At 68.5% G+C, this 112,639-nt stretch carries 106 protein-coding genes, 2 tRNA genes, 1 other RNA gene and 3 pseudogenes (2 of these 112 only partly in view); 61 read left to right on the forward strand and 51 right to left on the reverse strand.

Annotated features, from left to right (window positions below):
• From H149_RS0108210 to H149_RS0108220, 3 genes are all read left to right on the forward strand, one after another.
• A protein-coding gene (locus tag H149_RS0108210; RefSeq protein WP_020649264.1) for an MFS transporter crosses the window boundary here: on the forward strand, positions 1-719 show its 3' portion. It extends 322 nt beyond the left edge of the window; the window shows 719 of its 1,041 coding nt (coding positions 323-1,041); the start codon falls outside the window, past its left edge; its stop codon occupies positions 717-719.
• Positions 720-825: 106 nt separating this feature from the next.
• Positions 826-2,037 carry an alpha/beta hydrolase gene (locus tag H149_RS0108215; protein WP_026352989.1) on the forward strand — a complete coding sequence of 404 codons (1,212 nt, stop codon included), beginning with the start codon at positions 826-828 and terminating at the stop codon, positions 2,035-2,037.
• A gap of 102 nt (positions 2,038-2,139) precedes the next feature.
• A complete protein-coding gene (locus H149_RS0108220) occupies positions 2,140-3,063 on the forward strand; it encodes an ROK family protein (RefSeq protein WP_020649265.1) in 924 nt (307 codons plus the stop codon).
• Positions 3,064-3,076: 13 nt separating this feature from the next.
• Here the strand turns inward: H149_RS0108220 and H149_RS0108225 are convergent, their stop codons facing one another.
• Positions 3,077-3,430, reverse strand: coding sequence for a DUF4870 family protein (locus H149_RS0108225; RefSeq protein ID WP_020649266.1), 354 nt, complete (start codon positions 3,428-3,430; stop codon positions 3,077-3,079).
• A gap of 159 nt (positions 3,431-3,589) precedes the next feature.
• Positions 3,590-4,117: an inorganic diphosphatase gene (ppa, locus tag H149_RS0108230; protein ID WP_020649267.1), complete on the reverse strand. Its 528-nt coding sequence runs from the start codon at positions 4,115-4,117 to the stop codon at positions 3,590-3,592.
• 205 nt (positions 4,118-4,322) lie between these two features.
• On the opposite strand from ppa, the gene H149_RS0108235 reads away from it, so the two are divergent.
• The gene (locus tag H149_RS0108235; protein ID WP_026352992.1) at positions 4,323-4,886 is read left to right on the forward strand and encodes an adenylate kinase; all 564 of its coding nucleotides are present in this window, start codon (positions 4,323-4,325) and stop codon (positions 4,884-4,886) included.
• Between the two features lie 73 nt (positions 4,887-4,959).
• On the opposite strand, the gene rnd is transcribed toward H149_RS0108235, so the two are convergent.
• A complete protein-coding gene (gene rnd, locus H149_RS0108240; RefSeq protein WP_020649269.1) occupies positions 4,960-6,051 on the reverse strand; it encodes a ribonuclease D in 1,092 nt (363 codons plus the stop codon).
• A gap of 88 nt (positions 6,052-6,139) precedes the next feature.
• Here rnd and H149_RS0108245 point away from each other — a divergent pair, with 88 nt between their 5' ends.
• Complete coding sequence (locus tag H149_RS0108245; RefSeq protein ID WP_020649270.1) at positions 6,140-6,718, forward strand: hypothetical protein; 579 nt, start codon at positions 6,140-6,142, stop codon at positions 6,716-6,718.
• 7 nt (positions 6,719-6,725) lie between these two features.
• Positions 6,726-8,069, forward strand: coding sequence for a UDP-N-acetylmuramate:L-alanyl-gamma-D-glutamyl-meso-diaminopimelate ligase (gene mpl, locus H149_RS0108250; RefSeq protein ID WP_020649271.1), 1,344 nt, complete (start codon positions 6,726-6,728; stop codon positions 8,067-8,069).
• Between the two features lie 90 nt (positions 8,070-8,159).
• On the opposite strand, the gene lipA is transcribed toward mpl, so the two are convergent.
• The 6 genes from lipA to rnt form a co-directional block, all read right to left on the reverse strand.
• Complete coding sequence (gene lipA, locus H149_RS0108255; protein WP_366507679.1) at positions 8,160-9,161, reverse strand: lipoyl synthase; 1,002 nt, start codon at positions 9,159-9,161, stop codon at positions 8,160-8,162.
• A 71-nt stretch (positions 9,162-9,232) separates the two neighbouring features.
• A complete protein-coding gene (locus H149_RS0108260) occupies positions 9,233-10,006 on the reverse strand; it encodes a lysophospholipid acyltransferase family protein (protein ID WP_020649273.1) in 774 nt (257 codons plus the stop codon).
• Positions 10,006-10,794: a GNAT family N-acetyltransferase gene (locus tag H149_RS0108265; protein WP_020649274.1), complete on the reverse strand. Its 789-nt coding sequence runs from the start codon at positions 10,792-10,794 to the stop codon at positions 10,006-10,008. Before H149_RS0108265 ends, H149_RS0108260 begins: the two co-directional genes overlap by 1 nt.
• A gap of 605 nt (positions 10,795-11,399) precedes the next feature.
• Positions 11,400-13,970, reverse strand: a complete 2,571-nt coding sequence (gene mdoH / locus H149_RS0108270) for a glucans biosynthesis glucosyltransferase MdoH (RefSeq protein WP_020649275.1) — start codon at positions 13,968-13,970, stop codon at positions 11,400-11,402.
• A 174-nt stretch (positions 13,971-14,144) separates the two neighbouring features.
• Positions 14,145-15,659 (reverse strand): glucan biosynthesis protein G, encoded by a 1,515-nt coding sequence (locus H149_RS0108275; protein ID WP_020649276.1) that lies wholly within the window; start codon positions 15,657-15,659, stop codon positions 14,145-14,147.
• A complete protein-coding gene (rnt, locus tag H149_RS20260; RefSeq protein WP_020649277.1) occupies positions 15,659-16,357 on the reverse strand; it encodes a ribonuclease T in 699 nt (232 codons plus the stop codon). Before rnt ends, H149_RS0108275 begins: the two co-directional genes overlap by 1 nt.
• Before the next feature lie 337 nt (positions 16,358-16,694).
• Between rnt and H149_RS0108285 the strand changes: the two genes are divergently transcribed.
• Together H149_RS0108285 and H149_RS0108290 are read left to right on the forward strand one after the other, a co-directional pair.
• On the forward strand, positions 16,695-17,918 hold the full coding sequence (locus tag H149_RS0108285; RefSeq protein WP_020649278.1) for an argininosuccinate synthase: 1,224 nt from the start codon (positions 16,695-16,697) through the stop codon (positions 17,916-17,918).
• Positions 17,919-18,187: 269 nt separating this feature from the next.
• On the forward strand, positions 18,188-18,667 hold the full coding sequence (locus H149_RS0108290; RefSeq protein ID WP_020649279.1) for a GNAT family N-acetyltransferase: 480 nt from the start codon (positions 18,188-18,190) through the stop codon (positions 18,665-18,667).
• A 12-nt stretch (positions 18,668-18,679) separates the two neighbouring features.
• Here H149_RS0108290 and H149_RS0108295 read toward each other — a convergent pair whose 3' ends face one another.
• From H149_RS0108295 to H149_RS0108330, 8 genes are all read right to left on the reverse strand, one after another.
• Positions 18,680-19,213 (reverse strand): DUF421 domain-containing protein, encoded by a 534-nt coding sequence (locus tag H149_RS0108295; RefSeq protein WP_020649280.1) that lies wholly within the window; start codon positions 19,211-19,213, stop codon positions 18,680-18,682.
• Positions 19,210-19,674, reverse strand: coding sequence for a putative zinc-binding metallopeptidase (locus H149_RS20265; RefSeq protein ID WP_020649281.1), 465 nt, complete (start codon positions 19,672-19,674; stop codon positions 19,210-19,212). Before H149_RS20265 ends, H149_RS0108295 begins: the two co-directional genes overlap by 4 nt.
• Before the next feature lie 133 nt (positions 19,675-19,807).
• Positions 19,808-20,542, reverse strand: a complete 735-nt coding sequence (gene lptB / locus H149_RS0108305; RefSeq protein WP_020649282.1) for an LPS export ABC transporter ATP-binding protein — start codon at positions 20,540-20,542, stop codon at positions 19,808-19,810.
• A complete protein-coding gene (lptA, locus tag H149_RS22080) occupies positions 20,539-21,135 on the reverse strand; it encodes a lipopolysaccharide transport periplasmic protein LptA (RefSeq protein ID WP_020649283.1) in 597 nt (198 codons plus the stop codon). Before lptA ends, lptB begins: the two co-directional genes overlap by 4 nt.
• On the reverse strand, positions 21,116-21,682 hold the full coding sequence (gene lptC, locus H149_RS0108315; RefSeq protein WP_020649284.1) for an LPS export ABC transporter periplasmic protein LptC: 567 nt from the start codon (positions 21,680-21,682) through the stop codon (positions 21,116-21,118). The genes lptA and lptC overlap by 20 nt, the downstream gene beginning before the upstream one ends.
• The gene (locus tag H149_RS0108320) at positions 21,679-22,191 is read right to left on the reverse strand and encodes a KdsC family phosphatase (protein WP_020649285.1); all 513 of its coding nucleotides are present in this window, start codon (positions 22,189-22,191) and stop codon (positions 21,679-21,681) included. Before H149_RS0108320 ends, lptC begins: the two co-directional genes overlap by 4 nt.
• Positions 22,192-22,273: 82 nt before the next feature.
• Positions 22,274-23,245: a KpsF/GutQ family sugar-phosphate isomerase gene (locus H149_RS0108325; RefSeq protein WP_020649286.1), complete on the reverse strand. Its 972-nt coding sequence runs from the start codon at positions 23,243-23,245 to the stop codon at positions 22,274-22,276.
• 65 nt (positions 23,246-23,310) lie between these two features.
• Positions 23,311-24,762 (reverse strand): cryptochrome/photolyase family protein, encoded by a 1,452-nt coding sequence (locus H149_RS0108330; RefSeq protein WP_020649287.1) that lies wholly within the window; start codon positions 24,760-24,762, stop codon positions 23,311-23,313.
• Between the two features lie 68 nt (positions 24,763-24,830).
• On the opposite strand from H149_RS0108330, the gene H149_RS0108335 reads away from it, so the two are divergent.
• The 3 genes from H149_RS0108335 to H149_RS0108345 all read left to right on the forward strand — a co-directional run bounded on the left by H149_RS0108335 (position 24,831) and on the right by H149_RS0108345 (position 26,959).
• On the forward strand, positions 24,831-25,802 hold the full coding sequence (locus H149_RS0108335) for an ABC transporter ATP-binding protein (protein WP_020649288.1): 972 nt from the start codon (positions 24,831-24,833) through the stop codon (positions 25,800-25,802).
• A gap of 67 nt (positions 25,803-25,869) precedes the next feature.
• Positions 25,870-26,622 carry an ABC transporter permease gene (locus H149_RS0108340; protein ID WP_039748558.1) on the forward strand — a complete coding sequence of 251 codons (753 nt, stop codon included), beginning with the start codon at positions 25,870-25,872 and terminating at the stop codon, positions 26,620-26,622.
• Positions 26,623-26,740: 118 nt separating this feature from the next.
• Positions 26,741-26,959 (forward strand): BolA family protein, encoded by a 219-nt coding sequence (locus H149_RS0108345; protein WP_026352995.1) that lies wholly within the window; start codon positions 26,741-26,743, stop codon positions 26,957-26,959.
• Between the two features lie 45 nt (positions 26,960-27,004).
• Here H149_RS0108345 and H149_RS20275 read toward each other — a convergent pair whose 3' ends face one another.
• Positions 27,005-28,105 carry a helix-turn-helix transcriptional regulator gene (locus tag H149_RS20275; protein WP_020649291.1) on the reverse strand — a complete coding sequence of 367 codons (1,101 nt, stop codon included), beginning with the start codon at positions 28,103-28,105 and terminating at the stop codon, positions 27,005-27,007.
• Between the two features lie 159 nt (positions 28,106-28,264).
• On the opposite strand from H149_RS20275, the gene H149_RS0108355 reads away from it, so the two are divergent.
• From H149_RS0108355 to hisD, 6 genes are all read left to right on the forward strand, one after another.
• Positions 28,265-29,869, forward strand: coding sequence for a hypothetical protein (locus H149_RS0108355; protein ID WP_020649292.1), 1,605 nt, complete (start codon positions 28,265-28,267; stop codon positions 29,867-29,869).
• A 2-nt stretch (positions 29,870-29,871) separates the two neighbouring features.
• Positions 29,872-31,620, forward strand: coding sequence for a hypothetical protein (locus H149_RS20280; RefSeq protein ID WP_039748478.1), 1,749 nt, complete (start codon positions 29,872-29,874; stop codon positions 31,618-31,620).
• A gap of 96 nt (positions 31,621-31,716) precedes the next feature.
• On the forward strand, positions 31,717-32,982 hold the full coding sequence (gene murA, locus H149_RS0108370) for a UDP-N-acetylglucosamine 1-carboxyvinyltransferase (protein ID WP_020649295.1): 1,266 nt from the start codon (positions 31,717-31,719) through the stop codon (positions 32,980-32,982).
• Between the two features lie 24 nt (positions 32,983-33,006).
• Positions 33,007-33,918 (forward strand): NYN domain-containing protein, encoded by a 912-nt coding sequence (locus H149_RS0108375; RefSeq protein WP_020649296.1) that lies wholly within the window; start codon positions 33,007-33,009, stop codon positions 33,916-33,918.
• An 87-nt stretch (positions 33,919-34,005) separates the two neighbouring features.
• Positions 34,006-34,644 (forward strand): ATP phosphoribosyltransferase, encoded by a 639-nt coding sequence (hisG, locus tag H149_RS0108380; protein WP_020649297.1) that lies wholly within the window; start codon positions 34,006-34,008, stop codon positions 34,642-34,644.
• Complete coding sequence (hisD, locus tag H149_RS0108385) at positions 34,644-35,951, forward strand: histidinol dehydrogenase (protein WP_020649298.1); 1,308 nt, start codon at positions 34,644-34,646, stop codon at positions 35,949-35,951. Before hisG ends, hisD begins: the two co-directional genes overlap by 1 nt.
• A gap of 73 nt (positions 35,952-36,024) precedes the next feature.
• Here the strand turns inward: hisD and H149_RS0108390 are convergent, their stop codons facing one another.
• Together H149_RS0108390 and H149_RS20285 are read right to left on the reverse strand one after the other, a co-directional pair.
• Complete coding sequence (locus tag H149_RS0108390; RefSeq protein WP_245540485.1) at positions 36,025-36,798, reverse strand: ABC transporter substrate-binding protein; 774 nt, start codon at positions 36,796-36,798, stop codon at positions 36,025-36,027.
• A 7-nt stretch (positions 36,799-36,805) separates the two neighbouring features.
• Positions 36,806-37,240: an SRPBCC family protein gene (locus H149_RS20285; protein WP_020649300.1), complete on the reverse strand. Its 435-nt coding sequence runs from the start codon at positions 37,238-37,240 to the stop codon at positions 36,806-36,808.
• Between the two features lie 73 nt (positions 37,241-37,313).
• On the opposite strand from H149_RS20285, the gene rnpB reads away from it, so the two are divergent.
• The 18 genes from rnpB (at position 37,314) to lpxC (ending at position 57,227) form a co-directional block, all read left to right on the forward strand.
• An RNA gene (gene rnpB / locus H149_RS22100) (RNase P RNA component class A) lies at positions 37,314-37,695 on the forward strand.
• 388 nt (positions 37,696-38,083) lie between these two features.
• Positions 38,084-38,524 carry a division/cell wall cluster transcriptional repressor MraZ gene (gene mraZ, locus H149_RS20290; RefSeq protein ID WP_169518323.1) on the forward strand — a complete coding sequence of 147 codons (441 nt, stop codon included), beginning with the start codon at positions 38,084-38,086 and terminating at the stop codon, positions 38,522-38,524.
• 60 nt (positions 38,525-38,584) lie between these two features.
• Positions 38,585-39,469 carry a 16S rRNA (cytosine(1402)-N(4))-methyltransferase RsmH gene (gene rsmH, locus H149_RS0108405; RefSeq protein WP_020649302.1) on the forward strand — a complete coding sequence of 295 codons (885 nt, stop codon included), beginning with the start codon at positions 38,585-38,587 and terminating at the stop codon, positions 39,467-39,469.
• Between the two features lie 91 nt (positions 39,470-39,560).
• Positions 39,561-39,839, forward strand: coding sequence for a cell division protein FtsL (ftsL, locus tag H149_RS0108410; protein ID WP_154654703.1), 279 nt, complete (start codon positions 39,561-39,563; stop codon positions 39,837-39,839).
• The gene (locus H149_RS20295; RefSeq protein ID WP_020649304.1) at positions 39,836-41,650 is read left to right on the forward strand and encodes a peptidoglycan D,D-transpeptidase FtsI family protein; all 1,815 of its coding nucleotides are present in this window, start codon (positions 39,836-39,838) and stop codon (positions 41,648-41,650) included. The genes ftsL and H149_RS20295 overlap by 4 nt, the downstream gene beginning before the upstream one ends.
• Positions 41,647-43,164: a UDP-N-acetylmuramoyl-L-alanyl-D-glutamate--2,6-diaminopimelate ligase gene (locus H149_RS20300; protein ID WP_020649305.1), complete on the forward strand. Its 1,518-nt coding sequence runs from the start codon at positions 41,647-41,649 to the stop codon at positions 43,162-43,164. Before H149_RS20295 ends, H149_RS20300 begins: the two co-directional genes overlap by 4 nt.
• Positions 43,149-44,528, forward strand: a complete 1,380-nt coding sequence (locus H149_RS0108425) for a UDP-N-acetylmuramoyl-tripeptide--D-alanyl-D-alanine ligase (RefSeq protein ID WP_026353031.1) — start codon at positions 43,149-43,151, stop codon at positions 44,526-44,528. Before H149_RS20300 ends, H149_RS0108425 begins: the two co-directional genes overlap by 16 nt.
• A complete protein-coding gene (gene mraY, locus H149_RS0108430; RefSeq protein WP_020649307.1) occupies positions 44,528-45,613 on the forward strand; it encodes a phospho-N-acetylmuramoyl-pentapeptide-transferase in 1,086 nt (361 codons plus the stop codon). The genes H149_RS0108425 and mraY overlap by 1 nt, the downstream gene beginning before the upstream one ends.
• A 2-nt stretch (positions 45,614-45,615) precedes the next feature.
• Positions 45,616-46,947, forward strand: coding sequence for a UDP-N-acetylmuramoyl-L-alanine--D-glutamate ligase (gene murD / locus H149_RS0108435; RefSeq protein ID WP_020649308.1), 1,332 nt, complete (start codon positions 45,616-45,618; stop codon positions 46,945-46,947).
• A complete protein-coding gene (gene ftsW, locus H149_RS0108440; RefSeq protein ID WP_020649309.1) occupies positions 46,944-48,116 on the forward strand; it encodes a putative lipid II flippase FtsW in 1,173 nt (390 codons plus the stop codon). Before murD ends, ftsW begins: the two co-directional genes overlap by 4 nt.
• Positions 48,113-49,189, forward strand: coding sequence for an undecaprenyldiphospho-muramoylpentapeptide beta-N-acetylglucosaminyltransferase (gene murG / locus H149_RS0108445; RefSeq protein WP_020649310.1), 1,077 nt, complete (start codon positions 48,113-48,115; stop codon positions 49,187-49,189). The genes ftsW and murG overlap by 4 nt, the downstream gene beginning before the upstream one ends.
• Entirely contained in the window at positions 49,186-50,622 is a 1,437-nt protein-coding gene (gene murC / locus H149_RS0108450; protein WP_020649311.1) for a UDP-N-acetylmuramate--L-alanine ligase, read from the forward strand. The genes murG and murC overlap by 4 nt, the downstream gene beginning before the upstream one ends.
• On the forward strand, positions 50,619-51,503 hold the full coding sequence (gene murB / locus H149_RS0108455; protein ID WP_020649312.1) for a UDP-N-acetylmuramate dehydrogenase: 885 nt from the start codon (positions 50,619-50,621) through the stop codon (positions 51,501-51,503). The genes murC and murB overlap by 4 nt, the downstream gene beginning before the upstream one ends.
• A gap of 195 nt (positions 51,504-51,698) precedes the next feature.
• Positions 51,699-52,655 (forward strand): D-alanine--D-alanine ligase, encoded by a 957-nt coding sequence (locus H149_RS0108460; protein ID WP_026352999.1) that lies wholly within the window; start codon positions 51,699-51,701, stop codon positions 52,653-52,655.
• A complete protein-coding gene (locus H149_RS20305; RefSeq protein ID WP_020649314.1) occupies positions 52,652-53,419 on the forward strand; it encodes a cell division protein FtsQ/DivIB in 768 nt (255 codons plus the stop codon). Before H149_RS0108460 ends, H149_RS20305 begins: the two co-directional genes overlap by 4 nt.
• Before the next feature lies 1 nt (position 53,420).
• Positions 53,421-54,650 (forward strand): cell division protein FtsA, encoded by a 1,230-nt coding sequence (ftsA, locus tag H149_RS0108470; protein WP_020649315.1) that lies wholly within the window; start codon positions 53,421-53,423, stop codon positions 54,648-54,650.
• Positions 54,651-54,879: 229 nt separating this feature from the next.
• Positions 54,880-56,133, forward strand: a complete 1,254-nt coding sequence (gene ftsZ, locus H149_RS0108475) for a cell division protein FtsZ (RefSeq protein ID WP_245540486.1) — start codon at positions 54,880-54,882, stop codon at positions 56,131-56,133.
• A 170-nt stretch (positions 56,134-56,303) separates the two neighbouring features.
• Positions 56,304-57,227 (forward strand): UDP-3-O-acyl-N-acetylglucosamine deacetylase, encoded by a 924-nt coding sequence (gene lpxC / locus H149_RS0108480; RefSeq protein ID WP_020649317.1) that lies wholly within the window; start codon positions 56,304-56,306, stop codon positions 57,225-57,227.
• A 108-nt stretch (positions 57,228-57,335) separates the two neighbouring features.
• Here lpxC and H149_RS23140 read toward each other — a convergent pair whose 3' ends face one another.
• The gene (locus H149_RS23140; protein ID WP_154654704.1) at positions 57,336-57,677 is read right to left on the reverse strand and encodes a hypothetical protein; all 342 of its coding nucleotides are present in this window, start codon (positions 57,675-57,677) and stop codon (positions 57,336-57,338) included.
• A 107-nt stretch (positions 57,678-57,784) separates the two neighbouring features.
• Between H149_RS23140 and H149_RS0108485 the strand changes: the two genes are divergently transcribed.
• From H149_RS0108485 to H149_RS0108500, 4 genes are all read left to right on the forward strand, one after another.
• Positions 57,785-58,621, forward strand: coding sequence for a M23 family metallopeptidase (locus H149_RS0108485; RefSeq protein WP_020649318.1), 837 nt, complete (start codon positions 57,785-57,787; stop codon positions 58,619-58,621).
• Between the two features lie 130 nt (positions 58,622-58,751).
• Positions 58,752-61,520 (forward strand): preprotein translocase subunit SecA, encoded by a 2,769-nt coding sequence (gene secA / locus H149_RS0108490; protein WP_020649319.1) that lies wholly within the window; start codon positions 58,752-58,754, stop codon positions 61,518-61,520.
• Positions 61,521-61,717: 197 nt separating this feature from the next.
• Complete coding sequence (gene argJ / locus H149_RS0108495) at positions 61,718-62,938, forward strand: bifunctional glutamate N-acetyltransferase/amino-acid acetyltransferase ArgJ (RefSeq protein ID WP_020649320.1); 1,221 nt, start codon at positions 61,718-61,720, stop codon at positions 62,936-62,938.
• Positions 62,939-62,972: 34 nt separating this feature from the next.
• Complete coding sequence (locus tag H149_RS0108500; RefSeq protein ID WP_020649321.1) at positions 62,973-63,956, forward strand: Nudix family hydrolase; 984 nt, start codon at positions 62,973-62,975, stop codon at positions 63,954-63,956.
• 9 nt (positions 63,957-63,965) lie between these two features.
• On the opposite strand, the gene H149_RS20310 is transcribed toward H149_RS0108500, so the two are convergent.
• The 8 genes from H149_RS20310 to trxA all read right to left on the reverse strand — a co-directional run bounded on the left by H149_RS20310 (position 63,966) and on the right by trxA (position 71,611).
• Positions 63,966-64,178, reverse strand: a complete 213-nt coding sequence (locus H149_RS20310; RefSeq protein ID WP_020649322.1) for a DNA gyrase inhibitor YacG — start codon at positions 64,176-64,178, stop codon at positions 63,966-63,968.
• Complete coding sequence (zapD, locus tag H149_RS0108510; protein ID WP_154654705.1) at positions 64,175-64,954, reverse strand: cell division protein ZapD; 780 nt, start codon at positions 64,952-64,954, stop codon at positions 64,175-64,177. The genes H149_RS20310 and zapD overlap by 4 nt, the downstream gene beginning before the upstream one ends.
• 15 nt (positions 64,955-64,969) lie before the next feature.
• Positions 64,970-65,632 (reverse strand): dephospho-CoA kinase, encoded by a 663-nt coding sequence (gene coaE, locus H149_RS0108515; RefSeq protein WP_020649324.1) that lies wholly within the window; start codon positions 65,630-65,632, stop codon positions 64,970-64,972.
• On the reverse strand, positions 65,632-66,495 hold the full coding sequence (locus H149_RS0108520; RefSeq protein WP_020649325.1) for a prepilin peptidase: 864 nt from the start codon (positions 66,493-66,495) through the stop codon (positions 65,632-65,634). Before H149_RS0108520 ends, coaE begins: the two co-directional genes overlap by 1 nt.
• Positions 66,496-66,507: 12 nt before the next feature.
• Positions 66,508-67,728 (reverse strand): type II secretion system F family protein, encoded by a 1,221-nt coding sequence (locus H149_RS0108525; protein WP_020649326.1) that lies wholly within the window; start codon positions 67,726-67,728, stop codon positions 66,508-66,510.
• 41 nt (positions 67,729-67,769) lie between these two features.
• Positions 67,770-69,503 (reverse strand): type IV-A pilus assembly ATPase PilB, encoded by a 1,734-nt coding sequence (gene pilB / locus H149_RS0108530; protein ID WP_051101825.1) that lies wholly within the window; start codon positions 69,501-69,503, stop codon positions 67,770-67,772.
• A gap of 228 nt (positions 69,504-69,731) precedes the next feature.
• Positions 69,732-70,967: a transcription termination factor Rho gene (gene rho, locus H149_RS0108535; RefSeq protein WP_245540489.1), complete on the reverse strand. Its 1,236-nt coding sequence runs from the start codon at positions 70,965-70,967 to the stop codon at positions 69,732-69,734.
• A 302-nt stretch (positions 70,968-71,269) separates the two neighbouring features.
• Positions 71,270-71,611, reverse strand: coding sequence for a thioredoxin (trxA, locus tag H149_RS0108540; protein ID WP_020649329.1), 342 nt, complete (start codon positions 71,609-71,611; stop codon positions 71,270-71,272).
• A gap of 267 nt (positions 71,612-71,878) precedes the next feature.
• On the opposite strand from trxA, the gene H149_RS0108545 reads away from it, so the two are divergent.
• Positions 71,879-73,141 carry a DEAD/DEAH box helicase gene (locus tag H149_RS0108545; protein ID WP_020649330.1) on the forward strand — a complete coding sequence of 421 codons (1,263 nt, stop codon included), beginning with the start codon at positions 71,879-71,881 and terminating at the stop codon, positions 73,139-73,141.
• A gap of 126 nt (positions 73,142-73,267) precedes the next feature.
• Entirely contained in the window at positions 73,268-74,536 is a 1,269-nt protein-coding gene (pbpG, locus tag H149_RS22085) for a D-alanyl-D-alanine endopeptidase (protein WP_020649331.1), read from the forward strand.
• Between the two features lie 68 nt (positions 74,537-74,604).
• On the opposite strand, the gene yrfG is transcribed toward pbpG, so the two are convergent.
• Complete coding sequence (gene yrfG / locus H149_RS0108555) at positions 74,605-75,306, reverse strand: GMP/IMP nucleotidase (RefSeq protein WP_020649332.1); 702 nt, start codon at positions 75,304-75,306, stop codon at positions 74,605-74,607.
• A gap of 18 nt (positions 75,307-75,324) precedes the next feature.
• Between yrfG and cysQ the strand changes: the two genes are divergently transcribed.
• Both cysQ and H149_RS0108565 read left to right on the forward strand, forming a co-directional pair.
• Positions 75,325-76,131 (forward strand): 3'(2'),5'-bisphosphate nucleotidase CysQ, encoded by an 807-nt coding sequence (gene cysQ / locus H149_RS0108560; protein WP_020649333.1) that lies wholly within the window; start codon positions 75,325-75,327, stop codon positions 76,129-76,131.
• Positions 76,128-76,670 carry a M15 family metallopeptidase gene (locus tag H149_RS0108565; protein WP_020649334.1) on the forward strand — a complete coding sequence of 181 codons (543 nt, stop codon included), beginning with the start codon at positions 76,128-76,130 and terminating at the stop codon, positions 76,668-76,670. The genes cysQ and H149_RS0108565 overlap by 4 nt, the downstream gene beginning before the upstream one ends.
• Before the next feature lie 29 nt (positions 76,671-76,699).
• Here H149_RS0108565 and mtnC read toward each other — a convergent pair whose 3' ends face one another.
• The 5 genes from mtnC to mgtE all read right to left on the reverse strand — a co-directional run bounded on the left by mtnC (position 76,700) and on the right by mgtE (position 81,091).
• Positions 76,700-77,374, reverse strand: a complete 675-nt coding sequence (gene mtnC / locus H149_RS0108570) for an acireductone synthase (RefSeq protein ID WP_020649335.1) — start codon at positions 77,372-77,374, stop codon at positions 76,700-76,702.
• A gap of 148 nt (positions 77,375-77,522) precedes the next feature.
• Positions 77,523-78,074: a 1,2-dihydroxy-3-keto-5-methylthiopentene dioxygenase gene (locus tag H149_RS0108575; protein ID WP_020649336.1), complete on the reverse strand. Its 552-nt coding sequence runs from the start codon at positions 78,072-78,074 to the stop codon at positions 77,523-77,525.
• Between the two features lie 27 nt (positions 78,075-78,101).
• Positions 78,102-78,692, reverse strand: coding sequence for a methylthioribulose 1-phosphate dehydratase (locus tag H149_RS0108580; RefSeq protein WP_026353006.1), 591 nt, complete (start codon positions 78,690-78,692; stop codon positions 78,102-78,104).
• 87 nt (positions 78,693-78,779) lie between these two features.
• Positions 78,780-79,595 (reverse strand): prohibitin family protein, encoded by an 816-nt coding sequence (locus tag H149_RS0108585; protein WP_020649338.1) that lies wholly within the window; start codon positions 79,593-79,595, stop codon positions 78,780-78,782.
• 44 nt (positions 79,596-79,639) lie between these two features.
• Complete coding sequence (gene mgtE / locus H149_RS0108590) at positions 79,640-81,091, reverse strand: magnesium transporter (protein ID WP_020649339.1); 1,452 nt, start codon at positions 81,089-81,091, stop codon at positions 79,640-79,642.
• Between the two features lie 189 nt (positions 81,092-81,280).
• Between mgtE and H149_RS0108595 the strand changes: the two genes are divergently transcribed.
• The 3 genes from H149_RS0108595 to H149_RS0108605 all read left to right on the forward strand — a co-directional run bounded on the left by H149_RS0108595 (position 81,281) and on the right by H149_RS0108605 (position 85,143).
• Complete coding sequence (locus H149_RS0108595; RefSeq protein WP_020649340.1) at positions 81,281-83,140, forward strand: ABC transporter ATP-binding protein; 1,860 nt, start codon at positions 81,281-81,283, stop codon at positions 83,138-83,140.
• 106 nt (positions 83,141-83,246) lie between these two features.
• On the forward strand, positions 83,247-84,152 hold the full coding sequence (locus tag H149_RS0108600; RefSeq protein ID WP_020649341.1) for an SDR family NAD(P)-dependent oxidoreductase: 906 nt from the start codon (positions 83,247-83,249) through the stop codon (positions 84,150-84,152).
• 91 nt (positions 84,153-84,243) lie between these two features.
• The gene (locus H149_RS0108605; RefSeq protein WP_020649342.1) at positions 84,244-85,143 is read left to right on the forward strand and encodes a DMT family transporter; all 900 of its coding nucleotides are present in this window, start codon (positions 84,244-84,246) and stop codon (positions 85,141-85,143) included.
• A 37-nt stretch (positions 85,144-85,180) separates the two neighbouring features.
• Here H149_RS0108605 and H149_RS0108610 read toward each other — a convergent pair whose 3' ends face one another.
• The 7 genes from H149_RS0108610 to thiS form a co-directional block, all read right to left on the reverse strand.
• A complete protein-coding gene (locus H149_RS0108610; protein ID WP_020649343.1) occupies positions 85,181-85,801 on the reverse strand; it encodes a class I SAM-dependent methyltransferase in 621 nt (206 codons plus the stop codon).
• 239 nt (positions 85,802-86,040) lie between these two features.
• Positions 86,041-86,116, reverse strand: a tRNA-Phe gene (locus H149_RS0108615).
• Between the two features lie 57 nt (positions 86,117-86,173).
• Positions 86,174-86,455, reverse strand: a complete 282-nt coding sequence (locus H149_RS0108620) for an oxidative damage protection protein (protein ID WP_020649344.1) — start codon at positions 86,453-86,455, stop codon at positions 86,174-86,176.
• Positions 86,452-87,501, reverse strand: a complete 1,050-nt coding sequence (gene mutY, locus H149_RS0108625) for an A/G-specific adenine glycosylase (protein WP_020649345.1) — start codon at positions 87,499-87,501, stop codon at positions 86,452-86,454. Before mutY ends, H149_RS0108620 begins: the two co-directional genes overlap by 4 nt.
• Complete coding sequence (locus tag H149_RS22090) at positions 87,498-88,079, reverse strand: SRPBCC family protein (RefSeq protein ID WP_020649346.1); 582 nt, start codon at positions 88,077-88,079, stop codon at positions 87,498-87,500. Before H149_RS22090 ends, mutY begins: the two co-directional genes overlap by 4 nt.
• Positions 88,076-90,322 (reverse strand): AsmA family protein, encoded by a 2,247-nt coding sequence (locus H149_RS0108635; RefSeq protein ID WP_020649347.1) that lies wholly within the window; start codon positions 90,320-90,322, stop codon positions 88,076-88,078. Before H149_RS0108635 ends, H149_RS22090 begins: the two co-directional genes overlap by 4 nt.
• A 102-nt stretch (positions 90,323-90,424) precedes the next feature.
• Positions 90,425-90,625 (reverse strand): sulfur carrier protein ThiS, encoded by a 201-nt coding sequence (gene thiS, locus H149_RS0108640; protein WP_020649348.1) that lies wholly within the window; start codon positions 90,623-90,625, stop codon positions 90,425-90,427.
• A gap of 191 nt (positions 90,626-90,816) precedes the next feature.
• Here thiS and H149_RS0108645 point away from each other — a divergent pair, with 191 nt between their 5' ends.
• Together H149_RS0108645 and H149_RS0108650 are read left to right on the forward strand one after the other, a co-directional pair.
• Complete coding sequence (locus tag H149_RS0108645) at positions 90,817-91,170, forward strand: YciI family protein (protein ID WP_020649349.1); 354 nt, start codon at positions 90,817-90,819, stop codon at positions 91,168-91,170.
• A 9-nt stretch (positions 91,171-91,179) separates the two neighbouring features.
• Positions 91,180-92,421 (forward strand): RNA polymerase sigma factor, encoded by a 1,242-nt coding sequence (locus H149_RS0108650; protein WP_020649350.1) that lies wholly within the window; start codon positions 91,180-91,182, stop codon positions 92,419-92,421.
• A gap of 45 nt (positions 92,422-92,466) precedes the next feature.
• On the opposite strand, the gene H149_RS0108655 is transcribed toward H149_RS0108650, so the two are convergent.
• The 3 genes from H149_RS0108655 to H149_RS0108665 all read right to left on the reverse strand — a co-directional run bounded on the left by H149_RS0108655 (position 92,467) and on the right by H149_RS0108665 (position 95,528).
• The gene (locus H149_RS0108655) at positions 92,467-93,180 is read right to left on the reverse strand and encodes a cytochrome c3 family protein (protein WP_020649351.1); all 714 of its coding nucleotides are present in this window, start codon (positions 93,178-93,180) and stop codon (positions 92,467-92,469) included.
• Positions 93,177-93,755, reverse strand: a complete 579-nt coding sequence (locus tag H149_RS0108660) for a hypothetical protein (RefSeq protein ID WP_020649352.1) — start codon at positions 93,753-93,755, stop codon at positions 93,177-93,179. The genes H149_RS0108655 and H149_RS0108660 overlap by 4 nt, the downstream gene beginning before the upstream one ends.
• Before the next feature lie 237 nt (positions 93,756-93,992).
• Entirely contained in the window at positions 93,993-95,528 is a 1,536-nt protein-coding gene (locus H149_RS0108665; protein ID WP_020649353.1) for a flavin-containing monooxygenase, read from the reverse strand.
• A 160-nt stretch (positions 95,529-95,688) separates the two neighbouring features.
• Here H149_RS0108665 and H149_RS0108670 point away from each other — a divergent pair, with 160 nt between their 5' ends.
• From H149_RS0108670 to H149_RS0108700, 8 genes and pseudogenes are all read left to right on the forward strand, one after another.
• Complete coding sequence (locus H149_RS0108670; RefSeq protein WP_020649354.1) at positions 95,689-96,702, forward strand: AraC family transcriptional regulator; 1,014 nt, start codon at positions 95,689-95,691, stop codon at positions 96,700-96,702.
• 73 nt (positions 96,703-96,775) lie between these two features.
• A pseudogene (locus H149_RS24470) lies at positions 96,776-96,904 on the forward strand (integrase core domain-containing protein); the annotation flags it as partial.
• 210 nt (positions 96,905-97,114) lie between these two features.
• Positions 97,115-97,213, forward strand: a pseudogene (locus tag H149_RS24360) (DUF4236 domain-containing protein); the annotation flags it as partial.
• A 162-nt stretch (positions 97,214-97,375) separates the two neighbouring features.
• Positions 97,376-97,657, forward strand: a complete 282-nt coding sequence (locus H149_RS24030; RefSeq protein WP_020649355.1) for a hypothetical protein — start codon at positions 97,376-97,378, stop codon at positions 97,655-97,657.
• Positions 97,658-97,701: 44 nt separating this feature from the next.
• Positions 97,702-98,780: pseudogene (locus H149_RS0108685) on the forward strand (IS3 family transposase); the annotation flags it as partial.
• A 179-nt stretch (positions 98,781-98,959) separates the two neighbouring features.
• Positions 98,960-99,340 (forward strand): hypothetical protein, encoded by a 381-nt coding sequence (locus H149_RS23145; protein ID WP_154654707.1) that lies wholly within the window; start codon positions 98,960-98,962, stop codon positions 99,338-99,340.
• Positions 99,341-99,582: 242 nt separating this feature from the next.
• Positions 99,583-99,656, forward strand: a tRNA-Gly gene (locus tag H149_RS0108690).
• 239 nt (positions 99,657-99,895) lie between these two features.
• Complete coding sequence (locus tag H149_RS0108700; protein WP_020649359.1) at positions 99,896-101,821, forward strand: tyrosine-type recombinase/integrase; 1,926 nt, start codon at positions 99,896-99,898, stop codon at positions 101,819-101,821.
• Between the two features lie 27 nt (positions 101,822-101,848).
• On the opposite strand, the gene H149_RS0108705 is transcribed toward H149_RS0108700, so the two are convergent.
• Positions 101,849-102,472, reverse strand: coding sequence for a LysR family substrate-binding domain-containing protein (locus tag H149_RS0108705; RefSeq protein WP_020649360.1), 624 nt, complete (start codon positions 102,470-102,472; stop codon positions 101,849-101,851).
• Positions 102,473-102,576: 104 nt separating this feature from the next.
• On the opposite strand from H149_RS0108705, the gene H149_RS0108710 reads away from it, so the two are divergent.
• A complete protein-coding gene (locus H149_RS0108710; protein WP_024889555.1) occupies positions 102,577-102,876 on the forward strand; it encodes a helix-turn-helix domain-containing protein in 300 nt (99 codons plus the stop codon).
• 66 nt (positions 102,877-102,942) lie between these two features.
• On the opposite strand, the gene glyA is transcribed toward H149_RS0108710, so the two are convergent.
• From glyA to H149_RS0108725, 3 genes are all read right to left on the reverse strand, one after another.
• A complete protein-coding gene (gene glyA, locus H149_RS0108715) occupies positions 102,943-104,214 on the reverse strand; it encodes a serine hydroxymethyltransferase (protein ID WP_020649362.1) in 1,272 nt (423 codons plus the stop codon).
• 42 nt (positions 104,215-104,256) lie between these two features.
• Positions 104,257-105,489, reverse strand: coding sequence for an aspartate aminotransferase family protein (locus H149_RS20330; RefSeq protein WP_039748486.1), 1,233 nt, complete (start codon positions 105,487-105,489; stop codon positions 104,257-104,259).
• 65 nt (positions 105,490-105,554) lie between these two features.
• The gene (locus tag H149_RS0108725; protein WP_026353009.1) at positions 105,555-106,796 is read right to left on the reverse strand and encodes a benzoate/H(+) symporter BenE family transporter; all 1,242 of its coding nucleotides are present in this window, start codon (positions 106,794-106,796) and stop codon (positions 105,555-105,557) included.
• Between the two features lie 102 nt (positions 106,797-106,898).
• Between H149_RS0108725 and pdxR the strand changes: the two genes are divergently transcribed.
• Positions 106,899-108,422, forward strand: a complete 1,524-nt coding sequence (pdxR, locus tag H149_RS0108730) for a MocR-like pyridoxine biosynthesis transcription factor PdxR (protein WP_026353010.1) — start codon at positions 106,899-106,901, stop codon at positions 108,420-108,422.
• Between the two features lie 24 nt (positions 108,423-108,446).
• On the opposite strand, the gene mobH is transcribed toward pdxR, so the two are convergent.
• The gene (gene mobH / locus H149_RS0108735) at positions 108,447-110,243 is read right to left on the reverse strand and encodes a MobH family relaxase (RefSeq protein ID WP_020649366.1); all 1,797 of its coding nucleotides are present in this window, start codon (positions 110,241-110,243) and stop codon (positions 108,447-108,449) included.
• A gap of 331 nt (positions 110,244-110,574) precedes the next feature.
• Between mobH and H149_RS0108740 the strand changes: the two genes are divergently transcribed.
• The 3 genes from H149_RS0108740 to H149_RS0108750 are packed head-to-tail and all read left to right on the forward strand — an operon-like array spanning position 110,575 to position 111,634.
• A complete protein-coding gene (locus H149_RS0108740; RefSeq protein ID WP_020649367.1) occupies positions 110,575-110,793 on the forward strand; it encodes an AbrB/MazE/SpoVT family DNA-binding domain-containing protein in 219 nt (72 codons plus the stop codon).
• Complete coding sequence (locus tag H149_RS0108745) at positions 110,793-111,206, forward strand: putative toxin-antitoxin system toxin component, PIN family (protein ID WP_020649368.1); 414 nt, start codon at positions 110,793-110,795, stop codon at positions 111,204-111,206. The genes H149_RS0108740 and H149_RS0108745 overlap by 1 nt, the downstream gene beginning before the upstream one ends.
• Before the next feature lie 56 nt (positions 111,207-111,262).
• Positions 111,263-111,634, forward strand: coding sequence for a DUF3742 family protein (locus tag H149_RS0108750; RefSeq protein WP_024889561.1), 372 nt, complete (start codon positions 111,263-111,265; stop codon positions 111,632-111,634).
• 14 nt (positions 111,635-111,648) lie between these two features.
• Here H149_RS0108750 and H149_RS0108755 read toward each other — a convergent pair whose 3' ends face one another.
• A protein-coding gene (locus tag H149_RS0108755; RefSeq protein ID WP_020649370.1) for a conjugal transfer protein TraG N-terminal domain-containing protein crosses the window boundary here: on the reverse strand, positions 111,649-112,639 show its 3' portion. 533 nt of this gene lie beyond the right edge of the window; only the last 991 of its 1,524 coding nucleotides appear in the window; the start codon falls outside the window, past its right edge; its stop codon occupies positions 111,649-111,651.

Below are 112,639 nucleotides of genomic sequence, written 5' to 3' on the forward strand. Positions count from 1 at the left end.
TCGCCGGCAACGCGCCGCTGCTGCGCCTGCTCGTCGCCTACGTCCCGGTTTCGATCTGCTCGGGCATGGCCGGCGGGGTGGTGTACCTGTTCGCCGACGCCTATCTGCGGCAGGGCGAGCATCTGCCGGCGGTGTTCCTCATCACCGTGCCGCTGACCCTGGTCGGACTGCCATTCTGGGGCTGGCTGTGTTCGCGCTACGAGCGGCATCGCATCTGGGCGATGTCGCTGCTGTTCGGCGCCGTGCCTTGCATCGCGCTCGGCTTCGTCGGCCCCGGCCCGCATGCGCTGGCCGGGCTGATGGTCTTCTATCCGCTGACGATGTTCGCGCTCGTCGCCGTCAGCGTCGCCGTGCCGGCGATGACCGGCGACATCGTCGACTACGGGCGGCTGCGCTTCCGGCACGATCGGGCCGGCGTCTATACGGCGCTGTTCGCCTTCCTCAACAAGTCGCTGATGGGCGTGTCCGCCGCGCTCGGCCTGGCGATCGCCGGCTGGTTCGGCTTCGACGCGACGGCGACGACCCATTCCGCCGCCGAGGTCTTCGGGCTGAAGCTGGTCGCCGTCTGGATTCCGGCGCTGAGCCTGATCGCGGCGGCGGCGGTGATCTGGAACTTCCCGCTGCACCGCCAGCGCCTGCGGGTGATCGAGCGCGCGCTCGCGGCGCGGGCCGCCGGCGATGCGCGGCCCGCCTCGCGGCCGCCGACCGATGCGGCCTGAGCGCGTGGCGGACCGCAAGCCCCGTTCGCACGCGCGCCGCGATCCGGACGACTGGAGTCCCTTGCGGCGTCGCGCCGCGCCGCTGCGGGCGCGGATCGCTGTTCGTGTGCTCGCCGTTCTGGCGCGCCTCGTCGTCTGCGGGCTCGATGTCTGCGCCTGGGCGATGCCGGCACGTTTGCTCGCGCCGGTGCGCTGGCCGAAGCCGTCCGGGCCGTATGCGGTCGGCGTGCGCGATCTCGATCGGCCGGCGGCGCGGGTCTGGTATCCCGCCGTGGCCGAGACGCGCGGCACGGCGCCGCTGCTCACGGCGGCGGAAGCGGCGGCGATCCGAACCGGCAGTTCGGGCACGATCCCCGGCGCCATCCTGCGCCAGATGCAAACGGTGCGGACCGCGTCCGTGCCGGACGCGGCGCTGCTGGCGCCCGCCGGGCCGGGCTGGCCTTTGCTGATCTTCTCGCACGGGCTGGGTGGCTACGCGGCGCAGAACACCGCGCTTTGCGAGGAACTGGCGAGCCACGGCTATTTCGTCGTGGCGCTGACGCACGCGACGGGTTCGGCCGCCGCGCGGCAGGCGGACGGTTCTTACCAGGCGCTGCCGCGACAGGATCGGGCGAAGGCGCTCGATCCGTGGCTGTACGTCTGCGCCGGCCGGCGGCGCCGGGCGCGCGACCGGGCGGCGCAGGACGAGGCGTCGCGCTGCCTCGCCCGAATCGAATCGCTGCAGGTCGAGCAGGAACGCTGGGTCGCCGACATCCGGGACGCGCTGGATGGCCTCGCCGGCAGCAATGCGCCTGCGTTCATGCAGCGCCATCGCGGCGCATTCGATCTCGGCCGCGTCGGCCTGATCGGCATGTCGTTTGGCGGATCGGCGAGCGCCGCCGCCGCCTGCGTCGAGCCGCGGATCGGCGCCGTCGTCAACCTCGACGGCGGACAGATCGGTCCGGCGCTGTACGACGCGCAGATTCGCGTGCCGCTGCTCGTCATGCAGTCCGGCGCACAGCGGGCTCCCGACGGCAGCGGTCGCAACGACAGCTTCTATGAACCGATCGACAGCACCGGCCGCAGCGGCACGGTCTTGCGCTTCCGGGTCGAAGGCAGCGCGCATTTGAGCTACAGCGATCTGGTGCTGTTCGGCCGCGGCCTGCTGCGCAGGGCGCTTGGAACGGGAACGGTGACGGGCGAGCGCATGCACAGGCTCGTGGCGGGCGTGGTCCGACCGTTCTGCGATCGTTACGTGAAGGGCGATGCGACGGCGTTCGATCCGCCGGCGCTCGAAGCCGGATGGCCCGAGCTGCACCGCCATCGTCGGTCCGGCTGAACGATGCCCGCCGCCGGCGCGCGACGCGCGGCGGCCTGCTAACGTGTTGGGCCTCGTTCCGGCTGCGAGCGGGCAGCCGGCCTTGGCCATCATCGGGCAGACATGAACTTGAACACGGAGCTGAGGGTCGGCATCGACCTCGGCGGCACCAAGATCGAAGGCGTCGTCATCGGCGCGCAGGGCCGCATCGTCGCGCAGCAGCGCATCGCCACGCCGGCCGGCGATTACGCGGCGACGGTCGACGCGGTCGCGGCGCTGGCGCTGCGGCTCGAAGCGGCGGCCGGCGGTGCGGCGCTGCCGATCGGCGTCGGCACGCCGGGCGCAATGTCGGCGGCGAGCGGACGCATGAAGAACTGCAACTCGACCTGCCTCAACGGCCAGCCGTTGCTCGCCGATCTGGAAGCGCGGCTCGGGCCGCGCGTGCGCATCGCCAATGACGCGGACTGCATGACCCTGTCGGAAGCCAGCGACGGCGCGGCGGCCGGCGCGGAGGTGGTGTTCGGCGCGATCCTCGGCACCGGCGTCGGCGGCGGCATCGTCGTGCGCGGGCAACTGCTGCGCGGCGCCAATGCGATCGCCGGCGAGTGGGGCCACAACCCGCTGCCGTGGCCGCAGCCGGGCGAACTGCCGGGGCTGGCCTGCTACTGCGGACGCAGCGGCTGCATCGAGACCTGGGTATCGGGCCCCGGGCTGGCGGCCGACCACGCGCGCGTCAACGGCGTGGCGCTGCGCGGCGAAGACATCGCCGCCGCCGCTGCGGCCGGCGATGCGGCGGCGGAAGCGACGCTGCAGCGCTACGTGCAGCGCCTCGCGCGCGGACTCGCGCACATCATCAACGTGCTCGATCCGCAGGTGATCGTGCTCGGCGGCGGCCTGTCGCGCCTGCGGCGCCTGTATCGCGAGGTGCCGGAGGCGTGGAAGCCGTGGATCTTCTCCGACGAGGTGCGCACGCGCCTGCTGCCGGCGCAGTACGGCGACGCCAGCGGTGTGCGCGGCGCCGCCTGGCTGTGGCCCGGCGCGGCCTGAACGCCGGCCCCGCTCAGGGCATGGCGCGGCGTTCGGAGTAGGCGATGAAGCCTTTGGCCAGGCGATAGATCCACCACACCCACAGGCCGAACAGCAGCGCGAAACCGATCAGCACGAAGCAGAGCAGCCCGAAGACGATGCCCCACAGCAACGTCCACCAGAAGGTGCGGATCAGGTAGCGATGATGGCTGCGGATGAACGCGTTGCGCGTCTCCGAGACCTTGATGTAGCTGATGACGAGACTCGCCACCGAGGCGAGAAAGCCGGTGAACGGCGAGACCGCCTGCAGGATGTAGGCAACCAGCAGCGTGGTGCGTTCGTTCTCGCTCGCGTCCTGGCCGTCGCCGCCTTGCTGCGGGTATTCCATCGTCTCGTCGCTCGTCGCTCGTTGTTGTCGGCCCGGCCGCTCCGGTCCGCGCCGATCGCCGTATGCCTTGGATGGCGCGGCCGCGGCTCCGGTTGCAAGCGACCACGAAAAAGGCGGCCGGCGCTCGCGCCGGCCGCCTCGTGACGCGGTCCGCGGGCCTTACTTGTAGGCCTTGATGCCGTTGGCGATTTCCTCGCGTGCGGCGGCGGCGTCGCGCCAGCCGGCGACCTTCACCCACTTGCCCTTCTCGAGCTCCTTGTAGTGCTCGTAGAAGTGCTGGATTTCGTTCTTGAGGCGCTCCGGCACGTCGGCCAGATCCTTCATCGACGAGTAGTAGTGGTTGCTGACCTTGTCGGTCGGCACCGCCAGCAGCTTGGCGTCCGAGCCCTTCTCATCGGTGGTGTCGAGCACGGCGACGGCGCGGCACTTGATGACCGAGCCGGCGATGATCGGGTGCGGCGTCAGCACCAGCACGTCGACCGGGTCGCCGTCGCCGCCGAGGGTCTTCGGCACGTAGCCGTAGTTGGCCGGATAGTTCATCGCCACGTTCATGAAGCGATCGACCATCAGCAGGCCGGACTCCTTGTCCACTTCGTACTTCACCGGCGGGCCGTAGGCGGCGATTTCGATGACGACGTAGAACTCGTCCGGCGCCTTGTCGCCCGGACCCAGTGTTTCAAAACCCATGTGCGCGTTCCCTAGAGCTTGGTGATCGGATCCGAGCGCGAGCAGGCCTGTCGCGAAATCGGAACGGCGATTCTAACAAATGCAAAATGCTGGCAATTGCAAGGTTTGACGCACCGGAACCCAGCGGTTACTTTTGCCTGCCCGCGCGCCGCCCCCCTACGGCGGACAGGCGCGCGTACCAAGCATAGACAGGGTCACTCCAAAGATGAGAATCGTATTGCTGGGCGCACCGGGCTCGGGCAAGGGCACGCAGGGCGAAAAACTGGTCGCGCATTTCGGCATTCCCAAGATTTCGACCGGCGACGCGCTGCGCGCCGCGGTCGCCGCCGGCACCGAGCTCGGCAAGAAGGCCAAGGCGACGATGGACGCCGGCCAGCTGGTCGCCAATGAAATCGTCATCGGCATCGTCGAGGAGCGCCTCGGCCAGCCGGATGCGCGCAAGGGCTTCATCCTCGACGGCTTCCCGCGCAACACCGCGCAGGCCGAAGTGCTCGACGCGATGCTGGCGCGCCTCGGCCAGCCGGCGATCGACAAGGCCGTGCATCTGGCCGTCACCGACGAGGAGATCATCAAGCGCCTGCTCGATCGCGCCGAGAAGGAAGGCCGCGCCGACGACAAGGAAGACGTGATCCGCAACCGCATCAAGGTCTACAACGCCGAGACGCATCCGCTGCTCGACTACTACGAAAAGCAGGGCAAGCTCGTCACCGTGCCGGGTGTCGGCGGCCTCGAGGAAATCTTCGCGCGCATCGTCGGCGTGCTGAAGTAAGCCTTGGCGTTGCAGCAAAAAGGCCCGCATTGCGGGCCTTTTTGCTGGACGGGAATTTTCCGCAAGGACGCGCCTAGAAAAACTGCCGCAGCAGGTCGTCGCCGCACACTTCGAGACGCCAGCCGGCGAGCACCGGCACCTGTGCGGTCTCGCCGCGGCGCAGCAGTTCGACGAGGTCGGCGCGCGGCGCCAGATAACCGGGCGGCAGGCTGAGCTGCGCGGCGCGTGCCTGCACCGCGGTCTGGATCTCGCGCAGGCGCGCCTTCTGCTCGGCGCTGAGTTCTTCGTCGGCGTAGCGACGGCGCGCCGGCTCGTCGCGCGCCTCGGCGATCAGTGCCAGCAGCTGCGGGCCGTGCCGCTCCAGCGTCTTCGCCGGCAGCACGCCGAGCGCTTCGAGCTGACCCATCGACAGCGGCTGGCGTTCGGCCAGGCGGTAGACGGCATCGTCGTCGAGGATCCATTTGCGCGGCCGGTCGCGCTTCTGCGCTTCCGTCTCGCGCCACGCGGCCAGGCGTGCGGCGACGGTCTGTTCGGGAGCGCCCATGCGCGCCAGGCCGCGCAGGCGCTCCCAGGCATCCTCGGGGCGCGTCTCGTAGGTCTCCGGCTTCGACAGGCGCGCGCAGTCCTCGGCGAGCCAGCCGAGCCGGCCGCGCGCGGCCAGATCGTCCTGCAGGCGCGGGAAGATCGTCGCCAGATGCTCGACGTCGGCGGCGGCGTAGGCGAGCTCGGCTTCGCTCAGCGGGCGCCGCGCCCAGTCGGTGCGCGACAGGCTCTTGTCGAGCGTGATGCCGAGCGTGCGTTCGATCAGGCCGGCATAGCCGATCTGGTCGCCGATGCCGAGCAGGGTCGCGGCGATCTGCGTGTCGAACAGTGGCTGCGGGCACTGCCGGCGCAGCTGCACGAGGATCTCCAGATCCTGCGCGGCGGCGTGGAAGACCTTGATCGAGCCGGGCGCGTACAGCACGTCGAGCAGCGGCTCGAGCGAGGGCAGGGCCAGGGTGTCGACGCAGACGGCGTGTGCGCCGTCGCCGATCTGGATCAGGCACAGCTTCGGGTAGTAGGTGTCGACGCGGATGAATTCGGTGTCGACGGTGAGCCAGGTGCGGTGCGCCCAGCGTTCGAGGTGGGGCGCGAGGGCCTCGGGAGTTTGGATCAGCTCGGTCATGTCGTGTCGTGGTCGCGCGCGGACGGTTGGTCCGCGCGGCGCGGTGCAGACCACTAGAATATCGGCCTTCGTCACCCGCCGACCAGCCATGCTCGCTTCCATCGTCAACGCCACCCTGCGCATCCTCACTTTCCGCGCCGGTCCGCAGGACTTTCCATACGACCCGAAGCTGACGGCGCCGCTGGTGCTGCTGGCGGCGCTCGCCACCGGCCTGCAGGCGATGCCGCTGCTGCCGTTTGCCGGCGCCGTCGCGGCGGCAATCGCCACGGTCGCGGCGCTGGCCATGGCCACGCGCTTCGTGCTGCGCATGCGCCAGCTCGACGCGCGTTTCCACCAGACCTTCGCTGCGCTGCTCGCGACCAACGCGGTGCTGACGCTGCTGATCGTGCCGTTCGCATCGCAGCTGGCGCCGGCGCTGCACGAGATTTCCGCGAACCCGGCGCTGATCGAGCATCCCGAGCAGATGAAGGCGACGCTGCCGCTGGGCGTGACCTTCCTGATGCTGCTGCTGTCGTTCTGGAGCCTGCTGGTCAACGCCTCGATCTTCCGCCACGCGCTCAATGCGACCTACTTCGTCGGCCTGATGATCGCGTTCGGCGTCGCGCTGACGCTGCAGGTCTTCGTCAACGTCATCGTCAGCCTCGTGGTCGGCACGAGCGCCACCTGAGTCCGCCATGCATCTGCACATTCTCGGCATCTGCGGCACGTTCATGGCCGGCATCGCGGCGATCGCGCGCGAGGCCGGGCACAAGGTCACCGGCTCCGACGCCAACGCCTGGCCGCCGATGTCGACGCAGCTGGAGGCGCTCGGCATCACCGTGATGCAGGGTTACGAGCCGGCGCACCTGTCGCCGGTGCCGGACATCGTCGTCGTCGGCAACGTCGTCACGCGCGGCAACGCGGCGATGGAATACGTGCTCGACGGCGGCCTGCCGTACACCTCCGGCCCGCAGTGGCTCGCCGAAAACGTGCTCTACGGCCGGCACGTGCTCGCCGTCGCCGGCACGCACGGCAAGACCACGACCACCTCGCTGCTCGCCTGGCTGCTGGAGTACGCGGGCCTGGAGCCGGGCTTTCTGGTCGGCGGCGTGCCGCAGAACTTCGGCATCTCGGCGCGGCTCGGCAAGTCGAAGTATTTCGTCATCGAGGCCGACGAGTACGACACCGCATTCTTCGACAAGCGCAGCAAGTTCGTGCACTACCGGCCGCGCACGGCGATCCTCAACAACCTCGAATACGATCACGCCGACATCTTCCCGGACCTCGCCGCGATCGAGCGCCAGTTCCACCATCTGGTGCGCACCGTGCCGCGTTCCGGGCGGCTGGTCGTCAACGGGCGCAGCGAGGCGCTGACGCGCGTGCTGCAGCAGGGCTGCTGGAGCGAGGTCGTGCGCTTCGACGTGGCGCAAGGCTGGCATGCCGAGGGCGAGCCGCAGGACTACGAGCTGTTCATCGGCGCCAGCGCGCAGGGCCGCGTCAGCTCGCCGCTCGCCGGCCTGCACAACCGCACCAACACGCTGGCCGCGTTCGCCGCCGCGCAGCACGTCGGCGTGCCGCTGTCGACGCTGATCGAGGGCCTGCAATCGTTCCGCAGCGTCAAGCGCCGGCTCGAAGTGGTCGGCGAGGCCGGCGGTGTCACGGTCTACGACGATTTCGCGCACCATCCGACCGCGATCGAAGTGACGATCGACGCGCTGCGCCGCCAGCCGGGCGGGCGCGTGCTCGCGGTGCTGGAGCCGCGTTCGAACACCATGCGTCTCGGCACGCAGGCCGACGAGCTGGCGCACAGCCTGCGCGACGCCGATCTGTGCTTCGTCTACGCGCGTCCGGATCTGAAGTGGGACGCGCCGCGCGCGCTCGAACGCGTCGGCGCGCGCCTGCGCATCGCCACCGAGCTGGACGAGCTGATCGCGCGCATCGCCGCCGAGGCGCGGCCGGGCGATCGCGTGCTGGTCATGAGCAACGGTGACTTCGGCGGCATCCACGGCAAGCTGCTGCAGCGCCTGCGCGCCGGCTGAGCGCCCGTACAGGAGCGCCCGCGCCGGCGGCCGCCAGCTGCCGCTGCTGGCCGACCGCCGCGCCGGGGGATGAGCCCCCGGTGGCGTCCGTCAGCCTGCCGCGTGCAGGACGTGCTCGGCCTGCAGATCGGCGTGGTAGCTGGAGCGCACCATCGGGCCGCTGGCGACGTGCGAGAAGCCCATCTGCTCGCCGACCACGCGCAGACGCTCGAACTCTTCCGGCGTCACGTAGCGCGCCACCGGCAGATGGTTCTTCGACGGCTGCAGATACTGGCCGAGCGTCAGCATGTCGACGCCGTGCGCGCGCAGATCGCGCATCACCTGCTCGATCTCCTCGATCGTCTCGCCGAGGCCCAGCATCAGGCCGGACTTGGTCGGCACGTTCGGGTGCAGGGCCTTGAAGCGCTCGAGCAGGTCGAGCGACCACTCGTAGTCCGAGCCCGGGCGCGCCTGCTTGTAGAGACGCGGGATGGTCTCGAGGTTGTGGTTGAAGACGTCCGGCGGGTTGTCCTTGAAGATGGTCAGCGCCGGGTCCATGCGGCCGCGGAAATCCGGCACCAGCACTTCGATCGTCAGCTGCGGCGAGAGCTTGCGCGATTCGGCGATGCAGGCCGCAAAATGCGCGGCGCCGCCGTCCGGCAGGTCGTCGCGGTCGACCGAGGTGATGACGACGTAGCGCAGGCCCATGTCGCGGATCGTCTCGGCGAGGTGGCGCGGCTCGTCGGCGTCGAGCGGATTCGGCCGGCCGTGGGCGACGTCGCAGAACGGGCAGCGCCGCGTGCAGATGTCGCCCATGATCATGAACGTCGCGGTGCCCTTGCCGAAGCATTCGCCGAGGTTCGGGCAGGAGGCTTCCTCGCAGACCGTATGCAGCTTGGCGTCGCGCAGCACGTTCTTCAGGCGCGCGACTTCCGGCGTGCCCTGGCTCTTGGCGCGGATCCACGTCGGCTTGCGCAGCGGCGCGGCGGTCGCCTCGATCTTGATCGGGATGCGCGCCATCTTGTCGGCGCCGCGCAGCTTCTCGCCCTGGACCACGGGCTTGATCGCCGGCCTGTCGGTCGGCGACGCGGGATTGGAGGGGGTGGCGCTCAAGGGCGACTCCGCGTGAAACGGGGCGGCCATTGTAGCGCCAACCCGCCGGGGCACCGGCCGGGCAGGGCGCCTCAGGCCGCCAGCGCGGCCGGTACCGCCTGGTGCAGGCCCAGTTCGATTTCGATCGCCGTCTGCGCCGCCAGCGCCAGTTCGGCGCGTTCGCGGCCGCGGCTGTCGAGCGGCGGGCAGTAGATCACCTCGACCTCGATGCACGGCTCGCGCAGCACGCGCAGCACGTGGCGCAGCAGATCGTCGTCGCCGATGAACGGCGCGACGCGGCGGCCGTCGGGGGCCGGCAGATAGCGCAGCGCGACCGGCTGCACCGCGCACCTGGCTTCGATCGCCGTCGCCAGCAGGCGGGCGTGGAACGGCAGCACGCGGGTGCCGTCGGTGGTGGTGCCTTCCGGGAACAGCACGACCGCGCCGCCGCTGCGCAGGTAGACGCTGAGGCGATCGAGCAGCGGCCGCGAGCCGCCCTTGCCGCGGCGGATGTAGAAGCTGCCCGCGGCGGTCGCCAGCGAGCCGGCCAGCGGCCAGTTGCGGATCTCGGATTTGGCGATGAAGCGCAGCGGTTCGACCGAGCCCATCAGCGGGATGTCGAGCCAGGACACGTGATTGGCGACCGTCAGGTGCGCGCCTTCGGCCGGCGTGCCGCGGACCGCGATGCGCAGGCCGAGGATGCGCAGCAGGCGACGATGCCACCAGCCGGCCATGCCGAGGCGGTCGAGGCGCTCGCCGATGTCGAGCGCCACCAGCATCGCCATCAGCAGGCCGACGCCGAGGTGTGTGGCGACGCCGGTGCCGCGCCACAGCGTGCGCAGCGTGGCGAGCGATGCGTCGCGCATCAGCCGTGTTCGGGCGCCGGGGCGTCGGCGGCCGCCTGGGTCTGGCCGAGGAAGTGGCGTGCGTAGCGCGGATTCAGGTCGCTGACGTTGAGCAGCATGAACACGTCGACGCAGTTGAAGTCGCGGTCCCAGTAGGCTTCGCCGCAGGCCTTGGCGCCGAGGCTCAGGTAGGCCTTCAGCAGCGGCGGCATGCGCGGCTTCTCGGTGCTGCGGCGGTCGGCCGCCGGCATCGGAATGTACGGCCGCACGCGCTGGCTCTCCGGCGCCATGTACTGCGCGCGGATCTGATCGAGGATGGCGTGCGCCGTCGCACCGCCGTCCTCGAGGCCGATCGAGGCGCAGCCGAACAGGTAGTCGTAGCCGTGATTGACGATGTAGCTGGCGATGCCCTGCCACAGCGTCGCGATCACCGCGCCGTTGCGGTACTCGGCGTCGACGCAGGTGCGGCCGATTTCCATCACGCGGCCCGGCAGCGAATCGAGCATGGCCAGATCGAACTCGCTGGCCGAGTAGAAGCCGCCGGCCGCCGGTGCGCGCTCGCCGGTCAGGATGCGCGTGCAGGCGACGATGCGGCCGCTGTCCACATTGCGCACCGTCAGGTGGCGGCAATGCGGGTCGTACTGGTCGTGGTCGAGGCCGGCTGCGCCGCCGTCGATGTCGGCGCCGAGTTCGCCGGCGAAGATCCGGTAGCGCAGCTTCTGCGTCTCGCGGATTTCCTCGGCCGTTTCGGCGAAACGGACCTCGAAGCGCGCGCGGCGCGGCAGATCACCATCAATGCGTGTCGACATGGGCGTCGTTCCTTTGCGGATGGCGCGCACTCTAGGTAGCGGTGTTTGTTGCCATGTGACGGTGGCATTTCAGAACGATGACGACGTTCGCGCCTGGCCGCGGCGCTGTCGGCCTGCAAGAGGGTTCGGGGTGCGCTGCGGGGAATGGCCATGCGGCGAGCGCTGGCGCTGGGGCTGCCGTGGGGGGTCGGCGGCGGCGCGGCTCGCGAACTTGCGCTTCGCCGATGCTTGCCCGCCGGCCGCAGATGCCGATGCGGCGGAGCTGCGTGTGCGGATGACGATCGCCGCGGACGGTCGTGTGCCGGTCGCGAGCGTGCCGGCGTCCTTCACGCCCGGACGACCGGGGCCCGGTGCCGGCGGCCTGGCGGCGATGGCGCTTCGTGCCGGCCGGCCGGGATCAGCGTCCGGTGCAGCGCGAGGACATCGCCGGCTTTCCCTTCACGTCGGCGGGGCTGCGAAGCGCCGGCCTATCGTCGGGGGCCGGGCCCCGAACACGGGTGCCGCCGCGCCGCGATGGTGAGCCGGGCGACGTGCGCGCCGGCGCGGTGCTGCGCTTCGCGGCGGACGCCCCGGTGCGCGCGCGGCCGGCTGCCGGCCGTGCCGCGTCAATCCGCGGACGGCTTGAACCAGCCCGGATGGGCGTCCGGCGTGGTCCACAGGCGGCGGTGCAGGTGCGACAGCGCGGCAGCGTCGAGCAGCAGGGCATTGCGCTCGGGGTCCTTGAGCGTCGCCGGATCGCGCCGGGCGGCGGCGTCGGCGAGGTTCATCAGCTGCCGCGGCGCGCGCCTGCCGAGCTTGGCGCGGCGGCGGCCGATCAGGCTGAGCAGCGCGTTCGCGGCCGGCTCGCGGGCGGCGCGCACGAAGTCCGGATAGTCCGGCGCGCGGCGCAGGCCGGCCTTCAGCCAGCGCAGTTCGCGCGGCGTGATCGACTCTTCCGGAATCAGGAACAGGCGCTGCTCGCGTGCCCAGCGCCCGAGCGTGGCACGCGAGCTCCACACCGACAGCGGGATGGCGATGACCAGGCTGCCGGCGACCGGCAGCAGCCACCACAGGAACTTCGGATTCAGCCAGTAGACGAGGCCGAGCCAGGCCAGGCCGAGCAGCGTGCCGCCGCCGTGGCGCAGCGCCGCCTGGCTCCACGGCGTGGCCGCATCCTCGCGCGGCGGCGATTTCCACTGCACGGCGATGCCGAGCAGTGCCGAGACCACGTACTGCGTATGGAACAGCATGCGGATCGGCGCCAGCAGCGCCGAGAACAGCATTTCGGCGGCGAGACTCGCCGCCAGGCGCAGGCGGCCGCCGTACGGGCGCACGACTTCGTGGCGCACGATCAGCAGCAGCGCCGACAGGATCTTCGGCAGGAACAGCAGCGTCATGGTGCCGGCGAACAGGCGGATCGCCCATTCCGGATGCCATTCCGGCCAGCTCGGGAACAGCTGGTAGGGCTGCGTGAAGTAGGTCGGCTCCGTCTTCATGAAGACGAACAGCAGCGCCGTCGACAGCGCCAGGAAGATGAACCACAGCGGCGCCGAGAGATACGCCATCACGCCGGTCATGAACACCGCGCGGTGCGCCGGATGCAGGCCCTGGGTGAAGAACAGCTTGAAGTTCTGCAGATTGCCCTGGCACCAGCGCTGGTCGCGCTTGAGCTCGTCGAGCAGGGTCGGCGGCATTTCCTCGTAGCTGCCCGGCAGGTCGTAGGCGATCCACACGCTCCAGCCGGCGCGACGCATCAGCGCGGCCTCGACGAAGTCGTGGGACAGGATCTCGCCCGACAGGCCGCCGCGGCCCGGCAGGCGGCCGAGCGCGCAGTGCTGCATGAACGGCGCGACGCGGATGATCGCGTTGTGGCCCCAGTAATGGCTCTCGCCGAGCTGCCAGAAGTGCAGGCCGGCGGTGAACAGCGGGCCGTAGACGCGCGTCGCGAACTGCTGAATGCGCGAGTACAGGGTCTCGCGGCCGGCCGCTTTCGGCGCGGTCTGGATGATGCCGGCGTTCGGGTTGGCTTCCATCAGCTGCACGAGGCGCTTCAGGCACTCGCCGGACATCACGCTGTCGGCGTCGAGGATGACCATGTGCTGGTACTTGCTGCCCCAGCGCCGGCACCAGTCGGCGACGTTGCCGGACTTCTTCTTGATGCGGTGCATGCGGCGCCGGTAGAAGATGCGCCCGAAGCCGTTGACGGCCCGGCACAGGTGCAGCCAGGCCGCCGCCTCGGCGGCGCGTGCGTCGGCCTTGCCGCTGTCGGACAGGATGTAAAAGTCGAACGAATCGAGCAGCCCGGCGCGGCCGACCGAGTCGTAGGTGGCGCGCAGGCCGGCGAACACGCGGGCGACGTCCTCGTTGCAGATCGGCACGAGGATCGCGGTGTTGCGGCCCGGCGCCAGCGGCGTGTCGGGCGCGGCGGTTGCCGAGATCGAATACTTGTCGCGGCCGGTCAGCAGCACGAAGAAGCCGAACACCGCGGTCCAGAAGCCGGCCGAGATCCACGCGAACAGCACCGCGTACAGCGACAGACTGGCGAGTTCGAGCCAGTGCCGGCCCTTGTACGGCAGCACCGCCGACATCAGGTAGGTCGCGCCGATCGTCTGCGCGACGATCAGCGTCACCAGCAGCAGGCGGCGCAGCGACGCCGAGCCCTGCCAGCGCGTCTGCGCCGGGCCCAGCACCTTGGCCTTCGGCGCTTCGGGCGCGACGCCGCCGCGCGGCGTCAGGCCGGCGCCGCCGCCCTGGGCGCGCCGCGCGAGCCAGCGCCACAGGCGGCGGATCGGGTTGTGGTTCCACGGCACCGGCGCCATCGACGCGCGCAGCAGCGGCGGCGTGGTCGCCAGGCGCGCCCGGTAGTCCGGCGGCTGCAGCACGCTGTCGAGTTCGGCATCGCCGGGCAGCGGCGGCGTCAGGCTCAGCTGGAGGCGGGCGTAGCTCGAATGCAGCGTGGCGAGGTCACCGTCCTCGTCGCGGGTGTCGGCGAGCGCGTTCTGGGCGGCGACGAAGCGCGCGTCGTCGCTCGCCGCCGGGACGCCGTCGGGCGGGGTCGCGAGCGCCGGTTCGACGCGCGCGCGCGCGGCGCGCGGCAGCTCGTCCAGATATTGATCGAGCCGGGACAGGGCCGGCGGCGCGGAAGCCGATGATGGCCCGGACGATGGTCCGGAGCCCGGGGCGGAAACCTGGTTCACGTTATCCCTGAGAAGCGCTGCCCCGGCGCGGGGCTGTCGACGGTTCCGCGCCGACCACGGCGTCGACGCAGGCCGTCGAGTTTAAAGGCAATGCCGGCCGCTGCCGAGCCCCGCCGCGGCGTCGCGCACCGCGCTGAAGCGGCGATGAATCGCCTTGCCGGGCGGCGCCCGGCGTCAGCGCGGTTCCGGCGGCAGGATGTAGGCCCAGGTCTCGGAGATGTTGTCGTCGCCGTTGCGCAGCACCGCGCGCATTTCCAGCGGCTTGGCGTCGTCGGCGCGGCGCACGCGCATGATCACGCGCCAGCCGCCGGTGACGTCGTTGCGGACCAGCTGGCGCTCGAGGATTTCGCCGTTGTCGCTGATCCACAGGCCGGCGACCGGCTTCTGGTCGGGCTTCAGGAATTCGAGTGGGCCGCCCTGGAAGTCGACGATGTAGCGCAGCGAGTTGTCGGTATCGCGGCCGACGCCGCCACGGTCGCGACGGGTCTGCGCGACCCAGGCCAGCGGCGGCCGGGTTTCCTGGTTGGCCTGCCAGAACAGTGTGTATTCGAGATCCATCGTGCCGCCGGCGTGCGGTCCCTGCTCGGGCACCCAGTAGGCGACGACGTTGTCGTTGGTCGCGTCCTTGGTCGGGATCTGCACCAGCTCGACGCGGCCGCGGCCCCAGTCGCCCTTCGGCACCACCCAGACGCTCGGCTTGCGGTCGTAGCGCGTGTCGAGATCCTCGTAGTGCGCGAAGTCGCGGTCGCGCTGCATCAGGCCGAAGCCGCGCGGGCTGCTGGCGCCGAACGAGGTGATCAGCAGGCGCTTGGGATTGACCAGCGGCCGCCAGATCCACTCGCCGTCGGTCTGCACCGACAGGCCCTCGGAATCGTGCACCTCGGGGCGATAGTCGTCGGTCGCCGGCGGCTGGTGCGAGGCGTACAGGAACATGCTGGTCAGCGGCGCGATGCCGAGCTTGCCGACGCCGTCGCGGAAATACAGGCGCGACTTGACCTCGGTGGCGGTGGAGTCGCCGGGGCGGACCTTGAAGCGGTAGGCGCCGGACACGCGGCGCGAATCGAGCAGGGCGTAGATCGTCAGCTCGCGGTCTTCCGGGCGCGGCCATTCGATCCAGAACTCGCGGAACACCGGGAATTCCTCGCCGGACAGCTCGCCGGTGTCGATCGCCAGGCCGCGGGCCGATTCCCCGTAGACCTGGTTCTTGCCGAGCGCACGGAAAAAGCTGGCGCCCTGGAAGGCGATCAGCTCGTCGCGCACGTTCTTGTCGTTGAGCGGGAAGTGCACGCGAAAGCCGGCGAAGCCGAGGTCGCGCAGCTTGTCCGGATCGATGTTGTTGCGGCCGTAGTCGAAGTTCTCGGGCTGGAACGGGATCTTGCGAACGCCGTCGGCGGTGACCAGATTGAGCTTGACGATCTGATTGAAGTACAGGCCCGGGTGATAGAACTGCACCTCGAACGGCAGCTTGTTGCTGCGCCACAGCGCCCGGTCGGCCTTGTAGCGGATTTCCTTGTACTGATCGTAGTTCAGATCGGTCAGCGGCTTCGGCAGCGGCGTGTCGGGGCGCACGTAGGGCTTGCCGGCGAGTTCCTTCGCGCGGCGTGCCACGTCGTTGAAATCGAAGGCCAGGGCCGCCTGGCTGAACGTCGCCAGGATCAGCAAACCACCGAGCAATGCCTTGCGTGCCATCACATTCCGTCGTTCGATTGGGGGGGCGTCTGCGGCGGCGCCGCGGTGGCCTGCTCGAAGAGCGGCCGCATGCGGTTGACCAGCAGGCAGAACAGGTCCGCGGTCCGTTCGGCGTCGTAGATCGCCGAATGCGCCGATTCCGCATCGTAACCGAGCCGCACCGCCTGCAGGGCCCGTGCCAGGACCGTCTGGCCGAGCGCGGCGCCGGCCAGCGTCGCCGTGTCGAACACGCTGAACGGGTGGAACGGGTTGCGCTTGTAGCCGGTGCGGGCGACCGCGGCGTTGATGAAGCCGAGGTCGAAGTGGGCGTTGTGGCCGACCAGGATCGCGCGCGTGCAGCCGTTCTCGGAGACCGCGCGGCGGATCGGCCGGAACACGTGGTCGAGCGCGTCCTTCTCGGCCATCGCCAGGCGCAGCGGGCTGTCGATGCGGATGCCGGTGATTTCCAGCGCGGCCTTCTCGATGTTGGCGCCCGGGAACGGCGTGACGTGCGCGAACGCGGTTTCCCGGCGCACCAGATCGCCGTGCTCGTCGATGCCGAGGATCACCGCGGCGACTTCGAGCAGCGCGTCGGTCTGCGCGTTGAAGCCGCCGGTCTCGACGTCGACCACCACCGGCAGGAAGCCACGGAAACGCTGGCCGATCTTGAATTTCCGCTCGGCGGGTTTGTCGGCGACCGTCTCGCTGCTCGTGGACATCGTGTTCTTTGGGGGCGATAACGCGGATTCAGGTGCCGCTCGCGCCGGCGCGGGCCGGCTGCAGCGGCGCCGTTCGGCACGGCGCGGCGGCGACAGCCGCGGCGGGCATCGGCGGAACGGGCGGCGTCATCGGCTCTCCTCGGCGTGGACCGCGGCTGCGGGGCTGGGCTGCGCATGATACCGGCTTCGTCGCGAGGGCAGGGCGCCCGCGCCCGCAGCGTTGCCGGCCTGAACGGCCGCTGTCGTGGCGTGAAAGTCCTATAATCGCGCCCCGGCCCGGGGCGCCTCACGGCCGCTCCTGTTCCGGATCTCTCGCCTCCCGTTCGTCTGACGACCCATGAGCAAGCAAAGTTCCTCGCGCCGCAAGATCGCGCTCGCCTATTCCGGCGGCCTCGATACCTCCGTCATCCTCAAGTGGCTGCAGGACACCTACGACGCCGAGGTCGTGACCTTCACCGCCGACATCGGCCAGGGCGAGGAGCTCGACCACGTGCGCCCGAAGGCGCAGCAGTTCGGCGTCAAGGAAATCTTCATCGACGATCTGCGCGAGGAATTCGCGCGCGACTTCGTGTTCCCGATGTTCCGCGCCAACGCCCTGTACGAGGGCGAGTACCTGCTCGGCACCTCGATCGCGCGGCCGCTGATCGCCAAGCGTCTGGTCGAGATCGCCCGCGAGACCGGCTGCGACTCGATCAGCCATGGCGCCACCGGCAAGGGCAACGACCAGGTCCGTTTCGAGCTCGGCGCCTACGCGCTGTGGCCGGAGGTCAAGGTCATCGCGCCGTGGCGCGAGTGGGATCTGAACTCGCGCGAGAAGCTGCTCGCCTACGCCGCCCAGCACAACATCCCGATCGCCAAGAAGAAGGACGGCGGCTCGCCGTACTCGATGGATGCCAACGCGCTGCACATCTCTTACGAGGGCGGCGGCCTCGAGGATCCGTGGTGGTCGCCGGACGACAGCATCTGGCGCTGGACCAAGAACCCCGAGGATGCGCCGAACGAGGCGCAGGTCATCACGATCGAGTTCGAGAAGGGCGACGCGGTGGCCGTCGACGGCGTGCGCGGCACGCCGTTCCAGATCCTCGACCGCCTCAACAAGCTCGGCAGCGAACACGGCATCGGCCGTCTCGATCTGGTCGAGAACCGCTACGTCGGCATCAAGAGCCGTGGCTGCTACGAAACGCCGGGCGGCACGATCCTGCTCAAGGCGCACCGCGCGATCGAGTCGCTGACGCTCGACCGCGAGCAGGCGCACCTCAAGGACGAGCTGATGCCGAAGTACGCCAGCCTGATCTACAACGGCTACTGGTGGAGCCCCGAGCGGCGCGCGCTGCAGGCGCTGATCGACAACACCCAGGAGCGCGTCAACGGCGAAGTGCGCCTCAAGCTCTACAAGGGCGCCGTCTACAATCTCGGCCGCCGCTCGAAGGACTCGCTGTTCGACGCCACGCTGTCGACCTTCGAGGACGACCGCGGCGCCTACAACCAGAAGGACGCGGAGGGCTTCATTCGCCTGAATGGCCTGCGCCTGCGCACTGGCGCCAAGCGCGACCAGCGCTGAACGCTGAGGTGCAGCCCCCGGAGCCGACTCGCCTTGCCGTCGATCCCGCGCGGTGCGCGGGTCCCTCGACGGGTGGCTCGCGGCTCTGCTTCATTCGCCTGAATGGCCTGCGCCTGCGGACCGGTGCCAAGCGCGACCCGCGCTGAGTCGCCGGCGAGGCGCGTGGAGCGGTGCCGGATGAATCGGCGCCGCAGGATGTTCAGCTTGTTGGCAACGGCCCGCTTCGCGGGCCGTTCGCTTTTCCGCCCCTTGTTGTCATGACAGACGCCATGCAAATCCTCGAACACGACGGTAGCCGGCTCGCCGACATCGCGGCGCTGTTCACCGCGTCGGTCCATCGTCTCGCGGCCGGCCATTACGATGCCGCGCAGCGCGCCGCGTGGGCCCCGCAGCCACCGGATCCGGCTCACTGGGCGGCGCGGCTGCGGCCGGCGACCACGCTCGTCGCCGACGAGGACGGCGTGCTGCTCGGCTTTCTCGCCTACGAGGCGCGTGGCCATATCGACATGCTGTTCACCTCGCCGCTGGCGCCGCGCCGCGGCGTCGCGACCGGACTCTATGCCGAGGCGGAGCGGCGGCTGCGGGCACTCGGTGTCGCCGAGTTGACGACCGAGGCGAGCCTCGTTGCCGAACCGTTCTTCGCGCGTCAGGGCTTCGCCATCGTCGAGCGGCAGTGCGTCGAGCGCGGCGGCCAGCGCTTCGAGCGTGCGCTGATGCGCAAGCGCCTCGCCGACGAGGCGGCGGACTGAAGGCCGGCGTGTTCAGTTCCGGCGGCGGCGCCGTTGGCGGCTGGCGCGCGCCTGCTCGAAGGTGATGACGCTGAGCTTGCCGTCGGCCTCGACGAAGCAGCGATAGACATCCTCGACGCGCTGCAGGCCGTCCTGATGCAGGCGCCCCATCAGCTCGGCTTCGGTGATCAGTTCGCGGCGCATGGTGCGCCACTCGATCCGGCCGTCGCGGATCAGCACCACCGCGCGCGGCTGCACGAAGCGGCGCACGGCCGGCCAGCGGAACGACGCCCAGTCCAGGCCGAAGTCCCAGAGCACGATGGTGGCAATCAGCACCACGCCTTCGGTGATCGACTGGTAGGCGCCGGCCATGCCGTTCTGCGCGGCGTCGGCGATGATCACCACCACCAGCAAATCGGCGATGTTGAACTGCCCGGCTTCGCGGTGCAGCACGCGCATCAGCACGAACAGGAACAGGTAGATCGCGGTGCCGCGCAGTACGATCTCCGCCAGCGATCCGCCGGGCACGAACAGCGCGTGCCAGTCGATGCTCCACAGCGTGCTCATGGCGTCTTCTCCTGCTTGCCCCGCGGCGGGTCGGCGAGGAAATCGAAGGCGAGGCCCTGCGCGGGGTTCGCGTTGCGGCCGGCGATCGGCAGGCGCAGCTCGATCGGGCCGTACAGCAGGCGCCGCTTGGCGACCTCGAGCCGGTACCAGGCCCGGGCGTGGCCGTCGACCGCCAGATCGGGCAGCGTGCGCGTCAGCCGGCAGGACGGACACAGGGCGTGGTCCTCGCGCGCCGGGATCGCCCAGTTGCAGACATGGGCGGTGCGGTAGTTGCGGCACAGGCGATAGACCGGGCCGCGCCCGGCGCGGGTCGCCACTTTCCAGCGCTCCGCGCCGTCCGCTTCCAGCGCCGCCATGCGGCGGCGATCCGGCTGGAAGGCCTGCGTGCGTCCGCAGTGCGTGCACTGCGAATTCTCGAAGACGATGAGCTGGCCGCAGTGGTCGCAGCGGAAGATCTTCACGACGGCCTCGCGCGCCGGTGATGCCCGCGTCCTGATTAAGGCGGCGGCGATGAACCGGTGCTGTACGGCGGCGGCACCGGCGCGCGGCGCGGGGCCGCAGCGCCGGCGCCGTGCGCGGGGCCGCGCCGGGCTGCTAGAGGCGGAACTGCTCGCCGAGATAGACGCGACGGACCGTCTCGTTGGCCAGCAGTGTGTCCGGCGAGCCCTCGGCGATCACCTGGCCTTCGGCGAGGATGTAGGCGCGCTCGCAGAGCGACAGCGTCTCGCGCACGTTGTGGTCGGTGATCAGCACGCCGATGCCGCGCTGCTTGAGGTGGTGGACGATCTGCTGGATGTCGCCGACCGCGATCGGGTCGACGCCGGCGAACGGTTCGTCGAGCAGGATGAAGCGCGGGTTCGCGGCCAGTGCGCGGGCAATCTCGACGCGCCGGCGCTCGCCGCCGGACAGCGCCTGGCCTTCGGCGTCGCGGATGTGGGTGATGTGCAGCTCGCCGAGCAGGCGTTCGAGCTCCGCCTCGCGGCCGGCGGCATCGAGATCCTGGCGCAGTTCGAGGATCGCCAGGATGTTGTCCCGGACCGACAGCTTGCGGAACACGCTGGCCTCCTGCGGCAGGTAGCCGAGGCCGAGGCGCGCGCGCGCGTGCATCGGCAGCGCGGTGATGTCGCGGCCGTCGAGTTCGATGCGACCGCCGTCGGCCGGGATCAGGCCGACGATCATGTAGAACGAGGTGGTCTTGCCGGCACCGTTCGGGCCGAGCAGGCCGACGATCTCGCCGCTCGACACGCTCAGCGACACATCGCGCACCACGGTGCGCTTCTTGAAGCGCTTGATCAGCGCATGGGCCGACAGCGTCGAAGGTCCCTTCATGGGCGCGGGGCCGGGTTCGTGCCGTCGGCCGGCTTCTCGCTCTTCGGCGGCGGTGGCTGGAAGGTGATGGTGACCTGGCCGTTGCCGCCGCTGGCGGCGCGGATGCGGCGCTCCGGCACGACGTAGCCGATCGTCTCGCCGGTCACTTCGTCGTCGCCGCGCTTCAGGTGCGCGCCACCGCTCATGTCGACGGTACCGGTGCGCGAGTCGTAGTGGATTTCCCTGGCCTCGGCATGAACGGCCTGCGCCGCCGGGCCGTCGGCCTTGGGATCGGCGGCGTGGTCGAGCCGCGCCGGCGCGCCGTGGATCCAGGCCTCGAACTGGCCGTCGGCCGCCTGTTTCACGTCCATGCTGTCACCGCGCACGGTCAGCGTGCTGGAGTCCATCGACACGTTGCCGGCGTACTTCATGGTGTTGTTCTGCACCCATTCGGCGCGATCGGCCTTGACCGTGATCGGTCCGCTGGGGCGCAGCTGATCGAGCGCTTCGCGGTTCGTCTTCTTGTCGGCGGCGCTGTCCTGCGCCAGCGCCGGCATGGCGGGCAGCAGCAGCAGCAACAGGCCGGCGACGGCGCTAGCGGCGCGGTGCGTCATAGTGCATCTCCACGTTGCCTTTCATCTGCACGCGCGTGGCGTCGAAGTCGGATTCCCAGCCGCTGGCGGTCGCCGTACGGCCGGGGGCACGCGCCTGCACCGGCAGATCGGAGCGGATGGTCTTCTTCTCCCAGTCGACCCAGACCTCGCGGGCGGCGATCGTCGTCGGCAGGCCGCGGGCCTGGCCGCGCACGTCGACGTCCGGCTCCAGGCGCATGCGCTGTTCGTTGGCCGGTACGATGCCGCGCGGCGCTTGCAGATGCCAGCTGCCCTGCTCGCCGCCGAGGCGGTCGAGCGTGACCGTATCGAGGGTCATCGAGCGGTCCTCGAAGTAATCGATGCGTTGTGCCTGCGCGCGGACCACGGGCTTGCCGTCGGCGCCGTAGCGCGTCCAGACCGCGCCGGCGGCGACGTACTGCGGCACGCGCGCCGATTCCGCGGCTGGCGTCGTCGCCAGCTGACGATCGCGCTTCATGCTGTTCGTCACGATCAGCGCCGCGGCGACGATCAGCGCGAGGAACGGCAGCCAGGCGCGCAGGCGCTTCACGCCAGGCCCTGGGCGTCGAGAATGAGGTCCACGGCCTCGCGCACGGCGCCGCAGCCGCCGTTGTAGCGCGACACCCAGTGCGCGGCGGCGAGCGCCTTCGGATGGGCGTCGGCGACCGACAGCGCCAGCGCCACACGCTGCATCAGCGGCAGATCGGGCACGTCGTCGCCCATGTGCGCGCATTGCTTGTCGCTGAGGCCGAGTTCGTCGCGGATGCGCAGATAAGCCGGCGCCTTGTCCTCGGTATCGAGCGCGATGTGCTTCACGCCGAGCCAGCTCAGGCGCTGGCGCATCGACTCCGACGGCCGGCCGCTGATCACGGCGACGTGCAGGCCGGCCTTCAGCATCATCTTGATGCCGAGGCCGTCGCGCACGTAGTTGGTCTTCGTTTCCTCGCCGTTCGGGCCGATGTAGAGCTTGCCGTCGGTCAGCACGCCGTCGATGTCGAGGAACAGGCAGCGGATGTCGCGGGCGCGCCAGACCAGTTCGCTGGTATCGAGCCGGTTCATGCGCGTGCTCCGCAGCGGCCGGCCATGGCGTCGCGCGCGGCCCGCTGGCGCGCCGTCCCCCTGCGCTTCGTCGCCGCGCGCATCAGACCACCCCCGCGCGCAGCAGGTCGTGCATGTGCACCACGCCTTGCAGGTGGCCGGCTTCGTCCTCGATCAGCAGCGCGGTGATCTTGTACTTCTCCATCAGCGCGACGGCTTCGGCGGCGAGCTGGTCGGCGCGCACGGTCTTGCCGCCCCGGGTCATCACCTGATCGACGCGCGCCTGGCGCACGTCGATGCCCTGGTCGAGCACGCGGCGCAGGTCGCCGTCGGTGAACACGCCGAGCACGCGCTGCTGCTCGTCGACGATCGCGGTCAGGCCGAAGCCCTTGCGCGACATCTCCAGCAGCGCGTCGCTGAGCCGGGTATCCGGGGACACGCGCGGCAGGCGCTCGCCGCCGTGCATGACGTCGGAGACCTTCAGCAGCAGGCGCCGGCCGAGCGAGCCGCCCGGATGCGACATCGCGAAATCTTCCGGCGTGAAGCCGCGCGCTTCGAGCAGCGCGACGGCCAGCGCGTCGCCCATCGCCAGCGTCGCCGTGGTGCTCGCGGTCGGCGCCAGGTTCAGCGGGCAGGCTTCCATCGTCACCGACACGTCGAGGTGCACGTCGGCGGTCGTCGCCAGCGTCGAGCGCGGCTTGCCGGTCATCGCGATCAGCGGTGCCGACATGCGCTTGAACAGCGGCAGCAGGGTGATGATCTCGTTGGTCTCGCCCGAGTACGAGATCGCCAGCACCACGTCCTGGCGCGTGATCATGCCGAGATCGCCGTGGCTGGCTTCGCCCGGATGCACGAAGAACGACGGCGTGCCGGTCGAGGCCAGCGTCGCGGCGATCTTGCTGCCGATGTGGCCCGACTTGCCCATGCCGGTGACGACGATGCGGCCGTTGCAGGCGAGCATCAGCTCGCAGGCGCGCGCGAAGCTCGCATCGACGCGCGGCAGCAGCGCGCTCAGCGCATCGCGTTCGATCTCGAGGGCGCGACGGCCCAGGGCTTGCAGCTTCGCGGCATCCATCCCGGTGGGGTCCAAAAGCGAAAAGGGCGCCCAGTATACCGGCCGCCGCGCGCCGGGCCTTGGGGTCAGGCCGCGCGTATCGCCGCGTAGGCGTCGAGCGCGCGCTGGCGCGAGGCGCCGAGCGCGACGATCGGTTCCGGGTAGTGCTCGTTCAGGCGCACGCCGCCGCGTTCCAGCACGCCGGCCTTGGCCAGCCACGGCGCGTGCGCGGCCTCCGCCGGCAGGCGTGCGAGCTCCGGCAGCCAGCGACGGATGTAGCGCGCGTCCGGGTCGAATTTCTGCGCCTGCAGCAGCGGGTTGAAGATGCGGAAGTACGGCGCGGCGTCGGCGCCGCAGCCGGCCGTCCACTGCCAGCCGAGCGTGTTGTTGGCGAGGTCGGCGTCGAGCAAGGTGTCCCAGAACCAGCGCGCGCCTTCCTGCCACGGAATCAGCAGATTCTTGGTGAGGAACGACGCCACGATCATGCGCACGCGGTTGTGCATCCAGCCGCTCGTCCACAGCTCGCGCATGCCGGCATCGACGATCGGGATGCCGGTGCGGCCGCGCTGCCAGGCGGCGAGGTCGGCGGCGTAGTCGGCGCGCGTCCGCCACGGCAGATGCGCGAATTTTTCCTGCAGTGGCGCCTCGGCCGTGTGCGGAAAATGGAACAGCAGGTGATGCGCGAATTCGCGCCAGCCCAGTTCGCGCAGCACCTGCGCGGCGTCGGCTTCCAGCGTCGCCGTCCCCTGCGCGCGGCGCAGCAGCGCGGCGCGGACCTGTTGCGGCGACAGCTCGCCGAAGTGCAGATGCGGCGACAGCTGCGTGGTGTGGGCCCGGAACGGGAAGTCGCGGCCGCCGCGGTAGTGGCCGAGCGCATTGCGCACGAAGCGGTCGAGCGCGTGCAGCGCACCGGTCTCGCCGGGGCGCCATTGGGCATAGAAGCCGGCGTCCCAGTCCAGCTTCGGCAGCAGCTGCAGCGATTCGAGCGTGTCGCTGTGCAGCTGCGCGGCCGTGCCCTTGAGATGCAGCGGCGCCGGCTCGACCTGCAGCGGCGGCAGTTCGGCGGAAAGCTTGCGCCAGAACGGCGTGAACACGCGGTACGGCTCGCCGCCGGTGGTCTTCAGGTTCCACGGCTCGTGCCACAGCGCGGCGCGGTGGCTGTGCGCGGCGATGCCCTGCTCGCGCAGTGCGGCCTTGATCGCGCGGTCGCGCGCGACGCTCGCCGGTTCGTAGAGGCGGTTCCAGTAGACGGCCTCGGCGCCCGTCTCGGCGAGCAGCGTACGCAGCGCCTGCAGGCTGTCGCCGCGGCGGATCAGCAGCGGCGCACCGCGTTCGGCGAGATCGCCACCGAGCCGCGACAGGCTGTGGTGCAGCCACCAGCGGCTGGCGGCGCCCGGCTTCCAGTCGCGCTCGGCGGCTGGATCGGCGATGTAGACCGGCACGATGCGCTCGTGCCGCGCCAGGGCGGTCTGCAGGGCCGGATTGTCGGTCAGGCGCAGGTCGCGGCGGAACCAGACGAGGGCGGTCGAGGCGGACATTTTCGTATTCTGATCGAGGGTTCGGCGCGCGGGCAGTCCCCGCCGGCACCGTATAATGAGAACCTGCCATGTCTTCCACTCCTGCGACCCACGCCGCCGCGCCCGCCAGCGCGCTCGAGATCCGCGGCATCCGCAAACGCTACGGCTCGCTCGAGGCCTTGCGCGGCGTCAGCTTCGACGTGCGGCGCGGCGAGTTCTTCGGCCTGCTCGGGCCGAACGGCGCCGGCAAGTCGACGCTGATCGGCATCATCTCCGGCCTCGTGCAGGCCGACGAGGGTGGGGTCGCGGTACTCGGCCACGACACGGTTCGCGACTTCCGGGCCGCGCGCCGCCTGCTCGGCGTGGTGCCGCAGGAGCTGGTGTTCGATCCGTTCTTCAAGGTGCGCGACCTGCTGCGCATCCAGGCCGGCTACTACGGCTGCGGCAAGGAAAGCTGGCCGTGGATCGACGAAATGCTCGAACGCCTGGAGCTGGCCGGCAAGGCCGGCAGCTCGATGCGCGCGCTGTCCGGCGGCATGAAGCGGCGCGTGCTGATCGCCCAGGCGCTGGTGCACCGGCCGCCGGTCGTGATCCTCGACGAGCCGACCGCCGGCGTCGACGTCGAACTGCGCCGCACGCTGTGGGCGTTCATGAGCGAGCTGCACCGCCAGGGCACGACGGTGGTGCTGACCACGCACTATCTCGAGGAGGCCCAGGAGCTGTGCTCGCGGATCGCGATCCTCGACCGTGGCAGCGTCGCCGCGATCGAGCCGACGCCGCAGCTGCTGGCGCGCCATCCGTATCGCTTCCTGCGCCTGAAGCTCGCCGACGGCGCGCAATTGCCGGCGGCACTGCGCGAACTGGTGACCGGCGAGGTCGGCGGCGCCTACGAACTCAAGCTGGAGACGGCCAGGCACCCGATCGGCGCGGTGTTCGACGCGCTGCGCACGGCCGGGGTCGCGATCGAGGACGTGCAGACCCGCGAGCCCGATCTCGAGGACATCTTCATCGAGCTGACCGGGCATCCGGCGAAGCTCGCTGCGGGCGGAGCGGCGAAGTGAGGCCCGCCGCCGAGGCGCCGCGCGCCCAGACGCATGCACCGGGAGCCGTCTCGTGACGCCGGACCAGATCGGATTTGTGACCCTTCTGAAGAAGGAAGTGATGCGCTTCTGGTCGGTGCTCGGCCAGACGGTGACGGCGCCGGTCATCACCGCGCTGCTATACCTGCTGGTGTTCGCGCAGGCGATGCAGGGCCGCGCGCCGGTCTATCCGGGCGTCGGCTACACCGAGTTCCTGGTGCCGGGTCTGGTGATGATGACGGTGATCCAGAACGCCTTCGCCAATACTTCGTCGAGCCTGACGCAGTCCAAGATCATGGGCAATCTGGTCTTCCTGCAGATGGCGCCGCTCGGGCCGCTGCAATGGTTCGGCGCCTACATCATCGCCGCGATCGTGCGCTGCATCCTGGTCGCGACGGCGATGCTGCTGGTGACCTGGCCGTTCGTGCATCTGCCGGTGCATGCGCCGCTGGCGCTGGCGGTGATGTTCCTGCTCTCGGCCGGCAGCCTCGCGGTGCTCGGCATGATCGCCGGCATCATCGCCGAGAAGTTCGACCATATCGCCGCGTTCACCAACTTCTTCATCACGCCGCTGTCGTTTCTGTCCGGTGTGTTCTACTCGGTGCACGCGCTGCCGCCGCTGTGGTTCGCGGCCAGTCATCTGAACCCGTTCTTCTACATGATCGACGGCTTCCGCTACGGTTTCTTCGGCCACGCCGACGTGCCGATCTGGCAGAGCCTGCTGTGGAGCACGGGCTTCTTCGGCGTCTGCGCCGCCGTCTGCCTGTGGATGCTGTTCACGGGCTACAAGCTGAAGCGATGAGCGCGCGTGCCGCCGCTCGCCGGGGCGGCGCCGCCCCGGCTTGCCTTGCGCCGCCGCCTATCGCATAAGAAGCGCCATGCCGCCGCCGCAGGTGGCCGGCGCAGGAACTCTCGCAAACATGAACAAAGAACAGATCAAGCAGCTCATCGAAGCCGGCCTGCCGGGCGCGCAGGTCACGGTGCTCGGTGACGACGGTCAGCACTTCGAGGCGACCGTCATCAGCAGCGAGTTCGCTGGCAAGCTGCCCCTCGCCCAGCACCGCATGGTCTACGCGACGCTCGGCGACCGGATGGGCCGCGAGATTCATGCGCTGAAGCTGACGACGCGCGCCGGCTGAGCGCTGCGCGCCGGCGGGGTGCCGGAACGGGCCTGTGTCGGCGAGCTAGCGTAGCCGCGGCGCGCGACTGACCAGTGCGATCAGTTCGCCCTGGCGCCGGGTTCCCGTTTTTTCCAAGGCCCGCTTCAGCTGCGTCTGCACGGTGCTGAGCCTGACGCCGTTCCTTGCCGCGATCATCGGCAGGGTCATGCCTTCGGCCAGGGCCGCCGCCACCCGGGCCTCGCCCTTGGACAGGCCGAACAGCGCGATGAGGGTGTCGGCGAGGTCTGCGGCCTGTGCTGCGGGATCCACCACCAGGATCAGGGCGCCGCGACTCGTCTTTGCGTCGCCCGGGGTGAACGGCGCTATCACCAGCTGCAGCGCTCTCGCCCCGGACGAACGCTGGACCTGCAGCGCCCCGCCGCCCCGCCGTGAGGCGGCACGCGCGACGGCCGCGCGCAGCGCCTCGTGATCGGACTGACGCTCGGCGCGGATCCGGCCTCCCGGTCCCCAGGCAAGGCCATCGCCGCGCGCGAGCAGGGCGGCGGCCTGCGGGCTCGCGTACAAGACCCTGGCGTCGGCTTGCAGCAGCAGGATGGCGACCGGCAGCTGCGCAAACATGGCGTCGGTGGTATCCGCCTTGCGATCCGCCATCGCGATGCGCGCACGCAGCGTCAGCAGCCGTCTGATGTGCGGCAATAGCGCCTGCAATTTCTGCTCTTCGGCGACGTCGAAGGCCGCTTGGTGCAGGCCGCGATGGATCGCCAATCCGACGACGGCCTGGCCGGGCAAGGGCGAAACGGTGCCGATGCAGTGGATCAGGTCGAGGCGGTTCTTCCTGGCGAACTCGTTGTAGCCAAAGCTGCTCATGTACTCGGAGCGGCTCAGATAGCGATCGACGCTGATCGCCGCGCCGCTGGAATAGCGGCTCAGGGCGTGTACCCAGGGGTCGCTGTCGGCGAAATGCCGGGTGTATTCCGCCGCCAGTTCGGCGCCGAAGTGATTGAAGCTGAGCAGTTCGCAGCCGCCGTCCGCATCGTGGCGCTGGATCACGCAGCTATTGCCGCCGACGAAACGGGCGATCCGCCCCGGCAAGGTAGCCAGCACCTCGTCGTCGAGCGCCGCATCGTAGATCGCTTCCAGCAAACTGCCCAGCTCGTCCGTCATGCGTTCCCCCAACGCGTTTCCGGGCCATCCTCGATTGTGATCTTAAGGGCTTGTCCCCTGATTCGGGGATTCAGAACGGCGTGAGCCGCCGCCAGACTGCGTCCGATCGGAACGCCGCGTGGCGGGGATCCGTGCCGCGGCGGTTGCGGGAGGCGGCCGTTGCGCACGGCCGGCGCGCCGGCCGGTGGCAAGAAGATGTACTGGGGACACATGATCAAGAAGAGCACGGGGATCGCCATGCTGCTGGCGATGCTGTCGATCGCGGCCGTCTTGCCTGCCGAGGCCGGCTTCTTCAGTTCGCGATTCGATGACTTCAAGGAGCTGGTGCAGGCCGGCAGGACCGAGGACGCGGCGGCGCTGTATGCGCAGGAACTGGCGTACTTCACGGGCCTGAAGGGCGACAAGCGCCAGTACATCGACGAAGTGCTGGGACAGCGCGACCGGCTCTACGGCGACCGCCTGAATGAAGCGCGTGGCCGCCTGGCGCAGGCGGACGCCGTGCAAGGCCAGATGCTGCGCTGGAAGAGGCTGAAGCAGGAACTGCCCGACGCGCGTGCAGCGCTCGCGTCCGCTGCGAAGCTGTCGGCGCGGGGCACGCTGACGAACGAGGCGATGGGTGCGCTGAGCGCGGACGTCGATCGGATCGCGCGGTCACTGCAGGCAGAAGCGCCGCAGGCCTTGCTCGACTACGGCCTGTTTACCGAGCCTTCGTTCAAGGAGCAGTATCCGGTTGCGGTGCAGTGGGGCGAGTTCAGAACGCTGCCAGCGGCGTTCGAAGAGCAGCTCGCCAAGGCGAGCGCCGTACGTCTGGCCGCTTTCAAGAAGGTCTACGGCGATTCGCTCATTCCCGCGCAGCGTCTCGAGGCGAAGCTCGGCGAATACTATGCCGCTGCTCGCGTCGCCGAGTCCGGCGCCCGTTCGTACATCGCCAAGCTGCTCATCCGCGAGCGCCTCGCCAAGGAGGGCTGGACGCAGGCGGGCATGCCGGGCAAGGGGGTGCTGCTTGCTGCATGGCCGGCGCCCGCGAGCGAAGTCAGCAGCTATCGAGTCGCCCCCCCGACCACGATCGGGTACCAGTCCCTCGATGCGAGGCAGACGCCCGATGCCTTTATCGCCTCGGGCGGCGCGCGGAACTACGAGCTCGTTGTGTTCGTACAGCCAGCGCGCATCCAGATGGAACGGGCCGAGAGCAATCAGCGGCAGGTCGCGTCGCAGTATCAGAGCGGCACCCGGCGCGTCGCGAACCCCGCCTATGCACTGGCGCAGCGGGAACTCGCGAGTGCGCAGTCCGATCTCGCCGACATCCGCCGGGCGGCTGCCAATGCGTCGACCGACTCGAGTTCGACGCTCGGAATCCTGTCGGCGGTGGTCGGCGCCGCTTCGGAGGCGGCCGCCGAAAGCAAGCTGCGTAGCGCGCAAAGCAGGCTGGCCTCCACGCCGCAGCTGATCGAAGAACCCGTGCTGTCCGCGTACAGCTACGCGGCGAAGACCGTGACGGTCAAGCAGTGGGTGCCCAGCCGTTACGCGATCTATGACGCGGGCACCGGCAAGGTCGTGACAGGAACGATCAACAGAAGCTTCGCCAAGACTTTCAACGTCGCCGATGCATTGCGGCCCGACGATCCGAATCGTGCGCTGATCCTGAAAAGCGCACAGACGTCGGCCGACGTCGACGCCTGGGTCAAGGGCGAGATCAGCGAGAAGTACGACGATATCTGGGCCGCGATACTGGCCGACTACAAGAAGAAGAGCCTGGGGATCTGAACATGCGCCGCATCGGAGTGTTGCTGGCCGCCCTCTTTTTGCTTCATTTCGGCGCGCCCGCATGGGCCGACCTGGCCAATTGCGACGGGCCGACGACTCCGGAGGAGGCCGAGCGCAGGGCGATGCTCGATGGCGCCGATCCCTTGGGGACGAATCCCATCTACTCGGCGGCGGACACGCTGCTGGATGCCTGCGAAGCAGCAAAGAAAAAGCTCAATTCCGCGCTTGAATCATTGAGCGGCCCATCGTCATCTTCCGTCGGCACGCCAGCCGAGGACGCGGCGGTGCCGCGCGCCACGCCGGCGAGCCCCGCGCCGCGAGCGCCGATGAGTCGCAACATCGCCATCATCGAGCGCGATCGCGTCGCGGGCATGGATGAAAAGGCCGCCTCGCTCGTGCAGAGCAACTGCGGCGGCTTCGGCTGTTCGCGCTTACTGGAGAGCATGGTCGATCCGGTGATCCGTGAAGCCGAAGCACTGAACGCGAATCCGGAATACCTCGCGCACATGCCCAGGTACAGCCCCATCGCCTCGGTGGAGGCGGCTGCCCGCTTCGGCTGGTCGCGGCAGGATGGCTACTGGGTGCAGGCGCCGCCGCAAGCCAGGCCCGGTTCTGCGAACACCGGCACCCTCGGTGCCTATCTGCTGTCTGCCGATGAGTGCAGGAAGCTGCGCGACACGTTGGATCGTGAGATCAAGGCCAGCGCGGCCAGGGAGCCGGACAATCTTTCCTTCTTCGAGGGCGAGTGTGTGCCGCAGCAGGCGAGCTACGCGGATGATGTGCGGAACTGGCGAGCGCTGCTGGCCCTGGAGGTCAAGAGACCCGGACCTGTCTCGGCATCCGGAGGCGGAACCTTGCTTGCGGCCAACGGAGCTGGGCTGGGTGATGCCCGAGAGGCGGCGATTGTCGTGGTTCCAGACGCCGGGCTGAGGGAATGGAACGAAGGAATTGTTGCCGAGGAGCAGCGGTATCAAGCCGAAATGCTGGCAACAGCTGAGGCCAAGCAAAGAGCCGACGAAGAAAAGAAGCGAGCGGAGGCCGATGCAGCTCGACAACGGCAAGCCACTATGGCGGAAGCCGAGCGCGATGCGGCTCGTAAGGGTTGGGTACTGCCGTCGGACTGCCAGGCCGAACAGGCTGCCGTGCGTCAATTCCAAGACGATGATCGAACCGGCAACGATACCGAGCAATCAATTGCGGCCGCATTGAAGCACCCTTGGGTATATCGCTGGGGAGGAAAGAACGGCGAGATGACCGTTACCGAACTTCAGGAAAGTGAACAGGAGTATTTGCGTTCCATCGAGAGTGATGAGAAGCGCGTCGCCAGATGTCGCACGGTGACGGGTCTAGACCGGATCGGATGCCCCACGGAAGAGACTTCCAGTATTCGATTGAACCGGCTCACGGCTTGCGCTTATCGAACGGCCGCCGCGAGGAGGAGCGGGAGCGTGCTTTCCGGAGCATCTGCAGTATCGACAACTCAGTCGTCGGCCGATGCCAGCTGCGAAGCGAAAATCAAGGCAATAGACGATCAGGTCGGCGGAGCTGTCTCACGGTGCGGGGAGTCCGCGACATGCAATTTCCAGGCTGCCATGTGGGGCCTGAGTCAGCAGATCGGCGCGATTGAACGCTACTGCCCCAGCGGCAAATTCGCCGCCAAACTGTCCGAGGCGAAGGCGCAGCTGGAGGGCATCACGGCCAACTGCAACCAGATCCAAAGCGGGGGCGGCCGCTGCTCGCCGAGGCTCTGAGCCGGGTGCTACTGCGGAGCGGCGCGCTGTCAAGGCGCCATGCCGCCTGCAGCGGCGGGGCTACTGCCCTGCCGCCAAAAGCGGGACAATGGGCGCATGGACAAATTCATCATCGCCGGCAACGGCCCGCTGCACGGCGAAATCGACGCTTCCGGCGCCAAGAACGCCGCCCTTCCGATTCTTTGCGCGTCACTGCTGTCCGACGAGCCGCTGCACGTGAGCAACGTGCCGAAGCTGTGGGACGTCAACACCACGCGCAAGCTGCTGCTGCAGATGGGCTGCGCGGTCGAGCAGCCGACGCCGCACGAAATGGTCATCGACGCCAAGCCGATCACCACCTGCGTCGCCCCGTACGAGCTGGTCAAGACCATGCGCGCGTCGATCCTCGTGCTCGGCCCGCTGGTCGCGGCGCGCGGCGAGGCACACGTTTCGCTGCCCGGCGGCTGCGCGATCGGCGCGCGCCCGGTGAACCTGCACCTGATGGGCCTCGAGGCGATGGGCGCCGAGATCAAGCTCGAGGGCGGTTTCATCCACGCCTACGCCAGGAAGCTGAAAGGCGCGCGCATCGTTTTCGACACGGTCACCGTCACCGGCACCGAGAACCTGATGATGGCGGCGACGCTGGCCGAGGGCGAGACGGTGCTCGAGAACGCCGCGCGCGAGCCGGAAGTCGTCGATCTGGCGCGCTGCCTGCGTGCGATGGGCGCGCGGATCTCCGGCGAGGGCACGACGACGATTCGCGTGCAGGGCGTCGCCGCGTTGCATGCGGCGCAGCACTCGGTGCTGCCGGACCGCATCGAGACCGGCAGCTACCTCGTTGCCGGTGCCGCGACGCGCGGTCGCGTGCGCGTCAACAAGACCGATCCGGCGATGCTCGATGCGGTGCTCGTCAAGCTGCAGCAGGCCGGCGGCAAGATTGCGACCGGCCCCGACTTCATCGAGGTCGACATGCAGGGCAAGCGCCCGCTCGCGGTCAATATTCACACCATGCCGCACCCCGGCTTTCCGACCGACATGCAGGCGCAGATGATGGCGCTGAACTGTCTGGCCGAAGGCGTCGGCGTGATCAAGGAAACGATCTTCGAGAACCGCTTCATGCACGCGCAGGAGCTGCTGCGTCTGGGCGCCGACATTCGCATCGAGGGCAACACCGCCGTGATCACCGGCAAGGAGCGCCTGCAGGCGGCGCCGATCATGGCGACCGACCTGCGCGCTTCGGCCTCGCTGGTGATCGCCGCGCTGGCGGCCGACGGCGAGACCTTCATCGACCGCATCTACCACATGGATCGCGGCTACGAGGACATCGAAGGCAAGTTCGCCGCGCTTGGTGCCAGGATCAAGCGCGTCGCCAAGCTGATGTAGCCTGCGCAACCGGAGAACGAGGCAATGGCCGAACCCACCAAGAAGCTGGCGGTGCTGATCGACGCCGACAACACCCAGCCGGCGATCGCCGCCCCGCTGCTCGACGAGGTCGCCAAGTACGGCGTCGCTTCCGTCAAGCGCATCTACGGCGACTGGACGACCGACAATCTTCGCGGCTGGAAGAAGGTGCTCGTCGATCTGGCGATGCAGCCGATCCAGCAGTTCAGCTACACGACCGGCAAGAACGCGACCGACAGCCGCATGATCATCGACGCGATGGATCTGCTGTACTCCGATCGCTTCGACGGCTTCTGCCTGGTCTCCAGCGACAGCGATTTCACCGGCCTGGCCTCGCGCCTGCGTGAAGCCGGCCTGACGGTGTACGGCTTCGGCGAACGCAAGACGCCGACCTCGCTGGTCTCCGCCTGCGACAAGTTCATCTATCTCGACGTGCTGCGCGGCGCGACCAGGAAGCCGGCGAAGCCTGCCGCCAAGGCCGCACCCGCCGAACCCGTGCCGGTCAAGGACGCATCCGCCAAGGCCACGCCGGCACGCAAGAAGGCCAAGCCCGCCGAGACCGCGGCGGCGCCGGTGGCGGCAGTGGCAGCGGTGGTGCCGGCGGCGGAGGCGGCGACCGAACCGGAGCGCACGCCGGAAGCGCGCGCCGAGAAGGTCGATCCGAAATCCGATGCGGAACTGCAGGACCTGCTGGCGCAGGCGATCGACGACGCCGCCGACGACGACGGCTGGGCGGCGCTCGGCGCGGTTGGCAACCTGATCGCCAAGCGCAAGGCGGACTTCGACTCGCGCAACTACGGCTACAAGAAGCTCAGCGATCTGGTCCGGGCCGTCGAGCGCTTCGAGATCGACGAGCGCAAGTCGGCGGACGGCAAGCAGAAGACCGTCTACCTGCGCGATCCGCGCGCCGGCGGCTGAGGTCCAGCGCCGGTCCGTGCGGACGGTCGCCCGGCGGGCCGGGTACAATCGCGCCCCCTGAGTGTTTTCCCTAGGCTCCTAGGCGCGATGACTGCCCTGACCCTGGCCCTGTCGAAGGGCCGAATCCTCGAAGAAAGCCTGCCGCTGCTGGCCCGCATCGGCCTCGATCCGGCCGGCGACATCGACCGTCTGCTGCGCGTGCCATCGCGCACGCCGGGCGTGTCGCTGCTGATCATCCGCCCGGCCGACGTGCCGACCTACGTCGAGCACGGCGCCGCCGACCTCGGCATCGTCGGCAAGGACGTGCTGATGGAGAACGGCAGCACCGAGCTCTACGAGCCGCTCGATCTCGACATCGCCAAGTGCCGGCTGTCGGTCGCGGCGAAGAAGGATGCCGCGCCGCGCGATCCGCGCCGGCGCCTGCGCGTCGCCACCAAGTATCCGGAAATCGCCAGCCGCCACTTCGCCGACAAGGGCGAGCAGGTCGAGATCATCAAGCTGTACGGCTCGATGGAACTGGCGCCGCTGGTCGGCCTCGCCGACGTCATCGTCGATCTGGTCGCGACCGGCGGCACGCTGCGCGCGAACGGGCTGGTCGAAACCGAGATCATCTGCCAGGTCAGCTCGCGGCTGGTCGTCAACAAGGCGGCGCTGAAGACCAAGAACGCGGCGATCACGGCCCTGCTCGAACAGATTCGGGCCGCGCAGCGGCGCAAGGCGGCGTGATGGGCGGCCAGCCCCTCGCGATCCAGCGGCTCGACAGCCGCGACGCCGGTTTCGACGTCCAGCTGGCGGCGCTGCTCGATCGTGCGCCGGAGACCAGTCCCGAGGTCACGCGCGTGGTCGACGGCATCGTCGCCGACATTCGTGCGCGCGGCGATGCGGCGCTGCTCGAACTGAGCAATCGCTTCGACCGCCGCACGCTGACCAGCGCCGCCGAGCTCGAAGTGCCGAAGGCGCAGTGGGCCGCCGCCTGGGACGCGCAGCCGGCCGATCTGCGCGCCGCACTCGAAGCCGCCGCTGCGCGCATCCGCGCCTACGCCGAGTACCAGAAGCTGGCGCCGTTCTCGTTCGTCGACGAACTCGGCAACACGCTCGGCCAGGAAGTGCGCGCGCTCGAGCGCGTCGGCATTTACGTGCCGGGCGGCAAGGCTGCGTATCCGTCGTCGGTGCTGATGAACGCGATTCCGGCCAAGGTCGCCGGGGTCGACGAGATCGTCATGGTGGTTCCCGCGCCGGGCGGCGAACTGAATCCGGTCGTGCTCGCCGCCGCGCACCTCGCCGGCGTCGACCGCATCTTCACGATCGGCGGCGCGCAGGCCGTCGCCGCGCTGGCCTACGGCACGGCCACCATTCCAGCCGTCGACAAGATCGTCGGTCCCGGCAACGCCTACGTGGCCGCCGCCAAGCGCGCGGTGTTCGGCCGCGTCGGCATCGATTCGATCGCCGGCCCGAGCGAGATCGTCGTCGTCAGCGACGGCGGCTCGGATCCGCGCTGGATGGCGATGGACCTGTTCTCGCAGGCCGAGCACGGCGAGGATTCGGAAGCGATCCTGATCTCGCCGGACGCGGCCTTCCTCGATTGCGTCGCCGCGGCGATGGCCGAGCGTGTGACCAGCCTGCCGCGCGAGACGATCGTGCGCACCTCGATCGCCGCCCGCGGCGCGCTGATCCTCGTGCGCGATCTCGACGAGGCCTGCGCGGTGTCGAATCGCATCGCGCCGGAGCACCTCGAACTCGCCGTCGAGGCGCCGCGCGCGCTGATCGGCAAGGTCCGCCACGCCGGCGCGATCTTCGTCGGTCGCCACACGCCGGAGGCCTTCGGCGACTACTGCGCCGGCCCGAACCACGTGCTGCCGACCTCGCGTGCCGCGCGCTTCAGCAATCCGCTCGGCGTCTACGAGTTCCAGAAGCGCAGCAGCCTGATCGAGTGCAGTGCCGAGGGCGCCAGGCCGCTCGCGCAGATCGCCGGCCGCATCGCCGACGCCGAAGGGCTGCAGGCGCACGCGCAGAGCGCGCGGGATCGAAGCTAGCAGGAAGCGACTGCAGATCGCGGGACTCGGCGGACAGGACGTTCGCGCGCCTCGCCGCCCGCGACATCTGCAGCTAAACGCCCTCGATCGCCGCGCGCAGCTGCCGGTAGCCCTCGACGAGTCGCGGCCCCGGGCGGCCGAGGAATTCCTCGCTGATCGGCACCACGCGCCCGCGGCGGACCGCCGCGACGTCCTGCCAGCCTTCGCGCCGCAGCACCACGTCGGCGCGGTACTTGTCGACTTTCACGCCGCACCAGCTCATCGCCAGCACGTCGACCGGCGTCCCGGGCGCAGCCTCGGCGGCGAGCGTCTGCGTCGGCGCGTCGCAGCCGGCCAGCGCGTTGCGCCCGCCGGCGCGCTCGATCAGATCGTGCACCCACGAGCGCCGCGCCGCGCCGATCACCGGCTTCGGCCACCACTCGACGAGCACCCGCGGTGCGTCCGGCGCCGGCGTCCGCAGCGGCATCTGCTGCTGCATGGTGGCGATCAGGCGCTCGCCGGCGGCGCCGAGTTCGAGCGCGGCGGCGATGCGGCGGATGTCGTCGAACACCTCGTCGAGACTCTGCGGATTGCAGACCACGAGCGGCACGCCGGACGCTGTGAAGGCGTCGACGATGCGATCGTGGCCGGGCACGGTGAGCGAACTCAGCACGAGGTCCGGCTTGAGCGCGAGCGCGGCCTCGACGTCGAACTGCAGGTCGCGGCCGAGCTGCGGCAGGCGGCCGACCACGTCCGGCGGAAAGTCGGAGTCGGCGTCGACCGCGACGAGCCGGTCCTGCGCGCCGAGCGCGCAGACGATCTCGGTGTTCGAGCAGGTGTGCGAGACGACGCGCATCTCGGGCGGCAACGGCGCTTCAGCGCTCGATGCGGGCGAAGGCCTGGCGCGCGCTGCGCTGCCAGCCGAAGCGCAGCGCGCGGGCCACCAGCGCGCCGACGCCCGGCAACTTGCCGTCGAAGCGAATCACGTAGTCGAGCGCGGTATCGGCGCCGTCGGCCGTGAGGGTGATCGTGCCGAGGTGGTTCTTCAGCGGGCCGCCGCGCACGATCGTGTAATCGAGGCGCGTCGGCCGCTCGAAGGCGACGATCTGCTCGTCGAACGACAGCGGCCCGGGGCCGATGCGGCGCACCGAGCCAACGCCGTTCGGCTCGCGCGGATCGTCGCCGGCGCGCACGACCGCGCAGCTGCCGCCGAACAGCGACGCAAAATTCGGATGCTGCGAAAGGAATTCGAACACGCTGGCGATCGGTGCGTGGATCCGTTCGCGGAAATGGACTTCTTGCTGCGGCATGCGGGCAATCTCCCAAGTGTATTTTTTCGGACTCTAGCAGCGTTGCGCCGCAAAACGGCGGATAATGAACGCTGGAGTCGGCCGGGCAACCGCTGCCGCGCAAGCGGGGGAGGAAAGTCCGGGCTCCACAGGGCAAGGTGCCAGGTAACGCCTGGGCGGCGCGAGCCGACGGAAAGTGCAACAGAGAACAGACCGCCGAAGCTCCGCAAGGAGCTGGCAAGGGTGAAACGGTGCGGTAAGAGCGCACCGCGGTTCCGGCAACGGAAACGGCACGGCAAACCCCACCTGGAGCAAGACCAAATAGGGAAGGGCCTGTCCGGCAACGGGCAGGACGCGTGGCCCACGCGCCTTCCGGGTAGGTTGCTTGAGCGGCGCAGTGATGCGTCGCCTAGAGGAATGGTTGCCGGAACGCTTCGGCGTCCGCACAGAACCCGGCTTACAGGCCGACTCCATTTTCCTTCTGCCCCGTCGCGGGGCGTCCGGTCGGCGCGCATGCGCCGCACCGGTGCGGGGAATTTGTGATTAAAGATAGATTTAAATCCGAATTACTTCTCTTTATTCAATCTGTCCGGTCGCCGCCAAAACGGCTTCAGCGAGCTGAAAGGCGGCTGAACGGAAAATGCGCACACCACCGGTCGACACTTGTCGCTTCACTTTAGCTTTCTGGCGTAAACGAATGTTTGTTAAGGATATTGTTATCTGTATCGACCTTGTTGCTCTAAGCCGCTGTTTCAGCGTGATTTTTCTCCCGAATCGCGCTTGCGTGGGGTAGGTCGGTGGGCTATAGTGGCCGCATAGTGGTGGAAAGTGGGAGAAAGTGGGGGACGCCTCACGCCAATCGCCGTGTTCGCCGGGTCACATCAACTTTCGATTGACGACAAGGGTCGCTTGGCGATCCCGGCCCGCTTTCGCCAGCCGCTCACCGACAGCTGCGGTGCACAGCTCGTCATCACCACTGGCCCGAATCCGTGCATCGAGATCTATCCGGCTCCCGAGTTCCAGCGGATCGTGCGTGACATCCAGGCGATGGACGACCGCATCACTGCCGAGAAGCTCAAGCAGGTCTTCGTCGGCTTCGCCGTCGAGACGGCGATGGATGCGCAGGGGCGCGTGCTGCTGCCGCCGATGCTGCGGCGCCGTGCGCGTCTCGACGGCAATGCCGTGCTGATGGGCCAGGACACCCGCTTCGACCTGTGGGCGGCAGATCTCTGGGAACAGCGCTTCGGCGAGGGCTCGGATCTGCTGGCCTCGCTCGAAGATGCCTTCCGGACCCTGAAGCGGTGATCGGCGGCCATGCCCCTCGATGCCGACTTCGTCCGCGCCCGGAGCGGGCCTGACGCCGCCATGAATCTCCATCGGCCGGTGATGCTGGATGAAGCGCTCGCCGGTCTGACGGTCCGCGCTGATGGCGTTTATGTCGATTGCACCTTCGGGCGCGGCGGCCACAGTGCCGCGATTCTCGATCGCCTCGGCGCGCACGGACGCCTGCTCGGCCTCGATCAGGATCCGCAGGCGGTCGCGCATGCCCGCGAGCGTTTCGGCGCCGATTCCCGCTTCGCGATTCACCACTGCAATTTCACGGTGCTGGAAGCGGTGGCGCAGGAAGCCGGCGTCGCCGGCCGGGTCGACGGCATCCTGATGGACCTCGGCGTGTCGTCGCCGCAGCTCGACGACGCGGCGCGCGGCTTCTCGTTCAGCAAGGACGGCCCGCTCGACATGCGGATGAATCCGCAGGCCGGCGAATCGGCGGCCGACTGGCTGGCGCGCGCCGGCGAGGCCGAGATTGCCGACGTGCTCTGGCAGTACGGCGAGGAGCGCAACAGCCGGCGCATCGCGCGCCGCATCGTCGAGACGCGCCGCGAGGCGCCGCTGACGACGACCGCGCAGCTGGCGGCGCTGATCGCATCGGTGCCGGGGCCGCGCTCGCGCCACATCCATCCGGCCACGCGCAGCTTCCAGGCGATCCGCATCTACATCAACCGCGAGCTCGACGTGCTGTCCGACGCGCTCGCGCAGGCGGTGCGCGTGCTGGCGCCGGGCGGCCGCCTGGTCGTCATCAGCTTCCACTCGCTCGAGGACCGCATCGTCAAGCGCTTCTTGCGCGACGCCGCGCGCAGCGAGACGCCGACGCTGAAGCTGCACGGCAAGCAGTTTCCGTCGCGCGAAGAAGCGGACGCCAATCCGCGCGCCCGCAGCGCGGTGCTGCGCATCGCGGAGCGCCTGCCGTGAGCCGGTCGGTGTCGGTCCGCATGCCGGACGAAGCGCGCGCCTGCGCCGCGCGGCGCATCCCGGCGCGAGGTGTCGTCTCGTGAAGCGCGGCATGCTCATGATCCCGCTGGCCCTGATCGTCGCGATCATCGTTTCGGCGCTCGCCGTCGTGCGCACCAAGCACGAGAATCGCGCGCTGGTCGCCGAACTGGAGACGCTGCGCGCCGAGCGCGAGCGCCTCGACATGGAATGGGCGCAGTTGCAGCTCGAGGAAGCGACGCTGGCCAGCAACAACCGCGTCGAGCGCATCGCCCGCGAGCAGCTCGGCATGGTCGAGCCGCGCGATTACGAGATCATCGACCAGGCCCCGGTTGCGGGAGCGTCGCGATGAGCGCGCGCCGCAGCGTGACACCGCCGGCCGAGCCGGTGGGCAGCTGGCGCCGGGCCTTCGTGCTCGGCGCGTTGGGCGTCGGCGCCTGTGTGGTGTTCGGCCGCGCCTTCCAGCTGCAGGTCATCGACCAGGATTTCCTCGCCGCCGAGGGCAGCAAGCGCTTCATCCGCAACGTCGTGATTCCGGCGCATCGCGGCGCGGTCGTCGACCGCCGCGGCGAGCCGCTGGCGCTGTCGGCGCCGGTCGAGTCGCTGTGGGCGGTGCCGCAGGCGCTGCTCGATTCGCCGCAGCACGTCGAGGCGGTGGCCAAGCTGCTCGGGCGCCGCCCCGCCGAATTCCGCAAGTTCCTCGAGGCGCGCGCCGAGCGCAAGTTCGTCTACATCAGCGATCCGCTGTCGCCGGCCGAGGCCAAGCGTGTGCTCTCGCTCGGCGCGCCCGGCGTGTTTTCCGATCCGGCCTACGCGCGCTACTACCCGGCCGGCGAGGTCGCCGGCCAGATCGTCGGCTTCTGCGGCCGCGACGGTGCCGGTCTGGAAGGCATCGAGAAGTCGCAGGAGTCGGTGCTGCGCGGCAAGCAGGGCTCGCGCCGCGTGATCCGCGACCGCACCGGCCGCATCGTCGAGGACAACCTCGAGTTCGCCGAGGCGCAGTCGGGCGAGGACGTGCAGCTGACGATCGATCTGCGCATCCAGTACCTCGCCTATCGCGAGCTCAAGGACGCGGTGATCCGCAACAAGGCCAAGGGCGGCAGCATCGTCATCGCCGACAGCGCGACCGGCGAGATTCTCGCGGTCGCCTCGCAGCCGGGCTTCAATCCGAACAATCCGGGCGAGCGCAAGCCGCCGGGCACGCGCAACCGCGCGATCGTCGATTCGTTCGAGCCGGGTTCGACGGCCAAGCCGCTGCTCGTCGCGCAGGCGCTGGAGCTCGGCCTGTTCCAGCCGACCAGCACGATCGATACCGGCCCGGGCTGGTTCAAGGTCGGCGCGCTGACGGTGCGCGACGTGCATCCGGGCGGCGTCATGGATCTGGCCAAGATCCTCGCCAAATCGAGCAACGTCGGCGCCGCCAAGATCGGCCTGACGCTGGGGCCCGAGGCGGTGTGGTCGGGCTTCCAGCGCTTCGGCATCGCCGAGCCGATCTACACCGGCTTCCCCGGCGAGGCCGGTTCGGTGCTGCGCCATTACACCGAGTGGGGCCAGATCGCGACCGCGACCGCTTCGTACGGCTACGGCTGGTCGGTCAACGCGCTGCACATGGTGCGCGCCTACGCGGCGCTCGCCAATGACGGCCTGATGCCGCACCTGCGGCTGATCAAGGATGCGCGGCCGGTGCCGCCGCAACGCGCGATTTCGGCGAACACCGCACGCGAAGTGCGGCACATGCTGGAGACCGTCGTCGCCCCGGGCGGCAGCGCGACCCGCGCCGCGATCCACGGCTACCAGGTCGCCGGCAAGACCGGTACCGCGCGCAAGCTCTCCGACACCGGCGTCTACGATCCGAATCGCCACCAGTCGCTGTTCGTCGGCATGGTGCCGGCCGAGCGGCCGCGACTCGTCGGCCTCGTCGTCATCGATGAGCCCGGCGACGGCGCGTACTACGGCGGCCTCGTGGCGGCGCCGGTGTTCTCGAAGGTGATGCAGGGCGCGGCACGCCTGCTGCAGATCTCGCCGGACGGCACCGACACGCCGGACCTCGCGCCGCCGGATGCGCCGCGACTGACGGTGGCGCTGCCGCCGGAGACGCCGGCGCCCGCGCCGAAGACCAAGGCCGGGGTTGCGCTCGTCAAGGTCGCGGAGCCGCGCCTGTGAGCGCCGCCGCGCATTCACTGAAGACGCTGCTCGGCGGCTATGGCGTGCCGGCGCCGGACTTCGAGGTGAGCGGCGTCGAACTCGATTCGCGCCGCGTCACGCCGGGCGATCTGTTCCTCGCCTGCCGCGGCAGCGGCGCCACGCACGGGCTCGCGCATCTCGAGCAGGCGCTGCAGCGCGGCGCGGCCGCCGTCGCCTGGGAGCCGGCGCCCGGTTACGGCGAACCGGACATCGGCATTCCGCAGGTCGCGGTGCCGCAGCTCGGCCGGCGTGCCGGCGAGATCGCCGCGCGCTTCTACGGCGAGCCTTCGCAACATCTCTACTGCGTCGGCGTCACCGGCACCGACGGCAAGACCTCGACCGCGTACTTGGTCGCGCAGGCGCTCGACGCGCTGCAGCATCCGTGCGCCTACATCGGCACGATCGGCCTCGGCCGCGTCGGCGCGCTCGAGAAGAACACGCACACGACGCCGGATCCGGTCGTGCTGCAGCAGTGGCTCGCACGGCTGCGCGCCGAGGGCGTGCGCGCCTGCGCGATGGAAGTCTCTTCGCACGCGCTCGATCAGGATCGTGTCGCCGGCGTCCGCTTCCGCACCGCGGTGCTGACCAATGTCACGCGCGACCATCTCGACTACCACGGCACGGTCGATGCCTACGCCGCCGCCAAGCGACGCCTGTTCGAGCGGCCCGACGTGGCCAGCGCGGTGCTGAACCGCGACGACGCGCGCGGCGCCGAATGGGCCGACGCGCTCGAGACGCGCCTGCAGGTGATCCGCTACGGCATCGAAGGGCCGCGCCCGGCCGGCAACTTCGTGATCGCCCGCGATCTGGCGCTCGGCGTCGATGGCCTGTCGTTCGCGATCGACAGCCACCGGGGCTCGGCGCGGCTCGCCAGTCCGCTGCTCGGCCGCTTCAACGTCCACAATCTGCTCGCCGCGCTCGGCGCACTGCTCGCGCATGATCTGCCGCTCGACGCTGCGGTCGCGGCGCTCGCGCAGGCGCGCACCGTGCCCGGCCGCATCGAGGGCTTCCGCGGCCCGCATGCGCGGCCGCTGGTGGTCGTCGACTACGCGCACACGCCGGAGGCGCTGCGCCAGGTGCTGCGCGCGCTGCGCGCGCACACCGCCGGCCGGCTGAGCGTGGTGTTCGGCTGCGGCGGCGATCGCGATCGCGGCAAGCGGCCGCTGATGGGCGCGGCGGCAGTCGAGCTCGCCGACCGCGTCATCGTCACCGACGACAATCCGCGCAACGAGTCGCCGCAGGCGATCGTCGCCGAGATCCTCGCCGGCATCGGCCTGGCGGCGAGCCCGGTCGAGGCGCCGCGCGTGATCCACGACCGCGCCGAGGCGATTCGCACGGCGGTCGCCGAAGCGGGCACCGACGATGTCGTGGTGATTGCCGGCAAGGGCCACGAGGACTACCAGATCTACGGCAGCGAGGTGCGCGCGTTCAGTGATCGCGCGTTCGTTGCCGCGCTGGTCGGTGCGGAGGCGCGCGCGTGTCTGACGATCTGAGCCTGTTCGCGCTGTCCGAACTGCTGGCGCCGCTGCACGGCGAGCTGCGCGGCGCCGACCGGCGCTTCACGCGCGTCAGCACCGACAGCCGCGCGCAACTCGACGGCGCGCTGTTCGTCGCCTTGCGCGGCGAGCGTTTCGACGGCCATGCCTTCGTCGCCCAGGCGCGCGCCGCCGGCGCCGTGGCGGCGCTGGTGTCCGAGTTTGTCGACGATCCGCTGCCGCAGCTGAAGGTCGCCGACACGCTGGCCGGCCTGCAGCAGATGGCGACGCTGTGGCGCCGCCGTTTCGCGATTCCGGTGGTCGCCGTCACCGGCAGCAACGGCAAGACCACGACCAAGCAGATGCTCGCCGCGATCTTTCGCGCGCGCGGTCCGGTGCTGGCCACGCAGGGCAATCTGAACAACCACATCGGCGTGCCGCTGACGCTGCTCGGCCTGCGCGGCGAGCACCGCACCGCCGTCGTCGAAATGGGCGCCAGCCATGGCGGCGAGATCGCCCTGCTGGCGCGCATCGCCGAACCCAACGTCGGCGTCGTCACCCAGGCTGGCGACGCGCATCTCGAAGGCTTCGGCTCGCGCGAGGGCGTGGCGCGTGGCAAGGGCGAGCTGTTCGCCGCGCTCGGCGCCGGCGGCGTCGCCGTCATCAACGCCGAGGACGCGTTCTTCCCGTTGTGGAAGGAACTGGCCGGGCCGGCGGCGGTGCTGAGCTTCGGCCTGCGCGACGGCGCCGACATCCGCGCGCTGCACGTCGAGGCGCTGCCGGGTGCCGGCACGCGCTTCACGCTGGTGACGCCGCAGGGCCGCGCCGAGGTGCAGCTGCCGGTGCCGGGCCGCCACAACGTCATGAACGCGCTCGCCGCGGCCGGCTGCGGCATCGCCCTCGGCCTCGGGCCGGCGCAGATCGCGATCGGTCTGTCGCAGATGGAAGGCGCCGCCGGACGCCTGTCGTGGAAGGCAACGCCGCAGGGCGCGCGTCTGCTCGACGACAGCTACAACGCCAATCCGAGCTCGCTGCGCGCCGGGCTCGAACTGCTCGCCGAGCTGCCGGGCCGGCGCTGGCTGGTGCTCGGCAACATGGCCGAACTCGGTCCGGACGCGGCGCGCCTGCACGCCGAGGCCGGCGCCAGCGCGCGGCGCCTGGGCATCGAGCGCCTGTACGCGCTCGGCCCGCTCGCAGCCGAGGCCGCGGCGGCCTTCGGCGCCGGCGGCGAGCGTTACGACAGCGCCGAACAACTCGCGGCCGCGCTCGCGCCGCAACTCGACAACACCATCACGCTGCTGGTGAAGGGCTCGCGGTCGTCGCGCATGGAGCGCGTCGTCGCCGCGCTCACCGGCGAGTCGATGCATGGGGGAACCCACTAGTGCTCTACCACCTCGCCGAATATCTGCGGCAGCACGTCAGCGGCTTCAACGTCTTCACCTATCTGACGTTCCGCAGCGTGCTCGGCATCCTGACCGCGCTGATCTTCTGCTTCTCGTTCGGGCCGTTGCTGATCGAGCGCCTGTACCGTTTCAAGTTCGGTCAGCCGGTCCGCGATGACGGGCCGAAGACGCACCTGAAGAAGACCGGCACGCCGACCATGGGCGGCCTGCTGATCCTCGGCGCGATCAGCGTTTCGACGCTGCTGTGGGCGGACCTCAGCAACCGCTTCGTGTGGTTCGCGCTGCTCGTCACGCTGGCCTTCGGCGCGGTCGGCTTCGCCGACGACTACATCAAGATCAAGTACAAGGATCCGAAGGGTCTGCCGGCGCGCAAGAAATACTTCTGGCTGTCACTGGCCGGCTTCGGCGTCGCGACCCTGATCTACTGGACGGCGAAGACGCCGACCGAGACGACGCTGATCCTGCCGTTCGTCAAGAACGTGTCGATCTCGCTCGGCCTGTTCTTCATTCCGTGGGCGTACCTGGTCATCGTCGGCTCCAGCAACGCCGTCAATCTGACCGACGGCCTCGACGGCCTGGCGATCATGCCGACCGTGCTCGTCGCCTCGGCGCTGGCGATCTTCGCGTACGCGAGCGGCAACGCCAAGTTCGCGACCTATCTCGGCATTCCCTTCATCAGCGGCGCCGGCGAGCTGGCGATCTTCTGCACGGCGATCGCCGGTGCCGGTCTGGGCTTCCTGTGGTTCAACGCCTATCCGGCGCAGGTCTTCATGGGCGACGTCGGCGCGCTGGCGCTCGGCGCGGCGCTCGGCGTGGTCGCGGTCCTGGTCCGCCAGGAAATCGTGCTGGCAATCATGGGCGGCATCTTCGTCGTCGAGACGGTATCGGTCGCGCTGCAGGTCGGCTACTTCAAGTACAGCGGCGGCAAGCGCATCTTCCGCATGGCGCCGCTGCATCACCACTACGAGCTCAAGGGCTGGCCGGAGCCGAAGATCATCGTGCGCTTCTGGATCATCACGCTGATCCTGGTGCTGATCGGCCTGGCGTCACTGAAGGTGCGCTGAGCATGAACTTCGACGGCCAGCAGATCCTGATCGTGGGGCTCGGCGCCAGCGGCGCCTCGGCCCTGCGCTATCTCAATCGCACGGGCGCGCGGCTGACCGTCACCGATTCGCGCGCGGCGCCGGCCGGCATCGACGCGCTGCGCGCCGCGCATCCGCGCGCCGACTTCCACCTCGGCGCCTTCGCGGCGCCGGCGCCGCTGGCGCAGTACGCGCTGGCGGTGGTCTCGCCGGGCGTGTCGCTCGACGAGCCGTTCGTGCGGGCGCTGGCCGCTGCCGGCGTCGAGATCGTCGGCGACATCGAGCTGTTCGCGCGCGCCGTGCGCGCGCCGGTCGTCGGCATCACCGGCAGCAACGGCAAGAGCACCGTCACCACGCTGGTCGGCGAAATGGCCAAGGCGGCCGGCTGGCGCGTCGCGGTCGGCGGCAATCTCGGCACGCCGGCGCTGGACCTGCTGGATGACGCGGCCGAGCTTTACGTGCTCGAGCTGTCGAGCTTCCAGCTGGAGACCACGCACACGCTGCACTGCGCCGCCGCGACGATCCTCAACCTGTCGCAGGATCATCTCGACCGCCACGGCACGATGGCGCACTACGGCCGCGTCAAGGCGCGCATCTTCAATGGCTGCCGTGCGGCGATCGTCAATCGCGACGATCTGGCGGTGATGGCGCTGGCGCCCGCCGGCGCGCTGAGCTTCGGGCTGGATGCGCCGGCCGCCGGGCACTACGGTCTGCGGCCGGACGCCGCCAGCGCCGACGCGGTGCTGGCCTGCGGCGACGAGGCGGTGCTGGCGCTCGCCGAGCTGAAGATCTTCGGGCTGCACAACGCCGCCAATGCGCTGGCGGCGCTGGCGCTCGCCGATGCCGTCGGCGTTCCGCGCGCGGCCAGCGTGGCGGCGCTGCGTGCCTTCACCGGTCTGCCGCATCGCTGCGAATTCGTCGCGCGCGTCGACGGCGTCGACTATTTCAACGATTCGAAGGGCACCAACGTCGGCTCGACGCTGGCGGCGCTGCACGGTCTGCCGGCGCCGATCGTCTGGCTCGGCGGCGGCCAGGGCAAGGGGCAGTCGTTCGTCGAGCTGCGCGAAGCGCTAGCCCGCAAGGGCCGCGCCGCGGTGCTGTACGGCCAGGACGCGGCGCTCATCGAGCGTGACGTCTACGGCGCGCTGCCGATCTGGCGCGAGGCGGATCTGCAGGCGGCGCTGCGCCGCGCCCGCGCGCTCGCGCAGCCCGGCGATCGCGTGCTGCTGTCGCCGGCCTGCGCGAGCTTCGACCAGTTCAAGAGCTACGTCGATCGCGGCGAGCAGTTCCGTGCCGCGGTGAGGGGGCTCGCATGAGCGGCGCCGCCGCCAACTGGGGGGTCCCGCAGGCGCGCTACGGCCTCGACGGCTGGCTGTGCGGAGCGGTCGCCGTGCTGCTGCTGTGGGGGCTGATCATGGTCGCTTCGGCCTCGGTCGCACAGGCCGAGAAGCTGACCGGCGAGCCGTTCTACTTCTTCTACCGGCAGCTGATCTTCCTGGCGGTCGGCGGTGCGATCGGCTTCGGCTTGTACTGCGTGCCGATGCAGCAATGGCAGCGCAGCAGCACTTGGCTGTACGTGTTCGCGATCGGCCTGCTGATCCTGGTGCTGATCCCGGGCGTCGGCGTCAAGGTCAACGCGGCGCGGCGCTGGATCGACCTCGGCCTGTTCCGCCTGCAGGCTTCGGAGGCCGCGCGCCTGGCGCTGATCATCTACGTCGCCAGCTACATCACCCGCCGCCAGCAGCCGCTGCAGACCAGCTTCAAGGGGCTGGCGATGCCGCTGATCGCGGTGATGATTCCGTCGCTGCTGCTGCTCGCCGAGCCCGACTTCGGCGCGACCGCGATCCTGATGGGCGTGGTGTTCCTGATGCTGTTCCTCGGCGGCGCGCGCGTGCATTACTACCTCGCGTTCCTCGGCTTCGCGGCCGCCGGTCTGGTGATGATCGCGATCGCCGCGCCGTATCGCGTCAAGCGCATGCTCAACTTCATGGACCCGTGGGCCGATGTCGAGAACGCCGGCTGGCAGCTTGCGCAGTCGCTGATCGCGGTCGGCCGCGGCGAGTGGACCGGTGTCGGGCTGGGCAACAGCGTGCAGAAGCTGCTGTACCTGCCGGAAATGCACACCGACTTCATCTTCGCGATCATGGCCGAGGAGTTCGGCCTGCTCGGCGTGGCGACGCTGCTGACGCTGTTCGGCATCGTCGTCTGGCGCGGTTTCGTGATCGCGCGGCGCGCCGAAGTCGACGGCCGTCGCTTCCAGGGCTTTCTCTGCTACGGCCTGAGCGGCTGGATCGGCCTGCAGTCGCTGATCAACATGGCGGTCAACATGGGCCTGCTGCCGACCAAGGGCCTGACGCTGCCGATGCTGAGCTACGGCGGCTCCTCGCTGCTGACCGTATGCGCGATGCTCGGCCTGATCCTGCGCGTCGACTACGAGAACCGCGCCGCGGCGTTCGGCGTGACCTCGGCGGAGGATCGCCGGTGAGGGCGCTGAAGTTCATCGTCATGGCCGGCGGCACCGGCGGCCACGTCTACCCGGCGCTCGCCGTCGCGCAGGATCTGCGCGCGCACGGCCACGAAGTGCGCTGGATGGGGGCGCCCGACAGCTTCGAATCGCGCGTCGTGCCGCAGAACGGCTTCAACATCGACACCATCCGGGTGTCCGGCCTGCGCGGTAAAGGGCTCGTCAAGCTGCTGAAAGCGCCGCTGCTGATCGTGCGCGCCGTGCTCGACGCGCGCGCAATCCTGCGGCGCGAGCGCCCCGACGCGGTGCTGGGCATGGGCGGCTTCGCCGCCGGCCCGGGCGGCATCGCCGCCTGGCTCGCCGGCGTGCCGCTGATCATTCATGAACAGAACGCCGCGGCCGGCCTCACCAACCGCGCGCTGGCGCGGATCGCGCGCGTGGTGCTGCAGGCCTTCCCGGACACGTTCGGCAACGGCTGCACGGTCGGCAATCCGGTGCGCGCCGGTTTCGCCGAGCTGCCGCCGCCGGCGCAGCGTCTCGCGCATGACGGCGCGCCGCGCCTGCTGGTGATCGGCGGCTCGCAGGGCGCACGGGCGCTGAACGAGCGCCTGCCGCAGGCACTCGCCTTGCTGCCGGCCGGCGAGCGGCCGCAGGTCCGGCACCAGGGCGGACGCACGCTCGAGGTCGCGCAGACGGCATATCGCCAGGCCCAGGTCGAAGCCGAACTGAGCGCGTTCATCGACGACATGCCGGCCGCCTACGGCTGGGCCGATCTCGTCGTCTGCCGTGCCGGCGCCTCGACCATCGCCGAGCTCGGCGCCGCCGGCAATGCGGCCATCTTGGTGCCGCTGCCGAGCGCCGTCGACGACCATCAGACGCGCAATGCCGAGTACCTGTCGCGCGCCGGCGCCGCACTGCTGCTGCCGGAAGCCGGGCTGACGCCGGCGCTGCTGGCGGCGCGCCTGCGCGAGCTGCTCGGCGATCGCGCCAAGCTGCGGGCGATGGCCGAGGCCGCGCGCGCGCGGGCCTGGACCGGTGCCACCAAGACGATCGCCGAGGCCTGCATCGCCGCGGCGGCGGGGAGCACGACATGAGCGCGATGCTGCAGAACCTGATGATGGCGCCGATGCGCCGCGTGCGGCGCATCCACATGCTCGGCATCGGCGGCTCCGGCATGGCCGGCATCGCCGAGGTGCTGATCAATCTCGGCTACGTGGTCAGCGGCACCGACCTCAAGGACAGCGCCGCGACGCGCCGCCTGCGCGAGCTGGGTGCGACGATCCATCTCGGCCATCGCGCCGAGAACGCCGCCGGTGCCGATGCGATCGTGGTGTCGACCGCGGTCAAGGCCGACAACCCGGAAGTCGTTTACGCGCGCGAGCAGCGCATCCCGGTCGTGCGGCGCGCGGAAATGCTCGCCGAGCTGATGCGCTTCCGCTACGGCATCGCCATCGCCGGTACGCACGGCAAGACCACGACGACCAGTCTCGTCGCCAGCGTGCTCGCCGAGGGCCAGCTCGATCCGACCTACGTGATCGGCGGCAAGCTGAAGTCGGCGGACAGCAACGCGCGCCTCGGTCTCGGCCAGTATCTGGTCGCCGAAGCCGACGAGAGCGACGCTTCGTTCCTGCACCTGTCGCCGATGATCGCCGCGGTCACCAACATCGACGCCGATCACCTCGAAACCTACGGTCACGACTTCCGCCGCCTCAAGGCGACCTTCGTCGAGTTCCTGCACCGCCTGCCGTTCTATGGCCTGGCGATCCTCTGCGTCGACGATCCGGTCGTGCGCGAAATCCTCGACGATGTCGGCCGGCCGGTGCTGACCTACGGCTTTCGCGAAGGCGCCGACCTGCGCGCCGTCGACGTCGAGCCGCAGGGCAGCGGCTCGCGCTTCGCCGTGCTGTTCCGCGACGGCGGGCGCGAAGCGTTCTTCCTCAACCTGCCGGGCCAGCACAACGTGCAGAACGCGCTGATCGCGATCGCCATTGGCCGCGAGCTCGGCGTTTCGTTCGACGCGATGCGTCGCGCGCTGGCCGGCTTCGGCGGCGTCGGCCGCCGCTGCGAGCCGCACGGCGAACTGCGTCTGCCGGGCGGCGGCCGCGCGCAGCTGGTCGACGACTACGGACATCACCCGCGCGAGATCGCGGCGACGTTCCAGGCGATGCGTGCCGCCTATCCGCAGCGGCGTCTGGTCGTGGCTTTCCAGCCGCACCGCTACACGCGCACGCGCGACCTGTTCGAGGACTTCGCGGCGATCCTTTCGGAGGCCGACGCGCTGCTGCTCGCCGAGGTCTATGCGGCCGGCGAGGCGCCGATCGAGGGTGCCGACGGCCGCGCGCTGGCGCGCGCGATCCGCGCGCGCGGCAAGGTCGAGCCGATCTTCGTCGCCGGCGTCGCCGAGCTGCCGGACGCGCTGATGCGCGTGCTGCGCGACGGCGATCTGCTGCTGACGATGGGCGCCGGCGACATCGGCGGTCTGGCCGCGCAGCTGGTCCAGCAGCACGGCGCCGGAGGCAAGGCATGAGCGCGCCGCTGCACAGCACCGAGCGCCGCGACGAGCCGATGGCGCGGCACACGTCCTGGCGCGTCGGCGGGCCCGCCGACCGCTATTTCGAGCCGGCTTCGCGCGAGGCGCTGGCAGCGTTCGTGCGCGGCCTGCCGCCGCACGAGCCGATCCTGTGGCTCGGCCTCGGCAGCAATCTGCTGGTTCGCGATGGCGGCGTGCGCGGCACGGTGATCGGCCTGCACGGCGCGCTCGACGCGATCGAGGTCGACGGCCTGACCGTCACGGCCGAGGCCGGCGCGCACTGCGCGCGGCTCGCCAAGACCGTCGTCGCCCACCGGCTCGCCGGCGCCGGCTTCTTCGCCGGCATTCCCGGCACCGTCGGCGGGGCACTGGCAATGAATGCCGGCGCGCACGGTGGCGAGACCTGGGACGTCGTCACCGAGGTCGAGGTGATGCGTCGCGACGGCTCGACGGTCTGGCTGCCGAAGTCGGCATTCCGCTACGGCTATCGCCACGTCGAGCTGCCGGCCGACGCCGCCGGTTTCGTCGCCGCGCGCTTTCGGTTCACGCCGGATGCGGACGGCCGGGCCGAGGCGGACATGAAGGCCTGGCTTGCGCGGCGCAAGGCGACGCAGCCGGTCGGTCGGGCGACGGCCGGCAGCACCTTCCGCAATCCGCCGGGCGAGCACGCCGCGCGTCTGATCGAGCAGTGCGGCTTGAAGGGCTACCGCCTCGGCGGTGCCGAGGTCTCGACGCTGCACGCCAACTTCATCGTCACCGACGAGACCGCGCGCGCGGCCGACGTCGAGCGCCTGATCGCGCACATCCAGAACACCGTTTTCGACAAGACCGGCATCCGCCTCGAGCCGGAAGTTCGCATCGTCGGAGAAGCCGCATGAGGCGCACGACGAATCCGCAGGACTTCGGTCGCGTCGCCGTGCTGGCGGGCGGCTGGGTGAGCGGCCGCGCCTGCGAAGTGCCGGTGGCACTTCGCGCGGACGCGAACGCCCGGCCAGGGATGGCCGGGCCGGGGCGCGATGGACAGATGCCGTCGCGCCAGGGATGGCGGCGCCAAGCTGCCGGAGGCGTCGCGCGTGGCTAGGAAGACCCACAATCCCAAGGACTTCGGTCGCGTTGCCGTGCTGGCGGGCGGCTGGAGCAGCGAGCGTCAGGTCGCGCTGTGGAGCGGCGAGGGCATTCATGCCGCGCTGCTCGGCCGCGGCGTCGACGCGACGCTGGTCGACGCGACGCCCGAGATCGTGCTGAACCTCAAGTCGCAAGGCTACGACCGCGTCTTCAACATCCTGCACGGCACCGGTGGCGAGGACGGCACGGTGCAGGCGGCGCTCGAACTGCAGGGCATTCCGTATACCGGCAGCGGCGTGCTGGCCTCGGCGCTGGCGATGGACAAGCTGCGCACCAAGCGCATGTGGAAGGCCGAAGGCCTGCCGACGCCGGACTGGCTGTGGATCGAGCGCGAGAGCGACCTCGACGAGGCCGCGGCGCGCTTCGGCTTCCCGCTGATCATCAAGCCCTCGGAGGAGGGTTCGAGCGTCGGCGTCAGCAAGGTGAAATCGGCGGCCCAGTTGCGCGAGGCCTGGCAGCTCGCGCGTGGCGAGCATGGCCGCGTGGTGATGGCCGAGCGCTTCGTCGCCAGCCGCCAGCCGGGTCACGAATTCACCTGCGCGATCCTCGGCGGCGAAGCGCTGCCGACGATCCGCATCGTCCCCGACGCCGAGTTCTACGACTACCACGCCAAATACCTGTCGGACAACACGCGCTACGAGTGCCCGAGCGGTCTCGATGCGGCTCTGGAAGCGCGCGTCCAGGCGATCTGTCTGCGCGCGTTCGAGATCCTCGGCGCGAAGACCTGGGGTCGCATCGACTTCATGCTCGACGGCGACGACCAGCCGTGGCTGATCGAGGCCAATCTCGTGCCCGGCATGACCTCGCACAGCCTCGTGCCGATGGCGGCGAAGGCGCGAGGCATCGATTACGCGTCGCTGTGCTGGGCGATCCTCGAGGACACGCTGGGCGAGGGGGGCGGATGACCGCATACGCCATGACCGCCGACGACGCCTTCGATTTCGAGTCCACCCCGCTGCGCCGGCACCTGATGCTGGTGCTCGGCGTCGCCGCGTTCCTTGCGGTGATCGGCGCCGGCTGGGGCGCGCTCGAGTTCGGCAGTCGCGAGCCGGTCGCGCGTCTGCAGATCGAAGGCCGTTTTTCGCGGCTGAAGCTGGCCGACATCGACGCCGCGTCTCGGCCGCTGGTCGACCGCCGCTTCGGCGACCTCGATCTGATCGCCGTGCGTGAAGCGGTCGAGGCCTTGCCGTGGACGTCGCGCGCCAGCGTCGAGCGTGTCTGGCCGGCGACGGTGCGCGTGCGCGCGTGGGAGCGCGTGCCGTTCGCGCGCTGGGGCGATGACGCGCTGCTCGATGCCGATGCGCGCGTGTTCAGGCCGGCCCCGAGCGAAGTGCCGGACGGCCTGCCGCAGCTGTCGGGGCCTCCCGGCCGCGAGGCGACGGTCGCCGAGATGTTCCGGGCGCTGAGCGTGCGCCTGATCCAGTCCTCGTTTCCGCTGCAAGGACTGGGGCAGGACGCGCGCGGCGAATGGCTGGCGCGGACGGCAGGCGGGATCGAGCTGCGTTTCGGGCGCGAGGACCCGCAGGAAAAGACGGACATGCTGCTCGGCGCCGCCGAGCGCGCACTCAAGGACCGCATCGCCGACGTGAAGTACGTCGACCTGCGCTACACCAATGGATTCTCGGTCGGCTGGATCACGCCGCCGAAACAGAAGAAGGAGAGCCACTGACATGGCACGCCGCGAAGAGCGCAATCTGCTCGTCGGCATCGACATCGGCACGTCCAAGTGCGTGGCGGTCGTCGGCCAGCAGATGCCGGAAGGCCACATCGAGATCGTGGGCTACGGCGAGCACGCGTCGCGCGGCATGAACCGCGGCGACGTCGTCAACATCGAGCTGACCACGCAGGCGATCAAGCGCGCCGTCGAGAACGCCGAGCACATGGCCAACTGCCGCGCGCAGTCGGTCTACGTCGGCATTTCCGGCACGCATATCCGCAGCTTCAACTCGACCGGCGTGGCGCCGGTACGCGCCGGCAGCGTGTCCGAGCGCGACGTCGACAGCGTGATGGACGCGGCGCGCGCGATCGCGATCCCGGCCGACCAGAAGATCCTGCACGTCATTCCGCAGGAGTTCGTCGTCGACGGCCGCGAAGGCATCCACGATCCGGTCGGCATGCACGGCGTGCGCCTCGAAGCGAAGGTGCATATCGTCACCGGTTCGATCTCGGCGGCGCAGAACATCTACAAGTGCGTCGAGAGCTGCGGCCTGAAGGTCGACAAGCTGATCCTGCAGCACCTGGCGTCGAGCTACGCGACGCTGCTGCCGGACGAGCGCGACCTCGGCGTGTGCATGGTCGACATCGGCGGCGGTACCTCCGATATCGCCGTGTTCCGCGGCGGCACCATCCGCCACACCGCGGTGCTGCCGATCGCCGGCAATCAGGTGACGAACGACATCAGCGTCGCCTTCCGCACGCCGGCGCCGTATGCCGAGGAGCTGAAGGTGCACTACGGCGTCGCGCTGCCGCAGTTCGCCGCGGCGCACGAGGAAATCGAGGTCAAGGGCGTCGGCGATGCGCCGGCGCGTCGCCTGTCGCGGCTGACGCTGGCCGAGGTCATCAAGCCGCGTTACGAGGAACTGTTCCGCTTCATCCGCAAGGAGCTGCACCGCTCGGACTGGTACGAGCTGGTGGCGGGCGGAATCGTGCTGACCGGCGGCTCGGCGCAGATGCCGGGCGTCGTCGAACTGGCCGAGGAAGTCTTCGAGCTGCCGGTGCGCCTGGGCCTGCCGCACGAGGTGCACGGCATCAAGGACGTGGTGCGCAATCCGGCCTGTGCGACGGCGGTCGGCCTGCTGATGTACGGGAGGCAGAACCAGCCGCAGACGACGGTCGCGCCGACGCAGGGCGTCGGGCACTGGCTGACCCGCATCAATGAATGGATCAAGGGCAGTTTCTGAGCCGCGGACGGCGGCGCAGCGGTAGAGGTAGGTCGTGAATTAGTGGTGAAAAGCGAAGTCTTGTTGTTGACATTGGCACAGTTTTTTATTATTTTATTTTCGCGGAAATGTTTGCATATAAAAACAGCGATCCGCGGGCCGAGTCTGCAAGGCTTCTACAGTGCGCGCCGCAAGGCGCGAGTCGGGTGAACACGGACGAGGAGCGCCCCAGCGGCGCGGGAGCAGGAACATGAGCGGACAGACACGGGAAATTTTTGAATTGATGGATGGCCAGCGGCGGCGCGCGGTCATCCGCGTCATCGGCGTCGGCGGCGGTGGCTGCAATACCGTCAATCAGATGGCGCAGGCCTCGATCGACGGCGTCGATTTCATTTGCGCCAACACCGATCGCGACCATCTCGAGCGCTGCGTGCCGACCAACCAGCTGCAACTGGGCGTCGAGATCACGCGCGGGCTCGGCGCCGGCTCCGATCCGGCGGTCGGCCGGCAGGCGGCCGAAGAGGACCGCGACCGCATCCGCGAGATGATCGAGGGCACCGACCTGCTGTTCGTCACCGCCGGCATGGGCGGTGGCACCGGCACCGGCGCGGCGCCGGTGATCGCGCAGATCGCCAAGGAGCTGAACATCCTGACGGTTGCCGTCGTCACCAAGCCGTTCGCGCATGAAGGCAAGAAGCGCATGGGTGTGGCGATGCGCGGCATCGACGAACTGCGCCAGTACACCGATTCGCTGATCCTGATCCCGAACGAGAAGCTCTCGCTCGTGCTCGGCAAGAAAGTCACGCTGCTGAACTGCTTCAAGGCGGCCAACGACGTGCTGCAGAATGCCGTCCAGGGCATCTCGGACCTGATCACGCGGCCGGGTCTGATCAACGTCGACTTCGCCGACGTCAAGACGGTGATGTCGAACCGCGGCATGTCGATGATGGGTATCGGCGTGGCGACCGGCGAAGATCGTGCACAAAGAGCTGTCGAGATGGCGCTGTCGAGCCCGCTGCTCGACGACATCGAACTGCATGGCGCCCGCGGCCTGCTCGTCAACGTCACCTGCGACGAGACGCTGCTGTCCGAGGAGTATGAGTACATCAGCGCCCGCGTCGGCGAAATCGCCTCCGACGAGGCCGATGCCAAGGTCGGCATGTCGATCAATCCGAACCTGAACGGCGAGTTGCGCGTGACGGTCGTCGCCACCGGCCTCAACGGCACCAAGGTGCAGGCGCAGGTGATGTCGGCACCGGCGGTCGCCGTCAACCCGCGCGTCGCGCAGTTCATCCGCCCGGCCGAGCCGGCGATGTACGGCCAGCCGGCGCAGTCCGCCTACGGCCAGCCGCAGATGCCGCAGATCGGCTCGCCGGCGCTCGACATCCCGGCGGTGCACCGCCAGCAGCGCAAAGTCGCCTCGGGCGGCGGCGGCGCGTTCCCGCTCGGCCTCGACGAGGACATCATCAACATTCCGGCGTTCCTGCGGAACCAGGCCGACTGACGGCTGGCTGCGGCGCCGCCCACCGTCCGGGGCGGCGCCGTCCCGCCGGCTCCCTTCAGGGGCCGTACGGGAACGCGTGTTAAACTTCCGTGTCCGTGTGGCGCGGCGCTCCCGGCGCCGCGCCTTTTTCTTTCTGGCACAGCACCTTATTCCGGCACAGAACGAAGACTATGATCCGTCAACGCACTCTGAAGCAGGCGATCCGCGCCAGTGGCATCGGTCTCCACTCGGGCCGCAAGGTCTACATGTCGCTGCTGCCGGCCGGTCCGGATACCGGCATCGTGTTCCGCCGGACTGACATGAATCCGCCGGTGGAGATCCCGAGCCAGGCCCATCTGCTGCGCGAGGCGGTGATGTGCAGCACCCTGGTCAACGACGCGGGCGTGAAGATCATGACGGTCGAGCACCTGATGTCGGCGTTCGCCGGCCTCGGTATCGACAATTGCGTCGTCGAGCTGTCGGCGGCCGAGATTCCGATCATGGACGGCAGTTCGGGTCCGTTCGTGTTCCTGATCCAGTCGGCCGGCATTCACGAGCAGGACGCGCCGAAGAAGTTCCTGCGCATCCGCCAGCCGGTGCAGGTGCAGGACGGTGACAAGTGGGCGCGCTTCGAGCCCTATGAAGGCTTCCGCCTGGCCTTCAACATCGATTTCAAGCACCCGGCGTTCAAGGCGTCCGGCCAGAACGCCGTCGTCGAGTTCTCGACGGCGAACTACGTCAAGGAAGTCTCGCGCGCACGGACCTTCGGCTTCCTGCGCGAACTGGATACGCTGCGCGCCAACAACCTCGGCCTCGGCGCGAGCCTCGACAACGTCGTCGCGCTCGACGATTTCCGCGTCGTCAATCACGATGGCCTGCGCTACGACGACGAGTTCGTGCGCCACAAGATTCTCGATGCCGTCGGCGATCTCTACCTGCTCGGCCATCCGGTGATCGGCGCGTATACGGCTTACAAGTCGGGACACGCGCTCAACAACAAGCTGGTGCGGGCGGTGCTCGACGACGCCGCCTCGCACGAAATCGTTACCTACGAGGATCAGGCGGCCGGCGTGCCGATCGCCTACGTGCGCGGTAGCTTCGCCACCGCCGCCTGAGCACGCTCGCTTCCGCCGCATTGCGCATGGCCATGCGCTCGGACGTCTTGCCGCGCCGGCGCGCGGCGTATTTCTTGCTGGCGAAACCCAGTCGGAGCGATGCTTGCCCTATTGCGGGGCGGGCCGATAGACTCGGACTAGACCGCAAACGGGGGGGCGTACGCGGGTTTCGACGCGCGTGCAGGTGATCCGGTAACGGTCATTCAGCCAGATCAACAGCGAGCCGCTGCGGTGACGCAGAGGTACGAGGGCTGACGCGGAAGCCGAAAAGACCACGACGGTCTGCTCGCGGATGTTGGCGATGCGGATCTGACGGACCCAGGGCTCTTCGCACCATAGCGGCAAGGAGCGATTGATATCGGCCAGGCTCTGCACCCGGGCAAGCCAGGCATTGCCGACTTTTTGCGGCAGACGATGCAAGAGTTGCTGAACGGATTGCGGATCGCGCACGAGGGGCTTCGGCGTTAACGATGGATATTATTGTAGTCAGCCACCAGCGTGGACGGACATGGCGTCTGCGGCTTGACGCCCGTCACGTTTGGGGTTGGCTGCCCTTCGTGCTGGCCGGCGTCCTGCTGATCGGCGCCAGCTTCGCGGTTGGCTACTGGACGCGCGGCGGCTCCAGCGTGCTGCCGCCGCGGCTGGTCGCGAGCTGGGCGCAGGAGGTCGAGCAGCAGCGCCACGCGCTTCGGGCTGCCCGTTCCGAAGCAGAGCAGAACGCCGCGGCGCTGTCGCGCCGGCTCGCCCAGCTGCAGGCGCACGTGCTGCGCCTCGATGCCGCCGGCCAGCGATTGACCGAGATCGCCGGTCTGGAAGAGGGCGAGTTCAATTTCAGCGAGCCGCCGCCGCTTGGTGGTCCGGAAGTGAGCTCGGCGGATACCAGCTTCGACCCGGTCCTCGCCTCGCTCACCAATTACGAACGCCAGCTTTCGGACCGCGAGCGCCAGTTCCGCGTGCTCGAGGATCTGCTGGTCGCCAGTCGCCTGCAGAAGGAAGTGCGGCCGTCCGGCTGGCCGATCGAGAACGGCTGGATCAGCTCGGTGTTCGGGACCCGCGCCGATCCGTTCAGCGGACGGCTGGCCCGCCATCAGGGCATCGATTTCGCCGGGCGGACCGGTGCCGAGGTACAGGCGGTGGCGGCCGGCATCGTGTCGTTCGCCGGCCCGAGCGAAGGCTACGGCAATCTCGTCGAGATCAACCACGGCAACGGGTACAGCACCCGCTACGGCCACAACAGCGCCATCCTGGTCCGCGTCGGCGAGAAGATCGGGCGTGGCCAGCCCGTGGCGCGTATCGGTTCGACCGGCCGCTCGACCGGGCCGCACGTGCATTTCGAAGTGCTCTACAACGGCACCGCCGTCGATCCGGAGCGCTATATCCAGGCGGCGCGCTGAGGCGGCGCGTCCGCGGCGATCGCCCGGACCGCCTTGAAAGCCTGCCGGATGCCCCAAGCAAGGCATAATACGCGCCATTTCCTCTTCGGGCGGCGGCCTGCGTCGCCGTCCTACCGCCTCTAGCGAGCTTATGTTCAACAATGTTCTGGCCCGGGTCTTCGGGAGCCGCAATCAACGCATCCTGAAGAAACTCGATCCGCTGGTGGCGGCGGTCGCGGCGCTCGAAGCGAAGTACGCGGCGATGGACGATGCCGCACTGGCGCAGCAGACGACGGATCTGCGCGAGCGCCTCGCCAAGGGCGAGACGCTCGCGCAGATCCGCGCCGACGCCTTCGCGGTCGTGCGCGAGGCCGGCAAGCGCGTCATGGGCATGCGCCACTTCGACGTCCAGCTGATCGGCGGCGCGATCCTGCACGAAGGCAAGATCGCCGAAATGCGCACCGGCGAGGGCAAGACCCTGGTCGCCACGCTGCCGGCCTATCTCAATGCGCTGCCCGGCAAGGGCGTGCATGTCGTCACCGTCAACGACTACCTCGCCCGTCGCGACTCGGAATGGATGGGGCGCATCTTCCGCTTCCTGGGGCTGAGCGTCGGCGTCATCGTCTCCGGGCAGAGCACCGAGGAGAAGCGCGAGGCTTACGCCTGCGACATCACCTACGCGACCAACAACGAGCTCGGCTTCGATTACCTGCGCGACAACATGGCGTTCTCGCCGGGCGACAAGGTGCAGCGCGGCCATCACTACGCGATCGTCGACGAGGTCGACTCGATTCTGATCGACGAAGCCCGTACGCCGCTGATCATCAGCGGCCCGACCGACGACGACCCGGATCTGTACCGCAAGATCAACGCCCTGATCCCGAAGCTGGCCGCGCAGCAGGAGGAAGACGGGCCGGGCGATTTCTCGGTTGACGAAAAGGCCAAGCAGGTTCATCTCACCGAGACCGGCCACGAGAAGGTCGAGGGCCTGATGCGGGCGAGCGGTCTGCTCGGCGAAGAGGACAGCCTCTACGACGCCGCCAACATCGTCCTGCTGCATCATCTGAATGCGCTGCTGCGCGCGCATCACCTGTACAAGCGCGACGTCGAGTACATCGTCCGCAACGGCCAGATCATCATCATCGACGAGTTCACCGGGCGCATGATGCCGGGGCGTCGCTGGTCGGACGGCCTGCATCAGGCGATCGAGGCGAAGGAGAACGTCAAGATCCAGCAGGAGAACCAGACGCTCGCCAGCATCACCTTCCAGAACTACTTCCGCCTCTACGAGAAGCTGTCCGGCATGACCGGCACGGCCGACACCGAGGCCTTCGAGTTCCAGAGCATCTACAACCTGGAAGTCGTCGTGATCCCGACCAATCGCCCGATGCAGCGCAAGGATCAGGGCGATCTCGTGTTCATGAACGCGCAGGACAAGTTCAACGCGGTGATCGGCGAGATCCGCCAGGCGCACGCCAAGCAGCAGCCGGTACTGGTCGGCACGGCCAGCATCGAGACCTCGGAGCTGCTGTCCGGCCTGCTGAAGAAGGACGGCATCGCGCACGAGGTGCTCAACGCCAAGCAGCACGAGCGCGAAGCCGAGATCGTCGCCCAGGCCGGCCGCCCGGGTGCGGTGACGATCGCGACCAATATGGCGGGTCGCGGTACCGATATCGTGCTCGGCGGCAATCTGGAGTCCGAGCTCGCGCAGATTCCGGAGGACGACGTCGCCGGCCGCGAAGCGGCGAAGGCGGCGTGGAAGCAGCGCCACGAGCTGGTGCTGCAGGCCGGCGGCCTGTACGTGATCGGCTCGGAGCGACACGAATCGCGGCGCATCGACAATCAGCTCCGCGGCCGCTCCGGGCGCCAGGGCGATCCCGGTGCCTCGCGCTTCTATTTGTCGCTCGACGACACGCTGATGCGCATCTTCACGCCGCCGCGCATGCGCGCGATGCTGCAGGGCCTCGGCATGCAGGAAGGCGAGGCGATCGAACATCGCTGGGTGACGCGCGCGATCGAAACCGCGCAGCGCAAGGTCGAGGCCCACAACTTCGACATCCGCAAGCAGCTGCTCGAGTACGACAATGTCGCCAACGACCAGCGCAAGGCGGTCTACGAGCTGCGTGACCAGATCATGGTGGCGGAGCGCGTCACCGACATGGTCGACACCATCCGCCCGGATGTCGTCAGCGCCGTGATCGACGCGTACGTTCCGCCGCAATCGATCGAAGATACCTGGAACATCGAAGGCCTGCAGGAGGCATTCCGCCGCGATTTTGCGCTCGACCTGCCGATCAAGGCCTGGCTCGACGAGGAGCGCGAGCTCAACGAGAAGAGCCTGCGCGCGCGCCTGCTCGACAAGGTGCGCGAGGCGTACGAGGAGAAGAAGGCGCAAATCGGCGCGCCGATCCTCGAGCATTTCGAGAAGGCGGCGATGCTGCAGACGCTCGACAATCTCTGGCGTGAGCATCTGGCGGCGATGGATTACCTGCGCCAGGGCATCCACCTGCGTGGCTACGCGCAGAAGGATCCGAAGCAGGAATACAAGCGCGAGGCTTTCGGCATGTTCAACGACATGCTGTCGCGCTACAAGCACGAAGTCATCACGCTGCTCGCCCGCGTGCGCATCCAGACCGAGGCCGAGGTCCAGGCCGTCGAGGAGCAGCGTCGCCGCCAGGCCGAGCTGCTCGAAAAGCGCATGCAGATGCAGCACGAGTCGGCGCCGATCGCCGTCGACGGCAGCGAGGTCGAGGCCGCCGCCGTTGAAGCGCCGGCCGCGGTTCCGCGCCGCCTCGAGGCCGCGCCTGCGGTGGAGCGCAGCGCGCCGATCGTGCGCGACATGCCCAAGGTCGGCCGCAACGATCCCTGCCCGTGCGGCAGCGGCAAGAAGTTCAAGCACTGCCACGGCGCGCTCGTCTAGCACGGTCCATGCGGTGGCGCGGGCCGGCTTGCCGCCGGCCGTGCGTGCTGCGCCGCTGAGCCGTCACGCGCGCGAGCGCGCCTCGGCCCTGCGCGCGGCGACGGCGGCGCGGCGCCTATGGCTTGTCGGGATCGGGCAACGCAAAATACGCAAGGCGCCTTCGAGGCGCCTTCATTCTTTCTGCCGCGAAACCAAACATGGCCGTCAATCTGTCCGAACCCACGAACCTGCTGCCGGTCACCGGCGTGCGTCTCGGCGTCGCCGAAGCGGCGATCAAGAAGCCGGGGCGCAATGACCTGCTGCTGATCGAGCTCGCCGAGGGCAGCCGTGTCGCTGGTGTGTTCACGCGCAATGCCTTCGCGGCGGCGCCGGTGCAGCTATGCCGCGAATCGCTGAAGGCGACGCCGGCGATTCGCGCGCTGCTCGTCAATGCCGGCAACGCCAATGCCGCGACCGGCAGTGGCGGTCGCGACGACGCGCGCCGGACGACGGCTGCCGTCGCCGTCGCGCTCGGCTGCGCGGCGCAGCAGGTCCTGCCGTTCTCGACCGGCGTGATCGGCCAGCGCCTGCCGCTTGAGCGCATGCTCGCGGCGGTGCCGAGGGCGATTGCCGATCTGGCCGCCGACCGCTGGACGACGGCGGCGCGCACCATCATGACCACCGACACGGTCTCGAAAGGCGCCAGCCGCCGCGTCGCGACCTCGCAGGGCGAGATCACGGTGACCGGCATCGCCAAGGGCGTCGGCATGATCGAGCCGCACATGGCGACGATGCTGGCGTTCGTCGCCACCGATGCGCGCCTGACGCCGGCGGCGACCGACGCCGCGCTGCGCGCTGCGGTCGACGAATCGTTCAACTGCGTGACCGTCGACAGCGACACGTCGACCAACGACTCCTGCGTGCTGTGCGCGACCGCGCAGGTCGGCACACGCGACATCGAGGTCGGCGATGCCGACTATGCGCTCGTCGCCGCCGCCATCCGCGAGGTCTGCATCGAGCTCGCGCAATGCGTGGTGCGTGACGGCGAGGGGGCAACCCGTTTCATCACCATCGAAATCGGCGGTGCGCGCGACGTCGCCGAGGCGCGCCAGGTCGGCTATGCGATCGCCAACTCGCCGCTGGTCAAGACCGCGATGTTTGCCGGTGACGCCAATTGGGGGCGCATCGTCATGGCGATCGGCAAGGCCGGCGTCGAGGGGCTGGATCCGGCGCGGGTCGGCGTGGCGCTCGACGATGTCGTGCTGCTCGAAGGCGGCGAGCCGCATCCCGACTATCGCGAGGAACGCGGTGCCGCGATCGTCGCGCGGCCCGAGTTCACGATTCGCGTCACGCTCGGCCGCGGCGACGCAAAGGCGCGCTTGTGGACCTGCGATTTCAGCTACGAGTACGTGAAGATCAACGCCGAGTACCGCACTTGAGGCGGCTGCCGATGCCAGCGCGGATCGCATCGCGGTGAGCGAACCGACCGTCGAGTCCGCCGTTGCCGGCGACGCGCCGCAGGCCGTGGCGCAGCGTCCGCGGATCGCGGTGGCGGCCGGCTGTCTGGTCGACGGCGCCGGCCGCGTGCTGATCGCGCAGCGTCCGCACGGCAAGATTGCCGCGGGGCAGTGGGAATTCCCCGGCGGCAAGATCGAGGCCGGCGAGACCTCGCGCGCGGCGCTGGTGCGGGAGATCGAGGAGGAACTCGGCGTGACCGTGCGCGTCGCGCGGCCGCTGATCAAGGTCGTCCATGCCTACCGCGAGCGCACCGTCGAACTCGATTGCTGGCTGGCGAGCGCCTGGAGCGGCGAGCCGCAGGGGCGTGAGCAGCAGGCTTTCGCCTGGGTGCGCCTCGACGAGATCGACGGTTATCCCATCCTTGCCGCCGACGCACCGATCCTGTCGGCGCTGCGCCTGCCGGCCCATTACGTGTTCACGCCACCGGACATCGGCGCCGAGGCGCTGCTTGCGCGCCTGCCACAGCTGCCGCGCGGCGCTTTGCTGCGCCTGCGCCTGCCGGCGCTGGACGACGCGGCGTACGCGGCACTGGCGGCGCGCGTGCTCGTCGCGGCCGGCGGCGCGCTGCGCGTCGTGCTCGATCGCGATCCGGAAATGGTCGGGCGGCTCGGCGCCGCCGGCTGGCATGCCGACAGCGGGCGCCTGGCGGCGCTGCCGTCGCGGCCGGCGGTGCCCCTGTGCCTGGCTTCCGCGCACAGCCCGGCCGAGCTGACGCGCGCGCGAGAACTGGGCTTCGATGCCGCGGTGCTCGGGCCGGTGCGGCCGACACCGACGCATCCGGATGCGTCTGGCCTGGGCGAGACGACGGCGGCAGCCTGGACGCAGGCCGCCAATCTGCCGGTGTACTGGCTCGGCGGCCTCGGCCCCGGCGATCTGGACGCGGTGCAGGCGCACTACGCCCAGGGCGTTGCTGCGATCCGCGCCTACTGGCCGGCCTAGCCGCGGGCGCTAGTCGCCGTCCGGATCGCGATGGTGCGGCGCCGCGTCGTCGCTGGGAATGCCGTAGCGTCCGGCAAACCAGTCGCCCAGGTCGAGCAGCTTGCAGCGTTCCGAGCAGAACGGGCGCCAGGGGTTGCTCTCGTCGAGGCGTACCGACTGGCCGCACTGCGGGCAGGAGCCGATGCGGTAGGGGCGGGCGGCGGGGTCTTGTGGGCTCTTCACAGGTTGCAGCACTGCAGCTGGAAGCCGATGTCCGCGTGTGCTTGCTGGGCGCGGCTACTGATGTCGCGCAGGCCCATGAAGCGGACCGTGAAGCGATGCCGGCCGGCGCTGATCTCCGGATAGACGCCGGCGGCCGCCGGGACGATCACCCGCACCAGCAGGCACGGGCCGGTGGGCGTATGCAGGTAGATCCCGTTCTGGGCGACGACCGGATCCGCCGGCACGCTGGCGCGCAGCAGTTTCAGGTACAGCGTGACCGCGCGCTCGAACGGCGCCAGATCGGCGAACCAGGCATCGAGGTCGCGGTCGGTGCGCTCGCGCGGCTGCGACAGCCACCAGTGGTAGTGCGGCAGGTCGAAGCCGCAGGTGCCGCCGGGAATCGTCGAGCGGTTGAGAACGCTGGTCAGGAAGTCGCTGCCGCGCAGCAGCGAGTTGGCGAACTGCGTGGCCAGCTGCTGCAGTTCGTTGAGTGCCTCGGTAATGTCGGCGAGGACGCCCTTGAGGCGCTCCTGATCGACGCTCGGGCGGGCCGCGAGCCGCGTCAGGTGGTGATACTGATCCGTCAGCTCCTTGAGGATGTCGTTCTTGAGGTCGGAGCGCGAGATCACGACCAGCAGATCGAGCAGCGAATCCAGTGCCGAGCGCGTGCCGCAGGTGCTGCGGTCGCGGCGATGGTGCCGGTATTGCGCGAACAGCAGCTCGAGACGCAAAAAGGTGCGCACCCGCTCACTCAGCGGTTGCTCGAACACCAGATCGGCCACGGCTCCTTCGCTCACTTGCGGGCTTGACGTCTAAATTTTGATTGTGAACGAGTTCTCAGTGCGCGGCAAACGCAGGCCAGGCGCGGAGGCTTCGCCGGCGGCGGCGAGTCGCAGGTAATAGGCGTGGAATTCGGCGACGGCGGCCTGCGTCGTCGCGATGTCGCCGGCGTTGACCAGCACGTCGTGCGCGGCGGCGAGGCGCGCTTCGCGGTCGAGCTGCGCGGCGAGCATGCGCCGCGCGAGCGTTTCGTCGATGCCGTCGCGCTGCATCAGGCGGGCGAGCTGCACCTCGACCGGCGCGTCGACCAGCAGGACGCGGTCGACGAGGTCCTGCATCTTCGCTTCGAGCAGGATCGCCACGCTGAGCATGCAGTACGGGGCCGTCTGCGTGCTGCGCCAGGCGCGCATGCGCTCGCGGATGCGCGGATGCGTGATCGCTTCGAGTTGCTTGAGGGCGGTCGGATCGGCGAACACATGCTCGCGCATCCGGCGCCGGTCGAGTTCGCCGTCGGGCAGCAGGAAGCCGGCGCCGAAGGTCTGTGCGATCTCGGCGAGGCCCGGCGTGCCGGCGGCAACGACCTCGCGGGCGACGCGATCGGCGTCGAGCACCGGCACGCCGAGCCCTTCGAACAGCGACTGCACCAGCGATTTGCCGCTGGCGATGCCGCCGGTCAGGCCGATCGTCAGCGGCATCAGCGCAGGCTCTGCAGGTAGAGCTGGCTCAAGTCATGGCCATACAGCAGCGCCAGCCAGCCGGCGGCCGCCAGATACGGACCGAACGGAATCGGAATCTGGCGATCGTGCCGGCGGAACAGGACCAGGCCGACGCCGACGACGGCGCCGACCACCGAGGAGAGCAGGACGATGGTCGGCAGCGCCTGCCAGCCGAGCCAGGCGCCGAGCGCGGCGAGCAGCTTGAAGTCGCCGTAGCCCATGCCTTCCTTGCCGGTCGTCAGCTTGAACAGCCAGTAGATCGACCACAGCACCAGATAGCCGGCCATCGCACCGAGCACCGCGTCGCGCAGGCCGGCGAAGACCGGGAACAGCGCGAGCAGCAGGCCGAGCCACAGCAGCGGCAGCGTCAGGTCGTCCGGCAGCAGCTGCGTGCGCAGGTCGATGACGGCGAGTGCGAGCAGGGTCCAGCTGAGGGCCAGCGCGGCCGGCAGCTGCGGCCCGTAGCCGAAGTGCCAGGCGCAGACGCCGGCCATCACGCCGGCGGCGAGCTCGACCAGCGGATACTGTGCCGGAATCGCCGTGCCGCAGGCGGCGCAACGGCCGCGCAGGAACAGCCAGCCGAACAGCGGCACGTTGTGCCAGGGCTTGATCGGCGTGCCGCACGACGGGCAGCAGGACGCGGGGCGCAGCAGCGAGAACGGCGCTTCGTCGAGCGCAGGCAGTTCGAGCGCCTCGCGGGCATCACGCTTCCACGCCCGTTCCATCATGCGCGGCAGGCGGTAGATGACGACGTTGAGGAAGCTGCCGACGATCAGGCCGAGCAGCGCCGTGAGCGAAATCAGCAGGGCGGGGCTGCTGCGCAGCCCGTCGAGCAGGGTCATGAGACGGTCAGTTCAGATGGCTTGGCCGAGCTTGAAGATCGGCAGATACATGGCGACCACCAGACCGCCGACGAGCACGCCGAGCGTGGCCATGATCATCGGCTCGAGCAGGCTCGACAATGCGTCGACCAGCGCGTCGACCTCGGCTTCGTAGAAGTCGGCGACCTTCGCGCACATCGCATCGAGCGAGCCGGACTCTTCGCCGATCTGCACCATCTGCGTCGCCATGTTCGGGAACAGGCTCGACTGCTGCATCGTGAAGTTCAGCTGCTGGCCGGTGGCGACCTGATCCTTCATGCGCAGGATCGCTTCGGTGAAGACGATATTGCCGGCGGCCTTGCCGACTGATTCCATCGCCTCGACCAGCGGCACGCCAGCCGCGAACATCGTCGACAGCGTGCGCGCGAAGCGCGCGACCGCCGATTTGTAGAGGATGTCGCCGACCACCGGAATCTTCAGCAGCAGGCGGTCGAGCAGGCGCCGGAACTTCGCCGATCGGCGCTTGGCCTCGAACAGCGCATAGAAGCCGCCGCCGACGATGCCGATAATCATCCACCAGTACGACTGCACGAACTTCGACAGGCCGATCACCATCAGCGTGAACGCCGGCAGGTCGGCGCCGAAGCCCTGGAACAGGTTCTGGAACTGCGGCACCACGAAGTACAGCAGAATGCCGGTGACGATGAAGGCGACGACGATGACTGCGGCCGGGTAGGTCAGCGCCTTCTTGACCTTCTTCTTGATGGCCTCGGTCTTTTCCTTGTACGTGGCGATCTTGTCGAGCAGGGCCTCGAGGGTGCCCGACTTCTCGCCGGCCTCGACCAGATTGACGACCAGATCATCGAAGTACAGCGGGAACTTGCCGAGGCTCTCGGCGAACGAGTGACCGCTCTCGATATTGGTCTTGATCGCCATGATCATCTCGCCGAGGCTCGGGTTCTCGTGCCCCCGGCCGACGATTTCGAGCGACTGCACCAGCGGCACGCCGGCCGCCATCATCGTCGCCATCTGGCGCATGAAGATGGCGATGTCGCCGGTGGCGATCTTCTTCTTGCGCTTGCCGAACAGCGAGGACTGCTTGCGCACGAAGATCGGATTGATGCCGTCGCGGCGCAGCTGCAGGCGGATGAAATGCTCGCTCGGACCGATGCGGTCGCCCTTGATGCGATTGCCCTTGCGATCGGTGCCCTCCCAGCGGAAGGTGTATTCCTTGACTGCCGCTGCGTCCGCCATCTACCGCCCCCTAAACGTCCAGAATCCCGCCCGTACCGCTGCTAGTCGCCGACCGTGCAGGCATTGGCCTGCAAAAGATCGATGGCGCCGTTCCTGACCTTGCGCAGTGCCGAGGCACGCAGGTCGGCAACACCTTCCCGGTGTGCTTGCGCGGCCAGCTCCAGGGCGCTGCCGCCCTCCATGATGATGCGCCCCATTTCCTCGGAGAACGGCATCACCTGATAAATGCCGGTACGGCCCTTGTAGCCGTGGTCGCACTGATCGCAGCCGACGGCCTCGAAGATCCGGAAGTCCGGCGCGTCGATATCCGCCTCGCTGAAGCCCTGGCGGATCAGCTCGGCGCGCGGAATGTCCGCTTCGCGCTTGCAGTGCTGGCAGAGCTTGCGGGCGAGGCGCTGGGCGATGATCAGCGACAGTGTCGAGGCGATGTTGTACGCCGGTACGCCCATGTTCATCAGGCGCACGATGGTCTGCGGCGCGTCGTTGGTATGCAGCGTCGACAGCACCAGGTGACCGGTCTGCGCCGCCTTGATCGCGATTTCGGCGGTTTCGAGATCGCGGATTTCGCCGACCATGATGACGTCCGGGTCCTGGCGCAGGAAGGCCTTCAGCGCCGCCGCGAAGGTCAGGCCGACGCGCGGATTGACGTTGACCTGATTGATGCCCGGCAGGTTGATTTCCGCCGGGTCCTCGGCCGTCGAGATGTTGATGTCATCGGTGTTGAGGATGTTCAGGCCGGTGTACAGCGACACCGTCTTGCCCGAGCCGGTCGGACCGGTGACGAGAATCATGCCCTGCGGCTGCTGCAGGGCTTTCAGGTACGATTCCTTCTGCTCCGGCTCGTAGCCGAGCGCGTCGATGCCGAGCTGGGCCTGCGAGGGATCGAGAATACGGCAGCAGATCTTCTCGCCGAACAGCGTCGGGCAGGTGCTGACGCGGAAGTCGATCGCCTTGGTCTTCGAGATGTACAGCTTGATGCGGCCGTCCTGCGGCACGCGGCGCTCGGCGAGGTCGAGGCGCGACATGACCTTGACGCGCGCGGCGAGGCGACCGGCCATCGCCTGCGGTGGCGTGGCGATGGTCTTGAGCTCGCCGTCCTTGCGGTAGCGGATCCGGTAGGTCTTCTCGTACGGCTCGAAGTGGACGTCGGACGCGCCGAGATTGATGGCGTCGACGAAAACCTTGTTGACGTAGCGGACGATCGGCGCGTCGTCAGCGTCGGCCTTGGTGACGTCGACGCCGGATTCTTCGTCGCCGCCTTCGACTTCGAGATTCTCGAGGTCGGCGTCGCCGAGGTCCATCTTCTGCGATTCGGCGGCCTGGATCGCCGATTCCAGCGCCTTGACCAGCTTGTCCTCTTCGACGAGGACCGCCTCGGTCATGTTGCCGGTCGCGAACTTGATCTCGTCGAGCGCCTGCAGGTTGGTCGGATCGGAGACCGCGACGAAGGTCTTGCGGCCGCGCTTGAACAGCGGCAGCGCATGGACCTTGCGCAGGACCTTGTCGCTGACCTCGCGGGCGACGGCCGGATCGATCTCGATCGCGGTCAGATCAATCAGCGGCGCGCCGAACTCGATGCTGGCGGCTTCGGCGATCTTCTGCGCCGACAACGTCTTGGTTTCGAGCAGCGCGGAGACGAACGGCGTGCCGTTCTTCAGCGCCCGCTGCTGCGCTTCGCGCGCCTGTTCGTCGCTGATCAGCTTGTCGGCCACCAGACGACGGGCCAGTCCTCCGAGGAAGACCGGGTTGGCCGGAGGTGCGGTGCCGATAGCCATGGAGGGTCAGGCGTGCGGAAAGTGATGCGGATCGCAGAAATGTAGGGGGGCGCCATGTCGGGCGTCAATGCAGGGCCGTCCGCTTACATGACCGCGCCCGCCACCGTTGGTCGGGAACGCATCCTGCATGGACGCAAACACGAACGGGCGGATTGCTCCGCCCGTTCGATTGCGGCCGCGCGGCCGCACGCCCCGATCGCCTCCCGCCGCGCGCTGGCAGCGCACGCGCTAGTTGCGCTTCATCGAGTCGAAGAACGCCGCGTTGGTCTTGGACTGGCGCATGCGGTCGATCAAGAGCTCCATCGCCGCGATTTCGTCCATGTCGTGCAGCAGCTTGCGCAGGATCCAGACCTTGTTGAGGTCGGTCGGATCCATCATCAGCTCTTCCTTGCGCGTGCCGGAACGGTTGATGTTGATGGCGGGGAACACGCGCTTCTCGGCGATACGGCGCTCGAGATGCAGTTCCATGTTGCCGGTGCCCTTGAATTCCTCGTAGATGACTTCGTCCATCTTCGAGCCGGTGTCGACCAGCGCCGAGGCGAGGATGGTCAGCGAACCGCCTTCCTCGATGTTGCGCGCGGCGCCGAAGAAGCGCTTCGGCTTCTGCAGGGCGTTGGCGTCGACGCCGCCGGTCAGCACCTTGCCCGAGCTCGGCGCCACCGTGTTGTAGGCGCGCGCCAGACGCGTGATCGAGTCGAGCAGGATCACCACGTCGCGCTTGTGCTCGACGAGGCGCTTGGCCTTCTCGATGACCATTTCGGCGACCTGCACGTGACGCGAGGCCGGTTCGTCGAAGGTCGAGGCCACGACTTCGCCGCGCACCGTGCGCTGCATGTCGGTGACTTCTTCCGGGCGCTCGTCGATCAGCAGGACGATGAGGTACACGTCCGGGTAGTTCGCCGCCAGCGACTGCGCGATGTTCTGCATCATGATGGTCTTGCCGGCCTTCGGCGGCGAGACGATCAGGCCGCGCTGGCCTTTGCCGAACGGCGCGACGAGGTCAATGATGCGGGCGGTGATGTCCTCGGTCGTGCCGTTGCCGCGCTCCATCTTGTACTGCTTGTCGGCGAACAGCGGCGTCAGGTTCTCGAACGAGACCTTGCGCTTGGAAACTTCCGGCGGCTCGAAGTTGATCGTGTCGACCTTGAGCAGCGCGAAGTAGCGCTCGTTGTCCTTCGGCGAGCGCACGCGTCCGGCGATCGAGTCGCCGGTGCGCAGCGAGAAGCGGCGGATCTGGCTCGGCGAGATGTAGACGTCGTCCGGGCCGGCGAGGTACGAGCTGTCGGGGCCACGCAGGAAGCCGTAGCCGTCCTGCATGATTTCCAGCACGCCTTCCGTATAGATGTGATCGCCGCGCTTCGCCGAGTGGCGCAGCAGCTGGAAGATCAGGTCCTGCTTCTTGACGCGGGCGATGTTCTCGAGGCCCTGCGCTTCGGCCAGTTCGAGCAGCTCGGACGCAGTCATGCGCTTCAGGTCCGGGACGCGGATGACCTTCGGCGGTTCCGGCGGCGTCTGCGGCACGGACGGGCCGTTCGCGCCGCCGGCTTCTTCGTCGTCCGACATCTGCGGCGCCGGCATGCGCGGCTGGTCGGCATGCGCCTCGGCGCTCAGTGACAGCGCCAGGCCCTCGTCGCCGCCTTCAACGTCCTCCGGCTGGATGTCCTCCGGGAACCCCATGTTGGCGTTCGGGTTGTGATTGCCCTGGTTGCCCTGGCGGTTCTGGCCACGCTGGAAACGACGACGATGCTTCATAAAGGGTTTGCTGGTTACGCGACGGTGATGTGGGGGGCAACGAAGGCAGCGAGCTGCGCCTTGTGCACGGCGCCGACCTGCGTCGCCGCCGGCGCGCCGTTCTTGAACAGAATCAGCGTCGGGATGCCGCGAATGCCCAGCGCGGCCGGCGTCTGCGGATTCTCGTCGACGTTGAGCTTGACGACCTTGAGCTTGCCGGCATTTTCGGCGGCGACCTGATCGAGGATCGGCGCGATCATGCGGCACGGGCCGCACCACTCCGCCCAGAAGTCGACGAGGACCGGCTGGGTCTGGCTGGCGAGCTTGACGTCCTGCTCGAAGCTGGCGTCGGTGACGGCGGAGATATGTTCACTCATGGAAGAGCCTCGGCAAATGGGAAGGTAGAGCGGGAAAACGCCCGCACGCTCCGGAAGTGGGGGGTGGTTTTCAGCGGTTCGGGCCGCGCAAAATCGGCGGCGGACCGTTATGATTAATCTTTGAACGACGGGGAAATAACGCGGGCCGGATGCAGCAAGCGGTCTAAATTCACTGCCGGGCCATTGATGAACGTTATTTGATCTGAATCCTTTGCGCCTTGCAAGAGCCGATCATCCGCCGCGATATACCACCGAACGCTGAATTGAATGCAACCTGACCATCTTTCTCCGACGCGGTTCGCCGATCTGCCGCTGCACCCGAGCCTGCAGGCGAGCCTGCAGCAGCTGGGCTACACCCATTGCACGCCGATCCAGGCGCAGGCGCTGCCGAAGGCGCTCGCCGGCGAAGATCTGGCTGGCCAGGCGCAGACCGGTACGGGCAAGTCGGCGGCATTCCTGCTGGCGACGATGAATCATCTGCTGACGCATCCGCGCGCCGAGGGCGACGATCCGAACCAGCCGCGCGCCTTCATTCTCGCGCCGACGCGCGAGCTGGCGGTGCAGATCTACAACGACGCGCTCGGGCTCGGCAGCCAGACCGGCCTGCGCATGACGGTCTGCTACGGCGGCGCCGGCTATGAGCAGCAGCGGCAGAGCATCGAGGCCGGCATCGACATCCTGATCGGTACGCCGGGCCGCCTGATCGACTACTTCAAGCAGGGCACTTATCACCTCAAGCAGATCGAAGTGCTGGTGCTCGACGAGGCCGACCGCATGTTCGACCTCGGCTTCATCGCCGACATCCGCTACCTGATCCGCAAGATGCCGCCGGCGAACCAGCGCAAGAACTATCTGTTCTCGGCGACCCTTTCGCACCGCGTGCTCGAGCTCGCCTACGAGCACATGAACAACCCGCAGAAGATCGAGATCGAGCCCGATCAGGTCACGGCGGAGCGCGTGCGCCAGGAACTGGTGCATGTCGCCAACGACGAGAAGCTGCCGTTCCTGGTCGGCTTGCTGCGCAACCGCAACGCCTTCCGCACGCTGGTCTTCGTCAACACCAAGCGCGGCGCCGAACTCGTCGAGAGCGCGCTGAAGGTCAACGGTTTCGACGCGCGCGTGCTGTCCGGCGACGTTTCGCAGGGTACGCGCCTGCGCCTGCTCGAGGATTTCAAGCAGGGCAAGCTGCCGGTGCTGGTCGCCACCGACGTGGCGGCACGCGGCTTGCACATTCCGGGTGTCGATCTCGTCGTCAACTTCGATCTGCCGCAGGACGCGGAGGACTACGTGCACCGCATCGGCCGCACGGCGCGCGCCGGCGCGTCCGGCGACGCGGTCTCGCTGTGCTGCGAGACCTGGGTCTATTCCTTGCCCGAGATCGAGAAGTACATCGGCAACCGTCTGCCGTTGATGGCGGACGGCCATGCCCTGATCGCCACCGATTTCGTGGCGCCCAAGCCGCTGCCGCGCCGCCAGCCCTCGGGGCCCGGCGGCGGGCGCGGGCGGCGTCCGCAGCGCCGGCCGCGCTGAACGTCGCAAGCGGGCCGGCGAGCGGCCGTTGATTTGCTCGGAAAGGTTGGTATATTCCGGCACTTAGGAGAGAAACCTCAGATGAATCGCGGTCCTTCCCGAGCGCTCGCTGGTGTTGATTACGAGATGACACGGCCGCGCCGCGCGCCGCGCCGTCTGCAATGGCTGCTGGGGCTGGTCGCCGTTGCCGCATTCGGATCGGCCTGGCTGCTGCGTGACGGCGGGGCTGCCGTCGCCAATGAGGGCAGCGCTGTCGGGCCGCAGGTGCCGGTCGCCACCCTGCCGGTGGCGGACGCCGCAGTCTCCACCACTGTGCCGATTCCGCTCGATCGCGTGCTCGTCGAGGACGAGCCGGAGACGGCGGACGCCGGCGATCTCGCCGACGAGGCGGAAGACGGTGACGCGGGCGCGCAGCTGGCCGCGCTGAGCAGCGCCATGACCGCGCCGGTGACGCCGAAGGCCGCTGCCGAAGCGGCGTCGGTCCAGGTGCCGGCCGCCGCCGAGGTGCCGGCCGCCGCCGAGGCGCCGGACGAGGCGGAGGTCGATTCGCTCGCCGAGCAGATCGAGAAGAAGCCGCAGCGCCGGCAGCTGACGCTGCCCGCCGGCCTCAAGCTGAAGTCGAGCGTCGTGCTCGTCGTCGACCAGAAGACCCAGGAAGTGCTCGCCGCGCAGAATGCGGATGCGGTGCAGCCGATCGCGTCGCTGACCAAGCTGATGACGGCGCTGGTCGTCACCGATGCCCAGCTGCCGCTCGACGAAGTGCTCGAAATCACCCGCGACGACATCGACGCCGAGAAGCACAGCTATTCGCGTCTGTCGCCGGGCCTCAAGTTCACGCGCCGCGAGCTGCTGCTGCTGGCGCTGATGTCGTCGGAGAATCGCGCGGCGTCGGCGCTGGGGCGCAACTATCCGGGCGGCCGTCCCGCGTTCATTCGCGCGATGAACGCCAAGGCCCAGGCGCTCGGCATGACGCATACGCGCTATGCCGACAGCTCGGGCCTGTCGAGCCGCAACGTCTCGAGCGCGCACGATCTCGTCAAGCTGGTCGACGCCGCCTACAAGGTGCCGCTGATCCGCGAGTTCTCGACGCGCGTCGAGCACACCGTGAAGCCCGGCCGCCGCGCGATGCACTTCGTCAGCAGCAACCGGCTGGTGCGCGCCAAGAACGACTGGCGCATCGGCCTGCAGAAGACCGGTTTCACCAACGAAGCCGGGCGTTGCCTGGTGATGCAGGCGACCGTCAAGGGACGGTCGCTGGTGATGGTGCTGCTCGACTCGGACGGCAAGTTCACGCGCTTCGCCGATGCGCAGCGGGTGCGTAGCTGGGTCGAGAGCGGCGCCAGGAACAAGACCGCGTCGGGCAAGAGCCTGCAGCAGGCGCGCAGCACGTCCTGACGCCATCGGCCGACGCGCGGCAGCGTTCGAGAAAAGGGGCCGTCAGGTCCCTTTTTTCTGTCCGCGGTTCAGGCGGCGCGGTGTTCGGTCGGCAGCGTGGCGGCGAGCTCGGCGAGCGTTTCGACCGAGCGCATCGCCGGCAGCGGGCGCGCTGGCAGGCCGCTGTCCGGCTTGCGGATGCCGATCACCTGGTCAATGCCGAACGCCTGCGCTGCCGACAGCACCGGCATGCTGTCGTCGACGAACAGCGTGCGCGCCGGATCGAACGGATGCGCCGCCTGCAGGGCATGCCAGAAGCGCAGGTCTTCCTTCGGATGACCGAAGTCGTGCGAGCTGAAGACCTGGTCGAAGTAGGGCCGCAGCCCGGTGTGCTCCAGCTTCAGGTGCCAGCTGTCGCGATGCGCGTTGGTCGCGATCCACATCTGGCGGCCGCTGCGCCGGACCAGGCGCAGGAAGTCCTCGGCGCCCGGGACCGGGCGGATGCGGGCGCGGATCTCGCGCTTGAGGGCCGCCATGTCGAGTCCGGTTTCGCGGCTCCAGTGATCGGTGCAGTACCAGGGCAGCGTGTGCTGCACGGCGCCGAACTTCGGCTCGAGCTCGCGCAGCGCGTCCTCCAGCTCGATGCCGTACTTCGCGGCGTAACGTTCCGGTACCAGCTCGCGCCAGAAGTAGTTGTCGAAGGCCAGGTCGAGGACCGTGCCGTCCATGTCGAGCAGGACCCAGTCGACGCGCTGCCAGTCGATCAGATGTGCGTTTGCGAGGCTGTCCATGTCCGTATGATACGAGCCATGACGACCTTCAACGAGCTGTATGACGCCGTCGTGGACATCGCGCGGCAGGCCGGCGAACGCATCATGGCCGTCTATCGCGGCGACTTCTCCGTCACGCTCAAGTCCGATGCCTCGCCGCTGACGCAGGCCGATCTGGCCGCCCACCGGCACATCCTCGCCAGCCTGCAGGCGCTGACGCCTGACGTGCCGGTGCTGTCGGAGGAGGCTGCCGACATCGCGTTCGAGACGCGCCGGCGCTGGACGCGCTACTGGCTCGTCGACCCGCTCGACGGCACCAAGGAATTCGTCAAGCGCAATGACGAATTCACCGTCAACATCGCGCTGATCGAGCACGGCGTCGCCCAGCTCGGCGTCGTGCACGCGCCGGCGCTCGGCCTGAGTTACGCGGCTGCGGTCGGCCGCGGCGCCGAGCGCTGGCGCGCCGGCGAGCGCGGCCCGATCCGCACGCGCGCGGTGCCGCCGCGGCCGGCATTGCCGACTTTCGTCGTCAGCAAGTCGCATCGCGACGCGGTGCTCGACGCTTTCCTCGCGCGGGCTCCGGCCCATACCGCGGTCAGCCGCGGTTCGTCGCTGAAGTTCTGCCTGGTCGCCGAGGGTTCCGCCGATCTCTATCCGCGAACCGGCCCGACCTCGGAGTGGGACACCGGCGCCGGCCAGTGCATCGTCGAGCGGGCCGGCGGCCTCGTGCTGCGCACGCCCGAGCTGACGCCGCTGCGCTACAACGAAAAGGACTCGCTGCTGAACCCGACCTTCGTCGTCATCGGCGATCCGGGCTACGGCTGGGCGCAGAAGCTGGCGGCATGATCGACGCGCGCGTCGCGGCCCTGCACGCCGAACTCGGCATCACCGCCGAGATGCTGCGATCGCGCGGCCTGCGCGCGCATGCCGAGGCGCAGCGCCTGCAGCCGGTCGGGCTCGGCACCGACGGCCGCGACAAGCTGCTGGTGCCGGCGGCGGCGCGGGCCTGGCAGTCGATGCGCGCGGCCGCGGCGGACGACGGCATCGAACTCCTGCTGGTCTCGGCGTTTCGCAGTGTCGAGTTCCAGGCGGCGCTGATCCGCAGCAAGCTGAAGAAGGGGGCGCCGATCGCCGAGGTTCTGCGCGTCAACGCGCCGCCCGGCTACAGCGAGCACCACAGCGGATGCGCGGTCGATCTCGGCGATGCGCAGACGCCGCCGCTCGATGAAGCCTTCGAAGGCACGGCGGCGTTCGCCTGGCTGCAGGCGCATGCGGACGCGTTCGGCTTCCGGCTTTCGTATCCGCGCGACAATCGTGAGGGCTATCTGTACGAGCCCTGGCACTGGTGCTGGCATCGCCGCGTGCGTCGCGACGGCGCGCAATAGCGCTTGCGCCGCGCCGCGTCGGGCGCGGCTCAGAGCGGAACGGCGTTGAAGTCGGCGGCTTGCGGATGTGCCGGTGCCGCGACGGCCTTGGCGTCGCGCAGCAGCTGGCAGGTGCGCAGCCCGGCGGCGCGCGCGGCGTCGAGCTCGGCGCCGACGTCGGACAGGAACAGCACCTCGTCACCCGGCAGGCCGATCTCGCCCAGGATCGCGCGGTACGAATCCGCTTCGCGCTTGCCGCCGATGCGCGTGTCGAAGTAGCCGGAGAACAGCGGCGTGAGGTCGCCGTAGGCGGTGTGGCCGAAGATCAGCTTCTGCGCCTCGACCGAGCCCGAGGAGTAGACGTACAGCGCCTTGCCGTCGGCATGCCAGCGGCGCAGGCATGCCGGCGCATCGGCATAGACGTGGCCCTGCAGCTCGCCGTTCTCGTAGCCGATCTTCCAGATCAGGCCCTGTAGCGCCTTGAGCGGCGTGATCTTGCGGTCCTCGGCGATCCACTGCTCGAGCACGTCCGCCGCCTCGTCGATCGACAGGTCGCGGCCGACGACCTGCTCGACGTCGTCGAGCAGATGCTGGACCTGATCGTCGCCGGCCTGCTCGCGCAGGAAGCCGCGCAGGCGCTGCCTGGCGTACGGGAACAGCGTCTCGTGAACGAAGTCGATCGAGGACGTGGTGCCTTCGATGTCGGTGACGATGGCTTTGATCATTTTTTTTCCTGAGCCGTCATGGGCGCGGTGTCCGGCCCGGACATCCCTGGCCGCGCAGTCGCCGGCACCAACGTCCGCCGCACATGCGCGAAAGTCCGGTTCACCCTGCGCGAGCGATGACGATGGTCTTGATCATTCGGCGCCGTGTTCAGGCCGCCGGTTCGAACTTCGGGAAGCGCTCGGCGATCGTGTCGCCGGTGAAATGGCCGACCCAGCCCTCCGGGATGCGGAAGAAGCGGATCGCCTTGAAGTTCGGCTTCGGCCCCATGTCGAACCAGTGCGTGACATTGGCCGGCAGGTTGATCAGATCGCCCTTGGTGCAGACGGTCAGATAGACCTTGCCGCCGGCGCGGACGTAGAACGCCCCGGCGCCGTCGACGAAGAAGCGCGTCTCGAAGTCGTCGTGCGTGTGCTCGGACAGGAACTTGCCGCGCGCCGCTTCGGCCTGCGGATGATCCGGGTGCATGCTGACGACGTCGACCGACACGAAGCCGTACTTGGCGTTCAGGCGCTCGATCTCGGCGCGGTAGGCGGCGATGACCTCGTCCTGGCCGGCGGTCGCGGACAGCGGCTGCGAGGCTTCCCAGCGCTCGAACTCGACGCCGACGGCGGCGAGCTGGTCGCGGATCTCTTCGAAGCCGGTGTAGGTGCCGAGCGGCTGGCCCGGGTCCTGGTCGGAATAGACGGCGAGCGTGGTCATGGCGATCCTCCTTCGAACTGCAGACGTTTACGAGTGCAGCTCGCACTCGAACATGAATTCCAGCGCCTCGACGCGCCAGCGCGCCTGCGCGACGTCGGTGCCCCAGGCGTAGAGCCCGTGGCCCGCGATCAGATAGGCGGGCGTCGCCGGATGCCGCTTCATATGGGCGTCGACCGTCGCGCTCAAGCGCGGAATGTCCTGATCGTTGGTGAACACCGGCACCTCGACGCTGGCGTCGTGCGTGGTGATGCCGGGCAGCAGCTTGAGCAGCTCGTAGCCGGCCAGGCGGATCGAGCGCAGGCGCCGCGACAGCACGGTATTGGCGATCGAATGCGTATGCAGCACCGCGCCGATCGCCGCGTCGTGGCGGTACAGCTGGCAGTGCAGCAGGGTCTCGTACGAGGCCTTGCGCGCCGAAGCGATCGGTACGCCGTCGAAGCCGGCTTCCAGGAAGTCCGCCGGCGTCAGCTCGCCCTTGTGGCAGCCGCTCGCCGTGATCAGCATGCGCTCGGCATCGAGGCGTGCGGAGAAATTGCCGCCGGTCGCCGGAATCCAGCCGCGCTGGTGGAACAGGCGGCCGGCGTCGATCAGCTGCTGGCTGTAGGTCTGGATGTTCATCGAGCCGCGCACTTTAGGGCAGCGCGCGCGGCGCTGCCAATGACGGAGAATCGCAGGTCTTATAGCGCCGGGATATGACGGACAGGGCTACGGCTTGCCGAGCGGCAGATTGATGAGCGGCACGGCGCCGCCGGCCACGGTCGCCGGCAGGTGGCCGTCCCAGCGCTCGATGGCGCGGATCTGCGCCTCGATCTCGCGCAGCCGGATCAGTTCCGGCGTCACTTCCTGCTTCTGGGCGCGCAGCGCCGCGGCTTCCGCCTCCGCCTGCGCGATGCGCTGCTTGGCCTCGATCTGCACGCGTTCCAGGTCGCGCTGCGCCTTGAGGGCCAGCTGTTCGGCTTCCTGCTTGGCCTCGATCGCACGGGCGAACTGCTCGGAGAACTTGAAGTTGGTGATCGAAACTTCATCGAGCAGCAGCGCGTGCTTGCCGCGCTCCTGGATCTTGGCTTCGAGCAGCTCGCGGATGGCGGCGCGCACTTCCTCGCGCTTGGTGATCAGCTCCTCGGCCGTGTAGCGGGCGGTCACCGCCTTGAACGACTCCTGCACGGCCGGCTGGATGACCTTTTCCTCGTAGCCCGGCCCGATTTCCTGGTAGAGCCTGGCGACCATGTCGGCGCCGATGCGGTAGTTCAGCGTGATCGCCGTATGGACGGTCTGCAGGTCGCGGCTGGCGGCCTCGCCGACCGAGTCGAGCCGGGCGACGCGGATGTCGATCTTGATGACCCGCGCCAGCGGGTTGACGAGGTGCAGGCCCTCGTCGAGCGGAACCGGATCGACGCGCCCGAACAGCGTGACGACGCCGCGATGGCCGGACGGCACGACCGCCAGCGGCGACAGGCCGTAGAGCACGAACAGGCCGATGACGAGCACGGCGAGGGCGCCGACCCAGCGAATGTTGCGCATGACGCTTTCCCCCCGAAAGTCGATGAATGCGAGAGCCCGGGCCTTCAGGCCACCAGGAACAGCGAGGCGAGCCCGAGGAAGATGAAGAAGCCGAGGCTGTCGGTGGTGGCCGTGAGCATGACGCTGGAGCCCATGATCGGATCGCGGCCGAAGCGCTGCAGCGCGACCGGAATGACCAGGCCGGCGGTCGCCGCCAGCAGAAGCTCCAGCAGCATCGCCGAGCCGATGACGAGCGCCAGCTTCCAGTCGTGGTACAGCGCGAAGGTCACGGCGCCGAGCGCCGAACCCCAGACGGTGCCGTTGATGCCGGCGATCGCCAGTTCGCGCAGCAGCATCATGCGCAGCTGCGAGGGCGCCATCTGGTTCAGCGCCAGGCCGCGGATCACCAGCGCCATGGTCTGATTGCCGGTATTGCCGCCGATGCTGGCGACGATCGGCATCAGCGTCGCCAGCGCCACCAGCTGGGCGATGACCGGCTCGAAGGCGTCGATCACGCGCGAGGCGACGAACGCCGTCAGCAGGTTGAGCGCGACCCAGGGCCAGCGCTTGCGCGCGCTCTGCATCGGCGGCGTGAACAGGTCCTCGTCCTCTTCGGTCAGGCCGACCTGGCGCAGGCCTTCGTTCTGCGCGCGTTCGTTGATTTCGTCGATGACGGCATCGACCGTGATGCGGCCGACGACCTGCTTGTGCAGGTTCACGACCGGCGCCGAGATCAGGTCGTACTTCTCGAACGCGTCGACCGCGTCGCGGTCGCGGTCGTCGGTGAAGAAGTAGGTGGGCTGCGTCAGCATCACCTGGCTGACTTCGTCCTCGGGCTCTTCGAACAGCAGCTTGTCGAGCGGCAGCACGCCGCGCAGGCGATTGTTGCGGTCGACGACGATGATTTCGTTGCTGTGCGGCGGCAGCGGCTTCTTGCGCCGCAGCAGGCGGTGCACCGCTTCGAGCGTGGTGTCCTCGCGGACGGCGATGTAGTCGAGGTCCATCATCGCGCCGACGCTGTCCTCCGGGAAGCTCAGCACCGAGCGCACCTCGGCCTGATCGGCGCGGTCGACGTGCTCGAGCACCGCGGCGCGCTGCTCGTCGGGCAGCGAGCTGACGAGGTCGGCGATGTCGTCGGAGTCCAGCGTGCGCACCACCGCCGAAATCTCCTCGGGCGCCATGTGCTCGACCAGCGAGCGGCGCACGACGTCGGAGACTTCGAGCAGCACGGCGCCGCGGCGTTCCGGCCGGACCAGGCCCCAGGCCATTTCGCGTGCTTCCGGCGCCAGGCTTTCCAGCACGAAGGCGATGTCGGCCGGGTGGAAGTTGGTGAGCCGCTGCGCCAGCGCCGCCTGATGCTGGCGCGCGACCAGCTGGGCGACGACGTCCTGCTTGCGGTTCTCCGAGCGCGACAGCAGCTCCAGCTCCAGCGCCTGGCGGGACAGCAGCTCGATCACCTGGGCGCGGGCGTGCTCCAGATGGCGATGGTGCGGCGTGGTATCGGCGTTGTCGGGCATCGTCGCACGCGACGGTGGAGGGGAGCCGATCGGGTCGCGATCAGGCCGCAATCAAGCCAGGGTCCGGCGCGGCTATCTTAGCTGCGCCCGCGTTGCGCCGCTGCCGCCGCGCGGCAGGCGCGCCGGGCCGACCTTTCGGTTAAGGTTGGCGGCCACGATGATCCCCTTCCGTCCGTCCCCGCGCCGCCGATGAGCGCGCGTCCGCCACCGCCCGAGCCGACCCGGCCGGAGTCCGGCGTCGCCGGTTTCCTGCGCGTGTTTCGCTACACCGGGCGCGCGCTCGCGCTGGTCTGGGCGACCAGCCGCGGCCTGCTGGCCGCGCTCGTGGTCCTGACCGTGCTGGCCGGCGTGCTGCCGGCGGCGATCGCCTACGTCGGCGCCCAGATCGTCGACGCCGTGGTCGCCGCGATCGCCCGGGCGCAGGCCGGCGCCGTGCACGGCTGGACGCTGTACGCGCCGCTGCTCGAATGGGTGGCGCTGGAGGGCGTGCTGGTCGCCGCCGCCGGCGGCACCACGCGCATGACCTCGCTCTGCCAGGCGCTGCTGCGCATCCAGCTGGGCCGCCGCATCAACGTCATGATTCTCGAAAAGGCGTTGACGCTGGAGCTGACGCACTTCGAGGATTCCGAGTTCTACGACAAGCTCAACCGCGCGCGCCGCGAGGCGTCGGTGCGGCCGCTGTCGCTGGTCACGCGCACGGCGAGCCTGGCCCAGAACGCGATCTCGCTGCTCAGCTACGGCGCGCTGCTCGTGCACTTCTCGCCGTGGGCGGTGAGCGTCCTGCTGCTGGCCGGCGTGCCCTCGTTCATTGCCGAGGCGCGCTATTCGGGCCAGGCCTTCCAGCTGTTCCGCTGGCGCTCGCCGACCACGCGCATGCAGATCTATCTGGAAACCGTGCTGTCGCGCGAGGACCACGCCAAGGAGGTCAAGCTGTTCGGCCTCGGCCCGCTGCTGCTCGGCCGCTACAAGTCGCTCTATGCGCAGCTCTACGACGAGGAGCGCGACCTCGCCGTGCGCCGCGACGGCTGGGGCTTCGGGCTCGGCCTGATCGGCGTTTGTGCCTACTACGGCGCCTACGCCTGGGTCGCGATCGCCACCGTCACTGCACGCATCACGCTCGGCCAGATGACGATGTACCTCGCGCTGTTCCGCAACGGGCAGGGCGCGGTGACCTCGATTCTCAGCGCGGTCAGCGGCATGTACGAGGACAACCTCTATCTGTCGACGCTCTACGAGTACCTGGAAACGCCGGTGGCGCCGCCGCGCGGCGCCGCGGCGCAGGGGCCGCGGCCCGACGACGGCATCCGCTTCGAACAGGTTTCGTTCCGCTATCCGGGCGCCGAGACCCCGGCGCTGGACGGCATCGACCTGCACATCCGCCCCGGCGAGTCGCTGGCGCTGGTCGGCGAGAACGGCGCCGGCAAGACCACGCTGATCAAGCTGCTGACGCGCCTGTACGTGCCGACCGGCGGCCGCATCCTGCTCGACGGGCTCGATCTGCAGGACTGGGACGAGGACGCGCTGCGCGCGCGCATCGGCGTGATCTTCCAGGACTTCGCCCGTTACCAGCTCACCGTCGGCGAGAACATCGGCGTCGGCGACGTACGCTATTTCGACGACGAGAAGCGCTGGCGCGAAGCCGCCGACATGGGCATGGCGACGCCGTTCGTCGAGACGCTGCCGCAGCAGTTCCACACCCAGCTCGGCAAGTGGTTCCGCGACGGCCGCGAGCTGTCCGGCGGGCAGTGGCAGAAGATCGCGCTGTCGCGCGCCTTCATGCGCGCGCAGGCCGATATCCTGGTGCTCGACGAACCGACCTCGGCGATGGATGCCGGCGCCGAGGCCGAAATCTTCGCCCACTTCCGCGCACTGATGCGCGATCGCATCGCGATCCTGATCTCGCACCGCTTCTCGACCGTGCGCATGGCCGACCAGATCGTCGTCGTCGACAGCGGCCGCATCGTCGAGCGCGGCGACCATGCCGCACTGATGCAGCTCGGCGGCATTTACGCGCACCTGTTCTCGCTGCAGGCACGCGGCTACCAGTGAGGTGCACGGCGCCCGCCTGCGCTGATTGCAGCAGGTCAGCACGGGCGGCTTGCGGTTACGCTCGGCGGCCACGAATCCCGCACCATCGCACGCAAAGGAGAGAGGCATGAAATCGTTCAAGGGCCGCGTCGCCATTGTCACCGGCGCCGGCAACGGCCTGGGCCGCCAGCACGCGCTGGCGCTGGCGGCGCGCGGCGCCAGGGTGGTCATCAACGATCTGGGCGGTGCGCGCGACGGCAGCGGCGGCTCGTCGACTGCCGCCGAGGCAGTGGTCGCCGAGATTCGCGCCGCCGGCGGCGAGGCGATCGCCAGCGGCGCGTCGGTCACCGACATGGCCGCCGTCGAGCAGATGGTGGCGCAGACCGTCGCCGAGTGGGGGCGCGTCGACATCCTCGTCAACAACGCCGGCGTGCTGCGCGACAAGACCTTCGCGAAGATGACGGTCGAGGATTTCCGCTTCGTCGTCGATGTCCACCTGATGGGCGCGATGCATTGCACGAAGGCGGTCTGGGAGCAGATGCGCACGCAGAACTATGGCCGCATCGTGATGACGACCTCGTCGACCGGCCTCTACGGTAACTTCGGCCAGTCCAACTACGGCGCCGCCAAGCTGGCGCTGGTCGGCCTGATGCAGACGCTGGGCCTGGAAGGCGAGAAGTACAACATCCGCGTCAACGCGTTGGCGCCGACCGCCGCGACGCGCATGACCGAGGACATCCTGACGCCGGACATGCTCGACAAGCTGCGCCCGGAGATGGTCAGCCAGGGTCTGCTGCATCTGGTGTCCGAGGATGCGCCGAACCGCGCCATCCTCTGCGCCGGCGGCGGTGCCTTCGAGGCCGCGCACATCACGCTGACGCGCGGCATCTTCGTCGGCGACGCCGCCGACCCGGCGGCGACTGTCGAAGCGCGCTATGCCGAGATCGATGCGCGCGACGGCGAGATCGTGCCGGCCAACGGCATGCAGCAGGCGGTGTTCGAGCTGGAGAAAGCCAAGCGCGCGCTGTCGTAGCGGCGTGCTCGCGGGCCGGTGGCGGCGTGCGGCACCGGCCCGCGGCCCCTTCTGCGAGAATGCGCGGCTTTCGCCGCCATTCCCGCCGCTCATGTCCGCGCGCCACGCTTCGTCCACCGATTACGCCCTGCTGCTGATTCCGCCGCTGCTGTGGGCCGGCAACGCGGTCGTCGCGCGCGGACTGGCCGGGCATCTGCCGCCGATCGCGTTCTCGTTCTGGCGCTGGGCGCTGGCCCTGCTGCTGATCGCGCCGTTCGGTCTGGCCGGCGTGATCGCGCAGCGCGCGACGATCCGCGCCCGCCTCGGCGTGCTGGTCGCGCTCGCGCTGACCTCGGTCACCGCCTACAACACCATGCTGTATCTGGCGCTGCAGACCTCGACCGCGGTGTCGGTGACGCTGGTCGCCGCGGCGATGCCGGCGACGATCATGGCGCTGGCCAGCGTCTGGCTCGGCGAGCGGCTCGGGCTGCGGCAGTGGGCCGGCATGCTGATCGCGCTGTTCGGGGTGCTGACCGTGCTCGGCCACGGCGATCCGCGCCGCGTGCTGACGCTGGCCTTCCATCGCGGCGACCTGTGGGCAGTGGCCGCCAATCTGTCGTGGGCGGTCTATTCGGTGATGCTGCGCCGTTATCCGACCGGACTCGACGCGCGCACGCTGCTGACCACGCAGATCCTCATCGGCGTGCCCTGCATCCTGCCGTTCTATTTGATCGAGCTCGCCGGCGGCCGCACGCTCGCGCTCGATGCCGGCACCCTGGGCGCGATCGGCTACGCCGGCCTGCTGGCCTCGCTGGTCGCGTACTTTCTCTGGAACCGCGGCGTGGCCGCGGTCGGCCCGTCGGTCGCCGGGCAGTTCACGTACTTCATTCCGCTGTTCACGGCGCTGATCGCGGCGCTGGCGCTCGGCGAGCGCGTCGAGCCGTATCACGGGCTCGCATTCGCGCTGATCGTCTCGGGCATCGTCTTCGCGAATCTGCGCCTGCGGCGCTGAAGGCGCTTTCAGGCTGCAGCGGCGGCTGCTCGCGCGCTCAGGTTTCCGGTACGGCCACGCCGCGGTAGACGTAGGTCATCGGCCGCGGGCCGGGCAGGTAATCGGCCTGCAGTTCGGTGATCTCGAAGCCGCCGGCCGCGAGCAGCGCCGGAATGTCGCGGTTCAGATGGCAGCCGCCGGCGAGCGGTTTCCATACCGGCGTCAGGCCGTTCTGCCAGCGCCGCACGCCGGCGTCCGGCGCCAGGCCATGCTCGCAGAACAGCAGCTGGCCCTGCGGGCGAAGCGCGCGGCGCATTTCGCGCAGCGCCGCGACGGCGTCGGGAATCGTGCACAGCGTGAACGTGGTGACCACGGTGTCGAAGCTCGCGTCGTCGGACGGGATGCGCTCGGCCGGTAGGTCCAGCAGTTCGATGCCGATGCCGGCCTCGGCGGCGCGCTTGCGCGCGAGGCGGTGCATCTGCGCGGCGGGATCGAGCCCGTACAGCGCGCTCAGCCGCTCGCGGTCGTAGAACGGCAGATTGCGGCCGGTGCCGATGCCGATTTCCAGCACGCGTCCGAGCGCGCGCGGCACCAGCTTGGCGCGCTCCTTCTGGATCGGCCCGATGCCGCAGGCCAGATCGATCAGATACGGCAGCACGTAGCGGTCGTACGGGTTCATGGGCTTCCTCCTTGGAATGCGTATGCGTCGGCCGCCGCTCGATGGGCATCGGCGGCGGCGTGGAATCAGGGCGATTCTGCGCAAGCCGGAGATACCACGGCCATTGCCGCGCGGCCACGGCGGTATTCCGGAACGATCACGCTGCGCGCCTTGCAGCGACAACGCCGCGTGGCGAGTTGTGGGACGCGAACGCGCAACGTCAGAACGTGCGGCGCAGGAGCGCGATATAAAGGGTTGGATGGTGGCCGGGGACGGAATCGAACCGCCGACACGGGGATTTTCAATCCCCTGCTCTACCGACTGAGCTACCCGGCCGGGCGCTGCGAGGCCGCGTATTAAAGCGGCGCGCACTCGGCTCGTCAAGCCGAACGTTCAATCCGGCTTTTGCGGCGGGGCGACGTAGCCGGTCTGCGTCAGCTCGCCGCCGTCGAAGAAGAACTTTTCCATTTCCTCGCCGAGCAGCTTGCGCGCGCTGGCGTCGGCGAGCACGAGGCGGTATTCGTTGATCAGCCGTGTCTGGTGCTGGATCCACATCTGCCAGGCCTGTTTGGAGACCTGTTCGTAGATGCGCTTGCCGAGCGGGCCGGGCAGCGGCGGGCGGTCGAGGCCTTCGGCGTCGACGCCGAGCTTGATGCAGTGAACGATGCGGCTCATGTCTCGGTACCTTGCAGAGAGCGCAACAGTTTACGGATCGGCGCCGGCAGGCCCAAGCGTTCAAGCTGCTCGGCGTCGATCCATTGCCAGCGCTCCTCGGCGATGCGGCTGCCGGACGTGGCGGTCGCGATCAGCTGTGGCTGCAAGACGTAGTCGAAATGCGTGAAGGCGTGCGTCAGCGGCGGCAGCGTCTGTTCGGCGACGCTGCGCAGCGCCTGCGCGGCGAGCCAATCGGGCGCGGCGGGATCGCCGTCGCCGAGCAGCGGCGGACACCAGAGCCCGCCCCACAGGCCGCTCGGCGGCCGTCGTTCGAGCAGCAGCCGGCCGTCGGCGTCGCGCGCGAGCAGCAGCACGGCCTCGCGGCGCGGCCGCGCGCGCGCCGGCTTGGCGCCCGGGTACTGCGCGACGGTGCCGGCCAGACGCGCCTGGCAGTCGCCGGCGACCGGGCACAGCAGGCATTTGGGATTGCGCGCGCTGCAGATGGAGGCGCCGAGGTCCATCAGCGCCTGCGTGTAGTCGGCGAGCCGTTGCTGCGGCAGGCGCGCTTCGGCTTCGCGCCACAGCTGCTTCTGCACGGCGGGCTGGCCCGGCCAGCCGGGGACGGCGGCGTGGCGCGCGAGCACGCGGCGCACGTTGCCATCGAGGATCGCGTGCCGATCGCCCCAGGCCTGCGCGAGGATCGCGCCGGCCGTCGAGCGGCCGATGCCGGGCAAGGCGGCGATGGCTTCGATATCGCGCGGGAATTCGCCGTCGTGTTCGGCGACCACGGCCTGCGCGCAGCGGTGCAGATTGCGGGCGCGGGCGTAGTAGCCGAGGCCGGCCCACAGCGCCAGCACGTCGTCGAGCGGCGCGGCGGCGAGCGCGGCGATGTCGGGAAAGCGGTCGAGGAAGCGCGCGAAGTAGGGGATGACGGTGGTGACCTGCGTCTGCTGCAGCATCACCTCGGACAGCCACACGCGGTACGGCGTGCGCGGATGCTGCCACGGCAGATCGTGGCGGCCGTGCACGTCGAACCAGGCCAGCAGGCGTTCGGCGAACGGCGTCATGGCGCGGCCGGCTCCAGACCCTTGGCGCGCGCCAGCGCGAGCGCTTCGATGCCGTGTGCGGTGGCCTTGGCCTGGCGCTGCATCGCGCGTTCGATCAGCCACGGACCGATCAGCGGCGGAATCCAGAAGTCGGGCTCCAGCTCGGCATGGAACCACAGGCAGGTTTGCGCGCCGCAACGGTCGAGCCGCCAGGCGGCGGTGCCGTAGCGCAGATTGCTGAGCGCGGGCACGACCGTGGCGTCGAGCCGGTAGCCGTGCGCGTCGCGACTGTCGCGCACGTCCTGGACCTGCTTGAGCTGCGAGCAGAAGAAGCTCACGCAGACGCGCACCGTCGTGCGCCAGCGCTCGGTGCCGGGCTGCACCGCGGGCAGCGCGGTGACTTCCTCGACCGCGTCGTTGATGCGTGGCAGGTTGCGGAAGTCGCGGAACACCGCGTAGGCGTCGTCGAGCGGCGCGTCGAGCCGCGCCTGCAGTTCGATGCGGTAGCGCGACTGCCCGTGCGTGACCTCGACGCGGTCGACGGTCTCGGCGGCGGCGCTGGCGCTGAACGCGGCCAGGAACAGGAAGGCGGCTCTCACGGAGTCGTCTGCGGCTCCGCCGGCTTCTCCTGCTTTTTCTTCTTGCCGAACAGCAGGTCGTTGAGCTTGTCGTTGAGCTTCTGCTTGACCTCGGGGTCGTTCAGCTTCTCGCGGACCTTCTCGGCCGCTTTCTGCTTGACGGCGTCCTCGATGTCGACCTTGTACTTCGGCTTCCACAGGCTGCCGCTGAGGCGGATCGGGATCGTCACGCCGTTGAGCTGCGCGAGCTCCTTGCCGCCCTGGCCCTTGCTGGTCTCGACGACCGTCGGCTTGGCCGTGTAGTTGATGGTTTCGTCGACGAGGTTGATGTCGCCGGCGCCGCCGACGCGGAACAGCGGGCTCGCCGCGTTCAGATCGTCGCTGTGCAGCACGCCGTTGTTGAGCGTGCCGCTGACGGAGATCGTCGTGAAGTCGGTTTCGGGCGTGCTGGTTTCGCTGTAGTTGAGATTGCCGGCCAGCATCGCCTCGCCCTTGCGGATGATCTGGCCGAGATTAAAACCCTTGACGGCTCCGTTCTTCGCCTGCGCGGCGAGCTGGCCGTCGAGCGTGCGGCGCAGCTCGCCGACGGTCTTGCCGCGGCCGCTGACGTCGGCGCTGAAGTCGGCGATGCCGCTGACGTAGTCCTTGCCGGTGAAGTCCTGCAGGAACGGGCCGGCCTGGAACGAGGACAGCTGCGTCTTCAGCGCGTAGCCCGGCGTCGCCCCCGGCGTGTAGCGGTGCGTGAGCTTGACGCTGCCGCCGTAGAGCCGGGCGCTGAGGTCCTGCTGCTTCACCGTCTGCGCGCCCTGGCCGGACAGCTTGATGCGGATGTCGCTGAGCTTGAGCTTGTCGACGACCAGCTTGCCGATGTCGATGGTGCCGTCGGCGTTGAGCTTCTGCAGCATCTCGGCCGGCAGCTGCACGGCGTTGAGATCCTTCTTCTCGCCGTCCGGCGTCGCGACCTTTTCCTTGTCCTTGCTCTTCGGCGGCAGGTAGCGGTCGGCGTCGATGCTGTCGACCTGCAGCGCGAAGGCCAGCGCCAGCGTCTTGAAGTCCGCGATGCCGAAGTCGCCCGTGATCCTGGTCTGGTCGAGGGTGGCGACGAGGTTCTGCAGGCGGGCGCTGCTCAGCGTGCCGCTGTACTGCGCTTGGAGGCCGGCCTGTGCCAGCGCCTTCGGGTCGGCGGTATCGAGCTTGGTGCCGAAGCTTTCGAGCAGCTTGCGCGGGCTGAACGGCGCGATCGTCAACGGGCCGGACAGCTGCGGGTGCTCGCCGTTCAGCTCGCGACCGCTGATGTCGGTGGTCAGCGTCAGATCGGCGGCCTGCAGCTTGCCGTTGGCGAAGCGCAGCGCGCCCTCCTTGAGGTTGTAGGCGAGATCGCCGCCGAGGCGGACGGTCTGGCTGCCGTTCGGGATCGATTTGCCGCCGAGCTTGGCTTCCACGTCCAGGGCATCGAGATTGAAGACCTGCGCGGCGAGGTCGGCGACGAGGCGCGTCTTGATCGTGGTGTCGATGTCGTAGTCGAGCGCCTTGCCCTGGATGCCGAGCTTGAGGCCGTCGGTGTCGAGCTTGTTGGCCTTGAGGTCGGGCTTGATGGTGCCGGACAGCGACACGTCGGCCTGCGCGGCCGGCGTCTTCGACATCACCGTCGCCGCCAGGTCGAGGTCGAACGGATCGCTCGGCCGCAACGTGCCGGTCTTGAGCTTGAGCTTCTGCAGCTCGTAGTGCTTGCCGGCTTGCGCGTCGTCGTAGACGACGGCGGCGTCGTCGACGGTCACGCCGTCGATGTCGAGGCTGTCGAGCGAGAACTGCGCCTCGACTTTCACCTTCGGCGGCTTTTCCTCTTTCTGCTGCCGGGCGTGCTGGAGCAGATCGTCCCAGTTGCTGAGGCCCTCGGCGTTCTTCGCCAGACTGACGTGCAGGCCGTCGAGCGTGACGGTGCTGACCTGCAGCTGCTTGTCGAACAGCAGCGGCATCAGCTTGACGCCGACGCTGGCCTTGCGCACTTCGGCGAACGGCACGTCGCCGAAGCCGGGCGCGTTGCCGAGCCGGGCGTCGGCCAGCGACACGCGCAGCCAGGGGAAGACTTTCAGCTGGATGTCGCCGAGCGTGAGTTCGCGGCCGGTCTCTTCCTTGACCGCGGCCCGGATCTGGTCGCGGTAGTCGTTCGGGTCGAACAGCAAGGCGACGGCGAGCAGCGCTGCGACCACCAGCAGCACGAAGCTGCCGAGCACGAGCAGGACGATTTTCAGCGGTTTGGCCATGGGCGAATTCCTGGTGGGCGATGCCGTGGCGAGGGCAAGCGCAGGGGCGCTGCGCGCAGTCTAGTCAGGCTGTCTGGCCAGCGCATGAACGCAGCGGCTGCATCAGCCGCCGCCGATCGCCTGCACGATCAGCACCTGGTCGCCGTCGCGCAGCGCCGTCGCGGCGTGCTGCGAGCGCGGCACGATGCTGCCGTTGACCTCGACGGCGACGCGCTTGCCGCCGAGCTGCAGCGCGGCGAGCAGTTCGGCGATGTTCAGCGCGTCGGCGAGGGTGCGGGGCTCGCCGTTGACGGTAAGCTGCATGGGGGAGACGTTTCCGAATGCCGGGCCCGCAATGGTCGCCGTTGTGTCCGGGCGGATCAATGGGCGTCCCGGGCGGGTGGGGCCGGCCGGCGTCGGAAAAATCGTGTCGAAATCGCCGGCGCCCGGCCGTCATGGTACGGGCGGGCAGCGGCCTGGCCCATTTTCCACAGCGCCGATGGAGGCGATTGCCGATGCGATATTCGATCCTGATTCACGAAAGCCCGGAAGATTTCGAGGCCCGTACCGACCCCGCACAGCAGGCGGCGCTGTGGGACGGCGTCGGTCGTTACCTGCGTGCGCTGCACGAGGCCGGCGTGTTCGTCGGCGGCGCCGGGCTGCAGCCGCCGGCCACCGCGACTCGCCTGCTGCTGCGCGACGGGCGCCGCGTGATCCAGGACGGCCCCTATCCGGACACCAAGGAACAGCTCGGCGGCCTGTTCCTGATCGAGGTGCCGAATCTCGACGTTGCGCTCGAATGGGCGGGGCGCTTTCCGCAGCGGCCCGGCCAGGTCGTCGAAGTGCGGCCGACGCTGCCCGGCGACTGAAGTCCGGCGATGGCGGAGCAGGTTGCGGCGGCCGCGCTGCTCGCCGACGTCGTGCGGCGTTCACGCCTCCGCCTGCTGGCGTTTCTCGCCGCCGGCGCGCAGGACGTCGCCGGCGCCGAGGACGCGCTCGCCGATGCGGTGCGCGCCGCGCTGGAGACCTGGCCCGAGGCGGGGCAGCCGCAGCAGCCGGAGGCCTGGCTGCTGACGGCGGCGCGACGCCGGCTGATCGACGCCGCGCGCCAGCGCCGGGTGCGGCGTCTCGCCGAGCCGATCCTCGGCGCCGACGGCGAGGCGGTCGAAGCCGCCGATCTGCCGGACGAGTTCCCCGACGAGCGCCTGAAGCTGCTGTTCGTCTGCGCCCATCCGGCGCTCGATCCGGCGGTGCGGCCGGCGTTGATGCTGCAGGTCGTGCTCGGCCTCGACGCGGCGCGCATCGCGCCGGCCTATCTTGCCCGGCCGGCGACGGTCGGCCAGCGCCTGAGCCGCGCCAAGCAGAAGATCCGCGACGCCGGCATACCGTTCGAGATCCCGCGTCCGGCCGAGTGGCCGGCGCGCCTGCGCGCGGTGCTGGAGGCGGTCTATGCGGCCTACGGTCACGGCTGGGAGGCCGACGCTCTGCCCGGCGGCGGCCGGCTCGCGCAGGAGGCGGTGCAGCTTGGCCGCCTGCTGGTCGAGCTGATGCCGGACGAGCCCGAGGCGATGGGCTTGCTGGCCCTGATGCTGCACGGCCAGGCGCGGCAGGCGGCGCGCCGCGATGCGCGCGGCGCCTACGTGCCGCTGTCCGAGCAGGACTGTGCGCGCTGGTCGCAGCCGATGATCGGCGAAGCCGAGCGCTGGCTCGATCGCGCGTCGCGCGCCGGGCGCCTCGGCGCCTTCCAGCTCGAAGCGGCGATCCAGTCGGTGCACGCGCGCCGCCTGCGCGACGGCCGCACCGACTGGGCGAGCATCGCGCTGCTGTACGAAGGCCTCGTGCGCCTCGCGCCGAGCGCCGGCGCGCAGGTCGGCCATGCCGCGGCGATCGCCCGTCTGCATGGCGCGGCGGCCGGCTGGGACTGCCTGCAGCCGCTTGCCGCGCTCGGCGAAGCCGGCTACCAGCCGTATTGGGCGCTGGCCGCCGAGCTGCTGGCCGAACTGCGGCGCGTCGACGAGGCGGCCGAGGCATACGCGCGCGCGATCGCGCTCAGCGACGATCCGGCGGTACGCGACTTCCTGCGCGCGCGCGCCGCGCGCAGCGGCGTCGCGCTGAACTGAACGCGGGGGGCTGCGCGCAGCGGCCGGCGGACGCGCCGGTCCGGTTCAGTCGTCGCGGCGGCCGTGGTGCTCGTCGTCGGCGCTGCGATGGCATTCGACGCAGTTGTCGATATCGGTAATGCCTTCTTCATCGTGCTCGGCGCGGATGCGCGCCGGCGAATGCTCGTGGCAGCCGAAGCAGGTGTACTGCTTGAAATCCTGCCCGGTGTGGCAGGTCGCGCACGAGGTGCGATGTACGCCTTCGAGCAGGAAGAAGCGCGCGTGCTCGAACTGCGCCGGCCGCCACTGCTCCTGGCTGTGGCACTGCTGGCAATCGCCGGCGATCGTCGCGTGCAGCGAATCCTGCGGCTTGCGGTGGCAGGCCAGGCAGTCGCCGCGGATGCCGGGTTCGAGCAGGGTGTGCGAGAAATGCGCTGCCGGGTGCTGCATCGCGCGGCCCTGGTGCTCGGCGTGGCAGGCCATGCAGTTCTGCGCAAGCAGATGCTGGTGGAAGGGCACCTTCGGTTCGGTGCCGGAGGCGGCGATCGGCGCGCCGCTGGTCGTGTAGCGGCCGATGCGGTCGACCTGATGGCAGGTGATGCAACGCTCAGCGCGGCTGCCGCGGAACGGCTGATGGCAGGCGAAGCAGTCGCCGGTCAGATCGGCGTGCGCGGCCTGCAGCGGCCCGGGGCTCAGCATCGGTTCCGGACGCAGCAGCACGAGCGCCAGCACGCCGAGCAGGACGACCGCGACCGCCGCCCACAGCCAGCGCGCGTTCATCGCCAGCCCCAGAAGACGAACACGGCGACGATGTGGCCGAGCGCGAGCGTGCCGAAAGCCGCGGCGATCGGCAGGTGGATCGTGCGCCAGCGCTTCAGCCATTCCAGTGTGGTGGCGTCGGCTTCGAGACGTGCCTCGACGGCGCCGGCACTCAGGCCCTCGGCGAGCAGCAGCTTCTTCTTCAGATCGACGTGGCGCCGCGCGCGCTGCAGCAGGAACACGCCGGTCAGGCCGCTGGCGACGTTGACGAGCATCGCCCCGGTCGCGAGCCAGGGCAGCACGGCGTGGAAGTGGATGCCGGCGTGCACCAGCACCAGCAGCGAGCCGAACCAGGCGACGATCTTGTGGAACTGCAGCCAGCGTCCCGGCTGGCCGCGCGTCAGCAGCTGGTGCTTGCGCAGCGAATAGCCGAGCGAGAGCAGGATCAGCAGGACGCCGGGAATGCCCAGATAGCGGCCGACCGACGCCAGCTCAAGCCGATGCAGCACGGCGTCGACAACGATCGTCGCGACGACCAGCGCCGCGAACAGCAGCGTCAGTGGCGCGACGTCACGGCGCAGGACCGAACGCTTCACGGCGTTTGCCCGCAGGCACCACCGCTATCCGGACCTGCCGGTGCCGTCCGCCGCCGCTCGCCTCGCGCCATGCGCATTCGCTCGCTTCCGTGTGCCATGCCCGTCGGGATCGACGCGGGAGCGTCCGTTGCAACGGACGCTCCCGCGCGTGCCGACAGTATGAGGCCGCGGCGGCCCGGCGGCATTGACGCGGATCAAAGCGGGCCGGCCGCCAGCATCGCGCGCGTCGCTGCGGGCTCAGCTCGTGCGTGCCGCGGCCTTGGCGCGCGGCCGTGCCGCGCCCGGGCCGGCCGGCGCCGGCACCCACTCGTAGTCGGCGAGCCGCACCTTGCGCGTACGCAGCCAGAAGCGCCAGGTCGACCACGGCCACATCGTGAAGTTGATGCCCTCGGCGGTCTGGTACCAGCTCTTGCAGCCGGTCGACCACACCGAATGCTTGAGCGCGCCCTGAACCTCGTCGTTGAAGCGGCGCTGCACCTCGGGCTTGACGTCGACGTACAGGGCGCGCTGCGCGTCGAGCTGCTTGAGGCAGTCGAGGATGTAGTGCACCTGCGCCTCGATCATGAAGATGATCGAGTTGTGGCCCAGCGCCGTGCCGGGGCCGACCAGCTGGAACATGTTCGGGTAACCGGTGACGGTGGTGCCGAGGAAGGCTTCCGGCGCGCGCGCCCAGTCCCGGGCGATCTCATGGCCGTCGCGGCCGCTCAGCGCGAAGCCGCGCATGTAGACGCGCGGATCGACGACGAAGCCGGTGCCGAGAATGATGCAGTCGACCGGCCGCTCGACGCCGTCGCGGGTGACGATGCTGTGCTCGCGAATCTCGCGGATACCGTCGGTGACGAGCTCGACGTTGGCGCGGTTGAAGGTCGGGTAGTAGGCGTTGGAGATCAGCACGCGCTTGCAGCCGATCGTGTAGTCCGGCGTCAGCTTGCGCTGCAGCGCCGGGTCCTTGACCTGCGAGCGGATGAACATCTCGGCGAGCTTCTGCAGCGTGCGCGCCAGCGCCGGGTTGAAGATCGGCCAGACGCGCGATTCGTTGCTCCAGTACAGACGTGCGCGATGCAGCTTGCGCAGCAGCGGCACGGCGGCGAACAGCTTCTTGCGGAAGTCCGAGTAGCGGCGCGTGTCGCGCGGGATCACCCACGCCGGCGTGCGTTGGAAGACGTGCAGCTGCTTCACCTTCGGCGCGATCTCCGGCACGTACTGGATCGCGCTGCCGCCGGTGCCGATCGAGGCGACGGCCTTGCCGGACAGATCGTAGCCGTGGTCCCACTGCGCGGAGTGGAACAGCTTGCCCTTGAAGCTCGACAGCCCAGGCAGGTCCGGAATCGCCGGCACATGCAGCGGGCCGGACGCCAGCACCCAGTGGCGGGCGAGGATCACGTCGCCGCCGCGCGTCTCGATGCGCCAGCGGCCCTCATCCTGCAGGAAGTGCGCGCCGCTCACTTCCTGGCCGAAGCGGATGTACGGGCGCAGGCGGTAACGCTCGGTGACGTCGAGGATGTAATCCTGGATCTCGCGCCAGCCGGCGTAGCGCTGCGTCCAGTCGGCCTTCGGCGCGAACGAGTACGAGTACAGATGCGACTGCACGTCGCAGGCCGCGCCCGGATAGCTGTTGTCGCGCCAGGTACCGCCGACGTCCGCGCCCTTTTCGAGGATCACGAAATCCTTGCGTCCGGCCTCGATCAGCTTGATGGCCATGCACAGACCGCCGAAGCCGGCGCCGACGATGGCGACCTCGGTTTCGGTGGTGCGGCCGGGTTTGGGTTCCATTGCGGTCATGCCTCGTTCTCCTCGCTGCGTTCGATGCGTATCGCGCGTTGTTGCGCGTCGCCGGCAATCTACGGGCGCAGCGGCGACGGCGGCCATGCTGGCTTCGCCCTCCGATTGATCTTTTCGGCCACAATGGCCGGCGAGGAGGGACGAAAGAACGATGACGAGCCGCTCGATACTCGGGCTGATGTACACGATGCAGGGCCTGCGCGCGCTCGGCGAAGATCCCGCGCCGGTGCTGGCCCGCTACGGCCTCGACCTCGACCGGCTCGATCCCGCCGCGCGCATCGACCGTTCTCTCGAACTGCGCATCCACGCCGAAGTCGCCGAGCATTTGCGCGATCCGCTCGCCGGCCTCAAGACCGGCCGCTTCTTCGGTTTTGCCGGCTACGGCCCGCTGGCGATGCTGCTGCTGACCTGCGCCGACGTGCGCGATGCCTTTCGCATCGGCGTGCACTACCAGCGCCTGACCTATCTCTACAGCACGCTGTCGCTGGAAGAGGGCGCGACACAGAGCGCGCTGTGCCTGACGCCGCTGCCGCTGCCGCGGCGCGCGTTCCGCTTCCGCGTCGACGGCGAAATGGCCGGCACCTACAAGCTGATGATGGACATCCAGGCTTCGATCGGCGCCGCGCTGCAGCCGCTGCGTGTCGACATGCCGTATCCGCGTCCGCCGGAGGCACAGAAGTACGAAGCGCACTTCGGCTGTCCGGTGCGCTGGGGCGAGGCGCAGGGCCGCTTCTGGCTGCGCAACGAACACCTGTCGGTGCGCTTCCCCTCGCATGACCCGGCCGCGCACGCGCTGTACCGCGGCCTTTGCGAGCAGGCGCTCGTCGACCAGCAGAAGGAGCTCGACACGCTGGCCACCAAGGTGCTGCTGCACCTCGAACTGCTCGACGAACGCATGCCCGGTGCCGAGCGCGTCGCCCGCTTCTTCGGCCTCGCCGAGCGCAGCCTGCGCCGGCGCCTCGCCGAGGAAGGCACGAGCTTTCGCGCGCTGGTCGCCGATGCGCGCTACCGCAAGGCCCGCCACCTGCTGCGGCACACGGCGCTGAGCGTCGAGACCATCGCCGAACGCCTCGGCTACGCCGAACCGGCCGCCTTCATCCACGCCTTCCAGCGCTGGTCCGGCCGCAGCCCGCAGCGATATCGCGCCTCGCCAGCGGACGAGTAAATCCTTCGCGGTCTAAAGGCCGGCGGGCAGGTCGCATGCAATACGTGACTAGGCTGCTCGCAATGGCGCCGCGCTGGTCCACATCCAGCCCGGCAAGCCGACGCAGAATGGCGACATCGAACGCTTCAATAGAAGCCAGCGTACCGAAGTGCCCGACCGCTACGTCTTCACCAGCCTCGCCGAAGTCCGTCGCATGGTCGAAGACTCGATACTGCCACAACCGTCACCGTCCGCATCGCAGCCTCGGCGGCCTGTTGCTCGTTCGATTCGCGATGGCACAATCAACCACAACCTCTACTTCTGAGTGACTCGAAGAAACGAGGATCTTTCACTATGCCTCAAGGGCCATTACGCTAGCATCCGACTTGGATCGCTTGGCAATCTCAAATCTCAGCTTCGGGGGAGGCTGCGTATGGGGTTCTACATCAGAAAGTCGATTTCGGTCGGTCCCTTCCGGTTCAATCTTTCGAAGTCTGGTGTCGGCATCTCGACCGGCATTAAAGGCTTTCGAGTCGGAATGTCTCCGCGGGGGACGTACGTACATGTGGGGCGGGATGGCCTCTACTATCGAGTAACGGTTCCACACTCGGGCCCACGTCGACCTCCGCGAAGCATTGAACGGCCTTTCAACCCCGATGCGACTCAGCCCATTCGGAATCCGGATCCAGTGGTGATGCACGCCATCGAGAGTGTTGAGACGATCAGCATCGAGGATTCCAGTTCGGCAGATCTTGTGGCCGAGATGAATGCCAAGCGGAAGCGGATACGGTTCTGGCCTCTTGTGCTACTGGGTACGGGTGGGCTTTGCATCGCTGCTGCCCAGTTAAACGCTCCAAGATGGGTGATGATCGCTGCCGGCGCGATCGGACTGGCAGCGACCTTGGCCGTTGCGATCTGGGATCAGCTTCGAAAAACCACTGTGTTGATGTACCGACGTCCCCCCGTAGTTGAGTAGCGGATCGGTTTGGAATCCAATCCCTGTCATCAAGGAGATTGGACGTGAAGAAGCGGTTCAGCGAAGAGCAGATCATCGGTTTTTTGAAGGAAGCGGACGCTGGCGTGCCGATCAAGGAGCTATGCCGGCGGCACGGGTTCTCGGACGCCAGCTACTACCTGTGGCGCAGCAAATTCGGCGGCATGGACGTGTCGGACGCCAAGCGGCTGAAGGCGTTGGAGGCTGAAAACGCACGGCTGAAGAAAATGCTGGCGGAAACCTTGCTGGAAACGGAGGTGATCCGCGAGGTACTGAGAAAAAAGCCGTGATCGCACCGGCTCGACGCGAGGCGGTGCGGGAGATGAAATCGTTAGGGCTGACGGAGCGGCGTGCGTTGTCGGCGATCGGCATGAGCGCCAGTTCGCTGCGCTACGTACCAGCGCCGGACCGCAATGCCGATCTTCGGCGCAAGATCGTGGCGCTGGCGCGGAAGCATCGGCGCTACGGGGCCGAGATGATCTACCTGAAGCTGAGGCAAGACGGCCTACAGGTGAACCACAAGCGCGTGGATCGGCTGTACGCGCTGGAGAGGCTGCATGTGCGCCGGCGTCGCCGCAAGAAAGTACCGCCAGCCGAGCGTCAGCCCCTGATCCGGCCCAGCGCGGCGAATGAGGTCTGGTCGATCGATTTCATCTTCGACCGGATCGCCTCGGGCCGCGCGCTCAAGTGCCTGGTCATCGTCGACGACGCCACGCACGAGGCGGTAGCGGTCATGGCCCAGCACAGCATCGGCGGCAACCAGCTCACGCGGATGCTCGACGAAGTCTGCGCGCGTCGCGGCAAGCCGGCGGTGATCCGCTCGGACAACGGCCGCGAACTGACCGGCAAGGCCATGCTGACCTGGGCCCATCGAAACGGCGTCACGCTGCGGCAGATCGAACCGGGCAAGCCCAATCAGAACGCCTATGTCGAATTGTTCAATGGGCGTCTGCGCGATGAATGCCTCAACGAGCACTGGTTCGTCAGCCTCGCGCACGCGCAGGCCGTGATCAATGCCTGGGTCCGTGAGTACAACGAGGAGCGACCGAAGAAAGCGCTCGGCGGGCTGACGCCCGCCAGCTATGCGAAGCAGTTGGCCGCCAAGGCCGTTACATTAACCCCGGATTCCAAAGCCGCCTGCTACTGAACGCGGGGGGACGTCGTCGGAATTCTGGCAAACGGGTTGTATCAAGCTCGGTCGGATGATTCGCAGGGCAACTCAGGGCAGGATGGTTCCGGACAAAATGGGGCAGGATCGAGCTGCGGCTGCGGGGGTAACTAGCCATGGACGTTGGAGCTAGTTTTCTCGGCGGCGTTGTCGCGGTGGCCGCCGCAGCTTATTTCGCAGGCCGCCATCATTCACGGCAAAAATGGATGCGCGGCCGCGAACCAATGGCGGCAGATCAGATTTTGCGAGGTCTACCTGAAGGCGTTAGTCAAGATGAAGCCTCAGAAGTGCTTCAAGTCGTAGGAAAGTGCTTTGGCATTCGGCCTGAAATCCTGAGACTCGAAGACTCGATTTCAGCCTTGCAGGCGATGGATTCCTGGGCACTTGGCAAAGGCCAAGAAGATCTTGAGGCGTGGCTTCGGAGTCGGGGCGTCAAGAGTCTGCGAACCAAAGGCATCACCATCCGTGACTTGATCCTTTCGACGACCAAGGGATAGTTAAAAGATCCTCGCCCGGATCAGTTAGGGAAGGTTTGAATAACCCCTGATTCAGGCCCCCGTTGCTGCAATCACGGCCAGCCATGAGGAGCATGATGCCCGTGGACGGTAATCCCCCGCCGAATAGCTGACGTCAGCCGACGTCCCCCAGTAGCAGGTGGCTTTGGAATCCGGGGTTAATTGACGTACGGCATCCGTTTTTGACGTTCCGCCCCACGCCTGCTCTACAATGCCAGCCCTGCGCGGGTGTAGTTCAATGGTAGAACTTCGGCTTCCCAAGCCGATAGCGTGGGTTCGATTCCCATCACCCGCTCCACTTCAACTTTCCACGGTGTTCCAAGGACCTCCATGGAGTGTTGCAAGTCATTGTCACGGTTCGATTTTTCCAGAAAATCCGTTCCAGTGACGTCCAGCGAAATCTACTGACAGCCGGTCAAAACCGGTACATTAAGTGGTACATCTCAATGCGGAGCTTCCCGATTCCGCATTGTTGCTGGGGGAGCCGGGGCTCGATGGGAAACATGGCACTCAACTCGCTTTCAAGGAGTTGGGATCATGCTTTCGGACCTCACGGTTCGCCAAGCCAAGGCGACCGGCAAACCGTACACCCTGGCCGACACAGACGGCCTTTCCCTCTTTGTTTCAGCCACCGGTGCAAAGGCATGGCACTTCCGCTTCTCTTGGGGCGGCAAGCGCGACCGGACGTCCTTCGGCACCTACCCGGCGCTTTCCCTGAAGGACGCCCGCGCGCTGCGCGATGAAGCCCGCTCGCTGCTCGCCAAGGGCGTCAATCCCCACAGCGAACGCAAGCGCAAGCGGCACGCGATCGTCCTGGCCGGCGAGCACACCTTCATGGCCGTCTACGAGCAATGGCTGGCCCATCGCCGTCTCTCGCTGGAGGAAGGACGGCAGACCAGCCTGGAGCAGATCGGGCGCGTCTTCAAGAAAGACGTGTTCCCGTCGCTGCGGCACCTGACCATCTACGAGATCACCCGCGCGCACCTGCTGGACATCATCGGCAAGGTGGAAAAGCGCGGCTCGCTGTCCGTGGCCGAGAAGCTGCGGACCTGGTTTACCCAGTTGTTCACCTACGCCACGGTGGCGATTCCCAACATGGGCGAGAACCCGTCCAGGGACCTGGAAGTGGTCGCGCTGCCATTGCCGCCGGTCGAACACAACCCGTTCCTGCGCATGCACGAGCTGCCAGTCATGCTGCAGACGCTGCGCAAGTACCGCGGTCGCCTGAACACGCAATTGGGCTTGCGGTTGCTGATGCTCACCGGTGTGCGCACTGGCGAGTTGCGCTTCGCCACGCCCGATCAGTTCGATCTCGACCGGGGCCTGTGGATCATCCCCGTGGCCAGGCTCAAGCAGCGCAAGCTGCTCACCAGGAAGAAGCGCAAGCGCCTGATCGACATCCCGCCCTACATCGTGCCGCTGTCGGTGCAGGCGCAGGAGATCGTTCGCCACCTGCTCGACAACTTCAAGCCGGCCCAGGTTTATCTCATCCCCGGCGACTGGTGCCTGAAGAACCCGATCAGCGAGAACACGCTCAACGCCGCGCTCAAGCGCATGGGCTACGAGGACCAACTCACGGGGCATGGCATCCGGGCAACGATCTCGACGGCGCTGAATGAACTCGGCTACCCGAAGAAGTGGGTGGACGCCCAGCTCTCGCATGCCGATCCAGACAGGATCAGCGCGACCTACAACCATGCCGAATACGTCGAGCAGCGCCGTGTCATGATGCAGGACTGGGCCGATCGTCTGGACCTGTTCGAGCAGAACCAGGTCGAGGTTGCCAGCCGGCATCTGACCATCACGCTTCAGGGCCTGCCGACCATCGCCGGCCAGGCGGCCGTGCAGTCTCCGGTGGTCGACCTCACTGCGCCGCAACTGATCGTGACCGCGCCAACGCCCGACCAACTTGAAGCGCCGGCATCGGTGCAGCGGCTGTCGGCCGTGCGCATGCCCGAGTACGCGCGGCCGCGCCTGTCGGAGGTGCAGCGCGGACGCCTGCAGGTGCTGGAGACCTTCGAGGCGCCGCACAACCTCTCGGTGGCGGACTACGCCAAGCTCGCGGGCAAGTCGCGCCGCTGGATCACCTACGAGATCCAGGCCGGCAACCTGCTGTCGATCCACATGGGGCACCGCGGGCAGCGCGTGCCAGACTGGCAGCTCGATCCGCTCAAGCGCAGGCTGGTCCAGTCTGTCCTGAAGCAACTGCCACGGGGCGTCGACACCTGGGACATCTACCACGCACTCCTGCGCTCGTACGAGGCTCTCGGGACACGGCCGGCCATCGAAGCCGTCAACCCAACGAACCTGCACCTTGCCGCGCGGCTGGTGGCCGCACAGTGCATGCAGGCGAGCGAGCCAGTCGTGACGACAGAGTTCCCTGAGCAGGTCCGGCAAAGCGTGCAGCGGCTGGTGCGCGAAGCCGTCGCTGCCGATGCCGCCGAAGTGGCGCCCGGAGACTGATCAAGCCAGGGGCGCGCCGAAGTTCGGTCAGGCGCTTGCCTGGAGCGCGTGGAAGAACGGCTCCAGGCGGGCGCTGCCCGTATCTCGACGGCTCAGGAAGTACGTGGTGAGCGTCAGCGCGCCCTCTTGCAAGGGACGCTGGACAACGCCAAGGGAACGATGGCCCTCAATGCGGGTGGCGGGTGCCAAGCAGACACCGTAGCCGGCGGCCACCAAGGTCATCATCAACCCGAACGATGTGGCCGTCGTGACGGCCGAGGGGACGACGCCGGCTGCCGTCAGCAGTGAGTCGATTTGCCCACAGTAGCCGACACAGTCGCGCCCATCCAGGGCGATCCAATGGTGGTCGGCCGCCTGCTCCAGGGACACTGACGCAAAGGCCAGCAAGGGGTGATGGGCCGACACGGCCAATGCCAGCGCATCGCGCCAGACGGGTCGGACATCGATGCCTTCAGGGGCTGCGGGCGATTGGCAGAGGCCTGCCTCGAAAGCCCCCGCGAGCAGTCCTCGATGCTGATCCTCCAAGCGCTCTTCGTGAAGACGAATCGGGTTGTCCGGATAGCGCCGACGGTGTACCGCCATCGGTACCGACAACCTGGGATAGGCCAGGCAGTCCGACAGGGCAATGTTCAAAGGATCGGAAGCGATCATCGTGTCACCCGCACAACGCCGACACTGGAAAAAACCGCGTGCCATCGGTCAATGAGATAAGTTTAACGTGGTTTAAATTCGCGTGAAACGTGACGCTTCTGTTGATGCAGAAGCGATCAGTGCAACGCGGGAGACCTGCGGGAACAAGAACCTATGAAAGCGAGCCAGCGCGCGCTTTCGGCGTTGCCGTGCGCGAGGCACGGTCCGCGAAGGCGCTGGCGCAGGAGGTGCTGGCGGAACAGGCGGGTATCGCGCGATCGCACATGGGCAAGATCGAGCGCGGCGAGCACATGCCCACGCTAGTGTTGATCCTGCGGATCGCGAAGGGGCTGGGTTGCTCGGCCGCGGCACTGATGGCTGCGACCGAGGCGCAACTGTCCGAAAAACAGGAAGACGCTGTCTAGGTCGGCGTTGCGTCTCTCACCTACAACGAGGTAGTACGCAGGCGCCGCATTGCCGTCAGTGATTACCTATTGATAGACGGGATGGCGACGGCACAGATCCGCCACCTGCTGTCTTACTCGATCCCGCACGGCAATTAATCCAACACCACCGGTTTCCAATGCATCCAGCACGTCGCACAACCAGCCGGCCAGTTCCTCGCACTCGGCCACGCCGAAGCCGCGCGTGGTCACGGCGGGCGTGCCGATGCGCACGCCAGAGGTCACAAACGGCGAACGCGGGTCGCCCGGCACGCTGTTCTTGTTGGTGGTGATCCAGGCATCGGCCAGCGCCGCGTCCGCATCCTTACCGGTGTAGGGCCTGGCGGACAGGTCGATCAGCATCAGGTGATTGTCGGTACCGCCCGAAACGATTTTGTGGCCGCGCTGCTGGATCACGGCGGCCATGGCGCGAGCGTTCGCCACCACCTGGCGCTGGTAGGCCTTGAATGCAGGTTGCAGCGCCTCCTTGAACGCCACCGCCTTGGCGGCGATAACATGCATCAGCGGCCCGCCCTGGACGCCGGGGAATACGGCGGAGTCGAGCTTTCTGTAAAGGCCCTCGTCCTGCCCTTTCGAGAGAATGATACCGCCACGCGGGCCGCGCAGGGTCTTATGGGTGGTGCTGGTGACCACGTGAGCGTGGGGCAACGGGTCAGGATACTCGCCTGCCGCCACCAGGCCGGCGACATGGGCCATGTCCACCCAGAAGATGGCACCCGCCCTGTCGGCGATGGCGCGCATGCGTGCCCAGTCCTTGTGCCGCGAATAGGCGGAGAAGCCGCCGATCAGGAGTTTCGGCCGTGCCTGCATCGCGATGCGCTCCATCTCGTCGTAGTCAATCAGCCCGGTTAGGGGGTCGAGTCCATAAGGCACGATCTTGTAATGGCGGCCGGAGAAGTTGGATGGGTTACCGTGGGTCAGGTGGCCACCCTGAGCCAAGTTCATCCCCATCACGGTATCGCCGGGGTTGGCCAGCGCCAGAAACACGGCTGCGTTGGCCTGGGCGCCGGCATGGGGCTGGACGTTGGCCCAATCACAGTCGAATAGCACCTTGAGCCGCTCGATGGCTAAGCGTTCGGCCACGTCCACATGCTCGCAGCCGCTGTAGTAGCGCTTGCCTGGGTAACCCTCGGCGTACTTGTTGGTGAACACCGAATTCTGGATGGCCATCACCAAAGGGCTCGCGTAGTTCTCGGAGGCGATCAGTTCGACATGATCCTCCTGACGGCGCGCTTCGTGGTGGACTGCCAGGGCAAGTTCCGGGTCGAAATCGGCGAGGGCAACAGAAGTGTCATACATGGTGTGCGTCCTGGTCGGGCGGATAGCGGTTGGGGTTGGACGTCATACGGTGATGTCCATCGGCTGAGCCGGAACAGACCAAACCTCGCAATCAACCAGGTCCGATGAAAGCAGGCGCGCTACACGCACCACGATGTCGTCAATCTGACGCTCGTCGCAAACGAATGGTGGCAATAGCCTGATCACGGTGTCTCGGGTCACGGTGATGAGCAGGCGCTGCTCAGCCAGCGCGCGCCCAACTAGTTCCTTGCAGGGCCGGTCCAGTTCGATACCCACCATCAGTCCCAGGCCGCGAATGGCGAGGACGTGCGGGTGACCTGCCAGCGCCTTGCGCAGGCCCACCAGCAAGCGAGCGCCCAGCACCATGGCGCGCTCGGGCATCCTGTCACGGGCCATGATGTCGAGGACGGTGCAGGCCACCCGGCAAGCCAGCGGATTGCCGCCGAAGGTCGAGCCGTGCTGGCCCGGCGAGAACAGGTCTGCCGCAATACCGCGCGCCAGGCACGCGCCGATGGGAAAGCCATTGCCCAGCGCTTTCGCCAGGGTCACCACATCCGGTGAGATGCCCGCGTGCGCGTATCCGAACCACGCGCCGGTGCGCCCCATGCCGGCCTGGATCTCGTCGAGCATCAGCAACCAGTCCCTCTGGTCGCACAAAGCGCGCAGTTCGCGCAAGTATTCGGCACTGGCCACCCGAATGCCACCCTCGCCCTGTACAGATTCGATCAACACCGCCACGATGTCCGGGGATTGTTCTGCCGCCTGGCGTACCGCGCTGATATCACCGTAGGGAGCACGCAGAAAGCCAGGCAGCAACGGCCCGAAACCCTGCTGGTTGGCCGCGTTGTCCGTGGCGGCGAGCGTGGCCAGCGTGCGGCCATGGAAGGCGTTGCCCATGACTAGGATCTGCGGTCGTGCCACCTGCCTGCGATGGGCATGCAGCCTGGCCAGCTTGAGGGCGGTTTCGTTGGCTTCCGCACCCGAGTTGCAGAAGAAGGCGCTTTCCATCCCGGTCAGCGCACACAGGCGTTCCCCCAACTGCTCCTGCCAGTCGATGCGGAACACGTTGGAAGTGTGCAGCAGCGCCCCGGCCTGTTCGGCGATGACGGCCGCGATTTCCGGGTGGGCATGACCCAGGCTGGTAACCGCGACACCGGCAATGGCATCTAGGTACTCCACGCCCTGCTCGTCCCAGAGCCGCGCGCCGTTACCGCGCACGAATGAGACAGGTTGGCGGGCGTAGGCGCGCATCAGGTGAGGGGCGGTCGTCTGCATGGGAGATTCCTCGAATTCGGCACGGTTGGCGTAACCGTCAGTCCGTGTGTTGAAAGCCTCGGTCATCACTTCACCCTCTCGTTTGCAGGCGTAGGCGTAATGACCGATGTACGTACCCGCAGCAGCACCCGCCCGTTGAGCACAGCATGCGCCGCCAGCCCTAGCACCAACCCCCAGAACGCCCCGCCAATGCCCAGCAAGGTGATGTTGGCGGCGGCCGCCAGAAACGTGATCAGTGAGGCTTCCCGGGTCTTGGCATCGGACATGGCGGTGGCTAGGCTGCCGCCGATCGTCCCCAGCAGGGCCAGGCCCGCCAGCGTGGTGATGAAGGTCGCCGGGAAGGCCATGAAGACCGCGGCCAGCGTCACCCCGAACACGCCGATCAGAACGTAGAACACCCCAGCGGCCATCCCCGCGATCCAACGCTTGGACGGGTCTTCGTGTGCCTCCCGGCCCGTGCAGATGGCGGCGGTGATCGCCGCGATGTTGAAGGCGTGCGAACCGAACGGCGCCATCAGCAGCGAACCCAGGCCCGTGATGGTCACGATGGGGTTGGCGCTGGTCTTGAAGCCGTCATTGCGCAATACCAGCATGCCCGGCATGTACTGCCCGGTCAGGGTAATGAGGAACAGCGGCAACGCCACGCTCAACAAGGCGTTGAGCGAGAACGCGGGCATGGTGAACACCGGCGCGGCCAGTTTCAGGCTCAGTCCCGACAGATCGACGCGGCCCTGCGCCAGCAGGAATACCAATCCCAGCACCAGGATGCCCACCACCGCATAGCGCGCGGAAAAGCGCTTGAACACCAGATAGGCGGCGATCAGCAGTCCCGCCAGCAGCGGATCGACGCTCAAGCCGCCGAAGGCGCCAGTGCCGAATTGCAGCAGGATGCCGGCCAGCAGCCCGGCAGCCACGCCTGGCGGTATCAAACGGATAACGCGCTCGAACCAACCCGACAGGCCCAGCAGCACAAAGGCGGCAGCCGAGATCAGGTATGCCCCGACGGCCTCGGCATAAGGTGTGGTTGCCAGTGCTGTGACCAGAAACGCCGCTGCCGGCGTGGACCAGGCGGTGATGATCGGTTCGCGGGATACCCAGCTCAAAATGATGCCTGTCACGCCCACGCCAATGGAAATCGACCACACCCACGAGGCCGTCAGCTCCGGGCTCAGGCCCGCGACCTTGGCTGCCTGGAACACCAGGATGAAAGTGCCGCCATAGTTAACGATGACCGAAATCAGTCCGGCCATGACGGGATGGGTGAGATCGTTCCAACGAACGGGCGAAGCTGAAGGGTCCGACGACATCATCTGAAGTGGGTTCCTGGCATGGGGACGAAAAGACCATGAGACGATAGACTTTTAATGGCATGATGTTCCCCACCAATTTTCAGATGAAGTACCTGCCAATTGTTCAGACATGCCCAACTTGAATCCGTCAAAGCCTGGCTCGGCGACCCCGCGCACGGCGCCTTGCCCCTGCATGCACGGGTACAGCGGGCCATTCGCCAGTTGATCCTGGATGGCGCGCTCGATGTAGGCCGCCCCCTGCCCGCGTCGCGCGCGTTGGCGAAGTCGCTGGGGGTGTCCCGCGACACGGTGGAGTCGGCCTATGGCCAGTTGCACGCCGAAGGTTTCATTGAGCGGCGGGTCGGCAGTGGCAGCTTCGTGTCCGAGCAGGCCCGGTGGCTGCCCGGGCGCGGCAGACCACGGCGCACGAGCGTGGATCGCAAGGCACCCCTGCGCCTGAGCCGGCGCGGCGATGCCATGCTCCAGGGCGGCGGCGTGCGCGACTTCCTGATGTCGCGCCCCTTCGCGCCCGGCGTGCCGGAGACGCGCAGCTTTCCGCTGCCAACCTGGGAGCGCTTGCAGCGGCAGGTGTTGAAGGAGTACGGCACCCTGGCGCTACTGCACAGCCCACCGCAGGGCATGGAGCCGTTGCGACGCGCCATTGCCGCCTACGTCAACCTCGAACGAGGCGCGCAGGCCACACCCGAGCGCGTGCTGGTGCTGACCAGTTCCCAACAGGCCATGACCCTGTGCGCCACCGTGCTGCTCGATGCTGGCGAGCGCATCTTCATCGAAGACCCCGTGTACCACGGGGCGCGCAAGGCATTTGACGCCGCCGGGTTGGATTGCGTGCCCGTGCCGATGGATGACCAAGGCATGCAGATAGCGCACCTGCTGGCAAAGGCGCAGACCCCTTGCAATGCCGCCCGGGCGGTGTTCCTGACGCCCTCGCACCAGTTCCCAACCGGGGCTACGCTGGCGTTGGACCGGCGCCTGGCCGTCATCGAATGGGCCCGCCAGCACCAGGCTTGGATCATCGAGGACGACTACGACAGCGAATTCCACTACGAAGGCAAGCCCACCGCATGCGTACAGGGGCTCGACCCCCACGGCCGCACGATCTACATCGGCACCTTCACCAAGTCGCTGTTCCCCGGCCTGCGCATCGGCTACATGGTGCTGCCGGAGGCTCTGGTGTCGCCCATGACCGTGGCCCGCACCCTGCTGGATGGGCACAGCGCACCGATCCCGCAGCTCACCCTGGCTCGCTTCATCGAGGGTGGGCATTTCGGAGCCCATGTGCGAACCATGCGGGCCGTCTATGCGGAACGCCGCGATGTGCTGGCGCAGCTGGTGCGCCAGCACCTGGCCGACTTCGTGGAGCCCAGGGTGCCCGCTGGCGGGATGCAGATGCCTTGCGTGTTCATCCGCGACATTCCCGAGCGCGAGGCGGTGGAATCGGCACGGCGGGTCGGCATCGACCTGCTGGGGCTGACCGCGCTGCATGCATCGCGCCGCCATGCATCGGGCAGGGATGGGGCCGGTTTCCTCATGGGATTTGCTGCCCATGCACCCCATGAACTGGAGATCGCTGTCAAGAAGCTGGCAAGCGTGCTGCGTGCGCTGTGTCGCCGATCACCATGAGGCGCGCTGGCGCCTTTCGTGCTGCTAGCTCCGCGTCAGGGACAGGTAGGGGTTGTCCGGCGGGACTTCCGCGAACAATGTCGAAGGCGTCGCCAACAGATAGCCGTGCAACCGCCGCGACTTGCGCGGCCCGGTGACTTCGCAGGTCCAGATGTTCAGGCCGCTGTCCTGTTTGCGGTGCAGTCCCAGCTTCTCGAAGCGCTTCTGCACCCATTGCCAGTCGTGCAGATTGTCCTGCCGGGCCAGCACCTGGATCTCCGGATGTTCCTGCACGTAGCGCTGGAAAACGCCGGGGCTGACCAGGTACGCCGTCCCATCGACGGTATGCACCAATGCCTTCGCATCGTTGATGATGAGCTTGCGCGATTCGATGCCGTGCTTGAGCCAGGCGATGAAGTTTTCCCCGGACGGCGTGGCCCTCGCGGGAGCCGGCATGGCGGCAGGACTGGTCGGCGCCAAATGAGCCACTGCCACAGGTGCGGCGGCGGATGGTGATGGTGGTTCCGCGCTGGCGGACGATGCACTGGTGGTGGCTGCGTCGGACGCATCGAGCACCGACAGCAGATCGGAGACCGGGTCCGCGATCCCGGCCTGGCAATCCGCTACCCCAGGGGACGGTGAGGTGGCCGGGATGCCGGCGGAGGCCGGCGCTGCCTCATCGCCAGGGAGGGCCTCTTCCGTCGTGACCGTGCCCGCGAACGGTGCGGGACGCTCGCCCGACTCCCAGATCAAGGCCGGCGACAGGCGCAGGAAGGTAAAGCTGTGCGACCAGCCGGTGCCGCTCGTGACGGTGGCCCGCCAGATCGCCTTCCCATCCGGGGCGGGCTGCACGATCCCATGGTCCTGGAGCACCGTGAAGACGGCGGTGTTGTTCGATGGAATGCCTTCGATGCCCTGCGACAGGAGGTGCGCGCGCAGCTTGTCGCTGACCGTCTTGCTGACGAGCCAGAGTGCCTCCGGGGTCAGCCATCCATCCGACGGGCCGCCGGGCTGGTTCAGCTTGAATTCCTCGCGCAGCAGGTAGCGCAGGCCATCCAGCAGCTTGCGCTGCAACGCATGCTTCGGCGCCGCCATCGCCCTGGCCGGATCACCGCCGAGCGCCAGGGCCACCGATGCCTGGTCAGCCTTGACGACCAGCTCTCCAAGCGTGCCGGCATGCTCGTACTGGCCCGCCAGCACGTACAGCAGCGCCGACCACAGGTCCTGGTAGTCGCTCAGCCAGTCGAGGATGCCGGCATCGAGCACACGGGTGTAGAGCAGTCCCGTGGCGGCGCCATGCAGCCGGTACTCGCGATCCGTCCGGTAACGAAAGCGGTACGGCTGCCGCAGCGGCCCGTGCCAGGGGTGCCAGACCAGGCCATCGGCCTGCTCGACGTGCAGGTCGACCGCGATCTTGCCAATGTCGTGCAGCAACGCGGCGTAGGCGGTCCCGGCGGTCCAGGCCTCGGCTTGCGCGGCCTGGGCCTCGGGCGAGGCGCCGGCCGGAAGCAAGTGGGACTGCCTCAGTTTGAGCGCGTAGGCCACGATCTCCAGGCCGTGGTCCAGCATGCCGCCCGGCCATGCATGGTGATACGCCTCCGAGGCCGGGAACTGCTGGACCAGCTCGGCGTAGCGCTCCAGCGGCGCGAGGTACAGCGAGCGGAACTGCCGACGCGACAGCGAGGTGCGCTGCCAGATGTGTTCCAGCAGCCGCTGCCGGCGCGGCTCCGCCAGCAGCGCTGCGGCCGACTGCGGTGGCGTCAGCCCTTTGGCAGGCTCGGCAGGAGGTGGCGCGGCGGCGGTGGCCAGCGGCACCCGTTTGCGCTGGAACAGCGAAAGCATGGCGACATCCTGGTGATGGGCTGGCCGGAGGAGCCTTTTGGCCTTTTCGGGTAGGGCCTTTCCCCTTGAGGCCATTCCCTTGCTCCATCCCCAGCCCTTTGGCCTTCGACAAGCCCTTTGATATAGGGGCAGTCGGCTTCGTGTGCCGCAATCAATGCGGAGCCGGTGCGCTCCAGGATCGAGCGGAACAGGCACTGTGTTTTCACCAGATCAGTCCGTTTCAACCGGCGCTGAAAGCGCAGCAGGCCCTGAAACCCCTGCGCCCGAAGGCATGCTTGTCGAGAATGAAGTAAGGAAGTAAGATTTCCTTTGAAACTTATGGAGGCCTCCCATGCTTGCCAAGCTCACATCGAAAAATCAGATCACGCTGCCCAAGGCGGCCGTGTCCGGCGTGGATGCGGCGGAGTACTTCGACGTCACCGTCGAGGGCGGCCGGATCATCCTGACGCCGGTGCGGGTCCAGAAGGCCCAGGCCGTGCGCGAGAAGCTGGAGCAACTCGGGATCACCGAGCAGGACGTTGAGGATGCCGTGGCCTGGGCACGGCAGTGATGCGCAGGGTCGTCCTCGACACCAACATCGTGCTGTCGGCGCTGATCTTCAGTGCCGGACGCCTGGCCTGGATACGCCACGCCTGGCAGCACCAGCAGTTGCAGCCGCTGGTCTGCCGGGAGACGGCCAGTGAACTCCTGCGCGTCCTGGCCTATCCCAAGTTCAAGCTGTCGACCTCGGAACAGCAGGAGTTGCTGGCGGACTTTCTGCCCTACGCCGATGTGGTGGAACTGCCTGCGCCATGGCCAGACCTGCCGGTCTGCCGCGACAAGAAGGACCAGGTGTTCCTGGTGCTCGCGCATGTCGGCAAGGCGGATGCGTTGATCACGGGGGATGCGGACATTCTCGCCATGCGAGAGGACTTTCCCGGCTTGATCATGACCGCCGAAGCATTCGCGGCGCGGCAGGCATGAAGGAAACCGGCACGGCCTTGCCCAACGACCGTGGAACGACCATGAGGTAGCCAACCATGAAGCACACCGCACGCATGACCACCGCAGCGCGACTCGGCCGCTGGCTGGGCGGTGTATGGGGCGGTTGCCTGCGCGCGGAGCGTCGGGTGCATCAATGGCTGATGGCGCAAGGACTGCCGGCGGGCGGTGCAGCGGTGCTGATCTGGGGAGTCAAGCTGGCGACCCTCGGCGTGTTGCTGTATGTCTCGGTCTGGGCGGCGCTGTTGCTGGTCGCTCTCGCTGTGGCAGCCAGGATGGCGGAGCAAGCGCCGCAAGGTGACGATGATTTCCTCGGACGCAAGGCCGAAGAGCTGGATCATCGCGAAAGCCTTGCCTACGACCCCATCAACTACAGCGATGACCCAGATCCACGATTCGAAGACGATTGAACCGGCGGTTGGAGCTATTTCTGCTTGGCCGCACCGATCATCAAGCCGCCGCCCCTGCCACCGGCTTGTCCGGCATCCCGCGTGCCAGTACTCAATCCTTGAAGCACGTTGCCTGCACGGATACCAGCCCAGGCCAATGCCGCCACCCAGAACGTGGGCAAGATCAAGAACATCGTGGCCATCACGAAGTTCAACAGCATGTCTCCGAAGGTGTTGTTGAGGCCCACCAGCGGATCGAAGTTCGTGTGCGGCCGGTTCCAGCCCCACCCCCAGCCGTAGAGCGCATCCAGGATCGTCGAGTCGATCCAGCGGGCGAGCTGAAACCAGAATTCGGTGAAGAACAGCGCGAACTGCACCACGCTCACCGTGACCATGGTCTTGAGGTCATAGGTGCCGATTAGCAGCACCAGCGGGATGCAGATGACCAGCGCCATCTTGAGCAGGGACAGCACCATCGGCAGCGCCTGCCGCATCACGTCCATCGCCGGGAAATAGCCCAGTGATCCGACGGTCAGCCCCACGTCGCTGGCGGCACGAGTGACGATGTTGGGCAGCGTCATGTCGATCTGGCCACCGTAGTCCGTGTAGACCGCCCCCTGGTTGAGCTTCTGCTGGCGAGGGCTTGCGATAGCGCGGATCACCGAGTCGTTGACCTCGGCCTGGCTCAGGAAGCCTGCCCAGCCCGCCAATCGCGTCAGCAGGTTGGGATCGACCTGGGCCAGCAGTCGTGCCCGCAGGCCATGGCCGCCGTCGGACCACCACTGCCGGCAGGTCGGGTAGCCGCCCCCGCCGGGCACCTGGGCCAGCCCAGCGTCGCGCGTGGCGTCGAACGGCCAAGCATCGCGCGGTGTCCTGGAGCGGTAGCTGTCGTAGAAGCCGGCGGTGCCGACGAAGTAGCTGGAGCCGATCCAGGTGACGTCGTGCATCTGCTCCTCGCTCAGGCTGGGCCGGGTCATGAACAGCTTGGCGCGGGCGGGGCCATAGCAGTCGCGGGTAAAGTCGCTG

Source organism: Solimonas variicoloris DSM 15731 (assembly GCF_000382285.1).
GTDB classification, from domain to species: domain Bacteria; phylum Pseudomonadota; class Gammaproteobacteria; order Nevskiales; family Nevskiaceae; genus Solimonas; species Solimonas variicoloris.

Bases quoted from the DNA above. Each gene is read 5' to 3' on its own strand.
- hisD (WP_020649298.1), top strand. From the start codon at position 34,644: ATGGGCGGCCAGCCCCTCGCGATCCAGCGGCTCGACAGCCGCGACGCC.
- H149_RS0108580 (WP_026353006.1), bottom strand. From the start codon at position 78,692: ATGAACATCCAGACCTACAGCCAGCAGCTGATCGACGCCGGCCGCCTG.
- H149_RS0108525 (WP_020649326.1), bottom strand. From the start codon at position 67,728: ATGGCGGACGCAGCGGCAGTCAAGGAATACACCTTCCGCTGGGAGGGC.
- cysQ (WP_020649333.1), top strand. From the start codon at position 75,325: ATGACGACCTTCAACGAGCTGTATGACGCCGTCGTGGACATCGCGCGG.
- ftsZ (WP_245540486.1), top strand. From the start codon at position 54,880: ATGAGCGGACAGACACGGGAAATTTTTGAATTGATGGATGGCCAGCGG.
- H149_RS23145 (WP_154654707.1), top strand. From the start codon at position 98,960: ATGGACGTTGGAGCTAGTTTTCTCGGCGGCGTTGTCGCGGTGGCCGCC.
- H149_RS20285 (WP_020649300.1), bottom strand. From the start codon at position 37,240: ATGCCGCAGCAAGAAGTCCATTTCCGCGAACGGATCCACGCACCGATC.
- pbpG (WP_020649331.1), top strand. From the start codon at position 73,268: ATGACACGGCCGCGCCGCGCGCCGCGCCGTCTGCAATGGCTGCTGGGG.
- H149_RS20275 (WP_020649291.1), bottom strand. From the start codon at position 28,105: ATGACGGACGAGCTGGGCAGTTTGCTGGAAGCGATCTACGATGCGGCG.
- H149_RS20280 (WP_039748478.1), top strand. From the start codon at position 29,872: ATGCGCCGCATCGGAGTGTTGCTGGCCGCCCTCTTTTTGCTTCATTTC.
- H149_RS0108635 (WP_020649347.1), bottom strand. From the start codon at position 90,322: ATGGCCAAACCGCTGAAAATCGTCCTGCTCGTGCTCGGCAGCTTCGTG.
- H149_RS0108565 (WP_020649334.1), top strand. From the start codon at position 76,128: ATGATCGACGCGCGCGTCGCGGCCCTGCACGCCGAACTCGGCATCACC.
- H149_RS0108330 (WP_020649287.1), bottom strand. From the start codon at position 24,762: ATGTCCGCCTCGACCGCCCTCGTCTGGTTCCGCCGCGACCTGCGCCTG.
- H149_RS20295 (WP_020649304.1), top strand. From the start codon at position 39,836: ATGAGCGCGCGCCGCAGCGTGACACCGCCGGCCGAGCCGGTGGGCAGC.
- H149_RS0108325 (WP_020649286.1), bottom strand. From the start codon at position 23,245: ATGGATGCCGCGAAGCTGCAAGCCCTGGGCCGTCGCGCCCTCGAGATC.
- lpxC (WP_020649317.1), top strand. From the start codon at position 56,304: ATGATCCGTCAACGCACTCTGAAGCAGGCGATCCGCGCCAGTGGCATC.
- lptA (WP_020649283.1), bottom strand. From the start codon at position 21,135: ATGACGCACCGCGCCGCTAGCGCCGTCGCCGGCCTGTTGCTGCTGCTG.
- H149_RS0108290 (WP_020649279.1), top strand. From the start codon at position 18,188: ATGCAAATCCTCGAACACGACGGTAGCCGGCTCGCCGACATCGCGGCG.
- rnd (WP_020649269.1), bottom strand. From the start codon at position 6,051: ATGACCGAGCTGATCCAAACTCCCGAGGCCCTCGCGCCCCACCTCGAA.
- mutY (WP_020649345.1), bottom strand. From the start codon at position 87,501: ATGACGCCGTTCGCCGAACGCCTGCTGGCCTGGTTCGACGTGCACGGC.
- thiS (WP_020649348.1), bottom strand. From the start codon at position 90,625: ATGCAGCTTACCGTCAACGGCGAGCCCCGCACCCTCGCCGACGCGCTG.
- H149_RS0108545 (WP_020649330.1), top strand. From the start codon at position 71,879: ATGCAACCTGACCATCTTTCTCCGACGCGGTTCGCCGATCTGCCGCTG.
- H149_RS0108345 (WP_026352995.1), top strand. From the start codon at position 26,741: ATGAACAAAGAACAGATCAAGCAGCTCATCGAAGCCGGCCTGCCGGGC.
- H149_RS0108220 (WP_020649265.1), top strand. From the start codon at position 2,140: ATGAACTTGAACACGGAGCTGAGGGTCGGCATCGACCTCGGCGGCACC.
- glyA (WP_020649362.1), bottom strand. From the start codon at position 104,214: ATGTATGACACTTCTGTTGCCCTCGCCGATTTCGACCCGGAACTTGCC.
- murA (WP_020649295.1), top strand. From the start codon at position 31,717: ATGGACAAATTCATCATCGCCGGCAACGGCCCGCTGCACGGCGAAATC.
- H149_RS0108750 (WP_024889561.1), top strand. From the start codon at position 111,263: ATGAAGCACACCGCACGCATGACCACCGCAGCGCGACTCGGCCGCTGG.
- mtnC (WP_020649335.1), bottom strand. From the start codon at position 77,374: ATGATCAAAGCCATCGTCACCGACATCGAAGGCACCACGTCCTCGATC.
- H149_RS24030 (WP_020649355.1), top strand. From the start codon at position 97,376: ATGCACGCCATCGAGAGTGTTGAGACGATCAGCATCGAGGATTCCAGT.
- H149_RS0108245 (WP_020649270.1), top strand. From the start codon at position 6,140: ATGCTCGCTTCCATCGTCAACGCCACCCTGCGCATCCTCACTTTCCGC.
- murC (WP_020649311.1), top strand. From the start codon at position 49,186: ATGAGCGCGATGCTGCAGAACCTGATGATGGCGCCGATGCGCCGCGTG.
- H149_RS0108700 (WP_020649359.1), top strand. From the start codon at position 99,896: ATGCTTTCGGACCTCACGGTTCGCCAAGCCAAGGCGACCGGCAAACCG.
- H149_RS0108585 (WP_020649338.1), bottom strand. From the start codon at position 79,595: ATGCGCAACATTCGCTGGGTCGGCGCCCTCGCCGTGCTCGTCATCGGC.
- H149_RS0108295 (WP_020649280.1), bottom strand. From the start codon at position 19,213: ATGAGCACGCTGTGGAGCATCGACTGGCACGCGCTGTTCGTGCCCGGC.
- H149_RS0108645 (WP_020649349.1), top strand. From the start codon at position 90,817: ATGCGATATTCGATCCTGATTCACGAAAGCCCGGAAGATTTCGAGGCC.
- H149_RS0108620 (WP_020649344.1), bottom strand. From the start codon at position 86,455: ATGAGCCGCATCGTTCACTGCATCAAGCTCGGCGTCGACGCCGAAGGC.
- mobH (WP_020649366.1), bottom strand. From the start codon at position 110,243: ATGCTTTCGCTGTTCCAGCGCAAACGGGTGCCGCTGGCCACCGCCGCC.
- H149_RS0108670 (WP_020649354.1), top strand. From the start codon at position 95,689: ATGACGAGCCGCTCGATACTCGGGCTGATGTACACGATGCAGGGCCTG.
- H149_RS0108610 (WP_020649343.1), bottom strand. From the start codon at position 85,801: ATGAACCCGTACGACCGCTACGTGCTGCCGTATCTGATCGATCTGGCC.
- H149_RS0108745 (WP_020649368.1), top strand. From the start codon at position 110,793: ATGCGCAGGGTCGTCCTCGACACCAACATCGTGCTGTCGGCGCTGATC.
- H149_RS0108235 (WP_026352992.1), top strand. From the start codon at position 4,323: ATGAGAATCGTATTGCTGGGCGCACCGGGCTCGGGCAAGGGCACGCAG.
- pilB (WP_051101825.1), bottom strand. From the start codon at position 69,503: ATGGCTATCGGCACCGCACCTCCGGCCAACCCGGTCTTCCTCGGAGGA.
- mpl (WP_020649271.1), top strand. From the start codon at position 6,726: ATGCATCTGCACATTCTCGGCATCTGCGGCACGTTCATGGCCGGCATC.
- H149_RS20330 (WP_039748486.1), bottom strand. From the start codon at position 105,489: ATGCAGACGACCGCCCCTCACCTGATGCGCGCCTACGCCCGCCAACCT.
- H149_RS0108375 (WP_020649296.1), top strand. From the start codon at position 33,007: ATGGCCGAACCCACCAAGAAGCTGGCGGTGCTGATCGACGCCGACAAC.
- yrfG (WP_020649332.1), bottom strand. From the start codon at position 75,306: ATGGACAGCCTCGCAAACGCACATCTGATCGACTGGCAGCGCGTCGAC.
- H149_RS0108335 (WP_020649288.1), top strand. From the start codon at position 24,831: ATGTCTTCCACTCCTGCGACCCACGCCGCCGCGCCCGCCAGCGCGCTC.
- secA (WP_020649319.1), top strand. From the start codon at position 58,752: ATGTTCAACAATGTTCTGGCCCGGGTCTTCGGGAGCCGCAATCAACGC.
- H149_RS0108260 (WP_020649273.1), bottom strand. From the start codon at position 10,006: ATGCGCGACGCATCGCTCGCCACGCTGCGCACGCTGTGGCGCGGCACC.
- murB (WP_020649312.1), top strand. From the start codon at position 50,619: ATGAGCGCGCCGCTGCACAGCACCGAGCGCCGCGACGAGCCGATGGCG.
- rsmH (WP_020649302.1), top strand. From the start codon at position 38,585: ATGAATCTCCATCGGCCGGTGATGCTGGATGAAGCGCTCGCCGGTCTG.
- H149_RS0108740 (WP_020649367.1), top strand. From the start codon at position 110,575: ATGCTTGCCAAGCTCACATCGAAAAATCAGATCACGCTGCCCAAGGCG.
- mgtE (WP_020649339.1), bottom strand. From the start codon at position 81,091: ATGCCCGACAACGCCGATACCACGCCGCACCATCGCCATCTGGAGCAC.
- lptB (WP_020649282.1), bottom strand. From the start codon at position 20,542: ATGAAGGGACCTTCGACGCTGTCGGCCCATGCGCTGATCAAGCGCTTC.
- trxA (WP_020649329.1), bottom strand. From the start codon at position 71,611: ATGAGTGAACATATCTCCGCCGTCACCGACGCCAGCTTCGAGCAGGAC.
- H149_RS0108520 (WP_020649325.1), bottom strand. From the start codon at position 66,495: ATGACCCTGCTCGACGGGCTGCGCAGCAGCCCCGCCCTGCTGATTTCG.
- H149_RS0108655 (WP_020649351.1), bottom strand. From the start codon at position 93,180: ATGAACGCGCGCTGGCTGTGGGCGGCGGTCGCGGTCGTCCTGCTCGGC.
- ftsA (WP_020649315.1), top strand. From the start codon at position 53,421: ATGGCACGCCGCGAAGAGCGCAATCTGCTCGTCGGCATCGACATCGGC.
- H149_RS0108600 (WP_020649341.1), top strand. From the start codon at position 83,247: ATGAAATCGTTCAAGGGCCGCGTCGCCATTGTCACCGGCGCCGGCAAC.
- H149_RS0108725 (WP_026353009.1), bottom strand. From the start codon at position 106,796: ATGTCGTCGGACCCTTCAGCTTCGCCCGTTCGTTGGAACGATCTCACC.
- ppa (WP_020649267.1), bottom strand. From the start codon at position 4,117: ATGGGTTTTGAAACACTGGGTCCGGGCGACAAGGCGCCGGACGAGTTC.
- argJ (WP_020649320.1), top strand. From the start codon at position 61,718: ATGGCCGTCAATCTGTCCGAACCCACGAACCTGCTGCCGGTCACCGGC.
- H149_RS0108225 (WP_020649266.1), bottom strand. From the start codon at position 3,430: ATGGAATACCCGCAGCAAGGCGGCGACGGCCAGGACGCGAGCGAGAAC.
- hisG (WP_020649297.1), top strand. From the start codon at position 34,006: ATGACTGCCCTGACCCTGGCCCTGTCGAAGGGCCGAATCCTCGAAGAA.
- H149_RS0108605 (WP_020649342.1), top strand. From the start codon at position 84,244: ATGTCCGCGCGCCACGCTTCGTCCACCGATTACGCCCTGCTGCTGATT.
- H149_RS0108665 (WP_020649353.1), bottom strand. From the start codon at position 95,528: ATGGAACCCAAACCCGGCCGCACCACCGAAACCGAGGTCGCCATCGTC.
- H149_RS0108265 (WP_020649274.1), bottom strand. From the start codon at position 10,794: ATGTCGACACGCATTGATGGTGATCTGCCGCGCCGCGCGCGCTTCGAG.
- H149_RS0108575 (WP_020649336.1), bottom strand. From the start codon at position 78,074: ATGACCACGCTCGCCGTCTATTCCGACCAGGACCCGGGCCAGCCGCTC.
- ftsW (WP_020649309.1), top strand. From the start codon at position 46,944: ATGAGCGGCGCCGCCGCCAACTGGGGGGTCCCGCAGGCGCGCTACGGC.
- H149_RS0108650 (WP_020649350.1), top strand. From the start codon at position 91,180: ATGGCGGAGCAGGTTGCGGCGGCCGCGCTGCTCGCCGACGTCGTGCGG.
- rnt (WP_020649277.1), bottom strand. From the start codon at position 16,357: ATGTCCACGAGCAGCGAGACGGTCGCCGACAAACCCGCCGAGCGGAAA.
- H149_RS20305 (WP_020649314.1), top strand. From the start codon at position 52,652: ATGACCGCATACGCCATGACCGCCGACGACGCCTTCGATTTCGAGTCC.
- murD (WP_020649308.1), top strand. From the start codon at position 45,616: ATGAACTTCGACGGCCAGCAGATCCTGATCGTGGGGCTCGGCGCCAGC.
- ftsL (WP_154654703.1), top strand. From the start codon at position 39,561: ATGCTCATGATCCCGCTGGCCCTGATCGTCGCGATCATCGTTTCGGCG.
- H149_RS0108275 (WP_020649276.1), bottom strand. From the start codon at position 15,659: ATGGCACGCAAGGCATTGCTCGGTGGTTTGCTGATCCTGGCGACGTTC.
- H149_RS0108705 (WP_020649360.1), bottom strand. From the start codon at position 102,472: ATGATCGCTTCCGATCCTTTGAACATTGCCCTGTCGGACTGCCTGGCC.
- H149_RS0108595 (WP_020649340.1), top strand. From the start codon at position 81,281: ATGAGCGCGCGTCCGCCACCGCCCGAGCCGACCCGGCCGGAGTCCGGC.
- H149_RS0108710 (WP_024889555.1), top strand. From the start codon at position 102,577: ATGCAGAAGCGATCAGTGCAACGCGGGAGACCTGCGGGAACAAGAACC.
- H149_RS0108320 (WP_020649285.1), bottom strand. From the start codon at position 22,191: ATGAACCGGCTCGATACCAGCGAACTGGTCTGGCGCGCCCGCGACATC.
- rho (WP_245540489.1), bottom strand. From the start codon at position 70,967: ATGACTGCGTCCGAGCTGCTCGAACTGGCCGAAGCGCAGGGCCTCGAG.
- coaE (WP_020649324.1), bottom strand. From the start codon at position 65,632: ATGCCGCTGACGATCGGCCTGACCGGCGGCATCGCCAGCGGCAAATCG.
- H149_RS0108285 (WP_020649278.1), top strand. From the start codon at position 16,695: ATGAGCAAGCAAAGTTCCTCGCGCCGCAAGATCGCGCTCGCCTATTCC.